The 102682-nt window shown below is 32.8% G+C and carries 94 protein-coding genes and 1 pseudogene (1 of these 95 only partly in view); 46 read left to right on the top strand and 49 right to left on the bottom strand.

What is annotated here, in order from left to right; translation table 11 throughout:
* Window positions 1–132: 132 nt before the first annotated feature.
* Window positions 133–570: a TlpA family protein disulfide reductase gene (locus BLT80_RS10665; protein WP_092467754.1), complete on the bottom strand. Its 438-nt coding sequence runs from the start codon at window positions 568–570 to the stop codon at window positions 133–135.
* Between the two features lie 630 nt (window positions 571–1200).
* Here BLT80_RS10665 and BLT80_RS10660 point away from each other — a divergent pair.
* From BLT80_RS10660 to BLT80_RS10630, 9 genes are all read left to right on the top strand, one after another.
* Window positions 1201–3162: a DUF2779 domain-containing protein gene (locus BLT80_RS10660; RefSeq protein ID WP_092467752.1), complete on the top strand. Its 1962-nt coding sequence runs from the start codon at window positions 1201–1203 to the stop codon at window positions 3160–3162.
* Window positions 3155–4144, top strand: coding sequence for a helix-turn-helix transcriptional regulator (locus BLT80_RS10655; protein WP_092467750.1), 990 nt, complete (start codon window positions 3155–3157; stop codon window positions 4142–4144). Before BLT80_RS10660 ends, BLT80_RS10655 begins: the two co-directional genes overlap by 8 nt.
* Before the next feature lie 117 nt (window positions 4145–4261).
* A complete protein-coding gene (locus BLT80_RS10650) occupies window positions 4262–4579 on the top strand; it encodes a DUF3892 domain-containing protein (RefSeq protein WP_092467748.1) in 318 nt (105 codons plus the stop codon).
* A gap of 5 nt (window positions 4580–4584) precedes the next feature.
* Window positions 4585–4716: a hypothetical protein gene (locus BLT80_RS20400; RefSeq protein ID WP_262508030.1), complete on the top strand. Its 132-nt coding sequence runs from the start codon at window positions 4585–4587 to the stop codon at window positions 4714–4716.
* Entirely contained in the window at window positions 4717–5772 is a 1056-nt protein-coding gene (locus tag BLT80_RS10645; RefSeq protein ID WP_092467746.1) for a CBASS cGAMP-activated phospholipase, read from the top strand.
* A complete protein-coding gene (locus BLT80_RS10640) occupies window positions 5699–6808 on the top strand; it encodes a CBASS cGAMP synthase (RefSeq protein WP_175455589.1) in 1110 nt (369 codons plus the stop codon). The genes BLT80_RS10645 and BLT80_RS10640 overlap by 74 nt, the downstream gene beginning before the upstream one ends.
* Window positions 6798–7265 (top strand): type II CBASS E2 protein, encoded by a 468-nt coding sequence (locus BLT80_RS20090; RefSeq protein WP_092467742.1) that lies wholly within the window; start codon window positions 6798–6800, stop codon window positions 7263–7265. Before BLT80_RS10640 ends, BLT80_RS20090 begins: the two co-directional genes overlap by 11 nt.
* A 95-nt stretch (window positions 7266–7360) precedes the next feature.
* Window positions 7361–7585, top strand: coding sequence for a hypothetical protein (locus BLT80_RS19865; RefSeq protein ID WP_139181050.1), 225 nt, complete (start codon window positions 7361–7363; stop codon window positions 7583–7585).
* A 10-nt stretch (window positions 7586–7595) separates the two neighbouring features.
* Window positions 7596–8195 carry a DUF6642 family protein gene (locus tag BLT80_RS10630; RefSeq protein ID WP_092467740.1) on the top strand — a complete coding sequence of 200 codons (600 nt, stop codon included), beginning with the start codon at window positions 7596–7598 and terminating at the stop codon, window positions 8193–8195.
* A gap of 40 nt (window positions 8196–8235) precedes the next feature.
* On the opposite strand, the gene BLT80_RS10625 is transcribed toward BLT80_RS10630, so the two are convergent.
* Entirely contained in the window at window positions 8236–8622 is a 387-nt protein-coding gene (locus BLT80_RS10625) for a DUF302 domain-containing protein (protein ID WP_092467738.1), read from the bottom strand.
* Window positions 8623–8992: 370 nt separating this feature from the next.
* Window positions 8993–14542: an FG-GAP-like repeat-containing protein gene (locus BLT80_RS10620; protein WP_092467736.1), complete on the bottom strand. Its 5550-nt coding sequence runs from the start codon at window positions 14540–14542 to the stop codon at window positions 8993–8995.
* Between the two features lie 401 nt (window positions 14543–14943).
* On the opposite strand from BLT80_RS10620, the gene BLT80_RS10615 reads away from it, so the two are divergent.
* Window positions 14944–15738: a hypothetical protein gene (locus tag BLT80_RS10615; protein WP_092467734.1), complete on the top strand. Its 795-nt coding sequence runs from the start codon at window positions 14944–14946 to the stop codon at window positions 15736–15738.
* Window positions 15739–16382: 644 nt separating this feature from the next.
* Here BLT80_RS10615 and BLT80_RS10610 read toward each other — a convergent pair.
* The 3 genes from BLT80_RS10610 to BLT80_RS10600 form a co-directional block, all read right to left on the bottom strand.
* Complete coding sequence (locus tag BLT80_RS10610) at window positions 16383–17111, bottom strand: hypothetical protein (RefSeq protein WP_092467732.1); 729 nt, start codon at window positions 17109–17111, stop codon at window positions 16383–16385.
* 109 nt (window positions 17112–17220) lie between these two features.
* Complete coding sequence (locus BLT80_RS10605) at window positions 17221–18096, bottom strand: YihY/virulence factor BrkB family protein (protein ID WP_092467730.1); 876 nt, start codon at window positions 18094–18096, stop codon at window positions 17221–17223.
* 65 nt (window positions 18097–18161) lie between these two features.
* Window positions 18162–18668 carry a redoxin domain-containing protein gene (locus BLT80_RS10600; RefSeq protein ID WP_092467728.1) on the bottom strand — a complete coding sequence of 169 codons (507 nt, stop codon included), beginning with the start codon at window positions 18666–18668 and terminating at the stop codon, window positions 18162–18164.
* Window positions 18669–18937: 269 nt separating this feature from the next.
* Between BLT80_RS10600 and BLT80_RS10595 the strand changes: the two genes are divergently transcribed.
* A complete protein-coding gene (locus tag BLT80_RS10595) occupies window positions 18938–19678 on the top strand; it encodes an SDR family oxidoreductase (RefSeq protein WP_092467726.1) in 741 nt (246 codons plus the stop codon).
* A 32-nt stretch (window positions 19679–19710) separates the two neighbouring features.
* On the top strand, window positions 19711–21105 hold the full coding sequence (locus BLT80_RS10590) for an NAD-dependent succinate-semialdehyde dehydrogenase (RefSeq protein ID WP_092467724.1): 1395 nt from the start codon (window positions 19711–19713) through the stop codon (window positions 21103–21105).
* A 75-nt stretch (window positions 21106–21180) separates the two neighbouring features.
* Here the strand turns inward: BLT80_RS10590 and BLT80_RS10585 are convergent, their stop codons facing one another.
* Window positions 21181–21372 (bottom strand): cold-shock protein, encoded by a 192-nt coding sequence (locus tag BLT80_RS10585; RefSeq protein WP_020897145.1) that lies wholly within the window; start codon window positions 21370–21372, stop codon window positions 21181–21183.
* Between the two features lie 204 nt (window positions 21373–21576).
* Here BLT80_RS10585 and BLT80_RS10580 point away from each other — a divergent pair, with 204 nt between their 5' ends.
* Window positions 21577–21840: a hypothetical protein gene (locus BLT80_RS10580; RefSeq protein WP_092467722.1), complete on the top strand. Its 264-nt coding sequence runs from the start codon at window positions 21577–21579 to the stop codon at window positions 21838–21840.
* Window positions 21841–22009: 169 nt separating this feature from the next.
* On the opposite strand, the gene lpxD (BLT80_RS10575) is transcribed toward BLT80_RS10580, so the two are convergent.
* The 5 genes from lpxD (BLT80_RS10575) to BLT80_RS10555 all read right to left on the bottom strand — a co-directional run bounded on the left by lpxD (BLT80_RS10575) (window position 22010) and on the right by BLT80_RS10555 (window position 28250).
* Window positions 22010–22999 (bottom strand): UDP-3-O-(3-hydroxymyristoyl)glucosamine N-acyltransferase, encoded by a 990-nt coding sequence (lpxD, locus tag BLT80_RS10575; RefSeq protein ID WP_092467720.1) that lies wholly within the window; start codon window positions 22997–22999, stop codon window positions 22010–22012.
* A gap of 285 nt (window positions 23000–23284) precedes the next feature.
* On the bottom strand, window positions 23285–24403 hold the full coding sequence (locus tag BLT80_RS10570) for a DEAD/DEAH box helicase (RefSeq protein ID WP_092467718.1): 1119 nt from the start codon (window positions 24401–24403) through the stop codon (window positions 23285–23287).
* A 182-nt stretch (window positions 24404–24585) separates the two neighbouring features.
* Window positions 24586–26136, bottom strand: coding sequence for an SDR family NAD(P)-dependent oxidoreductase (locus BLT80_RS10565; RefSeq protein WP_092467716.1), 1551 nt, complete (start codon window positions 26134–26136; stop codon window positions 24586–24588).
* Between the two features lie 31 nt (window positions 26137–26167).
* Window positions 26168–26617, bottom strand: a complete 450-nt coding sequence (locus BLT80_RS10560) for a KTSC domain-containing protein (RefSeq protein WP_092467714.1) — start codon at window positions 26615–26617, stop codon at window positions 26168–26170.
* 79 nt (window positions 26618–26696) lie between these two features.
* Window positions 26697–28250: a DEAD/DEAH box helicase gene (locus BLT80_RS10555; protein ID WP_092467713.1), complete on the bottom strand. Its 1554-nt coding sequence runs from the start codon at window positions 28248–28250 to the stop codon at window positions 26697–26699.
* Between the two features lie 332 nt (window positions 28251–28582).
* Here BLT80_RS10555 and BLT80_RS10550 point away from each other — a divergent pair, with 332 nt between their 5' ends.
* Window positions 28583–29509 (top strand): peptidoglycan DD-metalloendopeptidase family protein, encoded by a 927-nt coding sequence (locus BLT80_RS10550; protein ID WP_092467711.1) that lies wholly within the window; start codon window positions 28583–28585, stop codon window positions 29507–29509.
* Between the two features lie 186 nt (window positions 29510–29695).
* Complete coding sequence (locus tag BLT80_RS10545; protein WP_092467709.1) at window positions 29696–31939, top strand: type IA DNA topoisomerase; 2244 nt, start codon at window positions 29696–29698, stop codon at window positions 31937–31939.
* Window positions 31940–31945: 6 nt separating this feature from the next.
* On the opposite strand, the gene BLT80_RS10540 is transcribed toward BLT80_RS10545, so the two are convergent.
* The 6 genes from BLT80_RS10540 to BLT80_RS10515 all read right to left on the bottom strand — a co-directional run bounded on the left by BLT80_RS10540 (window position 31946) and on the right by BLT80_RS10515 (window position 37889).
* The gene (locus BLT80_RS10540; RefSeq protein WP_092467707.1) at window positions 31946–32764 is read right to left on the bottom strand and encodes a hypothetical protein; all 819 of its coding nucleotides are present in this window, start codon (window positions 32762–32764) and stop codon (window positions 31946–31948) included.
* A gap of 50 nt (window positions 32765–32814) precedes the next feature.
* A complete protein-coding gene (locus BLT80_RS10535) occupies window positions 32815–33288 on the bottom strand; it encodes a GyrI-like domain-containing protein (RefSeq protein WP_092467705.1) in 474 nt (157 codons plus the stop codon).
* Between the two features lie 128 nt (window positions 33289–33416).
* Window positions 33417–33992 (bottom strand): fasciclin domain-containing protein, encoded by a 576-nt coding sequence (locus BLT80_RS10530; protein WP_092467703.1) that lies wholly within the window; start codon window positions 33990–33992, stop codon window positions 33417–33419.
* Window positions 33993–34148: 156 nt separating this feature from the next.
* Complete coding sequence (locus tag BLT80_RS20295) at window positions 34149–34610, bottom strand: cold-shock protein (protein ID WP_092467701.1); 462 nt, start codon at window positions 34608–34610, stop codon at window positions 34149–34151.
* A gap of 336 nt (window positions 34611–34946) precedes the next feature.
* Complete coding sequence (locus BLT80_RS10520; protein ID WP_092467699.1) at window positions 34947–35408, bottom strand: hypothetical protein; 462 nt, start codon at window positions 35406–35408, stop codon at window positions 34947–34949.
* A gap of 12 nt (window positions 35409–35420) precedes the next feature.
* A complete protein-coding gene (locus BLT80_RS10515) occupies window positions 35421–37889 on the bottom strand; it encodes a zinc-dependent metalloprotease (protein ID WP_092467697.1) in 2469 nt (822 codons plus the stop codon).
* A 136-nt stretch (window positions 37890–38025) separates the two neighbouring features.
* Here BLT80_RS10515 and BLT80_RS10510 point away from each other — a divergent pair, with 136 nt between their 5' ends.
* Window positions 38026–38319 (top strand): DUF3817 domain-containing protein, encoded by a 294-nt coding sequence (locus BLT80_RS10510; RefSeq protein ID WP_092467695.1) that lies wholly within the window; start codon window positions 38026–38028, stop codon window positions 38317–38319.
* A complete protein-coding gene (locus BLT80_RS10505) occupies window positions 38312–39550 on the top strand; it encodes a mechanosensitive ion channel family protein (RefSeq protein ID WP_092467693.1) in 1239 nt (412 codons plus the stop codon). The genes BLT80_RS10510 and BLT80_RS10505 overlap by 8 nt, the downstream gene beginning before the upstream one ends.
* 5 nt (window positions 39551–39555) lie before the next feature.
* Here BLT80_RS10505 and BLT80_RS10500 read toward each other — a convergent pair whose 3' ends face one another.
* The gene (locus BLT80_RS10500) at window positions 39556–39939 is read right to left on the bottom strand and encodes an acyl-CoA thioesterase (protein ID WP_092467692.1); all 384 of its coding nucleotides are present in this window, start codon (window positions 39937–39939) and stop codon (window positions 39556–39558) included.
* 263 nt (window positions 39940–40202) lie between these two features.
* On the opposite strand from BLT80_RS10500, the gene BLT80_RS10495 reads away from it, so the two are divergent.
* Both BLT80_RS10495 and BLT80_RS10490 read left to right on the top strand, forming a co-directional pair.
* The gene (locus tag BLT80_RS10495) at window positions 40203–40619 is read left to right on the top strand and encodes a glyoxalase (protein ID WP_092467690.1); all 417 of its coding nucleotides are present in this window, start codon (window positions 40203–40205) and stop codon (window positions 40617–40619) included.
* An 11-nt stretch (window positions 40620–40630) separates the two neighbouring features.
* Window positions 40631–41077 (top strand): hypothetical protein, encoded by a 447-nt coding sequence (locus BLT80_RS10490; RefSeq protein ID WP_092467688.1) that lies wholly within the window; start codon window positions 40631–40633, stop codon window positions 41075–41077.
* Here the strand turns inward: BLT80_RS10490 and BLT80_RS10485 are convergent.
* The 3 genes from BLT80_RS10485 to BLT80_RS10480 form a co-directional block, all read right to left on the bottom strand.
* A complete protein-coding gene (locus tag BLT80_RS10485; protein WP_092467685.1) occupies window positions 41072–41749 on the bottom strand; it encodes a DUF2461 domain-containing protein in 678 nt (225 codons plus the stop codon). The two genes, BLT80_RS10490 and BLT80_RS10485, sit on opposite strands and share 6 nt — an antisense overlap.
* A 78-nt stretch (window positions 41750–41827) precedes the next feature.
* A complete protein-coding gene (locus BLT80_RS20080) occupies window positions 41828–41998 on the bottom strand; it encodes a hypothetical protein (RefSeq protein ID WP_175455588.1) in 171 nt (56 codons plus the stop codon).
* A 118-nt stretch (window positions 41999–42116) separates the two neighbouring features.
* Window positions 42117–43019 carry a mechanosensitive ion channel family protein gene (locus tag BLT80_RS10480; protein ID WP_092467683.1) on the bottom strand — a complete coding sequence of 301 codons (903 nt, stop codon included), beginning with the start codon at window positions 43017–43019 and terminating at the stop codon, window positions 42117–42119.
* A 343-nt stretch (window positions 43020–43362) separates the two neighbouring features.
* On the opposite strand from BLT80_RS10480, the gene BLT80_RS10475 reads away from it, so the two are divergent.
* On the top strand, window positions 43363–43584 hold the full coding sequence (locus tag BLT80_RS10475) for a hypothetical protein (RefSeq protein ID WP_092467680.1): 222 nt from the start codon (window positions 43363–43365) through the stop codon (window positions 43582–43584).
* Window positions 43585–43710: 126 nt separating this feature from the next.
* A complete protein-coding gene (locus tag BLT80_RS10470) occupies window positions 43711–44136 on the top strand; it encodes a hypothetical protein (protein ID WP_092467678.1) in 426 nt (141 codons plus the stop codon).
* Between the two features lie 57 nt (window positions 44137–44193).
* On the opposite strand, the gene truA is transcribed toward BLT80_RS10470, so the two are convergent.
* The gene (truA, locus tag BLT80_RS10465) at window positions 44194–44979 is read right to left on the bottom strand and encodes a tRNA pseudouridine(38-40) synthase TruA (protein ID WP_092467676.1); all 786 of its coding nucleotides are present in this window, start codon (window positions 44977–44979) and stop codon (window positions 44194–44196) included.
* Window positions 44980–45049: 70 nt separating this feature from the next.
* On the opposite strand from truA, the gene BLT80_RS10460 reads away from it, so the two are divergent.
* Both BLT80_RS10460 and BLT80_RS10455 read left to right on the top strand, forming a co-directional pair.
* Entirely contained in the window at window positions 45050–45847 is a 798-nt protein-coding gene (locus tag BLT80_RS10460) for a LytTR family DNA-binding domain-containing protein (RefSeq protein WP_092467673.1), read from the top strand.
* Between the two features lie 96 nt (window positions 45848–45943).
* On the top strand, window positions 45944–46891 hold the full coding sequence (locus BLT80_RS10455; RefSeq protein ID WP_092467671.1) for a DUF5694 domain-containing protein: 948 nt from the start codon (window positions 45944–45946) through the stop codon (window positions 46889–46891).
* Window positions 46892–46983: 92 nt separating this feature from the next.
* On the opposite strand, the gene BLT80_RS10450 is transcribed toward BLT80_RS10455, so the two are convergent.
* Both BLT80_RS10450 and hisE read right to left on the bottom strand, forming a co-directional pair.
* On the bottom strand, window positions 46984–48828 hold the full coding sequence (locus BLT80_RS10450) for a T9SS type A sorting domain-containing protein (protein ID WP_092467669.1): 1845 nt from the start codon (window positions 48826–48828) through the stop codon (window positions 46984–46986).
* 166 nt (window positions 48829–48994) lie between these two features.
* Window positions 48995–49189: pseudogene (hisE, locus tag BLT80_RS20475) on the bottom strand (phosphoribosyl-ATP diphosphatase); the annotation flags it as partial.
* Window positions 49190–49191: 2 nt separating this feature from the next.
* Between hisE and BLT80_RS20285 the strand changes: the two are divergent.
* Complete coding sequence (locus tag BLT80_RS20285; RefSeq protein ID WP_245710217.1) at window positions 49192–49545, top strand: DUF5694 domain-containing protein; 354 nt, start codon at window positions 49192–49194, stop codon at window positions 49543–49545.
* Window positions 49546–49637: 92 nt separating this feature from the next.
* On the opposite strand, the gene BLT80_RS10440 is transcribed toward BLT80_RS20285, so the two are convergent.
* The 21 genes from BLT80_RS10440 to BLT80_RS10340 form a co-directional block, all read right to left on the bottom strand.
* Entirely contained in the window at window positions 49638–51461 is a 1824-nt protein-coding gene (locus BLT80_RS10440; RefSeq protein WP_092467665.1) for a T9SS type A sorting domain-containing protein, read from the bottom strand.
* 142 nt (window positions 51462–51603) lie between these two features.
* A complete protein-coding gene (gene hisIE, locus BLT80_RS10435; protein ID WP_092467985.1) occupies window positions 51604–52203 on the bottom strand; it encodes a bifunctional phosphoribosyl-AMP cyclohydrolase/phosphoribosyl-ATP diphosphatase HisIE in 600 nt (199 codons plus the stop codon).
* 64 nt (window positions 52204–52267) lie between these two features.
* Window positions 52268–53023, bottom strand: coding sequence for an imidazole glycerol phosphate synthase subunit HisF (gene hisF / locus BLT80_RS10430; RefSeq protein ID WP_092467663.1), 756 nt, complete (start codon window positions 53021–53023; stop codon window positions 52268–52270).
* Window positions 53024–53060: 37 nt separating this feature from the next.
* A complete protein-coding gene (locus BLT80_RS10425) occupies window positions 53061–53414 on the bottom strand; it encodes a four helix bundle protein (RefSeq protein ID WP_092467661.1) in 354 nt (117 codons plus the stop codon).
* A gap of 31 nt (window positions 53415–53445) precedes the next feature.
* On the bottom strand, window positions 53446–54180 hold the full coding sequence (gene hisA, locus BLT80_RS10420) for a 1-(5-phosphoribosyl)-5-[(5-phosphoribosylamino)methylideneamino]imidazole-4-carboxamide isomerase (protein ID WP_092467660.1): 735 nt from the start codon (window positions 54178–54180) through the stop codon (window positions 53446–53448).
* A gap of 104 nt (window positions 54181–54284) precedes the next feature.
* Window positions 54285–54866, bottom strand: coding sequence for an imidazole glycerol phosphate synthase subunit HisH (gene hisH / locus BLT80_RS10415; RefSeq protein WP_092467658.1), 582 nt, complete (start codon window positions 54864–54866; stop codon window positions 54285–54287).
* Between the two features lie 58 nt (window positions 54867–54924).
* Window positions 54925–56061, bottom strand: coding sequence for a bifunctional histidinol-phosphatase/imidazoleglycerol-phosphate dehydratase HisB (hisB, locus tag BLT80_RS10410; RefSeq protein WP_092467656.1), 1137 nt, complete (start codon window positions 56059–56061; stop codon window positions 54925–54927).
* Between the two features lie 34 nt (window positions 56062–56095).
* Complete coding sequence (hisC, locus tag BLT80_RS10405) at window positions 56096–57139, bottom strand: histidinol-phosphate transaminase (protein WP_092467654.1); 1044 nt, start codon at window positions 57137–57139, stop codon at window positions 56096–56098.
* A 50-nt stretch (window positions 57140–57189) separates the two neighbouring features.
* On the bottom strand, window positions 57190–58476 hold the full coding sequence (gene hisD, locus BLT80_RS10400) for a histidinol dehydrogenase (protein WP_092467652.1): 1287 nt from the start codon (window positions 58474–58476) through the stop codon (window positions 57190–57192).
* 46 nt (window positions 58477–58522) lie between these two features.
* Window positions 58523–59380 carry an ATP phosphoribosyltransferase gene (hisG, locus tag BLT80_RS10395; RefSeq protein ID WP_092467650.1) on the bottom strand — a complete coding sequence of 286 codons (858 nt, stop codon included), beginning with the start codon at window positions 59378–59380 and terminating at the stop codon, window positions 58523–58525.
* Between the two features lie 267 nt (window positions 59381–59647).
* Window positions 59648–60463, bottom strand: coding sequence for a prohibitin family protein (locus tag BLT80_RS10390; protein WP_092467648.1), 816 nt, complete (start codon window positions 60461–60463; stop codon window positions 59648–59650).
* A gap of 10 nt (window positions 60464–60473) precedes the next feature.
* Window positions 60474–62507: a hypothetical protein gene (locus BLT80_RS10385; protein WP_092467647.1), complete on the bottom strand. Its 2034-nt coding sequence runs from the start codon at window positions 62505–62507 to the stop codon at window positions 60474–60476.
* A gap of 50 nt (window positions 62508–62557) precedes the next feature.
* On the bottom strand, window positions 62558–63304 hold the full coding sequence (gene fabG / locus BLT80_RS10380) for a 3-oxoacyl-[acyl-carrier-protein] reductase (RefSeq protein WP_092467646.1): 747 nt from the start codon (window positions 63302–63304) through the stop codon (window positions 62558–62560).
* A gap of 161 nt (window positions 63305–63465) precedes the next feature.
* The gene (gene sucD, locus BLT80_RS10375) at window positions 63466–64338 is read right to left on the bottom strand and encodes a succinate--CoA ligase subunit alpha (RefSeq protein WP_092467644.1); all 873 of its coding nucleotides are present in this window, start codon (window positions 64336–64338) and stop codon (window positions 63466–63468) included.
* A gap of 76 nt (window positions 64339–64414) precedes the next feature.
* A complete protein-coding gene (locus BLT80_RS10370; protein WP_092467643.1) occupies window positions 64415–64825 on the bottom strand; it encodes a nuclear transport factor 2 family protein in 411 nt (136 codons plus the stop codon).
* Complete coding sequence (locus tag BLT80_RS10365; protein WP_092467641.1) at window positions 64822–65760, bottom strand: UDP-3-O-(3-hydroxymyristoyl)glucosamine N-acyltransferase; 939 nt, start codon at window positions 65758–65760, stop codon at window positions 64822–64824. The genes BLT80_RS10370 and BLT80_RS10365 overlap by 4 nt, the downstream gene beginning before the upstream one ends.
* A gap of 82 nt (window positions 65761–65842) precedes the next feature.
* Entirely contained in the window at window positions 65843–66409 is a 567-nt protein-coding gene (efp, locus tag BLT80_RS10360; RefSeq protein WP_092467639.1) for an elongation factor P, read from the bottom strand.
* A 68-nt stretch (window positions 66410–66477) separates the two neighbouring features.
* Window positions 66478–67263, bottom strand: coding sequence for an acyl-ACP--UDP-N-acetylglucosamine O-acyltransferase (gene lpxA / locus BLT80_RS10355; protein ID WP_092467638.1), 786 nt, complete (start codon window positions 67261–67263; stop codon window positions 66478–66480).
* Between the two features lie 194 nt (window positions 67264–67457).
* Entirely contained in the window at window positions 67458–68864 is a 1407-nt protein-coding gene (locus BLT80_RS10350) for a bifunctional UDP-3-O-[3-hydroxymyristoyl] N-acetylglucosamine deacetylase/3-hydroxyacyl-ACP dehydratase (RefSeq protein WP_092467636.1), read from the bottom strand.
* Entirely contained in the window at window positions 68851–69879 is a 1029-nt protein-coding gene (gene lpxD, locus BLT80_RS10345) for a UDP-3-O-(3-hydroxymyristoyl)glucosamine N-acyltransferase (protein WP_092467634.1), read from the bottom strand. Before lpxD (BLT80_RS10345) ends, BLT80_RS10350 begins: the two co-directional genes overlap by 14 nt.
* Before the next feature lie 50 nt (window positions 69880–69929).
* Window positions 69930–71159, bottom strand: coding sequence for an HD domain-containing protein (locus BLT80_RS10340; protein ID WP_092467982.1), 1230 nt, complete (start codon window positions 71157–71159; stop codon window positions 69930–69932).
* Window positions 71160–71200: 41 nt separating this feature from the next.
* Here BLT80_RS10340 and porX point away from each other — a divergent pair, with 41 nt between their 5' ends.
* From porX to BLT80_RS10305, 8 genes are all read left to right on the top strand, one after another.
* Window positions 71201–72748, top strand: a complete 1548-nt coding sequence (porX, locus tag BLT80_RS10335) for a T9SS response regulator signal transducer PorX (protein ID WP_092467632.1) — start codon at window positions 71201–71203, stop codon at window positions 72746–72748.
* A gap of 220 nt (window positions 72749–72968) precedes the next feature.
* The gene (gene tsaE / locus BLT80_RS10330; RefSeq protein WP_092467630.1) at window positions 72969–73433 is read left to right on the top strand and encodes a tRNA (adenosine(37)-N6)-threonylcarbamoyltransferase complex ATPase subunit type 1 TsaE; all 465 of its coding nucleotides are present in this window, start codon (window positions 72969–72971) and stop codon (window positions 73431–73433) included.
* 156 nt (window positions 73434–73589) lie between these two features.
* The gene (locus BLT80_RS20075; protein ID WP_175455587.1) at window positions 73590–73736 is read left to right on the top strand and encodes a hypothetical protein; all 147 of its coding nucleotides are present in this window, start codon (window positions 73590–73592) and stop codon (window positions 73734–73736) included.
* Entirely contained in the window at window positions 73699–74232 is a 534-nt protein-coding gene (locus BLT80_RS10325) for a hypothetical protein (RefSeq protein ID WP_245710216.1), read from the top strand. Before BLT80_RS20075 ends, BLT80_RS10325 begins: the two co-directional genes overlap by 38 nt.
* Window positions 74233–74341: 109 nt before the next feature.
* The gene (locus tag BLT80_RS10320; protein WP_092467626.1) at window positions 74342–75541 is read left to right on the top strand and encodes an alanine dehydrogenase; all 1200 of its coding nucleotides are present in this window, start codon (window positions 74342–74344) and stop codon (window positions 75539–75541) included.
* A 45-nt stretch (window positions 75542–75586) separates the two neighbouring features.
* Window positions 75587–75964: a hypothetical protein gene (locus BLT80_RS10315; protein WP_092467624.1), complete on the top strand. Its 378-nt coding sequence runs from the start codon at window positions 75587–75589 to the stop codon at window positions 75962–75964.
* Between the two features lie 86 nt (window positions 75965–76050).
* Window positions 76051–77070: an NAD-dependent epimerase gene (locus BLT80_RS10310; RefSeq protein WP_092467621.1), complete on the top strand. Its 1020-nt coding sequence runs from the start codon at window positions 76051–76053 to the stop codon at window positions 77068–77070.
* A gap of 158 nt (window positions 77071–77228) precedes the next feature.
* Entirely contained in the window at window positions 77229–78608 is a 1380-nt protein-coding gene (locus BLT80_RS10305; protein ID WP_092467619.1) for a nucleotide sugar dehydrogenase, read from the top strand.
* A gap of 76 nt (window positions 78609–78684) precedes the next feature.
* On the opposite strand, the gene BLT80_RS10300 is transcribed toward BLT80_RS10305, so the two are convergent.
* Window positions 78685–84696, bottom strand: coding sequence for an Ig-like domain-containing protein (locus BLT80_RS10300; protein WP_175455586.1), 6012 nt, complete (start codon window positions 84694–84696; stop codon window positions 78685–78687).
* Window positions 84697–85345: 649 nt separating this feature from the next.
* Between BLT80_RS10300 and murJ the strand changes: the two genes are divergently transcribed.
* The 13 genes from murJ (at window position 85346) to BLT80_RS10235 (ending at window position 100091) form a co-directional block, all read left to right on the top strand.
* Window positions 85346–86689 carry a murein biosynthesis integral membrane protein MurJ gene (gene murJ, locus BLT80_RS10295; RefSeq protein ID WP_092467616.1) on the top strand — a complete coding sequence of 448 codons (1344 nt, stop codon included), beginning with the start codon at window positions 85346–85348 and terminating at the stop codon, window positions 86687–86689.
* Entirely contained in the window at window positions 86686–87774 is a 1089-nt protein-coding gene (locus BLT80_RS10290) for a glycosyltransferase family 4 protein (protein WP_092467614.1), read from the top strand. The genes murJ and BLT80_RS10290 overlap by 4 nt, the downstream gene beginning before the upstream one ends.
* Window positions 87774–88991 (top strand): O-antigen ligase family protein, encoded by a 1218-nt coding sequence (locus BLT80_RS10285; RefSeq protein ID WP_092467612.1) that lies wholly within the window; start codon window positions 87774–87776, stop codon window positions 88989–88991. Before BLT80_RS10290 ends, BLT80_RS10285 begins: the two co-directional genes overlap by 1 nt.
* 197 nt (window positions 88992–89188) lie before the next feature.
* Window positions 89189–90622: an MBOAT family O-acyltransferase gene (locus BLT80_RS10280; RefSeq protein ID WP_092467610.1), complete on the top strand. Its 1434-nt coding sequence runs from the start codon at window positions 89189–89191 to the stop codon at window positions 90620–90622.
* 2 nt (window positions 90623–90624) lie between these two features.
* Window positions 90625–91563 (top strand): hypothetical protein, encoded by a 939-nt coding sequence (locus tag BLT80_RS10275; RefSeq protein ID WP_092467608.1) that lies wholly within the window; start codon window positions 90625–90627, stop codon window positions 91561–91563.
* Window positions 91564–91571: 8 nt separating this feature from the next.
* Window positions 91572–92156, top strand: a complete 585-nt coding sequence (locus tag BLT80_RS10270; protein WP_092467606.1) for a serine O-acetyltransferase — start codon at window positions 91572–91574, stop codon at window positions 92154–92156.
* A 14-nt stretch (window positions 92157–92170) separates the two neighbouring features.
* A complete protein-coding gene (locus tag BLT80_RS10265; protein ID WP_092467604.1) occupies window positions 92171–93100 on the top strand; it encodes an ATP-grasp fold amidoligase family protein in 930 nt (309 codons plus the stop codon).
* Window positions 93097–94176, top strand: a complete 1080-nt coding sequence (locus BLT80_RS10260; protein WP_092467602.1) for a glycosyltransferase — start codon at window positions 93097–93099, stop codon at window positions 94174–94176. Before BLT80_RS10265 ends, BLT80_RS10260 begins: the two co-directional genes overlap by 4 nt.
* A gap of 28 nt (window positions 94177–94204) precedes the next feature.
* Window positions 94205–95254: a sugar-transfer associated ATP-grasp domain-containing protein gene (locus BLT80_RS10255; protein WP_092467600.1), complete on the top strand. Its 1050-nt coding sequence runs from the start codon at window positions 94205–94207 to the stop codon at window positions 95252–95254.
* A gap of 9 nt (window positions 95255–95263) precedes the next feature.
* Window positions 95264–96412, top strand: a complete 1149-nt coding sequence (locus BLT80_RS10250) for a glycosyltransferase (protein WP_092467598.1) — start codon at window positions 95264–95266, stop codon at window positions 96410–96412.
* A gap of 8 nt (window positions 96413–96420) precedes the next feature.
* A complete protein-coding gene (gene asnB, locus BLT80_RS10245; protein WP_092467596.1) occupies window positions 96421–98322 on the top strand; it encodes an asparagine synthase (glutamine-hydrolyzing) in 1902 nt (633 codons plus the stop codon).
* 3 nt (window positions 98323–98325) lie between these two features.
* A complete protein-coding gene (locus BLT80_RS10240; RefSeq protein ID WP_092467594.1) occupies window positions 98326–99477 on the top strand; it encodes a glycosyltransferase family 4 protein in 1152 nt (383 codons plus the stop codon).
* A complete protein-coding gene (locus tag BLT80_RS10235) occupies window positions 99474–100091 on the top strand; it encodes a sugar transferase (RefSeq protein ID WP_092467592.1) in 618 nt (205 codons plus the stop codon). Before BLT80_RS10240 ends, BLT80_RS10235 begins: the two co-directional genes overlap by 4 nt.
* 3 nt (window positions 100092–100094) lie before the next feature.
* Here BLT80_RS10235 and BLT80_RS10230 read toward each other — a convergent pair whose 3' ends face one another.
* Both BLT80_RS10230 and BLT80_RS10225 read right to left on the bottom strand, forming a co-directional pair.
* Entirely contained in the window at window positions 100095–100751 is a 657-nt protein-coding gene (locus BLT80_RS10230) for an HAD family hydrolase (protein ID WP_092467590.1), read from the bottom strand.
* Window positions 100735–101706: an ATP-grasp domain-containing protein gene (locus BLT80_RS10225; RefSeq protein WP_092467588.1), complete on the bottom strand. Its 972-nt coding sequence runs from the start codon at window positions 101704–101706 to the stop codon at window positions 100735–100737. The genes BLT80_RS10230 and BLT80_RS10225 overlap by 17 nt, the downstream gene beginning before the upstream one ends.
* A gap of 381 nt (window positions 101707–102087) precedes the next feature.
* Between BLT80_RS10225 and BLT80_RS10220 the strand changes: the two genes are divergently transcribed.
* A protein-coding gene (locus BLT80_RS10220; protein WP_092467586.1) for a DegT/DnrJ/EryC1/StrS family aminotransferase crosses the window boundary here: on the top strand, window positions 102088–102682 show its 5' portion. 533 nt of this gene lie beyond the right edge of the window; 595 of the gene's 1128 nt are visible here — the first part of the coding sequence; it begins with the start codon at window positions 102088–102090; its stop codon lies beyond the right edge, outside the window.

Below are 102682 nucleotides of genomic sequence, written 5' to 3'. Positions count from 1 at the left end.
AAAAGACATAATAAAAAAGATATAGAAGCTATCACTCAAACTCCTAATGTCAGTTCGAGTGTCCCGACCCTTTAGTCGGGATGTATCGAGAACCTTCTAAAAAAACAGATCACAAACTATACAGTACATAATCTATTTTTCCACAAGACTTTCTAAAGCATAAAACAAACGGTTTTTAGCATTTCCTTGAGAACCAAAAATTGAACGATACAGCACACCATCTTCAGAAAGTAAAACCCATTGTGGTGTCCCTTCAGATTGAAATTGATCAAATACGTGATGATTCTTATCTATATAAATAGGAAACGGAATGTCACCACTAGTAAAAATACTTTTGATATTCGCTTTGGTACCTATTCTACCCGGAAAATCCGCATGAATCCCTACAACTTGTATAATAGGAAAGGTTTGTTGAAACTCATAAGCCAACGGAATAGCGCGCCCTGTGCAACCTAAACAATCATTATTATAAATAATTAGCAACAGAATCTTGTGTTTATAGACTTGCATCAAATCTACAGGAACACCATCTAAATCAACGACGTTTATGGAGGTAATAGGGTTGGTCATGGTACAACGTATAGGGAATAGTGAAGATAATCGTTTTCTAAAGACCTACAAACATTACAGACCAATGACGTCATTTTTCTGAAAGATGTTATGATAAATCTCTCGTCTATACCTGTAAAGTTACTCTGATTATTTAGATATATCAACTTGTTAACCCACTACGTCAGTTCGAGTGTTTCTTAATGCGAAGTGTAACGAAGAATTAAGAAATGTATCGAGAATCGTTGCGTCAGTTCGAATGTCCCGACTTTTTTGTTCGGGATGTATCGAGAGCCTTCTAAAAAATTAAGAATAGACTTTTCTAATGGACACTTATTTGGTTCTGGTAGATTTGCTGGGTTTATAGATAGCGAATACCGTTCGGCTTTGATTTTTGAGTTGGAGTGAATAGCTAAACGAGAAGAGTAGATGGTTATAGGGTTATGAATTTTAGAATAAACACTCTTTTCACGAAGCATATATAATAGTTTAGTATATGTGGAAAGGCTTTTATAATGACTTATTTTCAGTCGTTTACGGTTTCCCATAAAGTTACTTACTACAAATTATATTATATTTGAATACTCCCCTATATTAATGTGCATATCTTACTTATTGTCTAGACAATGCCAATTATCTGTATCCAAAATTATGAGAGTATTATCAAAATCAAGATTCAAACTTGGGTTAGAATGTCCAAATAAACTTTTTTATACTGGTAATAAAGAATATGCCAATATTAAAAAAGAAGACACCTTTTTAGAAGCATTAGCTCAAGGCGGTTTTCAAGTTGAGGAACTTGCAAGAATGCATTTCCCAGGTGGCATACTGATAGATGAAGACACTTGGGAATATGAAAAAGCATGGAACCTAACTCAAAATCTTTTAAAACAAGAGAATGTAATAATTTATGAAGCCGCTTTTTTAGTTGAAGGATTATATATAAAAACAGATATTCTAGTAAAAAAAGGAGATGTTATTGAATTAATTGAAGTAAAGTCTAAATCATTTTTACCAGATGATGATTATCTATTTATTGGTAAAAAAGGAGGAATGGTCGCAGGTTGGAAACCTTATTTATTTGATGTTGCGTTTCAAAAGTATGTTATGCAATTATGTTATCCTAACTGGAAAATAGAATCTTTTATAATGATGGCTGATAAATCCAAAACAGCAAGTCTTGATGGATTAAATCAATCGTTTAGGATTACTAAAAAAGGAAATAATCGAACTGGTATAATTAACAAAGTTGATAAAGTAGAGCAGATAGGGAATTCAGTTTTAGAGAGAAAAAATGTTACACAAATTATAGATGAAATTGAGTCGAATAAATATCAGTACCACGCAAATTTAACCTTTCAAGAATCTATTGAACTATTCAAAGATTTGTATGTAAATAACACTTATGCTAATTGGCCAACTTCATATAGTTCTTGCAAGAAATGCGAGTTTAAATTAACAGATGAGACTGACACAAAATTAAAATCCGGCTTTAAAGAGTGCTTTTTTAAGCAACATAAATGGGGAGAATATGAATTTAAGCAACCTAATATATTTAATATATATGATTTTAGAAAAGGCAACAAATTATTTCAAGAAGGTATAATTTTTAAAAAGGATTTGACAGAAGATAATATAGGTCTAAAAATAGAAGCAGAAAAACTTACAACCTCTAATCGACAATGGCTACAAATAAAGAAAGAAGTAAATCAAGATTCTTCAATTTATGTTGATAAAGAAGGACTAAATAATGAATTTGAAAAATGGAAATTTCCATTACACTTTATTGATTTTGAAACAAGTACCTCTGCTTTACCATTTAATAAGGGCCTTAAGCCGTATGAACAAGTTGCATTCCAATTTTCTCATCATATTTATCATAAAAATGGAAAAATAGAGCATGCCAATGAATACATTAATAATACAATTGGAGAGTTTCCAAACTACAAATTTATTAGAGAATTAAGGAACGCTTTGAGTAGTGATGAAGGTACCATTTTTAGATACTCTCATCATGAGAATACAATTTTAAATGCTATTTACATACAGTTATTAGCTTCTAATGAAAAAGATAAAGAAGATTTAATGAATTTTATTAAAACGATTTCACATTCCAAAAAGGATAGTGCAATTCAGTGGTCTGGAAAAAGAGATATGGTAGATTTATGGGACATTGAAAAACGTTATTATTATAACCCTCTAACCAATGGTTCTAATTCTTTAAAAGAAGTTTTGCCAGCTTCAATCAATTCTAGTCCTTTTTTATTAAATAAATATTCTCAACCAATAGGTCAAATAAATTTAACGAGTAAAAATTTCACCGATGATCATGTATGGCTAAAACAAGAAAAAGAAAATTTATTAAACCCATACAAAGTATTACCTCCTGTTTTTGAAAACTGGACTGAAGATGAAATTGAGAATACTCTTTCTGAAATTGATGGAATAGCTGATGGTGGTGCAGCAATGACAACATATAGCAAGATGCAATATACAGATATGACTCAAATAGAAATCGACGAATTGAGTGCTGCTTTATTAAAATATTGTGAGTTGGATACTTTAGCTATGGTAATGGTTTATGAACACTTTAAAGAATTAGTTTATGCCTAGAAATAAAAATGCTTATATAAGACATCGACTTATTGATAGCCTATTAAGGGATAAGGATTATGTTAAGACTAATGACATAATTGATAGACTTTATGAAAGACACGATATTTCAGTTGGATCTACTACAATTAATAAAGATATAAGAGATATGCAATTGGAATTACATGCACCAATCAAATATTCTAATCAAAAAAAAGCATATTATTATCCAGATGATGTTGACGATATATTTCCAGCAATAGAATTAAAAAATGATGAACTAAATGCTTTATTATTTTATACAAAGAATATAGCACATTATAAAGATATAGGAATTTTTAAGGATTTCACGAATGCAATAGATAAGGTCGTAGATGCAGTTAAGATTGAAGCTAGTCAACAAAAGGCATCCAAGAGAATAATTATACAACCTGAAAACTTCCCCAAATTTCAAGGAAGTGAATTAATCCCAGAAATTATAGCTGGTTTTGACACTAATTTTAAATTCAATTTTGATTATAAAAAGCATAATTCAGAAGAAATAAAGAATCATACAGTAACCCCCATTTTATTAAAGGAGTATGACCACTTGTGGTACTTAATAGGTAAAATAGAAGGAAAAGAATTTGTAACAATTTTTGCCCTTGATAGAATAATAAATTTTGAATTGACTGACGTCGATTGTGAAGAAATAACAGGCTTTGATTCTGATAAATACTTTAATCATGCCTTTGGTATTTCAGTACCTGACGGAGAAGTGGAGGATGTTATATTGGAATTTGATGCTTGGAGAGGTAAATACTTGCTTTCATCCCCAATTCATAAATCACAAGAATTAATAAAAGAAGAAAACGGTAAATTGACTTTTTCTTTTAAAGTAGTTCCATTTCATGAATTACACTCCAAAATATTAAGCTATGGAAGTTCTGTTAAGGTTTTAGAGCCAGAAAGTCTTCGTTTGAGAATTAAAGAAATGCTTAATAATACCCTTAAAAAATACTAAAATTTATATTTTTTTTCATCACGCAAATAGAGTGCGTCATGTGGTTGTTTATTTGTATCGTTAAATAGTTTGAATGTATGAACTATTAAAAAAAAGATAATTTAAACATATATAAAGATGGCAAAACTTGCAAACTTTTTCATTTCAGGTGTTTGGAAAGATGTTAATGATAACATAACACACGTATTACTTCATAAAGTTAACGACGATAATTCTTTCAAATTTGGAGACAAAACTGACGAACAAACAGTAATAAAATTACTCAAGCAAAAATTCTTAATAAAAACTATAACCTGGGGATATCCAAATTGGTCAATTGGAGCAAAAGTAACCTATGTCTCGAATAATGGACGAGAATTTCTTAGAACTGTAGCAAATGCAACGGTTAAAGATAATTTAGATAACTCATTAAACATGAAACCAATAAGAAGTTAATTATTATGGCAAGACAAAGTAAAAGAGGTAGAGATGCAGGAACTGGACAGTTTATCACTATCAAAGAAGCAAAGAGAAGACCAAAAACAACAGTTATTGAAACTATAAAAGTTGGAAGAATAAAAAAAAGAAAATAAGTGAATCAGAAGAAATTTAAAATATTATCAATTGATGGAGGGGGAATAAGAGGCGTATATCCTGCTAGATTTTTATCAAAACTTGAAGCTAGTATAGGTGAACCTATAGCTGATCATTTCGATTTAATTTGTGGTACATCAACAGGAGGAATACTTGCTTTAGCTCTAGCACTAAAAATTCCAGCTTCCGATATCCAGAATCTTTACGTAGATAATAGAAAATTAATTTTCCCATCATTATATAGGAGATGGCGTTTTGGATTGAGAAGAGCAAAATATAACAATACAAAACTTGAAGAGCTAATAAGAACAAAGTTTAAGGAGGCAAATAATGGCATAGAACCTCTTATTTCAGATTTATGCACAAGAGTCTGCATTACTGGATATGACCTTATAAATGCAAAACCTAAAGTTTTTAAAACACCTCATAAAGATTCTTATGTAACTGATTTACATATTCCAGCATACCAAGTAGCAATGGCAACAGCTGCAGCACCTACTTATTTTAATCCTTACTCTAATCATTACAAAGTTAATGAAGGTAAGGATAAAGAAGAATTTTTAATGCGTGTTGATGGAGGAGTATTCGCAAATAATCCAGCTCTTATTGGATTAACAGAGGCGCATTGTGCGTTACAAATCGCTTACAATGACATTGAGTTATATTCTATTGGCACAGGACAAACAACATATAATGAGACGCGTTCTAAAGTATTGTTCGGTTGGTTTGGAAAAGCATTTGGTAAAATGTATTGGATATCAAAAATTAGAATTTTAGACTTAATGATGCAAGCACAATCAAGACATGTACACGATTTGTGTAGTATTTATGCTGGTGGCACAGGCAGTATTAAAAATAAAGTGTTTGAATATTATCGCATACAAGAAGAATTGCCAAGTAGTTTTAAAATAGCTATGGATTCTAATAAAAAAATTAAGCTAGAAAAGCTAATGAGCATGGCAAGCAACAAATATCAAAATCATGGGCAATCTATTATCACAAGTATTAAAAGTAGTAGTAGGAGGAATGATTATCCATCAATTAACAAAAAATGAACATTTAAAAATAAACGATATGGCAAATTGCAATAAGCTGTTTTTAGATTATAATAACAAACTAAAATTAACATCCTCAAAAATTAAGAGGATGAAGACAGCAAGAGAGAATATTAAAACTAAGATTACAGAGTATTTTAAAGATAAATCTAAGTACAGTTTTACAGGTACGTGGATTCAAGGATCTTATAAAATGGACACAATCATACGTACTGATGATGATACTTGTGATATGGATTTGGGTGTATATTTTAAAATGGTAGATTCAGAAGTTACAGCCGCTACAGTTATGGATCAAGTATTTAAAGCTGTAGAAGATATTACTACTACAACACCTTCTAAAAAGAGTAAATGTATTAGGGTTGTATATAAAGGTGATTTTCATATTGATATCCCTGTATATCATTATAACACAAACGAACATAGTCACCCAAGGTTAGCCACCCGCTATAATGGTTGGGAAGAAAGTGACCCGAAAGATTTTTACGACTGGTTTAATAACCAAAGCTCAGATGACTTGCCGCAATTAAAACGCATTATTAAATATTTAAAGGCTTGGTCGGACAATAAAAAAGGAAAATTCCCTTCAGGTTTGGCATTTAGCATATGGGCAGTAAGCCTTCTAAATATTAATGAGCGTGATGATATTGCATTGTATGAATTACTTAAAAAAATCCGAGATGATATTAGTTATAGTTGGTCTTTAAAAATGCCAGTAACACCATTTGATGATGTATGTAAAAAATTAACATATGAGCAAAAATCAAACTTTAAGGATGCACTTGAGGCTTTTATTAAAGATGCGAAAGACGCAATAGAATCAAAAAATCAACTTGCTGCAAGTACATTATGGCAAAACCATTTAGGTAATAGATTTCCTGAAGGAGCAGATGAAGATACAGATGCTAAAGAAGCTGACTTAAAAACCATTTCTGAAAAAGTTTTATCAAGTACAGCATACACGCAAAGTTCTGGAGCAATAACCTCTCAAACTACGGGTGTAAAGAACAAACGTCACACAAGTTATGGTGGTTAAAAAATTTCATAAAAACAGATTCAAATCACGTGAGCAAAATCTGCCAATAAGATTAATACTTATTAGGGAGAAAAAGCTCATTGAATCACATTATAACTTTTTAGATTGTAAAATAAAACAGAATAAACTAGTATGCACTGGCATAGTAAAGCCAACAAAACAATCAAACGAGTATAGCATAAAATTAATTTATGATGGTTTGAATGCTCCAAGAGTATACGTGGTAGAACCAGAAATTGAGTATCATGATGATATTCACATATACCCAATAGAAGGGAATCTATGTCTTTACCATCCTGAAATAGATAATTTTCATTGGAATCATAGAAAGAACAACGTCCATGATACTATAATACCATGGGCATTAGAGTGGTTTATCTATTATGAACTATATCATATTACAGGTAAATGGGAACATCCATTTGTCGCTCATAATGTAAATAGACAAGGAAATTAAATTATTATCGCAAATAGGGCAGGATCTAATTATATCTCACCTACAGATTATAAGATAGCCCAAGAACACTTTAACGCAGTTAAACTTGGCTTGATGTGGAGTATATAAGTATGGCTTTGCCTTATGTATATTTACAAGGCTCATTTAACCTTACAGTTCAACATACTTCTAGACACTTTCATATAGTCGGCAATAACATCTACAGTCAGCAATGGTACGTTTATACTGTTATCGATTTAAGACCTCACAAAATTTCATACAAAACCACTAAAAAGATTAAAAGCATTCTATTAATTTCGCACTTTACAAACGACGCATAAATTTAGAAGCTTGCTAGAAAAAAGACCACAAGTACCCCAAGAACAGATCACAGAAACAGAGTATTTTATTTATTGCTTAGAAGGAGTAGATGATATAGACACCAACACAGTAACCGAAGCACAACAAAACTTAGAGCAATTGGCCCTAAACTATGGCATAGCTAGTATATATAAAACTTGCGACACCATTGAAGGCCTAGAAGACAGCTTAAACGCACTGGTACTAGATGATCATAACTTTAAGGATTATGAAATCATCTATTTGGTAATTAGGGGAGAAGCCAATAACATTTGTTTAAATGACTATTACTATAGTTTACAAGAAATTGCAGAACTTTTTGAAGGCCAATTAAACGGAAAGATTTTACATTTTTCAAATGCCAAAATTTTGGATCTAGACGAAGAAGAAGCACAATATTTTTTAGATATCACAGGAGCCAAAGCGGTTTCTGGCTATGGTCATGCCTATAATGGTATAGCGAGCACAAAACTAGATGAAGCCTTCTTTAATTTATTTAAAGAAGATGATGATATGTTTGCTGTGATAGAAGAATTGCACCATAGACATTATAACGCCTGCAAATTATTGGATTTCAGATTGTATTATTAAACGCAGTGTCTTATAAAGAAACACCACCAACTAACAACCATCAAAGCCTATCAATCACAGCCTTTAGCTTCACAGTAATTTCTTCTGCAATCCCTTTTAAAGCGTCATTTTCCACCGCTTGCATAGAAGCCATAGGATTAACAGCAGCCACTTCAATATCACCAGAATCTAATTCCTGCACAATAACATTACAAGGCAGCATGGTGCCAATTTTATTTTCCGCTAATAAAGCTTTATGAGCATACGGAGGATTACAAGCTCCTAGTATTTTGTAATTATTAAAATTAACATCCAGCTTCTTTTTAAGCGTGTCTTTAATGTCTATTTCCGTTAACACGCCAAACTGTTCTGTTTTAAGTGCAACGGTAACTTTTTCTACGGTATCGTTAAAATTACCTTTTAAAATTTTACTAAAATAATAGTTCATAATACGTTGTTTTTAAGGTTAATAATAAACACAAACCACATACCATAAGGTACAAAAAATCAACCCAAAACACGAGATAGTAACGGGTTAAATTGATATAATCGTAGTTGGTATATCATAAGGCTTCACCAACACAATATAATGCTTAAAATTAAGCAGATCAGCTAATTCGTATTAACGCCATACCATAATATATTGTCGCATCTCATCAAACGCTGAACGTCACACTCTACACTCTACACTTTACACTTTACACTTTACACTTTACACTTTACACTAAACACCGAACACACTGAACACCGAATACTGAACACCGAACACTGAACACCGAACACCGAACACTGAATACTGAATACTGAATACTAATAATCTAATAAATTATGACTTTCTGAGTTTTGCTTTGAGTACCATTAAATACTTTTACTAAATACACACCACTTTCTATCCTCGAAATATCAACGCTGTTAATTACATCGAAGTGATTTAGTGGCGAATTCAATACTAATCGGCCTTGTATATCATATAAACTTACCGCCGTATTAGCACCTAACTCTCCTTTTATAATTAAGGTTTTTGGAGTAGTGGTGGTATAAATTTGTACATAATCATACGTATTGTCAACTACGGATAATACAGACGATGAGACACGAAGATAAAAACGACCTGTACCATTCAGGGCTACATTTGGTGTAAATGTATAATCACCAGTATTTAATAAGGTGACTGTATTAGCGACATGATCTTCCAAATAAACGTCAACGTTACTTGGCAATGTAGTTTCACGTATACTAAAAGTTATTTGCTCACCTTGATTTGAATTCACTCCCAAAGGAATTAATGTATTCACTAAATCTGAAGGATTTAAAGCTTGTAAAGCTACTGGAAGCCCAGTGTTATCTTCTACTAAATGCGAGTAGAGTGCAAAGCTAGGCGCTACATTACCTAAAATTTTACCATCGTATCCTAAGTCTAAACCTAAGCTTGCATTGTCGTTAAAATAGAATTCAGTACTATAATCAGTGTTTGAAGCATTGATGTTAAGCTTTAAAAAGGTTAATAAATCGGAATTACGTCCAACAATAAAATCATCATCTGCACCTTTGACACGCATCGAAGAATCAAAAACAATATAATTATCTTCATAACTTCCATTTGAGGCAACATAGAACCCTTGTCCTGGCGCCATTAATTTGACACTAGCATTGGCTAATGTAATAACATCCCATTTATTGGCGACAGTACCGCCTGCATAACCATATATACCAGACATATTGTCTAAAACATCCACATTTCTTAAGATGGGATCCGTTCCGTTAGATATAACAAATTTCAAAAACAAATCCATATCAAGATAAGATGGGTAAGGATTACCTATTAAATTCCAATCCGTAAATAGGGTGCCAGTATTTAAAATATCTACAGCAATTGATGATGGAGGTACTGTACCTGTAAATGTTAAATTCGTTCCAGGAGCTAAACTTGGATCTGTTCCCGCTCTGTAACCTGTTCCGCTTACTAAAGTTAAAGTCGGAGACTCAGCATCAGCACTTGTATAGTTTATATAGGAATCGGCCGTTTTATCAAAATGACCAAAAGCATAGGTTATGGGGTCAGTACTACCATTATTTAATAAGTCTGTAGCATTCGTATCTGAAGCTAAAAAATCGGCCCATGTCTGCCCAGAAAGGGGTGGTGAAATTAAATCATTTCCACCGACATTAGAATTAACAAAGCGCTCATATTTCACGATGCCCTCAACCGTTCCATCAACTATTAAACTAGAATATAACTGAGATGTCGATTTTAAAGTCGTTGTGTTAGCAGATAATGTAACACCTGAATTTACAGTTAATGCGGCACCAGCTTCAACGGTTATAGTATTAACGTCAGTATCCATAGAAATTACAGCTTCACCGGCTGCGACTATAATATTATCATTAGAAGAAGAGACGCTGTTAGGGTCATTCGGAGACCAAACGTCGTTATCATAGGTATAAATTATTGGTTCTTTGCAGATTTTGGTAACCACAAAGTCATCAATTCCTGCTTCTATAATATCACCACCATTTGGGCCATCAGCCGCAGATACTCTAATGACTAAACTTGAGTTTTCTGGAATTTCCGCTGTGGCTTCAGTCCAATATGCTTGTACGGTTTCATCTCCATATGATGCAAGGGTCGTATAGCTGTTACCACCATCAAGTGAATATTCTAGTAAAAAGAAATCACCTGCATCACCACCAGCATCACGTTGACCAAAGAAATACCAAATTGATAAATTGGACTCATCAGCAATGGAATAGATAGGTGAAGTAGCAATGGAAACACCACCGTCAATATCATTAACGCCTACTGAAGTATTTGTTGCTGTGAAAAATGCGTTTGTTCCTGTCGTACTATGATCATCTTCTGGTTGTGTTTGTACACCTCCATCCGATTCTTCTGTTGGATTTGCAATAATAAAGGTTCCAGAAGTAGCAGTTCCTGATGTTATCCAATCGGTACCAGTTCCGTTTTCAAAATCTACATCAATAACAGTTAAGTCAATGCCTTCACATGGGATGGGACCCACACAGAAATTAGTGGTCTCAGAGTTTTCAAAGTTTCCACCAGAAGCAACTTCTAATCCATTAACTGTTACAGTATAGGATCCATTGCCGTATGAACAGCAAATACCATCTCCATAAGCATCATTAATAATAAAGTCATAACAACCATCCTCAAGGCATGCGTCAACAGTGATTGTAGAGCCATCTGCTTCATTATCATAAGTTCCACCGGAAGCAACAGTAGTTCCGGAGCTGTCTAGAATAGACCAGCTTGTTTCTTCTGGATAGTTATCAAATGTAATTGAAACAACGATGTCTGTACAAGGAGGTGGTTCTGGGCAAGCATCTGGACAAGATCCACCACAATCAACTCCAGTTTCATCACCATTTTGAAAGCCGTCAAAACAGGTTGGCGTTGGTTCGGTTTCAATAATCTTTAAAAATTGATTAATGGCCGGATTAAGAATTTCATCAACAATCCCTGAAGGCCATTTAACGACCACTTTATCAACTTGAGTGCTGACTCCTAGTCCGAAATGTTGCGTAAACGAATTTACCAAACCATAACCTTCCCCAGAACGAACATCTCTTATTTGTATGCCCCAAGAACCATGTAATTCTACTCGAGCACCAATACCGTTTATATTACTAATAGAACCTTCTAATTGAATATTAAGATAGTTGTTTGAATTACCATTATTAAGCCAAATTCTATCTTTTGTTGTAGTTGGTGAATTGAATCCACTAGCATAGCCAGCATAAATATCTAAGAAACCATCATGATTAATATCTCCTACAGAGAACGACTGAATTTGATTGGAGTTAAACGGATTTGTTGCATTCTGAAACGTACCATCCCCATTATTATAGAAAAGGAAGTGACTATCGGTTCCTGATATCATTAAATCTAAATAGCCATCATTATTGAAATCTTTAAAGAAACCTTGAATGGCTAAATTATTTGTTGAATTCAGAGTTGGTAATAAACCGCTACCTGAAGTAATTTCGGTAAAGGTTCCGTCACCATTGTTACGCATTAAATTAGGAGCTTCATAATGATTGACTATAATAGCATCTAAATCACCATCATTATCAATATCACCAAAATCAGAAAACCAGGTTTGAGCACCTATTTTAAGATTAGCTTGTTCAGCAACTTCAGTAAAATTGTTATCACCATCATTCTGCCATAACATGTTTATACGGCGCGGATCATTAGGGCTGCTAACACCACCTCTACATTTAGAAATATATAAATCCAGATCACCATCATTATCGTAATCCATCCACATACTCCCATAATTCCCTGAATTATCACTAGTTGGAGTCGTTTCAGTGCTTATTAAATTCGCATCATATGAAAGTGTCCCATCTTGATTGTTTTGAAATGCTCGTGCTTCCGCGTCATCATGACAAGCAAAAATGTCTGCCCAGCCATCGTTATTGATATCGACAAAATTTACACCTTGTAAAAATATATTTGAGTTTGGTATATTAGACTGCGAGAATGAATTGTTACCATTAGCATTCTTAATAATTTTTAAGTTGTCATAAGCACCACCAGACACAATATCATTATAACCATCATGATCAAAGTCAGCAACGGCAGTACCCCATTGGTTGTTGTTACTTACATTACCGTAATTGTAGCTTGTAAACTGTTGTCCAGCTCCATTTTGATATTGAATACGAAGACTTTTAGCATTGTTAAATTGTACAATATCATCTTTTCCATCGCCGTTCATATCAATGACTCCCATAGGTAATCCACTAAAGTTGTCTTGACCAAGAAGCGTAGTTCCATCAGAGAAAGCAACTGCGTTTCCACCAGGGTTACTAGTGTTCACTGCAATTATAGTGCTTGTTTGGTCAGATTGTAAACCATCACTTACCGTTAGTGTTGCTGTAAATTCACCCGAAGTCGTATATACATGATTAATTGTAAGTCCTATACCTGTATTACCATCTCCAAAATCCCAAGAATACGTTAAAGGATCTTCATCAGGATCAGTAGAAGCAGATGCATCAAAACTAACACTCAAAGGCGCAGGTCCAAATACTGTAGATGCTGAAAACAAAGCTACTGGTGGAGAAGACGTTGTGGGCGTTAGACTATTAATCCAATCTTCAATTAATTGAACACCAGCAGTATCAACAACATCTTTAGCCAAAGGTGGCATTTCAATACCAGTTTGTGTAGAATTCATTCTAAAATGCGCCATTGAATTCGAAACATCTTGAGGAATGATCACCTTAGGGTCATTTAAACCTTCATCATAAATAACATCTCCATAAATAATATTTTGATTTCCTAATGGAGTGGTATATCGCGCATCAAACATAGCGATATTATCAACAGTTGGGTTGTGACAACTTGAACAGTTGACATCGATATAAGACCTTGCTCTATCTTCTATAGAAGCGCTTAAATCGTCTTTTGCAGCAACCGCTGAGTAACTACTTACATTACTGTCGGTAATAGTTTCTGTGATAAGTCCAAGTTCACTAAAATTAACGAGTTGGTTCATCGTAATACCTGAACTAGGATATAAAATAGAGGTATTAAGGTTTCTTGTTTTTGGTCCTAAAACACTACCATTTTGAGGAAAGTGACAAGAAGAACACTCAGCTCTACTTGGGTAATGCCAAGATTGGGTAACTCCGTTTACAACAACGTCTTCATCAACAGCATCATCTAATAGCGTTGCATCGGTTTGGGCGCTATTCCACTTATAAGTTAAATAATAATAAACGTCATCGTCACCCTTAACTTCAAATCGTGTTTCAAGACGTTTTCCTCCAACTTCAAAATGTTTAATTAAGACTGAGCCTTGAGGAAAATCCCAAGCTTCATCATTTGAAAATGTTATTTGTTCGTTAGCAGTATCATAAGAACCATCGTTTGGTATGGCCATCCATCTTTTTTTGGCAGCTCCATCAGACCAAAAAGGTTCGATCATATCATAAGGGATGAGCCCTGGACTAGGGGTCAACGCACTCAAATTAGAGAAAGCTCCAGTTTGTGACAGTAAGGCCGGAATACCAATATTACCCGATGGAGTAGTGGTTGGCATATTTCCATTAAGAAACTTTGCAATAGCTACAGCAGTAATGGCTGGGTTAACTAATGCAACGGATTGAGATGTATTTGAGTTTATAACCTTATCCCGTTTTTCAAAAGTGGGAATCGTATGGTTATCTTGTAATTGTTGAAGCGTGTAAGATCCTGACGTTAGTTTTTCATGATCTGAAACCGCTAAAAGTTCATAGTCTGAATAATTTGAAGAAGTCGTTCGAGACTCATAAAAATATAGAACTGTAAGTGTTGCAATTGCTATACTTAAAGATGTGATAAGTTTCTTGTTAGCCATATTCGATGCGGTATTAACAGAAAAATACAAGTAAAAAAAACATGTGCTATATCTCGAAAGAAACGAAAGCGGTCATGAAGAATCTAGCGGGTAGTTTTATGTCATATTATATTGATAGTTGGTTTTATTTGGTAAGCTTGAAATAATTTCAAAAATAATTTCGGCTGAAAACTAGCTAATATTAACTCCTTATTATAATATTTTCGTTTATCGTATTGATTTAAAGGTTAATAGGTTATGATTTATTTTTAACGGATATTAAGGTAATTGATAGCAACTGAGCGTTTGATGATGAAGTATTATAATTAACATTAAGAGTCTAAACACTTAATCTTTAGGTGAGTAATACAAAATAACAACTATTTTTACTATTTTGTAACCCATAAGTAACTCAAAACCAGATGTCCAGACAAAAGGGAATCCTAAAACTCGTAGGCACTTTAAATGGAAAATGCTTTTACCAGCTCAATGGCCAATACATTGTGCGCAAAGCTGTAGGGCCGTCAAGAGAGCGCATTAATAACGATCCGGCATTTGTAAATGTAAAATGTAATAACCAAGAGTTTGCAGCAGCATCACAGCTCTCAAAAGCCATCCGACGAGGCTTAGAAGACAAAGCCAATCAGTTCAAATACAACTATATGGCGAGCCGTTTAACAGGCTGTTGCCGTAAAATCATTCAAAAGGGGAGTGGTCAGTTTGGAGAAAGAGAGGCCAATCTTTTTAATACCCCTTCAAACCTCATAGGCTTTCAACTCAATAAAGACTTAGCGTTTCACCAGCTATACAACTCAAAACTCAATGTTACAGCCAATACACAACGCCGTATAATTACAATAGAGTGTTCACAAAGCACAACAAACCAACATTATAAAATCCCAAAAAAAGCCACACATTATCAGCTCACAGCAGCCATAAGTTGCGTCTCTAAATTACAATGGCAACCCAATGAAAAGGCATATCGAACAGCGTATCCAGAACAAAACACTTTGGGTGGCGCTATACAAAGTCCACCATTAAAACTCAGTACAACACACCACAATCTCAATTTACAATGGCAAACGCCAACGCAAAACGGCATTCCAACAGATGTAGCAATTACGGTATGGCTAGGGATCGCATACCTAAAACAGCAAAACCAATCCTACCATACATACAGAACACCACAAGCCATGCAATGCATAGCCATAATTTAGTAAACCATCAACTAATAACTAAACACCAACAACCAAAAGAACATTATGTAAAATAGAATCAAAACACCCCAAACAGTGCCTAAACCAATAATAACAAGGGCGCACCGTTAATTCACAGCTATACCAAATATGAGGTTCACCCGTAGTTACTCCGGGTCTAATCCGGGTTAAAGCCGTGTCTGAGCCATGACGCATTCGGGTCTGCCATAATATAGCACCAATTGAATCCTATAGCTTAATCAGAATACAAAAAGCATCACAACGACATAAAGTTATATAAATCGCGTATTTCCTAATTATAAGTCTACAGCTCAGAATATGAAAGTTATCAGTAACAGATAAACTAACATATATAAAACGTACAAACGAGTTAGCTAACAATGAGCGTGCACATAAAATCGCTAACGTTTTAGGACTCAATGAATCATTAAAGAATTATGATGATGTCAAATAGCATACAAAAGGTATATTACTATGATAAATCTGCGAGTTGATGCGACTAGCTGTGTGTCACTAGAACTATGATGATGTCAAATATCGTCCAAAAGCGCTATTCCGCTAATTATTATAAATTGTCCTATAATTTATATTATGTAAAATAGACTTTCAAAAAATCCCCCTACTTAATTGTATCCATCTAATTACTAATTCGCAACACCCATCTTTTCTTTTAAAGACGCTTTAGCATTTTTAAGATCATAATAGAAACCATTCACAATATCACCATAAGCCTTTATGTATATAAATCGCAATGATGCAATTCTTGCTTTATGATTTTCGTCTTCTAGTAGATACTTAACGCAATCTGTTTTACAACTAAAATCTGTAATCAATTCTGTGTACCAAGATTGTGTTTTTTCCAAAATTTCCAGATTACCTGTTATCTTATCATAAATAATGCGTTCAATATCACTAATATTTTTAAAATATAATTTATAAGTTCCACTTAAATCAATTAGCTTTTCCGAGGCTTTTGTATCGTCTAACTCGGCATTATCAATCCAGTTTATTACATGTTCGTCGAGGGCTAATTCTGTCACTTCAAACAATATCATGGAAAAGACATTCTTACCAGCGGCTTTGGTTTCATCAAAATCGCGTTCTAAGTATTTTAAATACACCTGATCTAATGTGTCTAATTCTTTTCTAAAATAATCTACAGTCGCAATATCACGCTCCAATTGCACCAAAACTTTGTCTTGTAAACTTCTGTTGGTATTTGCTATTTGTCGTTCATTATTCCAATTATTAATCCATAAGGCAATCAGAATTCCAATAACAACAAGAATAATTTCACCAAAGGCATACACTAAATAATTAGTTAATTGCTTACCTTTTAATAGTCTAAATCTAATTTTATTGAACAATTTCATGGCTTTAAAATACAAAAAAAGTCCATCCTACAGAGATTGACTTTTAAAAAAATAAGCGATATAAATTTAGTGGACCTTTACTCCACTTTAAAGTACTTCAAAAAAAGACTTAAGAGATATGGTCATTTTCAACATATTGATCCGCATATGCCTTTGTAAAATGCGCCCCAAATAATAATATTAAACTCGAATACGACACCCACAGCATAATTAAAATAATAGAGCCCGCAGCACCATAGGTGGAACCTGGCTCCATGGTATTAAAATACCACGCCAAGAGATACTTACCTATTAAAAATAATATGGTGGTCAATGCGGCTCCTGAACGTACCGATTTCCACGTAATCTTTGCCGATGGTAAATATTTAAACATCGTAGCAAACAAAACATAGATAAAGGTTAAGGATACCAGAAAGTCAATCACAAACAAATAATCGAATAGATTCTCTGGCAAGAATTTGTTTAACTGTCGACTAAACGTACTCAACAATGAGGTTAATACAAAACTGGTTAACAATAAGAATCCTAGAATTAGAATAAACCCAAAACTCTTCACACGACTCATTAATGTAGCCACAACATCATTTTTATAAGCCGGTTCTTGTTCCCATATCTTATCTAAAGCAGATTGTAATTGAAAAAACACTCCCGTAGAACCATATAACAACGTACCAATACCAATTACAGTAGCAAATACCGAAGTTTCTTGGCCGCTCTGATTTTCAATCATGGTTCTAATAGCGTCAGCAGCGTCGCTTCCTATAGCTTTTGATATTTCTCCCAACAATTCCCCGCGTACAATATCTTCTCCCCAAACACTACCGACCACTTTCAAAATAATAATCACCAAAGCCGGTAGCGATAACACGGCATAGTAAGCCACAATAGCACTCCGCTGAAATGGTTCACCAGCAAACCAAGATTTCCCAGAAGCCACCAACAAGCGCGGTAAGTGTTGAATTTTAAATGTGTTTGAATCACTCATAGTATATCAGGATAGAAAAACGTAAAGCCATGACCGACTTTACGTTTTATGTATATTTAGAACTATTAAGCCTCTCCTCTAGCCGGATAATCTTTATCTAGTACAAACTTAATTGCACCAATAACGTCATCTAAGCCTGGTCTAGCAAATGGCATGGTCTGTATAGACGCACAATACAATTCTTGATTCGGTCGTATCACAAACAATCCAGGTTCTATAAAGGTTTCGGGCTCTTTCTTAATCCCTTTTGAAATAAATAAGCCCCATTCGCGAGCTTCTTCTATTGGAAATTCGTAGCCCAAAGGCACATCAGCAATATCCCATTCCTCATAGGTTTCCTTTGCTATGGCCTCCGTATCACTACTAACGGCAATAACATTCACTCCCAAATCATCAAACTTCGATAGCTTCGTTTGTAATTCTTCTAAGTATTTTTTACACACCGGACAGTGAAGACCTCTATAAACAATCAATAAGGTAAAGGCTTCTGGCTTCTGTTTACTTAAGGTCCATTCCGTACCATTGACTAAATTTAGGCTTAAGTCTGGTGTTTTCTGTCTTGGTTTTAACATGTCTTTTATTTTTAATGAGTCAACTTTAATTTAAAGCTAGTAGAGTCAGCTTATCAATGTATAAAATTAGAAAGAACACATAGCATTCATTACCGCATTCAATAAGAATCTTAATGGTAATGAAAAGCAACACTAAATTTTAGAGTGGGCCACTGCCCTATTTCTATCCTATTACTATTTACGGCAATATTTATCCCATTACCGTTAAGTGAATCCTACAATAGGTTGCAATTTAGTAGTCTATAAATAATTATTAAAACACCGAAGTCATGGATTTAACAGATAAGACTATTATAATCACTGGAGCATCAAGTGGAATTGGAGAAGCTACAGCTAAAAAACTTGCTAAAGATGGAGCTCAAGTGGTTTTAATGGCAAGACGAGAAGAAAAATTAAATGATATAAAACAAGCCATCGAAAAAGAAGGCGGAACTGCTTTAGTCGTTACTGGCGATGTGACCAAAAAGAAAGATTTTGACCATGTTGTTTCTCAAACCATTGAAAACTATGGAAAAGTCAACGGTTTAGTGAATAATGCAGGACTCATGCCCTTATCTTTTGTTGAAAAACTAAAAACAGAGGAATGGGAACAAATGGTAGATGTAAATCTAAAAGGTGTGCTCAACGGTGTTGCCGCAGTACTACCCAAAATGAAAGAAAATAAAGGAGGCCATATTATTAATATTTCATCTATGGCTGCACATCGCTATTTCCCTGGTGGTGCCGTATACTGTGCCACTAAAGCTGCAGTAAAAATGTTTTCGGAAGGCCTAAGACAAGAGCTAGCTCCTAAATATGGTATCAACGTCACGTCTATTGAGCCAGGTGCCGTAGCAACGGAGTTAACCGATACCATTACAGATGAAGACATTAAAGAAAACTTACAGAAAATGCAAGAGATGACCACCTTAGAAGCTGAGGATATTGCCAATGCTATTCATTATACACTATTACAGCCTAATCGCGTCAACATTAATGATATCTACTTGGTACCAAGCGAACAACAATAAAAGGAAAATTAAAGCATAAAAAAATTGAAACTATGGAAACGAAAATAAAAAAAGACACATTCACAACTACTAATCCTGCTAATGGAAAAGAATTAGCATCATATACCTATATGACGGATGATCAGGTAGAATCAACAGTAAAGAAATCGCACGACGCATTCTTAAAATGGAAAATGAAGTCCTTTGAAGAACGCGGAAAAATTATAAAAGCCATAGGAAAAGAACTTCAAAATCACAGAACAGAATTAGCAGAATTAATGACGGATGAAATGGGAAAACTTCTCAAACAAAGTCATCAAGAAGTTGATCTATGTTCTGGGATCTGTGATTACTCAGCAGACAATGCTGCAGAATTTCTAAAAAGTGAAAAACGTGAATTACAAGATGGAGGAAAAGGGATTATTACCTACGCTCCTATGGGTGTAATATATGGTATTCAGCCTTGGAATTACCCGTCATATCAAGTCATACGTTATAGCATCGTCAACTTAATGGCAGGAAATAGCGTATTATTAAAACATGCTTCCAACGTCACAGGAACAGCGAAATTATTAGAATCTATATACAAAGCCGCAGGTTTACCAGAAGACTTATTTAGTGTAATGATTATCAATCATGAGCAATCGGATGAACTCATTAAACATAAATTAATAAGAGGTGTTACCTTAACGGGAAGTCCTGTTGCTGGTGAAGCTATAGGTGAAAAAGCAGGGAAAGCATTAAAAAAATCAGTTTTAGAATTGGGTAGTAATGATGCCTATATGGTACTTGAGGATGCCGATTTAGAACTAGCAATAAAGACCTGCGTTATGGGACGTATTTACAATAATGGTGAAACCTGTATTGCGGCAAAACGCTTTATTGTGGTTGAGTCTGTCTATGATGAATTTAGAGACGGCTTTGTAAAAGCAATGAAAGACTTAAAATTGGGCGACCCTACTGATAAAGCTTCCAAATTAGGACCTATAGCTCGAAAAGATTTAAGAGAAACCCTACATGAGCAAGTTGAAAAAAGTATCAAAAACGGAGCTAAAGTACTTTGTGGTGGTGAAATACCTGAAGGCGACGGCTACTATTATCCAGCTACGGTATTAGAAAATGTGACTAAAGGTCAACCCGCTTATGACGATGAACTTTTTGGACCTGTAGCCGCACTTATCAAAGCTGAAGACGAAGAGGAAGCGATGCGTATTGCTAATGACAGTCGTTTTGGACTTGGTGGAGGTATCTTTTCTAAAAACGTTGATCACGCTATAGAATTAGCCGAAAAACACTTTGATACGGGCATGGTCTTTATTAATAAATTTGGAACAGCCTATCCTAATATGCCTTTTGGAGGAGTTAAAGATTCTGGATATGGACGCGAGCATGGTGGTTTTGGTATGAAAGAATTCGTCAACGTAAAATCCATTATGATAGGAAAATAATGCTATCAAAAAATAGCGTAACTAAAAAGCCCATCACAATGTGATGGGCTTTCATAACTGAGGTTAAGCGATATATTAGATAACTTTTACATTTACTGCGTTTAAACCTTTTTTGCCTTCTGTAAGATCAAATTCTACTTGGTCTCCCTCACGAATTTCATCAATCAATCCAGAAATGTGGACAAAATGTTCTTTGTTAGAACCTTCTTCTGTAATAAATCCGAAGCCTTTAGCATCATTGAAGAATTTTACTGTTCCTGTACTCATAATAATATTATATTTAATTTTAATAATTACTTAGTAGTATTCAAATATGATGCCACAAATTAAATAGCGTTAATTATCGGATTTATAAGCGATTAAAATCATCTTACCGATAAAACCGATCCCTACAACAAACATGTTTGAGTCTAGATAACTTTGCCTATACCTTTGCTTTAGATCTCCCTCTATCTATTAAATCTAAATATTATGGAAACAAAATTCTCATTGTTTAACCAGATTAATAGTTTATGTTACTGGTTATTAGTATCAAGCGATTACAGAACTTCAGTTAAATTAGATGCAGAAAATGACACTTATAGTGTGAATATCAAACATTGTGGCGTAGAACTTTATGCCAACAGCATTAAAGGATTCAGTAAAAGAAATGCCACCTTTTTAGAACATGAATTGGATGGTATGGTTGCAGGCTTATTACATCTAAAACAAAATGTAGAGCAGAAAACAGCTTAATATTTAAGTCCTAGTTTAATTTTAAAATAATAACGTCAGTTCGAGTGAATTTGCCTTAGCAAATTTGTATCGAGAACTATTTGTAGTAAAGAACTTCTCGATACAAAATTCCAAAAAAAGAAATTTCACTCGAAGTGACATCCATGTACTTATTTAAAAAAGGATTAATCTAGCGCGCTAGTTTTCTAAGCGCCACCCATTGTTTCAACATCTCTCTAGAATCCACAGCAGGATAACCTAATACGGTTTTTCCAGCAGCAACGTCATTCATAACACCAGAACCGGCACCAACAGTTGCTCCTGAGTGAATTGTAGTATGATCTTTAATAGACGCAGAGCCACCAATAATAACTCCATCACCTAGAGTTACAGAACCTGCAAGTCCAGAACTTCCTGCCATAATACAAGAACGTCCAAGGACACAATTATGTGCAATTTGAACCAAATTGTCAATCTTACAACCGTCTCCTAATATCGTAGAACTGAATTTACCGCGATCTACACAAGAGTTAGCACCAATCTCAACAGCATTACCAATGACAACATTACCAATATGAGGAATCTTCACTAAGCCTCTACCATCATCACTTGGTCGGTATCCAAAACCATCAGCTCCGATACTCACATTATTATGAAAAATACAATGGGTTCCAATAACTGAGCGTTCTCTAATTATAGTACCAGACCAAATTGTAGTAAAGTCACCAATAGTGGTTTCATCTAAAATCGTCACATTCGGATAAACAGTTACGTTTTCTCCTAAAACAACATCTTTACCAATATAAGAACCCGCACCTACTCTACTTCCATTACCTATTTTAGCAGATTTATCGATTGTTGCAGACGGATGAATGTCAGTTTCAAAATGTGGAGGTTTAGGCGTAAAGGTTTCAAGTAATTTAGCCATGGCTAAATCGGCATTCTTTACTTTAATAAACACACGATTCTCTCCAGGTTCAATATCAATATTATCATTAACAATAGCTAAACTCGCTTTAGAGTCTTTCCATAAACCTGCAAATTTTCGGTTCCCAATAAAGGTCGCCTGATGTTCATTTGCCTTCTGAATTTGCTCTAATCCAGTAATTTGATTCGTAGTTTCGCCAAAAACTTCACCATTAATAATGGCATTTATGTCTTCTATTGAGAATGATTTCATGAGTATTAATTTGTCTAGTGATTAATAAAGACACAAGATAATACTAAAATATGAAAGTGCTGTAGTATCAATTTGAAGAGTTTTAAGAATTATATCAATTTAAAACACCGTGTTAGCTCGCTCCATTTTTGGGTATGATTATTTTAAAGAAATATCAATTGAAATACTTTACGAAACTCCACTTATAGTGATTTAAAAGCATAAAAAAATCGAGAATCTTTTTATTTCAAAAGATTCTCGATAAAATATTGTAAAAATAAAGTGCGATTAATTCGAACTCAATTATTAAATCGCAATCTCTTTAAACGAAATCCCTAAAGCTTTCTGTAGATCTAATACCTTTTGCATTTCTCCAGGAATGATTAACGCAATAGACTGGCCCGTTTTACCTGCTCTTGCTGTTCTTCCACTTCTATGCGTGTAATACTCTAAATGTTCTGGTAATTGATGATGTAAAATAAACGCTAAATTATTAACATCGATACCTCTGGCTGAAACATCTGTAGAAATTAAAACTTGTAAACTTTCGTTCTTAAAAGCACGCATAACTTTATCGCGTTCTTTTTGTTGCATATCACCTTCTAAAGCACCAACTGCAAAACCTTCCTTTTGTAATTGATGTGCCAAAGCTTGTGTACCCGCTTTTGTTTTACAGAAAATGATACCTCTTTCATCTTGACGTTTGTCTAAGATTCGGGTAATCAGATTTACTTTGTCTTTAATAGACGTATGAATGAAGTGATGTGAAATATTTTCGTTAACTAAAGCATTTTTATTCACCTCTATGCGAACTGCCTCCTTAGACATATAATTTTTAACGATATTTTTAATTTCGTCTGGCATTGTTGCAGAAAATAACCATGTGTTTCTTTTCTTAGTATTGTATTGCAAGATTTTGGTTAAATCTTCTTTGAAACCCATACTCAACATTTCATCGGCTTCATCTAAAACTAAGATTTTTACGTTTGAAATATCAACAGCACCACGTTCTACCAAATCGAGTAAACGTCCAGGTGTAGCCACTACAATATGTGTTGTTCTGGTTAGGTTTTTAATTTGACGGTCAATCTTTTCACCACCATACACCCCTTCAGAGAAAATCTTCTGATCAATATATTTCGTAAATCGGAATAGTTGCTTTTGTATCTGTTGTACCAACTCACGCGTTGGAGCAATAATTAAAGCTTGTACATCAGAATTATTAGTATCAATAGCATGTAAAACAGGTAAGCCAAAAGCTGCCGTTTTTCCTGTTCCTGTTTGCGCTAATCCTATTAAATCTGTGTTAGATTTCAACAAAATAGGAATAACCATTTCTTGTATTTCCGTTGGATTTACAATATTCAGTTCTTTTAATCCTTTTATATAATTTTTGTGTATTCCTAATTCTGAAAATGATGCCATAGTATTTTTATTATGTTGCAAAGGTACTTCTACCGATTTGTAATTCTTTAGAAAAAGTAGTGAAATATATTATGAAATTCTTTTTAATTGAAAGCCATTGTCATTCAGAATGAGGAACGACATGAAGAATCTCTTTCTTTTTTAATATTGAGATTCTTCGGCTAAACCTCAGAATAACAAAACTACCAACTAATAGGTCGGTAATCTTTAAGGAATTTACCAGACCAATGTTTTCCGGTATTAATACCATCAAAAAGCGGATCCATAACACGAGCAGCTCCATCTACGATATCTAAAGGTGGTTGAAAATCGTGCAGGTCTTGTTTTCGTTTTGCCAGTTCAGCAGGATCCTCGTCAGTTACCCAACCAGTGTCAACTGCATTCATATAAATACCTTCTTTGGCTAAACTACCTGCTGCTGTATGCGTTAACATATTTAAAGCGGCTTTGGCCATGTTGGTATGTGGATGACGATCTTCTTTAAAAAACGAGTGGAACTTCCCTTCCATTGCAGACACATTAATGATATGCTTTTGCCCTGTGTGGTCTTTTTTCATCACTTCAGACAAACGGTTACACAATACAAAAGGTGCTACAGAGTTGACGAGTTGTACCTCAATCATTTCTGTGGTTTCAATTTCACCCAATTTAAGTCTCCAACTGTTGGTTTTTCTTAAATCCACTTGTTGTAAATCGGCATCTAATTTCCCTTCCGGAAACACGTCTTGCGATACCAATGTGTTATCAAAGCTATAAGGAATCTGAGATAATTTAGCTGATGAACGTAAACCAATACCAGGCTCTGGTCCATGCCATGTTACAGGCATATTTTTATTTGGTGAAGCACCAGAGGTTAATTCTTGTAACTCTACTAAACATTCAGTGTGATCGTTTAATAAATCGCGGGCAAACTTAGGCAACTCTTCTATTGGTCGTTCTTCGTTTGGCATTAAGTGACTATAAAAACCTGCTGGTCTTCTCACCGTTTGTGCCGCGTTATTTATAAGAATATCAAGCTTTTCGTAGCGTTGTTCTATAAAATTACAGAAAATTTCTACACTAGGAATATGTCTTAAATCGAGACCGTGAATCTTTAAGCGATGGCCCCATTCTGTAAAGTCTTCTTCTTTAGAAAAACGCAATGCAGAATCTACAGGAAAACGTGTGGTTGCAATCACTGTTGCTCCACCTCGTAATAACATTAAAGTAATATGGTAACCAATTTTTAAACGCGATCCGGTAATCACAGCAACTTGTCCTTTAACATCAGCCGTTTGAAAACGTTTTGCATAATTAAAGTCCCCACAGTCTTCACACATGGTATCATAAAAATGATGCAATTTGGTGAATAATGTTTTACAAACGTAGCAGTTTCGTGGAGATTCTAGTTCTAATTGTTCTTTAGCTTTTAAATCGGCTTCAGGCAATAATTTTGGAGCCACAAAAACATGTGCTTCTCTTGCACTACGTATTCCTGTTACTTTTCTAGCATTTTTATCTCTAGCCGCTTTCTTTCGCTTTTCAGCTTTTTTAGCATCCTTTTTACGACGCGAAAACTCTTCTCTACTCGGACGTGATAATTGTCCGGAAGCTTTGATTAAAGCAGTTCGCTGCGGTTTCGGGATTTCGAAAATCTGATCTGTATCAGTAACTAACCGTTCTAAAATAGAAATGCAGTTTTCAATCTCTTGGATTGAAATCTCTTCTGTCTTATCTGATGTATCGTTACTCATAACTATAATAGGGACTACGTGTTACGTTGTATTAAGCTTCTTGAAGTTCTTTTTTCGACTTTCTATAAGTGTAAGAATTGAAGATACTTCGTCTTGCAAAACGCATTTGTTTATCCGAGTTTAAAAACTTGATAAACACACCTTTAGGAACACCAAAATACTCGTATGTTGCTCCGTCTAAAAATGTTATTTCTAACAACAACCCTTTATGTTGAAAGTCTACAATGCTAGAATCAGTGATTGTTGCTGTGTATTCTTCAAGGTTTGCTGCTTTTGTTTCTGGAGCTATACTTACTAAAAAATGATAACCATCAATGATTTCAACACTCTTTAATTCTGCTTCTTCTTGTCCAGCATCTCCATCTTGAAATTTATCAGGATGCCATTCTTTCACTAAGTTTCTATAGGTCTTTTTTAAATCTTTAAGATTAATTGAATCTTCTACAGAAAAAAGCTTTTTGTATTGACTAATGCGTTTCATTTTTAGTATTTTAAAATAAGGCGCAAAATTACGCTATTTTATAATACAAAATCTATTTAATTCTTTTTATTACAAAGCTTTAATCTTCAGGTGGAAACCCATGAATTTCCTCGAATTTTTCATCAAAATTAGTTCGTATATATGTGCTTAATTTCTTTTGATAATCGTCTTTCAACCATTTTAAGAAGTTATAAGTACTTCTACTAATACATTTAGCGTAGGTTTCAATACGTTGATTAATATCGTCTTTTAATAATTTAGCCAAGGCTAGAGCATCATAAACATCTTCACTATTTTCTATACAAATTTTGGCATGTTGTTCTATAGAACGTTCTAATACCACTTTCGAGGATTCTCCACTATCTACAGCATCCTTGTAAGTTTGCTTAATGTCAAAATAGGTTTCTTCAGACTTAGAGAATTCTTCTTTAACTTCATCCGATAAATCGTGTTTGAAGTTCGATTCAATAGCATCATCATCTTTAATACGATCCGCGTACCAATTTGGTGACTTAAATATCAACTGCCAATCTAAATCTGCTCCCCAAGGTCCAAATCTGTAAAGATTGTTTCCTAAATCAATAGTTGTAAATTTCGATTTATTATTCAAAATACGAGACCCACGACCAATCATTTGGTAATATAACGTCAAGGATTTTGTTGCTCTGTTTAAGATAATAGTATCAATAGTTGGCTCATCAAAACCAGTAGTTAAGATACTTACAGACGTTAAAATAGCGTCAGGCGTTTCATGAAACCATTGTAAAATCTGTTTACGTTGTTTCTTTGTCGCTGTGTTATCTAAGTGCATAACTGGTAAATCTGCTTCCTTAAAAGCATAATACACACTTATAGACGTATTAATACCGTTATTAAAAATTAAAGCCTTCTTCCCTAGTGAATGCTTTTTGTAAGCATCTACTAATTTTTGAAGCATCGCAGGACTCGAATACAAATCTTCAGAAGATTTTACGGTATAATCACCATTAGAACCTACTTCTAAAGATGTTAATCCCATATCGTAAGCATACGTCTCAGCTCTTGCTAAAAACTCGTTTTCTATAAGATTCTCAATAGTTTCACCTGTGATAAGTTCATCGTAGTTATCCTTCATCGGTAACTCCTTATTAGAACTTAAAGGAGTTGCTGTAACTCCAAGAATAAAGGACTTTTCGAAAAATTTAAATAACTTCGTAAATGAATTGTAATGCGCCTCATCAATAATAACTAAACCAACATCAGAAATATCTAACATATTGTCATTCAGTCGATTATTTAAAGTTTCAACCATAGCAACGAAACATGAATATTCTGCTTGATCATCCAAATTGGCCTTACTATTCACCACTTTATTTGTGACACCAAAACCATCTAACATTTTAGAAGTTTGATTACAAAGCTCCACTCGGTGTGTCATTATTAATACCTTTTTTTTATGGTTCTTAAGGTATTGACGTACCATCTCAGAGAAGATCACCGTTTTACCACCACCAGTAGGTAATTGATATAATAAGTGATAATCGTCACGTTCTGTATCAAACTTTTCGAAAATCTGGCTTATTGCGCCTTGTTGGTAGTCGTATAATTCTTTATCGGTTTTTTTTTCTTGAACAGCTTGCTTTGTTACAGACATAAATTTAATTTCGGATTATCTTTAGAAGTTGCAAATTTACAACACTTTGTCACACAAAAAAAGCATCAAGTAAATTGATGCTTTTTCAAACCTAACCAAAACGCCAAACTAAACGTTCTGAAATCTATTAATCATGCAACAAGTTCCTTGTTGCAATACTACAAAATTAGGACAATTAGACTCTAGTACTTAGCTCATTTACAACGCGTTCTAACCCATACCGAATTTCAATAAACAAACAGCCATAATCAGCTTTAGCATTGATTGTTATGACGAAACAATAATTATTATATCTTTACGTTTCAAAAGCTTATTAGATTACTTTTCCCTCTATGAAATACATTCTTATTAGTATTGCTTTTTTGTGTGGTTCATTATTTGCAATCGCTCAAAACGATTCCCTTTCCAATTCTTTAAAAATTGAATTACAAACCTATAAAATCAATAGAGGTATCATTGTTGAAACCGTTGAGATTCCGCTAATCACAAAAAAAGCTTTGGTTATTGATATTAAAGCAGATCATTGGGATACCACAGTACACAATCCATATGTTGATACAACACTTCAATTTCCATTAGAATTAAATTTTGCAGATAGCACGTATGCCTCTCCAGTACCACATACTAAAGTGGTAACATCGCGCTATGGTTGGCGAAGAGGTAGACCACATAATGGTATTGATATCGATTTAGTAACAGGAGATACTGTAGTGACCATCTTAGATGGTGTTGTACGTTTTGCAAAATACGCCAACGGATTTGGCAATACGGTTGTTGTTCGTCATTATAACGGTTTAGAATCTACGTACGCACATTTATCTCATATTGGTGTTAAAGCCAATGACACTTTAGTTAGAGGTCAATATTTAGGCAAAGGTGGCAACACCGGAAACTCTAGAGGAAGCCACCTCCATTTAGAACTTAGCTATAAAGGAGAACAAATTCATCCGGAATATCTTTTTGACTTTTCTTCTAAAAATGCTATTAGGTCAGAACAAGTTTGGGTGACACAAAAGTGGACACATGCGAGATACCACAACTCTAGACAAGTGAGTAAGGTTAAGGTTATAAAATCAGCAGATGAAGCGGCCTTAGCCAGTTTAGCTAGGCAGCCAAAACTATATGTGGTACAAAAAGGAGATACGCTTTACGCCATATCGCGACGTAATAACTTGTCTATATCAAGACTTTGCAAAACTAATGCGATTAAACAATCGTCTCCTTTAAAAATTGGTCAAAAATTACTTTTAGAGCTTTAAAAAGAGATCAAAGACTTGATTCTGACTCGCTGAAAAAAGAATTTATTTTTATCTTGAATGTGCCTGGTTTTTTTTTCGTCATTTTTAGTCATAGTATAAACGAAATCACGATAATCAATTCCTTTATTTCTGGTTTAGTATTTTGAAAATTCAGTACTTTGCACCTTCAAAAATAATCAAGCCAATTTGAAAGTCTGTATCGCCGAAAAACCCAGTGTTGCTAGAGAAATCGCCTCTGTTTTAGGAGCTACCACCAAGCGTGATGGCTATTATGAAGGTAATGGTTATGCTGTAACTTACACATTTGGACATCTTTGTACTTTGTTTGAACCTGTTGACTATAAACCGTATTGGAAAAGTTGGGATTTAAACAACTTACCTATGCTTCCTGAAAAATTTGAAGTTAAGGTGGCTAATAATGACGGAATTAAGAAGCAATTTAAAATTGTAAAAAGTTTATTTGATAAAGCAGATGTTGTCATTAACTGCGGTGATGCCGGCCAAGAAGGAGAATTGATTCAACGTTGGGTCATTAACAAAGCAAATTATAAAGGTGAAGTGCAACGGTTATGGATTTCGTCATTAACAACTGAAGCTATAAAAGAAGGATTCAAGAATTTAAAACCTTCTAAAAATTACGACAACCTTTATTATGCTGGCTTTTCGCGTTCTATTGGTGATTGGCTTTTAGGAATTAATGCCACACGATTATATACGGTTAAACATGGTGGCTACAAACAGGTGTTGTCTGTAGGACGTGTGCAAACTCCTACCCTTGCGATGCTCGTTAATCGTTTTAAGGAGATTGAAAATTTTGTTCCACAGCCTTATTGGGAATTACAGACATTATATAGAGATACCCTTTTTAGTTATGAAGAAGGACGTTTCTTAAAAATGGAAGATGGGGAAATTCTAGCTAATAAAGTCAAAGAACACGATTTTGAAATCGTTTCTATCACCAAAAAGAAAGGAACTGAATACGCTCCAAAATTATTCGATTTAACAGGTCTGCAAGTTTATTGTAATACCAAGTTTGGATTTTCAGCTGATGATACACTTAAAATTGCACAAAAATTATACGAGAAGAAAGCGGTAACATACCCGAGAGTTGACACTACATTTTTACCAAATGATGTCTATCCGAAAGTCAAAGGCATTTTATCTAAATTAACTGATTACTCGACCCTTACAGAACCTATTCTAAACAAAAAGATAAAGAAGTCATCACGGGTTTTTAACGATAAAAAAGTAACCGATCACCATGCTATTATTCCAACCGGAATGCAAACGCATTTACAATATAATGAACAGCAAGTTTATGATATTATCGTGAAGCGTTTTATTGCTGTTTTTTACGACGATTGTAAAGTGTCGAATACCACAGTCATTGGAAAAGCGGCTGATGTTAACTTTAAAACCACAGGAAAAGAAATTTTATTTAAAGGTTGGAGAATCGTTTTTGAGAAGAAAGACACTTCGACTGCGCTCAGTGTGACAAAAGAGAGCCTACTGCCATCTTTTGTTAAAGGAGAAAAAGGACCACATGAACCTTCGTTTCTCGAAAAACAGACTAAAGCTCCAAATTATTATACTGAAGCCACACTCTTACGTGCTATGGAAACGGCAGGGAAACAAGTAGAAGATGAAGAACTAAGAGATTTAATGAAAGAAAACGGTATTGGTCGTCCTTCTACACGTGCCAATATTATTGAAACCTTGTTTAGACGTAAATACATTAAACGAAATAAGAAACAGATCTTACCCACTATTACAGGTATTCAATTAATTGATACGATTCAAAATGAACTTTTAAAATCTGCTGAACTTACTGGTACTTGGGAAAAGCAATTAAAAGACATTGAAAAAGGAGAGTATAGTGCAAGTGCGTTTATAAAAGGTATGAAACGCATGGTGGATGCTTTAGTTTATGAGGTACGAAGCGAAACGGTCCAAGCACGTATTTCAGCAGTAAACAACAAACCCGCTGGAAAACCAAAAACGAAAGCAAAAACCAAATCAAAGACTCAATCTATAGTTGGTAGTTCTTGTCCGAAATGTAAGGCTGGTTCACTGATAAAAGGAAAATCGGCTTATGGTTGTAGTCATTATGGTAAATCATGTGATTTCACCTTACCGTTTAGTTTAGGTGGAAAGAAAATATCTGAAAAGCAATATATTAGATTAATAACCAAAGGTTCTACAGTTAATTTAAAAGGTTTTAACGTAAAAGGGAATTCACAAGAAGGTTTGTTACGTTTTACCGACAATTTTAAATTAAAATTTGAACCTAAGCAAACCGTTAAAAAACCAACTACTATTAAAGCTGGAGATGCTTGTCCTAAGTGTAAATCAGGTCAGGTTTTAAAAGGCAAAACGGCTTTTGGCTGTAGCAATTATAAGAGTGGTTGTGATTTTAGGGTTGGGTTTTAAAAGCAATTAATAAGATTGTTTAGGGTATAAAATGTGCTCAATGTCTTCTATTAATTCACAAGATTTATCATTTATCACAGCTATAGAATTGGTATGTTTTTTTCTAAAAGTATAAATCATATCAGACGAACATAAATCTAACTCCGAATGAACTAGATTTTTCGACTTGGATATAAACTGATTGAGACTCTCTTTAATTCTTAAGTTTTCAATATAAACCCAATCAGTATTTTTTTCTAGGGAAGAACCTAAACCATCTTTCTTTCTTAAACTAATCTCATTAGTATCCTTAAATAAGAACTCTACTAATGTTTCAGAACCGCCAAAACACCCATAACTTTGATATAATAATTGTAATGTATCATTTCTTCTAAAACTACTGTTTTTTAGTTCTTCAAGACCTATTTGATTATAAAATTCATTCAATTTTTGAGGGAATTCTAATTCAATACTCTTATTAAATTCTAGTTTTTCTATTATAGTATCTCTCAATTCAGAAATATATTCTATTTGATATTCACCAAAAGATAAATTATCATAGAGTAAGCTTCTTTTTTCATCTTCATCTGAAAAAAACAACTTAAAACCAATAAATTGATTTGATTCTTTAAGTACTAAATACTGCCATAATCCTGAATCCGGAAGTTTAACATGAATAAAATTCCCTTTAGGTGAATACTGAATAGATGATGAGCTTCCTTCAAGAATAGCTAAACCTTTTAGGTTTAAAACGGGTTCAGATAAATTACTTCCTGCTTCTTTACACGATTGTAACGTTAAAAGAAAACACAAACTTATCATTAAAATAGATTTTATAATTTTCATTCAATTACATGTTTTTATCGTTACCAACATAAAATGAAACCTTACTTTCACTATTTTATTGTTACTATCGGCACATAAAAATCCTCCTCAGAATCTGGACTTCCATTTTTATACTTTTCCCCCATGACTTGAAAATGTGCTCTATTATCTATTTCATAACCAGATGTTGGTAACCATTTGGTCATGATGTTTTGATACGTTAGACTGGCATCCATACCTTTATGCATAAACACAGCATATTTACCACTAGGAATTGTGAAACTTTTCAGGGTTTGTGGCATTATATTAAAATCTTCGACTTCTGCACATGCCCAAATTTCAAAGTCTTCTTCTGGTTCACCGTTTTTCTGCAAGCTAAAAACTTGCATGGCTATAAATTCTTCAGAAACAAAGATCTCTAATTCATATTTTATTGGCATAAACTGTTTCCAAAGTGCTACGATTTTATGTTGTTCATGTAATTTAATTGTTGTGGATAATCCTAGGATTTTTATTTCAGAAGATTCTATTATTTTAGGATTCATACAATGTCTATAAAGTGAGACTTAAAGATATAAAAAAAGCACAAGTGTTTAAACTTGTGCTTCAAAGAATTAGTATTAACACCAACCAATAATTCTAAACTAATTCTTTATCCAACCAAAATCATCTTTTACATTCCAGGTAATACAACTGTATCAACGACATGAATAACACCATTAGATTGATTAACATCCGCTATAGTTACCATCGATTTATTACCCGATTCATCTTTTAATATGAGACTTTTTCCATCCATCATAGCTGTTAGCATAGCGCCATTTACTGTTTTAAATGTTGCTTTTCCACCTCCTTTTTTAATGGTTTTCATAATATCTTTTCCGCTAAATTTACCAGCAAGCACATGGTACGTTAATACGGATTGAAGTTTCCCTTTATTTTCAGGCTTCAATAAGGTTGCAACAGTACCTTCTGGCAATTTATCAAATGCGGCATTCGTTGGGGCAAACACTGTAAAAGGGCCATCTCCTTGTAATGTTTCTACTAAGTCTGCAGCTTTTACTGCAGCAACTAAGGTTGTATGATCTTTAGAATTTACAGCATTACTAATGATATCTTTAGAAGGGTACATTTCGGCACCTCCTACCATTTTTGTATCCTTTTCCATTTTACTTTGAGCCATTACTGTAGTTCCAAATAATAATGCGACAGCAAATGATACTGTTGAAATAAATGTTTTCGTTTTCATCTTTTAAGTTTTAAATTAATTGTTTCTCTACCTACGAAGTTTTCAATAGGTCGGTTTTTAAAACTTAAATATAATTGTAGAAAGCCGAATTTCTTAAAATAAAAAAAGCCACTATAGTAGAACTATAATGGCTTTTTTTATTGTGAATTTTGAAAATTATTCTGCTTGCTTTACTCTAACAGCATTCATTCCACGTTGTCCTTTCTCTAATTCGAAAGTAACTTTGTCGTTTTCTGCTATTTCGTCAATAATACCACTGACGTGTGTAAAATGCTTTTCATTTGTTTCTGTATCTATAATAAAACCAAAACCTTTGGAGTTATCATAAAAAGAAACTTTTCCGTTTCTGATTGGATCAAACGGTTCTTCGTCTGATTCTTCTTTTGTAGGAATACCAAGAACAATATTCTCAGCTTTTACCTTCACCTTCATTGTTGGATCTGGAGGAGTATCCGTAAGATTACCATTATGATCTACATAAGCAATCGGGATTCCGCCTGTTCCATTTTCATCTCTGTCGAGTTTACGCGCATCCATTTTCTTACGCTTATCTTCTCGCTTTTTTAATCGTTTTTTTTCTTTTTCACTTTTACTAAAAGTCTGTTGTGATTTAGCCATTCGTAGTTTTAAAAATTAATATGTGTGTGTGCTTTTGAAAATATTTATAATGCAAACAAGTTAATCAACTTAACAATGAATAGTATTAAAATCTAGTACAATAACTATAAGAATAATGTTATTTGTGCAGTATATCTTCAATGAACCGATTACAAAGATACAATATCTATACCAAATATTAAATTTTAAATTCTATAAACAATGACTAAATCTACTCTAGGCTTATGATTAGACTGTTTTTACTCAATATTTATATCCTTTAATCTTAATTAATCATCAATTTTCTCACTGATATTTCTCAATTAACGACTAAACAAACCATCGAAATTATAAAACTTATAATTTAACTAATCTACCTGTATATAATAATTTAGAACTATCGGTTCCTGTTAACGTCAAGAAAGCGTTGCCATTTGGTTTTACTTCAATCGCTATACTATAAGCTTTAGTTTTTATAGCAATTGAAATTTGTTGGTTGTCATCGTTGAATGCTGTTTCAATTTTACTATTGCTATCCTTTAAAGTATAAATAGTTTTATCCTTTGAAAAACCGTGCAATTGCCCAGATACGTCTAACTTATTAATACGTATTTCGTTTATAGCTCCATCTAGTATTTCTCGTTCTTGACTATTATGTATTACGTTTGCAACAAATTGATAGTGCTGCGATTTAACAGCAGTTTTAGAATTATGATAGGTTGATGCCAGTGTTTCCTTTTGACTTGTTTTTGATTGTGCTATCACCAAAGTTGAAGCGGAAAGACTAAAAAGTAGGACTAATAAAATTAATTTTTTCATGGGTGTAAATTCTTATTTTGGGTCTAAAATAGTATTAATGCGTTCAATACCATCTTGATAATGATATTTAGTTTCTGTATTTGTATTGGTTTTAGATGCTGAAGTAAGCATACGTTTTAGAACATTTAACTCACCTCTAACCAAAGCTCTAACATCAGATTGATTAACGTTATAATACTGTCGGCTACGATTGGGATCTAAATCTTTTGTCATTAATTCGAACATCGCATCTAAATAAACACGCTGCAAATTACGTCTATAAACTGAAACATTGGCTCCTGATTTTGCTTCAGACCAAATTCCAGTTCTTAAATCACTTAATAATTCTAATGCTGAATAATTTTTAGCATCTAATGCGTTATGATCTATCAATCGGCCTAAACGCTCAAAATCTAATATATTATTTAAGTGTCTCGCTTGTAAACTTCGAATACGATCTGTATAACCAGCGTAATTTATATTCTGAAGAATCGATGTATCTATTAACCAATTTGGTGTTTCAAAAGCATTTTCTTGCAACCAGCTCAACGCTGCTTTCTGATCTGATTTAGAAATTGGATTAAAAACATCTCCTTCTTGAGAAGGATTTTTAGTCTCTTCCACTACCCCACCAATATGAGTAACCACGTGACCGACATAACGACTCCAAACACTTAACAATTCACCATAAAGCTCTTCTAAATCTTCATAGTTATTCGTTTGATCACTCGTCCAGCTTGGTAAATTTTTAGCGACAATTTTTAAATTTTTAAGCCCGTATGTACTCGCTTTTATACTATTATTTCCAATGTCTTCAGTTTGTGCTGTAGGATCATAACTACCACGACCTCCAAATTTATAAATAGGATTACCAGCCTTTTCTAAAACCCAACTATTTAAAGTTGATTTTTCATCCTCTGCAGATTTGGCGTCGTTAATATATCTGTAACCATAATTAATAGCATAGTCATCATAAGGTCCTAATTGTCTTACAAATCGAATATTTTCATCACCAGGTTGTGCAATATAATTGTAACGTGCATAATCCATGATGGTAGCTGCAATTCCATTTTTTTGCGTGAAGTCTCCATCTCTGTAACTTTCAACATCATAAGCATAACTCGCACTCATATTATGAGGTAAACCTAATGTATGGCCAACTTCGTGTGCAATAACCATTTTCATCATTTCTCCAATTTCGGCATCAGGAGTATTTAATGTTCTTGCTAACGGATTTGCAGCACCAGTTTCTAATAAATAGCGATTACGGTACGAACGTAAATGGTTATGATACCAAATAATATCACTTTCAATAATTTCACCGCTTCTAGGATCAGAAACACTAGGTCCTGTTGCGTTTCTCGTGGTACTCGCGACATATCTTACTACAGAATATCTAATGTCTTCAGGACTAAAATCTGGGTCTTCTTCTTTAGTTGGTGGATCTTTTGCGATGATGGCATTTTTAAACCCAGCGGCCTCAAAAGCCTTTTGCCAAAGCTCAATGCCTTCTTTCATGTACGAACGAAACTTCATCGGTGTTGCAGGATCTAAATAATAAACGATAGGCTTTATAGGTTCTACGAGTTCTCCTCTATTATAAGCTTCAATATCTTTTGGAATTAATTTCCAACGTCTTAAATAGGTTTTTCTATCCGATTTTAATTCCTCACTACTATAATCATACTTGCTCAAAGTAAACCAACCTACACGCTCGTCAAAAAGACGCGGTTGCATTTGAATTTTTGGTAGTAAAATCATAGATTGATTCATTTGCACACTAATAGTTTCATCTCCTGTATTTACTGGAGGATTAGATGCATTATAAGTAAAGTCTTGAATCACTTCAATATTTTCAGGGAAGCTTTTTACAGAATTAATAAAGCTTCTTGACTTGTCTAAATTTTTCACTTTATAAGTAGACCGTAATCGCGACCCTAATCCGCTAATGGCTTTTACATCTGATCCATAAAAGCTTGTTACATCAATAACGACTGACGAAGAATCTTTAGAAAATGCTGCAATATCAAAGGCATATAATGTCGGCTCGTAATTATTAGATTTTACGGAAACATTAATCGGCAAACTGTCAGCAGCTACAGCACTTGATGATATTTCCTTAATGAGAATTTTGTTTTTAAAACGTTCCCAATTAATCATTCTTGTATTCGTTTTTGTACCCGCATTAACATAACCACCACCTAAATTTGATGGTAATTTCGCAAAACGACTCACCAATAACATATCTGTATTGAGATGCTCCATTGGGATTTCAAAATAATACTTATCTCCTACCAAATGCACATCAAACAACCCTTTATCAGAAATGGCATCTTTGGTGATGACTTTATCGTAGTCTTTAATCTTATCATTAGACTTTTTAGGTGTTTGTAATTTTAGTGGTTCCGATTGATTATTTTCCTTCTTTTTACTTACAGATTGCGCAGTTGCACAAGATAATAAGATAAATGAACAAAGCGTTAATGTTAGAATTTTTCTCATGGATAGAAAGCTGATTAATTAAAAATACTGCTAAATATAAATAATAGAATTTTAGTTTTTTAGTAATTTCTTAAAAGCTGTTAAAATCTGCTCTTATTTATTAATTCTAAAGTACTTTTGCAGCAAATTTAATGTTATGCCAAAATTATTACCAGTTTTCAGGATTGTAGCGTTGTTAGAAGGTATATCTTATATCTTATTACTCTTTATAGCAACACCAATAAAATATGTTTATGAAGACCCTCAATATGTGAAATTATTAGGAATGCCACATGGTATTTTATTTATGGCTTATGTTGTGATTGCTGTATTAATTAGCTCGGATATGAAATGGCCAACACGAACATTCTGGTTTGTGTTATTGGCTTCTATTATTCCTTTTGGAACCTTTTATATTGACAAAAAATACTTAAACAAAAAACGTGCTTAACATAAGACATACTCTATACGATTTTTTAATAGAAAAAGGTTTATCTGAAGATGCCGCAGTATATCTCAATATGCTTGGACTTCTTTTAGCCTTAATACTAATTGCATTTGTAGTTGATTATATTACAAAACGATTTCTATGGCGATTTTCATCTAGTGTCGCTAAACGGACTAAAACGGATTTTGATAACATCTTAATCACCAATAAATTACCTAGAAATATTGCCCATATCATTCCTTTATTAATTCTAATAGAGTTTGTACCTCAGGTATTTACAGATTTTGAAGTTGCACAGAATATTATTGAAAAAACACTAAAGGTTATCACTATTATTCTGACGCTTCAAATCATTAGAAGTTTCCTAAGTTCTATAAAAGATTACCTAAAAACTTTAGACGCCTATAAAGACAAACCAATAGATAGTTACGTTCAGGTCTTTATGATCTTTGCTTGGCTACTTGGATTCTTTTCAATTTTAGCAATTGTAACAGGTGTTTCATTCATAAAATTCGCAACAACATTAGGTGCTGCTTCTGCTGTTATAATATTGATTTTTAAAGATACAATCCTTGGGTTTGTTGCCAGTATTCAAGTGTCCATAAATGATATGGTAAGAATTGGGGATTGGATCACCTTTGAAAAATACGGTGCAGATGGTGATGTTATTGAAATTAATTTAGCGACTGTAAAAGTCCAGAATTGGGATAAAACGATCACTACAATTCCTACCTATGCTTTAATTTCAGATTCATTTAAGAACTGGAGAGGTATGATGGATTCTGGCGGACGACGTATAAAACGTTCCGTTATCATTAAGACATCTACCATTAATTTCCTTAATGATGAAGATATTCTACGTTTTGAGAAAATTCAATTAATTTCTGAATACTTAAAAACACGCGCCACAGAAATTAAAACCTTTAATGCGCAACACAATATAGATAAGACTGTTTTAATCAACGGTAGAAACCTTACCAATTTTGGTGTCTTTAGAAAATATCTCCAAACGTATATTGAAAATCATTCTGCCATCAATAAAGACATGACCTTAATGGTGCGTCAGCTAGAGCCTACATCACAAGGTATTCCTATGGAAATTTATGCATTTAGCAGCGATCAGCGTTGGAAAAACTATGAATATATATTAGGAGATATCTTTGATCACGTGTTAGCTTCTGTAAAATATTTTGATTTAGAAATTTACGAGCTTTCTTTAGGAAACAAGGATTAACGATTCTATAATCTATCTTTAACAAACTCTATTTGAGTTTTTCCGTGTGGTGCTGGTTTACCGTCAGCTCCTAAATTAACCATAACTATATTATCGACGGTTAATATGGTTTCTCTTGTCATTTTATTTCTGGCTTCACATTTTAATGTTAGCGATGATTTACCAAACTTAATCACGTCTATACCTAATTCAACAATATCTCCTTGTACCGCAGAGCTCATAAAATTAATTTCGGATATAAACTTGGTTACAATTTTAGAATTTTCGAATTGAATAATAGTGTAAAGCGCAGCTTCTTCATCTATCCAAGCTAAAAGTTGTCCTCCAAATAAAGAACCGTTAGGATTTAAATCTTCGGGCTTAACCCATTTTCTGGTGTGAAATCTCATATGTAGTAATTATTTATTGGGATTAATTTTCAATTGTCTAGATTCAATTAGATAGCAATTCACTTATTAAATATAGTAGTACGTTTAATAATTCATTCAAAGATAAAACTTAGAACGTAGTATTCGATTGTAGCTCCATTCGATTTAACAATATTAGAATACGAAATGTTAATAAGAACGTTAACAAGATAATATCTATACAAAAAGACATACTCGCTATTTGATTAATTTTAATTCAGAATTAATCCTTAAATCATTACATTATGACGACACGTTTTAATAACCTACTATCTATTAGACCCGAAATTTCATCTGCTAAAATACATGATGAAACAAGTACGGAGGAAGCATTTCAGAATAAAACCTTACGACCTATAATTAAGTTACAACACAATTTATTAATTGCAGTTTTTAAAAATTATATCGTCAAACACAAAAATGTTTTCTCTGATTTATCATTAGAAAAACAAATCAACTATATTTCAAATGCGATACAGAAGGATATTAAATTCCGAAACGCTTTAAAGGGAATGATTATTGGCCAATTTACAGTTGAAGAATATGAACTTTATATTCAAAATTCATCGGCTTTAAATAAACGTATGATGACTATTGTAAAAGAGCGCTTAATTCAAAGTATTCAATTATTTACACCAACTGAAATTCTTCAGGAAGTTTAGCTTCAATCTTAATGAACATAAAAACACAATTATTAGAACTTTGTACAAACTATGCAGACAAACGTGTATTAGGTTACAAAAATGAGATAGAATTAATTAAGGAATCTATTGAAAACAATGATAAAGTAAGCAATGAAGAAGATGATTCAGGAAACTCTAAATTATTAGATGATTTAGAAAAAAACATGAATTATCTTAATGATGCGAATAAAATGCGAGAACAATTAAAACTGGTTCGTCCTAATTTGGTTTCTGACAATGCTGTTTTAGGCAGTTTGGTAAAAACGGATAGTATGACTTTTTATATTGCTTTAAGCTTAGGAAAAGTCGAAGTGGAAGGATCTGAATATTACATTATTTCTTTAGCCTCTCCCTTAGGTCAACTCCTTAAAAATCGCAAGAAAGAGGATCAATTTAAATTTAACGACAAAAGCTACGTTATAAAAGACGTATTATAATATAGATTCACCGTTTAAATTAGTAGTGAGCACATCACTCATATAGTTAAAAAAGGGTCTAACATTCTTAAAAGCTTGATTGACATCAACAAGAAAATCATCTGCAAGCACTTCTTTATCAGTATATTTTTTAACGAATATAAATTGCTTTCTTCTAATTAGATCTATGGCAGCATGTTCTTTATCAAAACCTTTGGGTGCGGTTTTTAACTCATCACCTGTAAAATCGCCCCAAATATTTTTGAATGTTTTATCTTTTAAAATGGCACGCATTTCACTATCGTCCATTTCGAATTCTTTTCTAATTCGCAATAAATCTTCTTTGCTTGGATCCCAAAAACCTGTGGCTATAAAAGATTCATTGTTTGGTTGAATATGTACGTAATAGCCACCTCTTAACTCAGGTTTCTTTCTTGCAAACGAACCACCAAAGTGTGTTTTATAAGGCAATTTGTTTTTAGAAAAACGTACATCCCTATAAATCCTGAATATTTTAATCTTTTCAATTTGATCGTGAGCGCTCATTACTTCTCCCAAATGATTAAATGCGGCTTTCACCTTTGTTTCAACTGCTTTAAATTCGGGTTTGTGTTCATTAAACCAATCACGATCGTTGTTCTTTTCGAGTTTATTAAAAAAGGTAAAGGTTTCTTTAGGGATAGAATGGCTCATGGTAATTTAAATTTTTATAAAAATATAAAAAGCCATCTAAACGATGGCTTTTTACTTTAATATTTAGAATGCTAATTATTAATTATCATCTACTGCGTCTTCAACATCATCTGCAGCATCTTCGATTGCATCACCTGCATCGTCAACAGCATCTTCTATTTTGTCGCCTGTAGATTTTTGTTCTCTACAGCTCGTTGTCATTAAACTTAAACTAAATAGGGCTATAAATAAATAACTGAATTTTTTCATTGTTTTTGGTTTTAATGGTTAATTTATATTACAAATATCTACAATCAAATACGATGTGATTTGCTCTTATCCTAAGAGTTTTGACTCAATTGAAAAGAACAACTCGCTTTAGATATTCTTAGTTGTTTGGTACTGACGTTTTCTGTTCCGCTGATTGCACATCTAATTTATTACCAAATTGTAAGGTTCTAATAGGAAAAGGAATATTAATACCTTCAGCATCATATGCTTTTTTGACTTCTATAATGGCTTTTGTTTTTGCTCTCATTTTTTCGAGCATACTATCTGCATCGATCCAAAATCGACATAAGTAGTTTATAGAACTATCCCCAAACTCTGTATAATAAAACTCTACATCATCAGCTGATTTTACTTGGTCAAAAGATCTTGCAATAACCTCTTTTGTGAGCTGTTGCACTTTTTCTAAATCCGACTCATAACCCACTCCACATTCCAAAAAAATTCTCATTTTAGTGGTGAGCGAGTAATTTTTCATTGGATTATCTAAAATTGTTTTATTAGGAATAATTACAATATTATTATCCGCCTCTTTTAATGTAAAATCTTTAAGGTTAATATCAATAACTTCCCCCGAAAACCCTGAAGTCTCAACCCAGTTCCCAATTTGAATTTTCTTTCTAAACGATAAAACAAGTCCGGCAAATGTATTTGCAATTGTGCCTTGCAATGCCAAACCAATAGCTAAACCTACGACCCCTGCTCCAGCCAACAGAGATGTAAGAGCTTTTCCTAAATTTAAGACTCCTAAAGCTATAAATAGACCTAAAACCACAACCAATACAGCCACTACTCTAGCCATAGCGTTTTTAATAGAATCTTGTTCAATACGATTTGAGACGATTCGTTTAACCAATCTGCTGACATATTTAGCAGCAAAATAAGCTGCGATCATTACTAAAACTGCTAAAATAAAATTTGGAATATTCTCTATTATGGCATTAAACCAACCAATTAATTTATCTATTAAATTTCCTAGTGCTGTATTGAATTGTTCTCTCATGTATGAATTAAATTTTTCGATTTTCTAACTTACATGCAAATATCTATAGGATAACTTCATAAAATTTGCTCTTATCCTATGAGTTTTAACGCTAATCAATATAAGACATCTATTAATACAGTCTTTTAATCTTTTAAAAATGACATTTCACTTCTCGGAATGAATTCTTATAATCATATCCACTAAAGTTATATGAACATAGTATCATAAAACAATTCATTCATCACGTATTAAAGGCCTAAATTATCGAATAAAGTTTGGTTGATAATTGTTTTGGAATAAACTTGTGAGTTGCAATATTTTTCCCTATTATGCACTACTTTAAAAAACAGACATTATATTTATGGGTAGACCAGCAACAAGACCAACAGCACTAAAGGATGGTTTCTATATTGAGATTAGAAACAAAGGCTCAAAATCAGGTGTAAAACTATACAGTGGGACTAAATTACAGATGCATCGTGCTATAAAAATGTACGAGCGCTCTAAAGAAGTTATCATTTTAGGAGAATCTGTTAATGGGAAATTTGTAGATAAAGACCCAAAACTTCACGTTGCGGAATAAGATTTAAAAAGACTTATAGTTTACTTTAACGTTGTTAAGTAAATTACTATTCCTTAAATTTTTCATACATTGTTGATTCATTTGGTGCTTTTTTGGTGCCAATTTTTAACTAATTAATCAATTATTATGACAAATTTCAGCAACAAACCGCCTATTACTTTTTGGGTTATCAGTGTATTAGCATTGTTATGGAATGGCGCAGGTGTCTTGGCTTACATAGGTAGAGCCTTTATGACCGACGAAATTATTGCGCAATTACCAACAGAGCAGCAAGCCGAGTTTTTGGTAGAATATCCTGCTTGGTATACAGCCGCTTTTGCTTTAGCTGTATTTTGCGGAGCATTGGGATGCATTGCCTTATTAATTAGAAAAAAATGGGCTTATACTTTATTTATTATTTCGGCATTAGGTGCTATAGTTCAACACATCTATTTATTTATGAATGTTGAAATGAACACAGCAGCATTAGTAATGCCAATATTAGTAATAGTAGTCTGTATTTTTTTAATCTGGTATGCTAAGAATTCGATTTCCAAAGGCTGGATTAATTAAAAAATGACCAACCAATACTATAAAAAGCACAAGTTAGAATCTAACTTGTGCTTTTTTTTAATCGAAATTTACCGAATGTAGTATTAAGCCCGAAGCAGGAGCAATGTAATCCATTACTTCTGTGCTTTCTCTTTTCAAGGTATCTTCTATATAATCTAAAGTCACTTCTCCTCTACCCAATTTTATTAAGCAGCCAACCATTAGCCTGATTTGATTTCGCATAAACCCTTTACCCACGACCTTAAAAACATAAGATTTCTCAGGAAAAAAATTGGCTGTATAAATATCGTTGTCGACAATTTCTGAAGATTCAATTGTCCTTATATACTGCCCTTTATCTGTAGCGCGATAGCAGTAAGTTTTAAAATTATGATGACCTTCAAATAACTTAGCGCCTTGTTTCATCAAATCCACATTTAGTGGTTCGAGAATTGTGGTTAGAATCGGTGCACAAAACGGATGATTTTTTTGCCCCTCAGAAAACACATAATGATATTCCTTTAATTTAGAATCTTGAATAATATTAAATTCCTTATCCACTTCTTCAATGGATAAAGCTCTTATGTCTTGAGGTAAATTAAGGTTGAATACATCTAAAAACGCATCAAAATCTTGAAGTGGTTCATTATATATAAATAACTCTAAAGCAGCTTCATTAGCAGACACCATGGCATCTGTTCGTCCTGCACCTAAAGTTTTAAACCGCGTATCTTGAAAAATGAATTTTAATGTACGATCTATCATTAGATGCACCGTTTTAACATCGGGCTGTTTTTGCCAACCATGAAAACGATAGCCTAAATATTGAATTTTAATGAGGTAATAGTAACGTTTATCAAACATAGTAGCAAGAACGCTAATTTCTTGAAGATTCCAAAAGCAATGCTTACTTTTATGGTTCTAAAATCTAAATTTGAAAAGACTTTACCCTTTTGATCCTTTAACAAAACACCACATTATAATTAGTTTGTTGTTGGCAATTTGGGTATTCGTTTTTTTGTACTTCACAGAACCATTAGACGTTAACCAATTACCTAATAATGAAAAACTAATGTACTTACCAGGGTATGGTTTAGTTGCTGGTTTTTGTTATCTGTTATTCTTACCATTTCAAACCTATTTATATCAAAGGTTTGAAAAGCAATGGTTGATCTTAAGCGAACTAGCCTTTATATTAACGTTTTCTGTGGTAACGATCATAATTGCACGCTGTTATTATTTGTTTGTTGTTGTAGCAAACGAACCAAATCCTTACACATTGGGCTATATGCTTACTGCTATATTTCTTCCTGCGATAGCTACAATTTTGCCAATTATATTAATTGGTCGTTATGGCTTCGGAAAGTATTATGAAAAACGATTGGAAGATCAAAAGATAGAAATTAAAGGGGAAGGTAATTATGAAGGTTTACGATTACAGCTAAATGAAGTTATTAGCATTCAATCATCAGATAATTATGTTGAAGTGTTTTATCTCTCGGGAAATGATTTAAAGAAAACATTAATCCGAAATAAACTTTCTGTCATTGCTGATGAATTTCCAGAATTGCGTCGTGCACATCGTTCTTATCTTATTAATCCGTTTCATTTTCAACAATGGAAAACGGAAAATGGAAAGCTCTCAGTAATACTTAATTACCAAATAGAAGTGCCCATTTCTAAAACCTATCAAAACGATATAAAAGCGACGATTAATTCCACCACAAACTAGGGTTATTTCACCCCAAACACCTATTATTACTGTATTATTAGCATTTTCAGATGTAAGTTTGCTTCAAGAAAGTTTAACACCAAAAACACATTAATTATGAGAATGCTATTCACTTTTATTATTGCATTATGTATTTCAATCTTAAATATAATTGCACAAGAAACTCCAAAAGAAGTTTTAATTGTAGGAACCATGCATACAGTCCCGAATATTGTAAAAAACAGTTACAAACCCATGTTAAGACGTGCTAAAAAATACAATCCTACGGCAATCTATGTTGAAAGCCCACGAGGTAATGACACATTAAGTTGGGAATATTTAAAAGATGGTTGGTCTGAAAGTTATAAAGCTTTTTATTATTTATCAGATTCTATTCAAACGGTTTTTACACCAAATCTAGAAAAATACAATACTATTCTTGGAAAATCATTTTCAAACATGACTTCTGAAGACTTAGATTTTATGATCACTTCTTTTGCTTACAATAGAGATAATGCCAATCATGAATTTTACACTTACATAAAAAAACATGGTATAGAAGGTTCTAAAAAACCGACCCGATATGAAGATGGTGACCTAACGTTTAAACTTGCATTACATCAAGAAATAAAACTATTAACCTCTATGGACGATCAACAAACGAATAGCGAATATCATGACGCTTGGACTAAATGTAGCAAAGAAGGTCAGTCTAACGGGAATAATGCCATTAATATTAAAATGAATAAAAAAGCCTATAACGCAGCTATTGTGCCCGCTATTTTTAGAGGTTTAGGGAAACACGCCAATAAACGAAAATCATTAGAACAATTACATATGTCAAGTTCATTTACATATGTTACTGTTAAAACTGAAGGCTGTACAGAAGGAGAACGTTATTGGAATGAACGCAATATGAGAATGGCAAGAAATATTGGTGAACAAGTTATGGATTCAGATTCTGAACGAAATATTGCTATTGTTGGTGCGTCTCATGTCATTGGCTTAGAAAAAGAGTTACAGACTAATTATCCGGATTTAAAAATTGTGCTTGCTGGTGAATAAACTTTCTTAAAAATTACAGCAAAAACAAAACAGCCATAATCTTACGACTATGGCTGTTTCTAATTAAAGTATTGTTTTTCCAGATACCACTATTATCTAATAATTAATTTTTCAATACGTCTTTCGTTTGTATTATTGTCTAACTCTACAATATATACACCAGAACTTAATTGACTAACATTAATTGATTGATTCGTGTTATTCGTATTTAAAACATTGGTTAAAACAAGACGACCATTAACATCAAATAATTTTGCTGTAGTATTACTTTGTAATTGACCATTAATATTAATTGTCTTCGCTGTGTTATCAACATAAATTTTTACAGACTCAGCTTCTACATTAATTGTACTAAGAGTCGTGTTTTCAAATCTAAGATAAAATCGTCCTGTTCCGCTTAAATCGGTAGAAGGAGTAAAAATATAATCTGTTGTATTCAGTAATGTTACAGTATTATTAACAATATCTTCTAAATAAATATTTGTCAAATCTGACATATCACTTTCCGCAATACTAAATGTTAATTCTTGTCCTTGATTAGCATTTACTCCCAATGAAATAATTGCATCATCCATAGATACATTGTTCAAAGCTTGAATTGCTAATACTAAATCTTCATTTCCTTCAATTAAACTAGAATAAATTGAAAATGCAGGTGGTACTGATTCAAATATACTAGCATCATAACCTGGATCTAATCCTTCTGAAGCATTACTATTAAAAAAGAAATCTGTATAATAATTTGAGCTAGCTGAGCTTAATTTTAATTTAATATATCCATGATGTGCAGAAACGGCATCCGAAGTACCTCTAGAATACTCTCCAACTGGTATAATTACAGCACGCATTTCTGTAGTAAAATCAATTAATCCACCTCCTGTTTTCGCTTTTACAAAAAATCCTTGCCCTGGAGCTAATAACACTGTATTTGCTGAAAGTTCTAACGTTGCTTGGTTCAGAATTTCCCATGGATTAAAAAAATCTCCGGTATAACAGTAAAGACCTTTGCTTTCAGGATTTAATTCATCAATATTAGCAGCGTAAAAAGTATTTAAGTCAAGGTATGATGGGTAAGGGTTTCCTATTAAATTCCACGTATTCCCATCACCTGCGTCAGTAATTACCAAGTCATCGATATCAGATGTCTCAACAGTACCAACATAAGTTAAGTCGCCACCATCTGTGGTAGCGGCTCTATAGCCATTTCCTGCAGCAAGAACATGGCTACCGTCACCTTGAGTGTCTAAATTATTATAAAGTGATGTTGCGGTAACAAATGGTGCGTATGCTTTTATTGTAGGAATTGAAGGATGCGTACCTAAATTTAAATTAGCACTAGAAAATACTGAATAAAGTTGTCCTGTAAGTGGTGGAGAAACCAATTCATTCTCTCCTAACATTGAAGTGTTACGGTTATACGTTACAACACCTGTTATAGTCCCATCAGATATTAAACTAGAATACCCACCTGCAACAGAGTTCAATATTATATTAGCTGTAACTACTACCCCTGATTCAATGATAATAGAAGCAGCGCCTTCCACTGTTATAAGACTTAACGTAATACTACTTGAAAAGGTAAGTTCACCAGACTGAACAACAATTAAATCACTTGCGTCCAAGCCATTCAATACTGGATCAGTAGAAACCCAACCATCATCATAAACGTACGTTACACTGTCATCAAAAGTACTTCTCTCTAGGTGTTCATCTTCTAATTTGTGGTCTAAAACACTTTCACTCGACATTGAAGGTTCTATATTATAATCAAATTCTGTTTCGTTTGGTATTCCATTTAAATAATTTTGGTCATCTGCTATATAATCATCTTGCAATTGATTTTGGTCATCAATTCCAGTTTCAAATTGCTGAGCTTCTGATAAATTATAAAAGCAGATAGCAGATAAAAAAATTAAAGTAGGTTTAAAGTTTTTCATAAGATTGGGTTTATAGTTTTTGTTAGTGATACATCAAAATTACATTTTAATCGAAAAAAAAAACGTCGTAATAACGATATTTTCGTTGAAATACCACTTACGTCTTCTTTATCCTACTTATGTAAACTTTTCGCCGAATATTTCAACTACTTCATCTATCAAGTAGTTAGACTACATCATTCATTTTCAAGTCTTTTGCCTTCAAAAGCATCAAATAATGGAATAATAAATCCGTACTTTCATCTAAAAACAGCTTATCGTTGTCATCTTTTGCCTCAATAACAACCTCAACGGATTCTTATCCAGCTTTCTGCGTTATCTTATTTATGCCTTTAACAAATAATGAAGCTACATACGATTTTTATGTGCCACCTTCTTTTATCCGAGATTCTATTATGTCTTCCAATAAAAAGAACAGCTATTGTACCCGCTATTTTTAGAGGATTAGGCAAACATACTAATAAGAGAAAATCATTAGAGCAATTACATATGTCAAGTTCATTTACATATGTTACTGTTAAAACTGAAGGCTGTACAGAAGGAGAACGTTATTGGAATGAACGCAATATGAGAATGGCAAGAAATATTGGTGAACAAGTTATGGATTCAGATTCTGAACGCAATATTGTTATTGTTGGTGCGTCTCATGTCATTGACTTAGAAAAAGAGTTACAGACTAATTATCCGGATTTAAAAATTGTGCTTGCTGGTGAATAAACTTTCTTAAAAATTACCGCAAAAACAAAACAGCCATAATCTTACGACTATGGCTGTTTCTAATTAAAGTATTGTTTTTCCAGATACCACTATTATCTAATAATTAATTTTTCAATACGTCTTTCGTTTGTATTATTGTCTAACTCTACAATATATACACCAGAACTTAATTGACTAACATTAATTGATTGATTCGTGTTATTCGTATTTAAAACATTGGTTAAAACAAGACGACCATTAACATCAAATAATTTTGCTGTAGTATTACTCTGTAATTGACCATTAATATTAATTGTCTTCGCTGTGTTATCAACATAAATTTTTACAGACTCAGCGTCTACATTAATTGTACTAAGAGTCGTGTTTTCAAATCTAAGATAAAATCGTCCTGTTCCGCTTAAATCGGTAGAAGGAGTTAAAATATAATCTGTTGTATTCAGTAATGTCACCGTATTATTAACAATATCTTCTAAATACATATTTGTAGAATCTGACATATCGCTTTCCACAATACTAAATATTAATTCTTGTCCTAGACTAGCGTTAACGCCTAAAGGAACAACAACATTATCCATAGACATATTATTCAAAGCCTGAATGGCTAATGCTATATTTTCATCTCCTTCAATTAAACTAGAATAGATTGAAAATGCAGGAGCACTGGTTCCAAAAATAGTAGCATCGTATCCAGGGTCTAATCCTGCTGAAGCGTTACTGTTAAAGTAAAAATCTGTAGCATAATTAGAACTCGTTGAACTTAATTTTAATTTTAAATGTCCGTAATGTGACGGTGTAGCATCTCTAGAATCATCACCGCTTGGAGTTCCATCAGAACGCATTGATGTTAGAAAATCAATCAATCCACCACCTGATTTTGCTTTTACAAAAAATGCTTGCCCTGGAGCAACTAATTCAATTACATCTTCATTATCTGCCGTAGCTTGATTCCAAATATCCCATGGATCAGTGCTATTTCCTGTGTATCTATAAATAGCTGTACTACCTGCTTCTAATTGAGTTGAATTAGCATTAAGAAAGCTCTCAAAATCTAAATATGATGGATATGGATTTCCAATTAAATTCCAAGCATCACCAGAGGCGCTAATTGCAATATCTAAAATATCAGATGTTTCAACATCCCCTATATAAATTAAATTTCCTCCATCTGTAGTTGCTGCTCTATAACCATTTCCTGCGGCAAGAATATGTGAACCATCTCCAACTATATCAAGATTATCATAAGCGTCTGTTGATGTAATAAATGGTGCGTACGCTCTTAAATCAGAAGAAGCTGCTAAATTTAAATTCGCTCCCGCAAAAGCAGAAAATTGTTGTCCTGAGAGTGGTGCCGAAACTAATTCATTAATCATCATTATAGCAGTAGATCGGTTATAGGTTACAGTGCCAACAATAGTTCCATCCGAAATTAAACTTGAAAACTCACCAGGTGCAGAATTCAAAATAATATTACTTGTTACTGTAGCACCAGAGCCAATAGTAATAGAAGCACCAGCCTCTACTGTAATTAGACTTAATGTAATATCTGATGTAATCTCTACATTACCAGATTGAACGATAATGAAATCAGTTGCATCTATACCATCTGCTAATGGGTTGTCTACAACCCAACCATCATTATAGATATGTGTTACGGCATCATCAAAAGTACTTCTTTCAAAATTAACCTCTAGAGTAGTTTCATAAACTTCTGTAGATTCATTTAAGGTAAAGTTTTCTTCTTCTAGATTTAATTCTAATTCAGAAGCGGTTGAGTTAAATAAATTTTGGTCATCCAGAACGTATTGACCTTGTAATTGGTTTTGGATATCGTATCCAGATTCAAATTGCTGTGCTTTAGATAAGTTAAAAAAGCATAAAACTGATAGAAAAGCTAAAGTAGGTTTAGTTTTTTTCATAAGATTGGGGTTATAGTTTATGTTAATGATGATCCAAAATTACGTTTTCTCAAAAAAAAAAGACGTTGAAATAACGATATTTTCGTTGAAATACCACTTATGTCATATTTGCCCTACTTTTCAAAACTTTTCGCCGAATTTATCAATTACTTCGTCTATTGAGCACTTTGACTACATCGTTCATTTTGAAGCCTTTTGCTTGTAAAAGCATCAAATAATGGAATAATAAATCGGCACTTTCATCTAAAAACAACTTATCGTTGTCATCTTTTGCTTCAATAACAACTTCAATAGCTTCTTCTCCAACTTTTTGCGCGATCTTATTAATGCCTTTTGTAAATAATGAAGCGACATAAGATTTTTCTGAATCGGCTTCTTTTATACGTGATTCAATTGTGTCTTCTAATGTAGAAATAAAACCATAAGATGATGTATTGTTTTCATTCCAACAGGTATCTGTTCCTTTATGACATGTTGGACCCTTAGGGTCTACTTTTATTAATAAGGAATCACTATCGCAATCTAATTTTATATCTACTAAATTTAAAACATTCCCACTTTCTTCACCTTTAGTCCAAAGACGTTGTTTGGTTCTACTGAAAAAAGTAACCAATTTAGAGTCAATGGTTTTTTTAAGTGCTTCGGTATTCATGTAGCCTAACATCAATACTTTATTAGTTGTATTATCTTGAATTATTGCTGGCACAAGTCCATCTGGGTTTTTATTAAAATCTACGTTCATAGTTGTTGTTATGTCATCCACCTGAGTGTTTCATACTTGAATTCACTCGAACAGACGTTATTAATTATAATCTTACTGGTATACCTTTATTATGTAATGCTTCTTTTAAATCTAAAATGGGGATTTCACCAAAATGAAATACACTTGCCGCTAATGCCGCATCTGCTTTCCCATCTTTAAAAGTATCGACGAAGTGCTGAATCGTTCCTGCTCCACCAGAAGCTATTATTGGAATATTCACTAAATCCGAAAGTTTTGCTAATGCTTTGTTTGCGAATCCAGCCTTGGTTCCATCATGGTTCATCGATGTAAATAATATTTCACCTGCACCACGTTGCTCGACTTCTTGTGCCCAATCGAATAAATTTAATGTTGTTGGAATAGTACCTCCTGCTAAATGGACTAACCATTCTCCATCAACTTCTTTAGCATCAATAGCAACCACTACACATTGACTTCCAAATTTATCTGAAAGCTCGTTGATTAATTCTGGTCGTTTTACCGCTGATGAGTTAATAGACACTTTATCAGCACCACAATGCAACAAATCATCCACATCTTCCACAGATGAAATTCCTCCACCTACTGTAAATGGTATATTAACTTGTTCTGCTACTTTTAAAACCATATCGTGCATAGTTTTACGGTTTTCTAACGTGGCTGCAATATCTAAGAACACCAACTCATCAGCACCTAAATCAGCATATCGCTTCGCTAATACCACAGGATCGCCAGCGTCTCTTAAGTCTACAAAGTTGACACCTTTTACGGTTCTTCCGTTTTTAATGTCCAAACAAGGGACTATTCGTTTTGTTAACATAATTTAATATTAAAAGTTAAATATAAAAGGTTAAAAGTTATTTACGATTTCGCTTTGCAGTATTAATTGAGGCTACAGTTATCGCAAGAAGCTCTTTTCCTTCTTTTTTTAGTATCTCAATTTCAATGGATTGCTCTGGTAATATTTCTTCAAAAATTTCTAACCAATACACACTTTCATCAACCTCTTCTTCAACAATTTTTAATTTATTGATAAAATCTGCTGTTGACTTTGCGCGCTGTGAGGCTCTATAATTAGCCCCCACTGAACTACTACTCCGAATTAACTGATTAACAACGGCGTTATACTCTCTAGATTTTGGAACTTTAAAGCAGAAGTGCCAACAATCTAAAGCAAATCGTTTAGTTCGTAATAGTAATTCGTTCTTCATACTTTTAATATTTAACTTTTCATATCTAACTTTAGGTATATCGTTCTAATTCTTTTAAACTTATTCTGTTCTCGTAAATGGCTTTACCAATTATGACCCCTTCGCACCCTATCTCTTTTAACAATTCTAAATCATTAACACCAGAGACTCCTCCAGATGCTATAAGACTTATAGATTGAGCACCACTATTGTTACTGCAAGATTCAATAATGTTTTTATAGAGTTCAATTGACGGTCCTTCAAGCATCCCATCTTTTGAAATATCTGTACAAATCACGTATTTAATTCGCTTTCTCTGGTAATCCTTAATAAAAGAAATGACTTCCTCTTTACTATTATCTTGCCAACCGTTAATTGCAATTTTTCCATCATTACTATCAGCACCTAAAATAATTTTCTGTGGTCCGTATTTAGCCAACCAACCTTCATAGGTATCTCTATCACTAACAGCAATACTTCCTCCTGTAATTTGTCTTGCACCACAATTAAAAGCCACATTTAAATCTTCATTAGATTTTAATCCACCACCGAAATCAATTTTCAAATTGGTTTTTGAAGCAATTAACTCTAAAACTTTATAGTTAACAATGTGCTTTGCCTTCGCGCCATCTAAATCAACTAAATGCAAGTATTCAATACCGGAATCCTCAAAAGCTTTGGCGACTTCTAATGGGTTTTCGTTATATATTTTTTTTGTGTCGTAATCGCCTTTGGTTAAACGCACACATTTTCCTTCTATAATATCTATGGCTGGTATAATTCTCATGCTTACTTCCCACGAAAGTGGGAATCTCTTTTTTAATTAATACTCTATTTCTATCGAGACCTTTCGACTGCGCTCAAGGTGACATTTGTTATTGTTTTAAAACCTTATAATTTTAAAAAATTCTTTAGTAATTGTTCTCCTGCTTTGCTACTCTTCTCTGGGTGAAACTGTACTCCAAAGAAATTATCGTTTTCTAATGCCGAGGCATATTCTAATTCGTAATCAGACGTGGCAATAGATGCTTCGCATTGTTCCGCGTAATAACTATGCACAAGGTACATGTATTCTTTTTCTTTTATCCTTTTAAACAAATCGGATTTTAGATTAGAAATCGTGTTCCATCCCATTTGCGGGACTTTAACGTTATTTGAAAATCGTTTCACATTCACATCAAAAATACCAAGTCCGGTGGTATCACCTTCCTCACTATGACTACACATTAATTGCATGCCTAAACAAATACCTAAAACAGGTTGTTTTAAGGTTGGAATTAATTGATCTAATCCACTTTGTTTTAATTTTAACATGGCTGAACTCGCTTCACCAACACCTGGAAAAATCACTTTATCGGATGTTCTAATTTCTTCAGGATTATCCGTTAAAATGGCATCGTATCCTAAACGTTGAAATGCGAATTGTATACTTTTTATGTTTCCGGCTCCGTAATTTAATATAGATAGTTTCATTTTTCTGCTTTTGGCTTTTGGCTTTTGGCTATTAGCAAATGGCTAACAGCTAAAGGCTTTACAGCATTCCTTTGGTAGATGGTAAAATCATTTTCTCAACATCTTGTTTTACAGCCATTTTAATCGCTTTTGCAAACGCTTTAAATATCGCTTCAATTTTATGATGTTCGTTGGTGCCCTCTACTTTAATATTCAGATTACATTTTGCTCCGTCTGTAAACGATTTAAAGAAGTGATAAAACATTTCGGTTGGCATTTTTCCAATCATTTCACGTTTAAATTCGGCTTCCCAAACAAGCCAATTTCTACCTCCGAAATCAATACCGACTTGTGCTAAACAATCGTCCATTGGTAATGAAAATCCATAACGCTCAATGCCTAATTTATTTCCTAAAGTCGTCGCAAATACTTCACCTAAAGCGATGGCTGTATCTTCTATAGTGTGGTGTTCATCAACTTCTAAATCACCATCTACCTTAATATTTAAATCGAGTTGCCCATGACGCGCAATTTGATCTAACATATGATCAAAAAATGCAATTCCAGTAGCGATGTTGCTTTTTCCTGTACCATCTAAATTAATATCAATTTTAATTTTAGTTTCATTGGTGTTTCTTTCAATGCTCCCAACACGTTCTGTGGTTTTAAGAAACTTATAAATCGCTTCCCAATCGTTAGTTTCTAAAGCAATAAGCGCTTCCAATTCCGTGTTATTCACGGTAACTTCATCTGTACCTAAATTGGTATTATCATTGATAAAAATGCCTTTTGCACCTAAATTTTTAGCCAATTCGACATCTGTAAGTCGGTCACCAATAACAAATGAATTCTTTAAGTCATAAGGTTCCGAAAAATACTTAGTCAACAAACCTGTATTTGGCTTACGTGTTGGAGCATTATCTTTAGCAAACGTTCTATCGATAAACTGCTCTTTAAAAACCACTCCTTCAGCTTCAAACGTCTTAATCACGAAATTATGAACAGGCCAAAACGTGTCTTCAGGATACACTTCCGTCCCTAAACCATCTTGATTGGTAATCATTACAATTTCGAAATTCAATTCTTTAGCGATTTTGCTTAAATATTGAAAAACTTTCGGATAGAACTCTAATTTTTCAAATGAATCAATTTGTTCGTCTGCTGGTTCTTTAATTAAAGTTCCGTCTCTATCTATGAATAATACTGGTCGTTTCATAATTACTTTTGAAACCTGTCAGGTTTTAAAAACCTTACAGGTTAGTTAATGTTTGAATTAATTTTTCATTCTCTGCTTCCGTGCCTACTGAAAATCGCAAGCAGTTGTCACATAATGGCTGATTCGTTCTATTTCTCACCACAATGCCCTGCTCCACCAATTGCTGATAGCGTTGATTAGCGTCATCGACTTTAGCTAGAATGAAATTGGCATCAGAAGGATACACTTTTTCTATAAAACGAATAGACTTTAATGCTTTTCTCAATTTTTTCCTTTCCGTGATAATCGTTTTTACTTCACGATCAACAGCATCCATAGCGTTTAAACGTTCTAAAGCTTTATCTTGAGAGAGTTGATTAATATTATACGGTGGTTTTATTTTATTTAAGACTGAAATAATTTCTTGCGACGCGTAACAGACGCCTAAACGAATTCCTGCTAAACCATAGGCTTTTGATAAAGTTTGCGTGATTATTAAATTTGGAAATTCATCCAAGCGACTTAACCAACTTTCTTTTTTTGAAAAATCAATATAAGCTTCATCAATCACCACAATACCTTGAAATTCATTAATTAATTCCTCAATTCTTTTAGCTTTAAAACTATTGGCTGTTGGGTTGTTTGGTGAACATAAAAATAAGAGCTTGGTATGTGTATGTGCTGCTGCAAGGATTTCTTCAATATTCGGTTGGAAGTCCGGTTCTAATTCAATTTCCATATTATCCACAGCATTGAGATTTGCCAGCACATCATACATTCCATAAGTTGGTGGTAATGTGATGATATTCTCACGATACGGCTCACAGAAGACTCTAAAAATTAAATCTAGTACTTCGTCGCTTCCATTACCTAGAAGGATTTGGTTAGTCGGAATTCCTTTTAATTCAGACAAACGCTTTTTAATTTCTGTTTGCTGAGGATCTGGATACCGATTGACATTGGTATTGAACGGATTTTCATTCGCATCGATAAAAACCATGCCATCTGTGAGGTCCTTATATTCATCTCGTGCTGAGGAATACGGCCTGATGGTTTTAATGTTATCTCTTATGAGATTATTTAAGTTGAAATTTATCATGTTATAGACACTTCGACTGCGCTCAGTGTGACATTTGAAATTACATTTAATTACTTTTTTAAATCACTAAGCCTTAAGGTTACTGCATTTTTATGCGCCTGTAACCCTTCTGCTTCAGCCATTAGCTCTATAGCGTTTCCTAAATTAAGAATCCCTTCTTTTGATAGTTTCTGAAACGTCATACTCTTTTGAAAACTATCTAAATTGACTCCTGAATAGGCTTTTGAAAATCCGTTAGTTGGTAACGTATGATTGGTTCCAGAGGCATAATCACCTGCACTTTCTGGTGTGTAATTCCCAATAAAAACCGAACCTGCATTACTTATCTTATCTACAAAGAAATCATTGTCCGTTGTTGCCACAATAAAATGTTCTGGACCGTATGCATTAATAAGTTCTAATGCTGTTGCATTAGAATCCACCACGATAGATTTTGAATTTGCAATTGCTTTTTCTGCCATAGCTTCTCTTGGTAAAACAGCCAATTGCTTTTTAACTTCCGATGAAACACTATCCGCAAAATCTTGAGACGTCGTTACCAAAATCACTTGACTATCACTACCGTGTTCCGCCTGACTTAATAAATCTGAAGCCACATAAGCTGCATTTGCCGATTCATCTGCCATGACTAATAATTCACTCGGGCCAGCTGGCATATCAATGGCAACACCATACTTTGTTGCTAATTGTTTTGCTACGGTTACAAACTGGTTACCAGGACCAAAAATCTTGTAAACTTGCGGAATGGTTTCTGTACCGAAAGTTAATCCTGCAATAGCCTGAATTCCACCAACTTTTATAATTTTAGTAACGCCACAAAGATTTGCTGCGTATAAAATCTCATTCGCTATTTTCCCTTCTTTATTAGGTGGTGAACATAATACGATCTCTTTACAGCCTGCAATTTGCGCAGGAACTACGAGCATTAAAACAGTTGAAAATAATGGAGCTGTTCCACCAGGAATGTATAAACCAACTTTTTGAATTGGTCGTTTTTCTTGCCAGCACTCTACTCCTGCCATGGTTTCTACAAAAACTTTATCCGTTTTTTGAGCGCTATGGAATTTTTCAATATTAGATTTTGCAAGTTGAATAGCTTCTTTTAAATCTTCATTTACAAGTTTTGAAGCCTGTTCTATCTCTGCTTTTGAAACTAAATTCGTTTCCAGCGCTACACCATCAAACTTAATTGTATATTTTTTAATAGCCTTATCACCGTCTTCTTTAACCTCTTTGAATATCTCGTCAACAGTAGCTTCAATCACTTCCACGGATTTTGTTGGTCGTTGTAAAAGTTCTAACCAACTCGATTTATCTGGATTATTGTATAATTTCATTTCACCTCTTAATTTAATGAGTAATTTGATGCTCTAGTATATTCTCTTAAAGAACCATATTTTCAATAGGGCAAACTAATATACCTTCTGCACCATTCGTTTTTAATTCATCAATAATATTCCAAAAATCATTTTTGTCAATTACAGAGTGCATTGAACTCCAGCCTTCTCTGGCTAGTGGTAAAATCGATGGACTGTTCATTCCTGGAAGAATTCTTATAATCTCATCAAGTTTATTATTTGGTGCATTTAATAGAATGTATTTGCTCTCTCTTCCTTTTAAAACTGATTTTAGTCGGAATTGAAGTTTATCTATCAACGCTTGATTTTCTTCAGAAATTTTTGGTGAAGTTGCTAAAACTGCTTCAGATTTTAATAAGACTTCAATCTCTTTTAAACCATTTTTAAATAAGGTACTTCCACTAGAAACAATATCACAAATTCCATCTGCCAACCCTATGTTTGGTGCAATTTCAACAGAACCATTAATGATGTGTAAGTTGGCTTTTAGTCCCGCTTTTTCTAAAAATTGATTCACCGTATTTGGATACGATGTGGCGATTCGTTTGCCATCTAAATCTTTTAAACTTTTTGCTTTTGATGATTTTGGAACAGCAATTGAAACTTTACATTTTGAAAACCCCAAACGTTCCACAATGGTTAAATCATTTCCTTTTTCTATCAACACATTCTCGCCTATAATAGCGGCATCAACCACACCATCTCTAAGATATTGTGGAATATCACCATTCCTAAGATAAAAAACTTCTAAAGGGAAATTTCGAGCTGATGCTTTCAATTGATCTTTACCGTTGTCTACAGAAATACCAATTTCTTTAAGAATTTTCATGGAATCTTCATTAAGACGACCCGATTTTTGTACTGCAATTTTTAATTTACTCATAATTAAGTTTTGTGATGTCTAAGACTTCAATTGCGTTTAAAAAACAAAAAACCCGCTTGAAGTTCTCAAACGGGTTTTTAAAATATATTTTGAATTTATTCAATACACTTTCACCTCGCTTGAGCGATTATATGAAAATGATGATGTAATTGAATAAGCGTCATGTTCTTTATGTTGATACAAATATTGTTAATTTAATTTTACTAATCCTAATTTTAATTCAAAGAATCTGAATTTTTAACAAATTAATAATATTTGTTTCTTTAATTATTGATTTCCTAAAATGATTGGCAATCCACTATCTCCCGAACCAATAATAATCGTTTTACTATTTGGTGATTCAGAAAGTTTCACTGTAGCTTCAATACCTTTATCTTGAAGAATCTTATCTGTTAAGGATGCACTTAGAATTCTATTTGATTCTGCTTTACCTTTAGCTTCAATAATTACTTTCTCAGCTTCTTTTCTAGCACTTTCAAGTCTAAATTCATATTCTAATGATTCTTGCTCCTGCTTTAATTTACGCTCAATCGCTTCTTTAATCGTAGAAGGCAAAGTAACGTCTCTAATTAAAATATCATTTAATTGAATAAACTGTGGTTCAACAATTTTTTTAGTCTCCTCAAAAATTTCTTCTTGAATCGCATCTCTTTTACTAGAGTACAACTGTTCTGGTGTATATCGACCAACAACACTTCTTGCAGCACTTCTAATCGCTGGCTGAAGCACACGACTTAAGTAATCTTCACCTTTTTGGTTGTGTAATTTCCCTAAACTTTTAACATCTGGTTGATATAAAATAGAAGCGTCAAGTTTAATATCTAAACCATTAGACGATAATACTGCCATTTTTTCTGCAACTTCTTGCTGACGTGTTTCATAATCGATAACTCTATTCCATGGAGCAATAACATGAAACCCTGGACCCAATGGTGCTTTTTCTGGATCCACACCTCCACTAAGCGTTTCGTATAAAACACCAGCATGACCAGAATCTAGCGTAACAGCAGATTTTGCTAAAACTATTATTAAAAGTACAACTCCGATTAAAATCGGCAATCCAATCTTTGGTAATTTTTCCATTCTATTCTTTTTAAATTAATCCGTTATATTTTCTAATAAACCACTCAATAAAAAGGCTTAAAGCAATTAAACCAAGTAGATATTTCCAATCTATCAAAGGTACGATATTTTTAGTGCCTTTTTGTATGGTTTTGTAGCGATTATCACTAATTAAAGTACTAATCATCTCATCTATTTGAGACGGGAAATAGGCTGATCCATTACTAGTTTCAGCAATGGTTTTTAACTTGGTAATATCTGCATTTAAGAATTGCTGCTCTACATTATACTCTAAAATTTGAAAGCTTCCTGAAGCTGTTACAGATTCCGAGTTATGTTTAATCGTAAAATCATATAATCCAGCATTGATGCCGCTTAAATCAACTGTATAATTTCCATTATTTAATAAAAGCGGTACTTCTCTAATACTATCGTCATCCTTATTTTTTAAGACAATACTTAACGAAGCCGAAGTATCAAACTCAAAATTTTTGTTGAAATATTGTGCTGAGATTATAACGTCGTCATTACCGTTATAAAAGGATTTGTAATCGATATTAATCCGTTTTCTTTTTTTGTTTGAACTTAAATATTGGACCAGTTTATTTATAAATTCATCAAAACCATTGAAACTGTTCGTATTTATAAAAGATTGTGCTCTCCAGCGCCAAATATCTTCACCGCTAAGAATAGCGTGCTTTGTTCCATCGGCCTCAAATGTTGCTAATAATATATCTTCAGTCTTAATTCCGTTCACACTTCTATACAACAGCGTTTCATGCGGAACCGAAATTTCAAGAGTTCCAAATTCGGATTTTAAAGGAGGAAAAGTATTAAAATCTAAATTTTCTACGATGAACGTTCCATAGTTTCTGTTTAAACTTGGTTGAAAATTTTCGGTTTGATTGCTAATTGTTTGTTTAAAATACGTTTGACTCTGATTCAGTAAATTCCAATTGGTTGTTGCTCCAGAAATGATGAATGTATTAATTTTCTGTTCTTTAATTTCTTTAAGAATCGAATTAAAGTTATTATTTGGCTGATATAATATAACTAATTGAAAATCATTAATTTTATTTATTACATCTTTTGGTTTTAGTATGGAAACACTGCGTTGCTCGTTACTTTCAATTGCTTTTTTTAAGGCCCCTAAATCAGGATGCAAACGATCGTAAACCAAAGCAATATTTGTTTTCTGATCGATGACTTCTACTCCAAAATTCTTAACGTTATTGACTTTATTCTTTTCATTATCTAAAGCCACCAACTCAACACGATACGTTTTAACACCAACACTATTGGCTATTAAAGCTGTTGAAATAATTTCGGATGATTTTAACGCATTAAACTGAAGTGATTTTCTAAACACTACAGAATTACCAGACCATATTTTTAGTTCAGTATTGATGGTTTCATTGCCACTATAATTCGCGATAATCTCAACAGGAAACTTATTCTTGAGATACACATACCGATTGACATTGAGTTGCTTAATGCTTAAATCAGAATACACCGTAGAATCTCCAAGAATAACAGGATAAATAGGTTGCTTCACCCCTTTGGCTATATAACTATAATCTGAACCATAGGTTTGGTTCCCGTCACTTAATATAATAATTGGTGCTGTTTGATTGGCATAAACCTCACCAAATTGCTTTAAAGCCAATGCTAGATTAGATTGACGTTCATTAAAGTTTAAAGTGTCTAAGGTATTAACCGATTTCCCAAAACTATAAGCCTGTATATTAAAACGTTCTTTTAACTCTGAATTATTATTTAAAGCTTTAACGACGTCTTTAGCGTTTTTACCTTGTTTTAGATATGAAACAGATTCCGAATTATCAACCGCAACAACTAATGTTGGTTTCTCATCAAAATACGTATAGGATTCAAACTTTGGATTAATAAGTAATAATAAAATTCCGAAGATTGAAATCGCTCTTAATGCTGTAAGTACGTATTTGAGATTCGACTTTAATTTCGATTTATACAAATACTGAAACAGCGCTAATAAAAGCGCTGTAATTGCAGCAAGTGTTATGTATATTATTGTTAGTTTATCCATTCAAATCTCGACAAATATCATAAGATTCCTGCTTTCGCAAGAATAACAGTTTAAGTCAACATACCACCATCAACATTCAGTGTTTGTCCTGTAATATAAGCACTTAGATCACTGGCTAAAAATACGCATGCATTAGCAACATCCTCTGGAGTTCCACCACGTTTTAATGGAATACCTGCTCTCCAGCCTTTTACTGTTTCTTCATCTAATTTGGCTGTCATTTCAGTTTCTATAAAACCTGGTGCAATAACATTACTTCTAATATTACGCGATCCCAATTCTAATGCCACTGACTTAGAAAAACCAATAATTCCGGCTTTTGATGCTGCGTAATTTGTTTGTCCGGCATTCCCTTTTACACCAACAACAGAACTCATATTTATAATTGACCCTTTACGTTGTTTCAACATAGTGCGTTGAACTGCCTTAGTCATATTAAAAACAGATTTAAGGTTAACTTCAATGACTTTATCAAAATCATCTTCACCCATTCGCATTAAGAGGTTATCTTTTGTAATACCTGCATTATTTACCAAAATATCAATAGAACCAAATTCGGCTAAAACATCTTCTGCCAACTTTTGAGATTCATCAAAATTTGCAGCATTACTTTGGTAGCCTTTAGCTTTAATGCCTTTAGAATTTAATTCTTTTTCTAACTCATTTGCTGCTTCAACTGAAGAGCTATATGTAAACGCAACATTTGCACCATGGTCTGCAAATACTTCTGCAATTCCCTTTCCAATACCTCTACTTGCGCCTGTAATTATGGCTGTTTTTCCTTCTAAAAGTTTCATGATAAATTTATGATTAGTTTGTATTACAATATATTATAAAAAAAGGTTTCAAGAAATTTATACGTTGAGACCTCAATTCAAAGATAAGAATTACAATTTGCACGAAATAAAAAAACCTCACAAGATTTTGTAAGGTTTTTAACAGTTTTATGTGAGAAAGATTAGCCTAAAACTTCAGCTACTTTCTTTCCTATTTCAGCAGGAGAATCCACAACGTGAATTCCACATGCTCTCATTATTTTCTTTTTAGCTTGTGCAGTGTCATCGCTTCCACCTACAATAGCACCTGCATGTCCCATTGTACGACCTGCAGGAGCAGTTTCACCAGCAATAAAACCAATAACTGGTTTCTTACTTCCACTTTCCTTGTACCAGTGTGCAGCATCAGCTTCTAATTGACCTCCAATTTCACCTATCATAACAACAGCTTCAGTTTCTGGATCATTAATTAACAACTCAACAGCTTCTTTTGTTGTCGTTCCAATAATTGGATCTCCACCAATACCAATAGCTGTTGTAATTCCTAAACCTTGTTTTACAACTTGGTCAGCAGCTTCGTAAGTTAATGTACCAGATTTAGAAACGATACCTACAGTCCCTTTTTTGAAAACAAAACCTGGCATAATCCCAACTTTAGCTTCACCCGGAGTAATAACACCAGGACAGTTAGGACCAATTAAACGACACGCTTTATCTTTAATATAATTTGACGCTTTAATCATATCTGCAACAGGAATTCCTTCCGTAATTGTAATAATCACTTTAATACCTGCATCAGCAGCTTCCATAATGGCATCTGCAGCAAAAGCTGGTGGTACAAAAATAATTGTGGTATCAGCACCAACTTTTTCAACAGCTTCTGAAACTGTATTAAAAACAGGCTTGTCTAAATGTGTTTGACCACCTTTTCCTGGAGTTACACCTCCAACGACATTTGTACCATATTCAATCATTTGTTCAGCGTGAAATGTACCTTCACTACCTGTAAAACCTTGAACTATTATCTTAGAATTCTTATTAACTAAAACGCTCATTTGATATTGTTGATTTTAAGTTTTATGTATTTCGTTATGCAAAAATAAGAGAATTTAAACGCAAAAGCGACCTCTTTTATATATTTATTTCTTTGTATGATTTCATACTTTTTACGTCACTTTCATCAGCTTGTTGACTGATTTCAAAACCACGATACAATTTCCCATCTCTTACCTCCCAAATGGTCGAAAAATGCGCAATTATAGTCTCTGCATCTGGGTTTTCTATGGTTGAACCAAAGAGTGTATGTCTCGTGATTACAAAAGCATCCGACTCTATAAAATGTGTAAATTCAAACCGAAGGCTATTATACGAACGTCTTGTACCTTCAAAAAACGTTTTGATATCATTATAATTAAGCAACGTAAATCCTCGGCTACTTGTCCAATGTAATTCACAATCTTCATGAAAAAATTGATCAACCACAGAAGCATTATTAGCCATATCTGACTCATAAAATGCTTTAACAACTTCTTTTGCCGTCATTTTATATTTTTTAATTTTTGAAGAATCTCAGGAATCATTTTAATATAAGCTTTTTCTTTAAAAAATGCTCTAGCGTCTATTGCTGGTGAACCAAAATAGGTTTTCCCTTCTTCTGTCGTATGACCTAAACCAGATTGCGCATATAGAACAGTACCCTTAGCAATAGTAATACCACTTTTAACACCAACTTGCCCCCAAATAGTAACATTATCCTCAACCACAACACAACCAGCAATACCCGTCTGTGAAGCAATTAAACATTTCTTGCCGATTACGGTATCATGACCTATTTGAATTTGATTATCTAATTTAGAACCTTCACCAATTGTGGTATCACCTGTAACTCCTCTATCTATTGTGCAAAGTGCACCAATATCTACATTGTTTTCAATTATTACACGTCCGCCAGATTTTAACTGGTCGTAACCTTCAGGTCTATTTTTATAATAAAACGCACTGGCTCCTAAAACTGTACCTGCATGAATAGTTACATTGTCACCAATAATAGCATCATCATAAATACTCACATTTGCATGAATAACACAGTTATTACCAATAGTAACATTATTTCCTATAAAACAGTTAGGTTGAATTACTGTACCCTTACCAATTATAGCATCACTAGCGATAGCACTATTTGAAGCCTTGAAAGGTTTAAAATGAGCTGTGATTTTATTAAAATCCCGAAATGGATCATCTGAAATTATAAGTGCTTTTCCATCAGGACAAGCAACATCTTTATTAATTAAAACAATAGTTGCTGCTGACTCTAATGCCTTGTCATAATATTTAGGATGATCTACAAAAACAATATCACCTGGTTCTACAACATGAATTTCGTTAATTCCTAAAATTTCAAAATTTTCTGAACCTCTAAATTCACAATCAATTAAGTTTGCGATTTGTTTTAAAGTATGGGGCTTAGGGAATTTCATTTCTCTGTATTCAGTATGCAGTCTTCAGTAGGCAGTTTTCAGTAATTTACTGCAAACTGAGGACTGTGTACTGCCAACTAATTTATTCTTTAATTCGTTCTTTGTAAGTACCTTTGTCGGTTTCAACTTTAATCTTATCACCTTCATTTATAAATAAAGGAACATTAACCTCTGCTCCAGACTCAACCGTTGCTGGTTTAGTTGCATTAGTTGCTGTGTTTCCTTTTATACCTGGTTCTGTAGCAACTACTTCTAAAACAACAGAAGCTGGTAAATCTACAGAAAGTGGCATATTGTCTTCTGTATTGATTTGGATCGTCACCACTTCTCCCTCTTTCATTAAATCTGTTCTATCAATTGCAGATTCTAATAATCTAATCTGAGTGTAATCTGCTTCATTCATAAAATGATAAAATTCACCATCATTATATAAATACTGAAATTTATGAGTTTCAACACGAACATCTTCAATCTTATGTCCCGCAGAAAATGTGTTATCTAAAACCTTACCATTAGTAACGCTTTTCATTTTTGTTCTTACAAAAGCTGGACCTTTTCCTGGTTTTACATGAAGAAATTCTACTATTTTATAGATATCGTTATTGTATCTTATGCATAATCCGTTTCTAATATCTGAAGTACTTGCCATTTTGTTATTTATTGTTTGTTGTTGAATATTTATCTTTTGTATTTATCTCTCTTCTTTATTCTTAAAATCTAATTCGATTTAAAGTAGCCCTTCATAATTCCACGATGAGAATTTTTAATAAATTGAAGAATTTCATCGCGTTCAGGAGTCGCTTCCATTTCAGCTTCTATTAAATCTGAAGCTTGGGTATTATTATAGTTTTTTTGATAAAGCATTCGGTAAATATTCTGAATCTCTCTAATTTTTTCTGAAGTGTAACCTCTACGTCTTAATCCTACTGAATTAATACCGACGTAAGATAATGGTTCTCTTCCTGCCTTTACAAATGGCGGCACATCTTTACGAACTAAAGAACCACCAGTTACAAAAGCATGATTTCCAATAGAACAAAATTGATGAACAGCTGTCATACCTGCTAAAATCACATAATCTCCAACTGTAATGTGTCCGGCGAGCGTACTATTATTAGAGAAGATACAATTATTTCCAACAACACAATCGTGAGCAATATGGCAATACGCCATAATAAGACAGTTATCACCAATTACGGTTTTCATTTTGTCGCTTGTACCACGGTTGATGGTAACGCATTCTCTAATAGTAACATTATCACCGATTTCGACGGTTGTATCTTCATCATTATATTTTAAATCTTGTGGCACTGCTGAAATAACAGCACCAGGGAAAATACTACAATTTTTACCTATTCGAGCACCTTCCATAATGGTTACATTACTTCCAATCCAAGTCCCCTCTCCAATTTTTACATTATTATGTATGGTTGTAAAAGGCTCTATAACGACGTTTTTGGCAATTTTTGCACCAGGATGCACGTAAGCTAACGGTTGGTTCATTTTTCTAGTTTTTAATTTAATAAAGCGGTAAAAATGTGTTCGCTATTGAACTTTACAAACTCCTTTTAACTTTTGAAGTCTGCTCGGTTCATTTTTCTAATTTTTAATTTGATAAAGCGGTAAAAATGTGTTTGCTATTGAACTTTATAAACTCCATTTAACTTTTGGAGTCTACTCAGTTCATTTTTCTGATTTTATTTTACTTTCGATATTTGCGCCATTAATTCAGCTTCAGCACATAATTTACCATTAGCATAAGCATAACCTTGCATATGGCAAATTCCTCGTCGTATTGGTGTAATTAAGGAGCATTTGAAAATTAATGTATCTCCAGGTACTACTTTTTGTTTAAATTTTACTTTATCCATTTTCATGAAAAACGTTAGGTAGTTTTCCGGATCAGGAACAGTACTTAGCACCAAAATACCACCTGTTTGTGCCATAGCCTCTACAATTAAAACACCTGGCATTACTGGTGCACCTGGAAAATGACCTTTAAAGAACTCTTCGTTCATAGTCACATTCTTCATCCCAATAACATGACTATCAGACAATTCATATACCTTATCTATTAATAAGAACGGCTGTCTGTGTGGTAACATATCCATAATTTGATTCACATCCATTAATGGTTCTGAATTCAAATCTATCTGAGGAACGTTATTTCGTCTTTCATTCTTTATTAATTTAGACATCTTTTTAGCAAACTGAGTGTTTACAAAATGTCCTGGCTTATTTGCAATAACTTTACCTCTAATGCGTGTTCCTATTAGCGCCAAATCTCCTAACACATCTAATAATTTATGACGTGCTGCTTCATTTGGATGATGCAAGGTAAGGTTGTCTAAAATACCGTTTGGTTTAACAGCAATATTATCTTTATTAAAAGCTACTCTTAACTTTTCCATAGTTTCTGGAGATAATTCTTTATCTACATAAACGATAGCATTATTTAAGTCACCACCTTTTATTAACCCATGTTCTAAGAGCATTTCAATCTCATGCAAAAAGCTAAAGGTTCTAGCATCTGCAATTTCAGTTTTAAAATCAGAGACCTTATTAAGAGTTGCGTTTTGAGTACCTAAAACTTTAGTCCCAAAATCGACCATTGTAGTAATTTGATAAGTACTAGCTGGCATTAAAATTATTTCGCTTCCAGATTCTTCATCTGTATATGAAACCACTTGTGTAATCTCATATTCCTCACGAAATGCATTTTGTTCAATAATACCTGCTTTCTCTATTGCTTCTACAAAGAATTTAGATGACCCATCCATAATTGGTGGTTCGGAAGAATTTAGCTCAATAAGAGCGTTATCTATATCCAAACCAACTAAAGCTGCTAACACATGCTCGCAAGTTTGAATAGTTACACCATTTTTCTCCATACAAGTTCCACGCTGGGTACTTGTAACGTAATTAGCATCGGCTTCAATCTTTGGTGAGCCTTCTAAATCTGTTCGCTGAAATACGAATCCAGAATTTTCTGCACCAGGTTTAAATACCAATTTTACATCTGCACCAGTATGAAGTCCGACACCTATAAGTGTAACTTCTTTTTCAATGGTTTTTTGTCTCGTTTCCGTTTTAATTATGGCCATCTACTTTTTTTTCTAATTCATTAATAGTTTTTACAAGCTTAGGTAAGTTTTTAAAATAAACATAAGATTTATTCCAATCCTTATACCCAAAAGAAGGCGAACCTTGTAAGACCTCATTATCCTTTACATTTCTACCTATTCCAGATTGTGCCTGCACTTTTACATTATTTCCTATAATTAAGTGCCCTGCAATACCAACCTGCCCCCCAATTTGACAATGTTCTCCAATTTTTGTAGAACCAGCCACTCCTGATTGCGCTGCTATAACCGTGTTTTTTCCAATTTCTACATTATGAGCAATCTGTATTTGATTGTCTAACTTTACACCTGCCCTTATAATAGTAGATCCTATTGTTGCTCTATCTATTGTTGTACCCGCACCGACATCTACATAATCTTCTAAAACAACATTCCCTGTTTGTGGGATTTTAGTGTAACCACCATCTTTAGTTGGCGCAAAACCAAAACCATCAGCACCAATTATAGCACCAGAATTAATCACACAACTATTTCCTAAAATACAGTCTGAATAAATCTTAGCACCAGGATATATAATTGAATTACCTCCTATTTTTACATTATCTCCAACATAAGAGTTTGGATAAATCTTTACATTATCTCCAATTTCTACATTATTACCAATATAAGCAAAAGCACCGATATAAATATCATCTGGAACTTTAACAGTCTCTGAAATAAAACAAGGTTGTTCTATTCCTGATTTATTTGACTTTATACGATCGTAATATTCCAACAGTTTAGAAAAACCTTCGTATGCATCTTCTACTTTAATAAGCGTAGTTGAAATAGGTTTTTCTGGTTTAAAGTCTGTATTTACAATAGTTATTGATGCTTCTGTTGTATATATATACGGTGTGTATTTTAGATTAGATAAAAAAGTTAATGAGCCTTGTGTTCCTTCTTCAATTTTAGAAAGTTTAAAAACTTCAATATTAGGGTCACCCACAACTATTCCTTCTAAAATATCTGCGATTTGTTCTGCTGTAAATTTCAATGATTAGATTTTAAAGTCTTATTGCTTTCCACAAAAATAGAAAAAAAGGATTACATTTTCTTTTTAGGATAGCACATATAATATTTAGTGATGGGTTTACTCAGTGCTTTTAAGTTTAATTGATCAGATGCTTTAACCATATCTTTAATTTTGCCTGACTTAAATAAGATATTGATTTTCTGAAAGTTGCTCTGATAAGCTTGGTTAGTTAACTCTCCTTGAAACACAAAATATGAAGCTTCATGCTCTGTGATTTTGTGTTTTTTTATTAAGGCTTCTGAATGCATTTTTAATTCTGAAGGCTTAATTGGCTTGTTTTTGAGTTTTACTTTCAGTAAGTCTCTATTTAATATCATTTGACATAGGTTGCTCAATACAAAATCCTCATGATTTTGCCAATCTTTCATTGCCGCAACAATATCATAATCATCTAATTTTGAAAAAACGGATAAAGTTTCGGAATTAAAATTTTCAGCATTAATTTCAGAAAACAGAAAATAAAATAAAGCATCGCTACAATTTAGCTTTACACCTTGCTGCACTAATTCTTTTGCTCTTTTTAAAGATCCCATTAATAATTGCTCTGCAACAACACCTGTTTTGTGCATATACACTTGCCAATACATAAAGCGTCTCGCAATTAAAAATTTCTCTACGCTCAGAATCCCCTTTTCTTCAACCACTAATTGGTCATCTACCACATTGAGCATGGTAATTAATCGCTCACTGTTAATATTTCCTTCTGCAACTCCCGTGTAAAAACTATCGCGTTTTAAATAGTCGGCTCTATCCATATCTAATTGACTAGAAATGAGCTCACACATAAATTGACGAGGGTATTCTTTCTTAAAAATAGAAATGGCTAACGTTAAACTTCCGTTAAACTCTAAATTGAGTTCTTCCATAAAACGTAGCGAAATTTCTTCGTGAGAAACATTATTTACAATACTATGTTCCATCGCATGCGAAAAAGGACCATGACCAATATCGTGTAAAAGAATAGCGATTAACAACCCATTTTCTTCCTCATTAGATATCTCAACTCCCTTAAAACGAAGGACATTGATAGACTTTTGCATTAAATGCATGCAACCCAATGCATGATGAAAACGTGTATGATGTGCACCTGGATAAACCAAATAAGATAATCCCATTTGACTAATACGACGTAATCTCTGAAAATATTTATGTTGAATAATATCGAATATTAACGAATTCGGAATAGTAATAAATCCGTAAATTGGATCGTTAAAGATTTTAAGCTTATTATTTGTAGGCACAATTTTAAAATTCAATAATTAAGAAACAAATATACCACAACATGATAAATATTCTTTGGGTTGACGATGAAATCGATTTACTAAAGCCACATATTATTTTTTTAGAGCAAAAAGGATATGTTGTTACAAAATGCCAAAGTGGTACTGAAGCTTTGGAAATTATTACGGATACAAACTTCGATATCGTTTTTTTAGATGAAAATATGCCGGGTCTTACGGGGCTAGAAACCTTGAATGAAATTAAGGAACGTCGCGCCAATTTGCCTATAGTAATGATTACCAAAAGTGAAGAGGAGTATATTATGGAGGAAGCCATCGGTAATAAAATCGCCGATTATTTGATAAAACCTGTAAATCCGCATCAGATTTTATTAAGCTTGAAAAAGAATTTGGATCATTCTAGGTTAGTATCCGAAAAAACAACATCTAACTATCAACAAGAATTCAGGAAGATAGCTATGGATTTATCTATGGTAAACTCTTACGAAGAATGGGTAGAGTTATATCAGAAACTAATTTACTGGGAATTACAGCTTGAAAGTATTGAAGATGTTGGAATGACCGATATTTTGGAGTCTCAAAAAACCGAAGCCAATATGCAATTCGGTAAGTTTATAGAGAAAAATTACGAAGATTGGTTTCAACCAAAAACAGATGCTCCTGTAATGTCACATACGTTGTTTAAAGATAAGGTTGTACCAGAATTGAGTGACAAACAACCAACATTATTAGTAGTCATAGATAATTTACGATACGATCAATGGAAGGCATTTGAACCTTTTGTAAACAATTATTACAAGAAAACATCTGAACTTGCCTTTTACAGTATCCTACCGACAGCTACGCAATACGCACGTAATGCCATTTTCTCTGGATTAATGCCTGCAGATATGGAAAGTTTATTTCCTCAATACTGGAAAAATGACACCGATGAAGGAGGTAAAAACATGCATGAAGGTGATTTTTTAAGAGAACAATTAAAACGTTTAGGATTAGGGCATCTAAAACATGAATATCATAAAATCACCAATCTTAGAGCTGGAAAAAAATTAGTTGAAAACTTTAGATCTTTAAAAGATAATGACCTTAGTGTTATTGTTTATAATTTTGTAGATATGCTGTCGCACTCTAAAACAGAAATGGAAGTCGTTAAAGAATTAGCTTCTAATGACAAAGCTTATCGTTCACTTACAGTCAGTTGGTTTAAGAATTCTCCATTGTTAGAAATGATTCAGTTATCACAACAACTCGGTTTCAAATTAATTTTAACTACAGACCATGGCACCATAAATGTAAAAGCACCAACTAAAGTTATTGGAGACAGGGATACAAGCTTAAATCTCCGCTATAAAACAGGACGAAGCTTAACTTACCAAGATAAAGATGTCTTAGCAATTAAAAACCCTAAATCTATTCATTTACCTGCTCTCACCATGAGTAGCTCGTTTATCTTTGCTAAAGGGGATTTGTTTTTGGCTTATCCTAATAACTTTAATCATTACGTTAGTTATTACAGAAATACATATCAACACGGAGGTGTATCATTAGAAGAAATGATTATTCCGTTTGTAGTGATGGACCCAAAATAGTCTATCATGTTACATGAATTTTAGAAAAGAATGAAGCGGATTGATTTCAACTTCATTCTTTTTTTTAATACCTCTTGAGAATTAAAATCTAGTATTTTGTGTCACAACACAAACACAAAAACACCTTAAAGCGCATAAAAATCCGACGAAATGCATTTTATTTTAGGTTATTACAAATATAATTCCTACTATTGTATCCCTAAACTGTATAAAATAAATAGTGAAAACACTTGAATTCACATACCATTTAAAAGACATCGACGCTATTGCCTCTAACGTATTAAAGCATTTAGATACTAAAACTGTACTATTTAATGGAGAGATGGGAGCTGGAAAAACCACATTTATTAATGCACTTTTAAAAGCAATGCATAGTAATGACGTTGCCACTAGCCCTACATTTTCTATAGTAAATGAATATAGTCTACAAAATGATAAAATCTATCATTTTGACTTTTATAGAGTAGAATCTATTGAAGAAGCCTATAACTTTGGAATTGAAGATTATTTAAGCAGTAAAAATTGGTTATTTATGGAATGGGCAGAAAACATTGAAGAGCTTATACCAATTGATGCACAAGTTATTACTATTACTGACTTACAAGACAATAAGAGGCGCCTCAAACTAACATTTAACCCTGAAAATTTAACTGAGAAAACAGCTATGAACGTACAGAAGTTATGAATAAATACTTAGTACTTTTCCTACAGTATTAGACTAGTATTACGGTAAAACCGTAATTAACATTTCATATTTTTTGGATTTTAACAATTTCAGATTTGTAAGGACTTGATTGTGAACTTACTTTTGATGTAATTAATTAATTAAATCCCTTAAATTATGAAAACTAAAAAAAATTTAGTCCTAGCTATTGCTATCTTTGGTGGAGTGTTATTTACTGTACAAGCTACTAACCTTATCGACTTAGATGGACAAACAACCACAAAAATTGAAAAAAAGAAAAGAAAACTCGTTAAGTGGGGATAATAGTAAATTAACTAGGAGTGCTATTGTAGGTACGATTATAGCTACAGTTATAGCCTCTACTCCATTACTGTTTTTAGTACATGAAAGTGTTCCAGACACACTAGTTTGGGACACTTTTTTTGGTACCTATGAAAGCGGACTTTGGGAATCAGCCCAATACGCCATGTGGGTTTATACTGGTAAGATTATTCCATTAATTTTACTTGCAATCTGGTTCTTCACTTGTAAACATTGGTGGTACCATGTGTTATTAGTCCCTATAGTGATGTATACTTTTCAAATGATTACTAGTGTTAACGCCGAGTTTAAAAACCAAGACGAAAATCAACTTTTATATTTATTGCCTGTCTTAGCCATTGTGGTGCCTTCAATTTATCTTATTAGAGCTAAAATGTTTAATAAAATAAATACTGCGGATAAAACACTTGAAGAACTTGAAGAAGAGTTTATGATTAAGCCAAAAGGAGTTTGGGGTAAGATTAAACAGTACTTTTAGTTTGATCATTTAATTTTCGAAATTAATATTACTTTAAGTTATTTTAATACTTTCTTTTGTTTAGCGTTATTCATTATATTGCAATGGTAAACCAAAGTCAATAACTTCAATGAGTATATCATTATCACCATTTACCAGGGCCCAGTTATTACCTCAAGAAGAAACCTTAGAAATTCTTAAACAAAAAGGAGAACTCTTTATTGGCATTCCAAAAGAAACACATTTTCAGGAGCGGCGTGTTTGTTTAACTCCTGACGCCGTGTCTGCATTAACGGCCAACGGTCACCGCGTATTATTTGAATCTGGCGCAGGCGAGGGTGCCAATTTTAAAGATAAAACTTATAGTGAAGCTGGAGCTGAAGTTACAAAGGATACTTCGAAAGTGTACTCCTGCCCTATTATTCTAAAAGTAGAACCGCCTTCTTTAGATGAAATAAAACTTATTAATCCGCAAACCTTATTAATTTCTGCACTTCAAATAAAAACTCAAAACAAATCTTATTTTGAGGCTTTAGCAAAAAAACGAATTACAGCTTTAGCTTTCGAATATATTAAAGATGATGATGGCCAATATCCTGCTGTTAGTTCTTTAAGTGAAATTGCAGGAACCGCTTCTATTTTGATTGCATCAGAACTTCTCTCTAATATAAATGGTGGAAATGGTTTAATGATGGGTAATATTAACGGTGTACCACCAACGGAAGTCGTTATTTTAGGCGCAGGTACTGTGGGTGAATTCGCTGCACGTTCTGCTATGGGCTTAGGAGCAAATGTTAAAGTCTTTGATAGCTCTATTACTAGATTACGCCGTCTTCAGAATAATTTAGGACGTACGCTTTATACCTCAACAATGCAACCTAAGAATCTGTTAAAAGCTTTAAAACGTTGTGATGTGGCCATTGGAGCTGTAAGAGGCACCAATCGAGCTCCAGTCATAGTTACTGAAAGTATGGTTGCTAATATGAAATCTGGCTCAGTGGTTATAGATGTGAGTATTGACATGGGAGGTTGTTTTGAAACAAGTGAAGTTACTACTCACGATCGTCCTACTTTTGATCATAACGGTGTCACTCATTATTGTGTGCCAAATATTCCTGCGCGATACTCTAGAACTGCTTCCGTCTCTATAAGTAATATCTTTACTCCCTACCTTTTAGAAATTGGGGAATATGGTGGTATAGAAAATGCCCTACGATTTGATCGCGGTTTAAAAAATGGGTTGTATTTTTACCACGGTATTTTAACTAACAAATCCGTTGCAGAATGGTTTGGTTTAGAATATAGTGATGCCAATTTATTAATTTTTTAATCTGTTCTTAACGAGATATTCATAAGACAGAACTATTTTACATCTATGAAGTTTATACATCGTTTAGCCTATTATTTAGGTGGTTTTGCTATTGGTTTAATGCTCCTTATGTTTTTTCTAAACGGGAAAGATGCCTCTTGTGATTACGGACCAAACGCAAGAACAATTAAAAATATTAGTTCTAAACCTTTTACTTATACTAATGATGCCTCTAGTTTTATAGCAGAACAATCATTAGATTCTACCATTGTAAGCAACTTGGTAAAATTTGGAAGTGTAGATTTTTCTAAAAGTAAAACAGAAATTGATTCTTGTAAAATCTATCTTATAGAAAATAGTTATAAAGAACGTGATTTAGAATTAATGGTAAAGAATTGTGATTCAATAGCTACAATCCTCGATATTAAATATACAAACAACTAATAAATTTTAATTATTTCCTCTAAAACATAGAGGATACCATCTAAATTTATAATATTTGAAATTCGATTAAAAAAAACGACTATAATATGAAAGTATTAGTAACAGGTGCAGCAGGATTTATAGGTTTTTACACTGCTAAAGTCCTTCTTTCTAAAGATCATCAAGTAGTTGGACTAGACAATATAAACGACTATTATGATGTTAATTTAAAATATTCTAGACTTAATGAATTAGGCATCGATAAGAATGAAGCTTCTGAATTTAACAAACTTTGTAAGAGTAAATCTGAAAACTTCGATTTTGTTAGAATGAATCTTGAAGACAGAGAAGAGCTTCCTAAATTATTCAAAAACGAAAAATTCGATATTGTTTGTAATCTTGCAGCACAAGCTGGTGTAAGGTATAGTTTAGAAAACCCTGAAACTTATGTCGATTCTAATTTAGTTGGCTTTTTAAACATATTAGAATGCTGTAGAAACAACAATATTAAACATTTGGTTTATGCTAGTAGCTCAAGTGTTTATGGAATGAATAAGAAAATACCGTTTTCTACGGATGACAATGTAGACCATCCTATAAGTTTATACGCAGCTACAAAGAAGAGTAACGAGCTTATGGCTCATACTTATAGCCACTTGTTTAAAATCCCAACAACTGGCTTACGATTCTTTACAGTATACGGCCCATGGGGAAGACCAGATATGGCCATGTTTTTATTTACAGATGCCATTGTAAACGACAGACCTATTAAAGTATTTAACCATGGTAATATGGAGCGTGATTTTACTTATATCGATGACATTGTAGAAGGTGTTGTCCGAATTATTGAAAAGTCACCAACCAAACGAATAGAATCCAATGAATTATACAAAATTTATAATATTGGAAACAACAACTCGGTCAAATTATTAGATTTTATAAAGGAAATAGAATCAAACTTAGATAAAGACGCGAAGAAAGACATGATGGAAATGCAGCCAGGTGATGTAGAACGCACATGGGCAGATGTAGACGAATTAATTAAAGACTACGACTATAGACCAACCACCTCAATAAAACACGGAGTAAAATCTTTCATAGATTGGTTTAAAGACTATTACAATTAATCTCTTAAATTTACACAAAATTCATACTTGTGACAATTCTAGAAGAATCTTATCGTAAAAAGAAGTCGTTCACATAAAATATTATTTGAATTAAATAAAAAAAGTCAAATTTGCACACATTTTAAAATTTAGACTCAAATCAAAATAAACTTAAAAGCATGAAAATCACAAAAATTTGCTGTATTGGAGCTGGTTATGTTGGTGGACCAACAATGGCAGTAATAGCAAAAAAGAATCCTAACATAAAAGTTACTATTGTTGATATTAACGAAGAGCGTATTGTTGCTTGGAATGATGAAGATTTATCAAAATTACCAATTTACGAACCTGGATTAGCTGAAATTGTTGCAGAAACAAGAGGGAAGAATCTATTTTTCTCTACTGAAATTGATGAAACCATTAAAGAATCAGAAATGATTTTTATCTCAGTAAATACTCCAACCAAAACTTATGGTAAGGGAAAAGGTATGGCTGCAGATTTAAAGTACGTAGAATTATGTGCTAGAAATATTGCAGAGGTTTCAACTACAGATAAGATTGTTGTTGAAAAATCAACCTTACCTGTAAGAACAGCTCAAGCTATAAAAAGCATTTTACACAATACAGGTAAAGATGTGAAATTTGAAATTTTATCTAATCCTGAATTCTTGGCTGAAGGTACAGCTATACAAGATTTGTTAAATCCTGATCGGGTTCTAATTGGTGGAGAGTCTGAAGACGCTATTGAAAGCTTAGCCAGTGTCTATGGAAGCTGGGTCCCACAAGAAAGAATACTAAGAACTAATGTTTGGTCTTCTGAGTTATCTAAATTAACTGCTAATGCATTTTTGGCTCAAAGAATTTCTTCAATTAATGCAATTTCAGAGTTATGTGAGCACACTGAAGCGAATGTAAATGAAGTTGCTAAAGCTATCGGAATGGATTCTAGAATTGGACCTAAATTCTTAAATGCTTCAATTGGTTTTGGAGGCTCTTGTTTTCAAAAAGATATTTTGAACCTTGTATATATCGCTAGAAGTTATAACCTTAATGCTGTTGCCGATTATTGGGAACAAGTTATTATTTTAAATGACCACCAAAAGCGACGTTTTTCAGATAACTTAATTAGCACATTATACAATACGGTTTCTGGTAAAAAAATAGCGATGCTTGGTTGGGCTTTTAAGAAAGACACTAACGACACAAGAGAATCAGCTGCCATTTACGTTGCTGACCACTTACTAAATGAACAAGCAAACATAGCTGTTTATGATCCTAAAGTAAACAATAAAAAAGTACAAGCAGACCTTAATTATTTAAATACAAGATCTGAGGAAGAAAACAACGATTTAGTTAAATCGTATAGTGATCCATACGAAACATCAAAAGATGCGCATGCGATCGCTATTATGACAGAGTGGGATGAGTTTAAGACCTACGATTGGGAAAAGATATATAACCAAATGAAGAAACCAGCTTTCATTTTTGATGGTAGAAATATACTAGATAAAACTGAAATGGAAAATATTGGATTTGAATATTCTTCTATAGGAAAATAATTTAATTTATTTACAGCCATAAAAAAGCACTAACTCTTTAAAGATTAGTGCTTTTTTTAGTTTTAATGCGGTTTGATTATTCTACTATTAGTTTTTTAGTAATTACTCTATCTTCATCTATAAGCTTAACGAAATATACACCTGACTGAAAGGTACTAATACCAATTTGAGTGGTTGTACTATAGCTTAAATTTTCATTCGTGATTTTAGAGTGTTTAATTAACTTACCTGTGACATCATAGATATTTACATCTGAAACATTTAATGTACCTGATATTTTTACATTAACAATATCTGATGCTGGATTAGGGTAGACATCAAACTCAAATTCTGTTTCTTCTTCACTTGGAGTAACTGAATCAATTGCACAATTGACATCCACTTCTACTCTAACTGTTGCCTCATCAAAATCTAAGGCATTAAATACCGTAACTGTATAATCTGTTGTTTCTAATGGAGATACTGTAATTGTAGGTGTCGTCTCACCAGTACTCCAAACATAGTCATCTCCACCACTCGCTGTTAAAGTTGTAAGATCATCTAAACAAATTAATACATCTTCTCCCGCATCTGCTACAACTGGTTGTAATACATTCACGGTAACTTGTTTATCATCATAACACTCTCCAATAAACCCTTTTACTTCATAGGTCGTTGTTGTCGATGGACTTACAGCAATGTTAGGCTGGGTAGCTCCATTATTCCATTGGTATGTATTTGCTCCAGAAGCAGATAATGTAATAAAGTCACCATTTAAAATTTCAACGCTATCACCATTTGCGACAACTACATCTGGACTCGGGTCTACATAAACCTTTACATCATCGGTGTCTGTTTGTTCTCCTAAAGTTACCGTAACAGAATAGGTTGAAGTAGATAACGGACTAACTACAATACTTTGAGTTGTTTCTCCGGTACTCCATAGGTAACTATCACCTTGATTCGCTGTTAGAACAACTTCATAATCTTGATTATCACAGACACGCTCATCCGTTCCCGCTGAGGCTTTAAATAATGGTGTTACTATAACTGTTACTTCTTTCAGCTCACTACTACATGTATTTGTAATACCAATTACGTTAAAAGTTGTAGTTTGAGTAGGGCTGACTAAAATAGAATTTGACGTCGCACCTGTATTCCATAAGTATGTTTCAGCTCCACTTACTGATAAACTGGCGCTTTCCCCTTCAACTATTGTAATATTTTCACTTACCAATATATTTGGTAATTCATTAACCGTTACTGTAACACTATCTGTGTCCGAATTTCCAAAACTATCAGTTACGGTAACAGTATATGTTGTTGTTTGAGTTGGTGTGAATGTAGGAGATACACTCGTATCACCAGTGTTCCATGTGTAATTAGAACCACCAGTTGCGTTTAGCGTTACACTTTCACCAATGCATATAGAAACATCATTACCTGCATTTGCTATAACTTCAGGAACTACATTTACTGTAGTTTCTTCTATAACTTGACAACCACTTGCTGAAAAACCTGTAACACTATAAATTGTGGTTTCTGTAGGAGAAACATTAATTGTACTTGAAGTTTCACCTGTATTCCATTCATAGGTTTCAGCACCACTAACAGATAGATTAATGCTTTCTCCTTCTAGAATTGTAATATCATTTGTTAATGTTAAACTAGGCAATTCATTAACCACTACTGTTACACTGTCTGTGTCCGAATTTCCAAAACTATCACTTACAGTAACATTGTAAGTTGTCGTTTCTATTGGACTAATATTTATTGATGCACTAGTTTCACCGGTACTCCATGAAAAATTAGTACCGCCCGAAGCCGTCAACATTACGCTTTCTCCAATACAAATAGAAGTATCGCTGCCTGCATCCGCATTAACCTCTGGTATTACAGTCACTGTAATTTCTCCTGTGATTTGACATCCATTTGTAGAGAAACCAGTAACAGAATATGTTGTAGTTTCCAAAGGATTAACTTCTATGAAATTTGTAGTTTCACCATTAAACCATAAATATGAATCGGCACCAGTTGCTTCAATGGTAGTAGAACTTCCTGAAATAATTGTAATAGCATCACTTAGAATTAAGTCTGGTGTAGGCAATACAAATACCGTAACCTCGTCTATATCAGAGCAAGTATTTGTAAAAACTTCAACATTATATGTAATGTCTTCATCTGGATTTACAGTAATGGATTGAGTAGTAGCGCCTGTATTCCATAAATATGAGTCACCACCTTCTGCCGTTAGCACAACAGATTCACCTTGACATAAAGTTTCGTCTTCGCCTGCATAAGCAGTTGGTTTAGGATTTACTGTAATAGTAACATCATCTGTATCCGAATTTCCAAATCCATCAGTCACCGTAACAGTATAAGTTGTGTTCTCTGTTGGAGTAAATGTTGGAGTCGCTCCCGTTTCGCCAGTATTCCATGTATAAGTAATACCACCTGACGCATTTAAAGTGATACTTTCACCCTGACAAATTGAAATATCTTCTCCTGCATTGGCTACCAATTCTTCAACTACGGTTACAACAACTTCCTCAATACTTTGACATCCATTTTCGGAAAATCCTGTAACGGTGTATGTTGTTGTCACATCAGGACTTACAATAATTTCCGAACTTGATTCACCCGTACTCCAAGAGTAAGTACTTCCACCGTTTGCTGTTAGCGTAGCAGAACTGCCAATCATAATGAAAACATTCTCACTAACAGTAATATTTGGTACTTCATTTACAAAAATGGTGATTTCGTCTGTATCAGTATAGCCATAATCATCTTCAGCTGTAACCGTATAAGTCGTCGTTTCTGTAGGAGTGACAATTAATTCAGAACCTAAATCTCCAGTATTCCAGGTATAATTAGATCCACCTAAAGCAGTCAAAGTAATAGTCTCACCACTACAAATGGTTTCATCATCACCCGCATTGGCAATAATTTCTGGTATTACTGTAACTGTAACTTCTGCATTACTTACACAACCATTTGGCCCAATAGAACTTACTGTGTACGTTGTTGTAATTAGTGGGTTTACAGTAATAGAATCTGTAGTTTCTCCTGTGTTCCATTCATAAGTATCACTTCCACTGACTGTGAGTGTTGTGGATTCTCCTTCAATAATAACAACGTCCTCAGAAATTATAATCTCTGGGGCTGCATTTACGAAAACAGTAACATCGTCCGAACTAAAACAGTTGTTATCACTTACTTCTACACTATAAGTAGTCTCTGCAGTCGGACTTACTTCAATTGTAGCAGTCGTTTCTCCAGTATTCCATAAATAAGTAGTTCCCCCTGTAGCTGTTAAAATCGTTGAATTACCTTCACATAAGAATTGATCTTCTCCTGCGTTTGCTACCGGTAAGGCATTGACAGTAATGGTAACATTGGCTTCTTCGGATTGTTCATTATCATCAGATACTGTAACCGTATACGTCGTGGTTGTATTTGGCGTAACTTCAATACTATCGGTTGTTTCTCCCGTATTCCAAATATAATTTGTCCCTCCACTTGCTATAAGTGTGGTGCTTTCGCCTTCACAAATCTGTTGGTCATCACCTGCGCTCGGATTGAGCGCCTCAGGAAAAACCGTTATTTCGGAGGTATCTGTAAATTCACCGTCAGACGTAGTGAATGTAATTATTACTTGCCCTAAAGAAACCGGTGATACAAGACCATTTGCATCTACTGTGGCAATAGCTTCATCACTAGAGCTCCATGTTCCATTTTGATTTGTTGCATTACCTGGATTAAAAGTTGCAGTTAATGAAATAGTTGTTGATATTAGTAAATCGGCCATAGTTGGAGAAACTGATACGCTTGATACCGGTACAAGTGTCTCGTCAACAACGTCTTTAATCCAAAATAAAACAAATTTATCAAATATACCTCCATTACTATTTTCTGATCTAACAGTCAATGCATAGATATTATTATCAGCAGTGTCTTCAGGATTCTCAAAATCTGGAGTTAAATTTAAGATTAATTGATCCCCAGAAATACTAAAACGCTCATAATCGTCTGTATTATTCATTGGTATACTATAGGTATGCGTTGCACTCTCATCAGGGTCAGTAGTAATTAAAGTCGCCGTTGGATTAACTGTATTTTCATCAAATTCTATCCAATTTAAATTACCTAACATACCACCTACAAAAGTTATATCGGTTGGCACTACACTTCCATTAATTGTTATAGTGCTAGTATCTGTAAAACTACCATCATTACTTGTAAAAGTTATTATAGAAGTGCCTGGTGAAATTGCAGTTACTAATCCATTTGCATTTACAGTCGCATTGGTATTATTACTCGTCCATACACCAGTCTGGTCAGTTGTATCCAACGGAGTAAAGCCAACACTCAATTGAATATTAGTATCTTCAGATAACGTAACTGTTTCTGGTGTAACCGATACACTTGTAGCATCAACAACTTCTGCTGTTATATATATAGGTGTAGTTAAGAAACCTCTATTACCATCTGTATCTGTATGCTCTAAAGTTACATTATATGTTCCTATAGTATTAACATCTACAAGGTCACCACCTACCGTAGCTATACCACTACCATCTTCTACATCGGTCCATGTGCCAGTTATAGTATTATATGTACCTCCTAATTCTATTGTAGTTGGGTTAGAGTCTGTTCTAGTTATTTGTGGAATGTTTATTCCATTAACAGGAGTATCGATTTGATTAATATATTCTTCTAACCACGTATAACCGCTTGGTGCTATATCATTATGTATTGTAGGTGTTCCTGTTAATCCTTTAGAGATAAGCCATGCTTCTGGTATATGAGGATTACTTTGATAAAAATCGTCAGGTCTTGTTTCACTTGGCACTGCATTACTACCACCAGGAAGTAATGATTCCGCTCTTGCAACGTAATCACCTTCGCGCGCTTCTATAGAGTTTGTAGCTGCACGTAAAATTAATTCTGTGTCTATTGGATCTCTATAAAACTGAATATTACCATTGTTATCTGTATAATAACACGCACCAACTGTATCAAATAACTCAGTTTTTAAATCCTGAGAAGATAAAATGGGAACTTGCTCACCAAGTAAAGGAAATTGTGGGTATGTAAACCAATTAGGCTGTATAGTCTGTGATGAACCATCAGGGTAATTTGTAAAAGCATTGTGCGCTGTATTAGAATCTGTATAATCGTACTCTATTGCTTTTCCTTTAAGAACATCTGATGTGATAAAATTATCCACAAAATGAAATTCAGGATTGATATTATTATCATTAATTTTATATAGAACATCAGTTCCACTATTTCTACTATTAGTACCTGCCTGATAATAATTACCTATAATATTTGATTGGGTTTTTTGTGTACTTGGCTGTCCATCATATGCAGTTCCGGTAAAGCTAGATGTTCTATTTTGCCAATTGTGCACAAAATTATTAATTATATCTGCTCTAATATTACCTGCTACATTTGGTGTTCTCCATCCGCAATCAACCATTACATTTCTATGATAACTAACTCTAGTTGGAATACCTCTCAGAGATTGATCACTCGTTATACCTTGACCAATAATACCCACTCTAGAACTATTTCCAACTAAATTATTTTGAAAAGTGGCTCCGCTAAAAGGGTCATTTGCATTACCTCCATTCCCCCCTATAGATTGTTCTAAACTAAACCCAGACGAACATCTATCAACGATAAATCCATTTGTTCCCCCCATTAAAAAAGAAGATTTACTGTATTCATTATTAGGATCTGTGTAGTTATAACCACCTCTAAATTTCATACCTCTAATAATAACATTAGAAGCATCTACCATCCTAAATAATTGACCAATAATAGTTATACCTCCTTCAGGTGCTGTAAATCCATTTATAGTTATACCTCCTGTATATCCATCACTCATGCGAATAACAGTTTCAAGTTCTATAACACCACTAACATCAAATACAATAGTTCTATCAAGAGTTTTATTAACAGGGTCTGTTAATGCCCATCTTAAAGAACCTTCTCCGCTATCAGCTAAAGTTGTAACATGCAACACTACACCCCCTCTACCACCTGTAGTATATGATCCTGCTCCTAAGGCACTAGGAAAAGCCAACTGTTGTGCGGACAAAAATTGATGTGAAATAAATATTAAAAAAAAGAAAAAGATTCTGTTAATGATGGACTTAGAGGTTACAAAGTAATTCATAGAGGTTAAATAATTAGGGGTGCTTGGGGCAGTTATTTGGTAGCTAAACTAAAAAAAATATTTACAGATAAGAGACTAAATTCATATAATTTCGACAAAACGTAAATTATTGTAAGAATTTATTTTAACACAGTATGTTTTAATCTTTTTCATTATAAATATTTTTTATATTTACGCGTGAATATCCGATTAAATGCGTAAATATCTGATATAATTACGCAAAAAGCTTCAATATGGATCTTTGAATCTTAACTTTAACATAAAAAAGTAAAATACTACGCATTGACATATATTTATATTAATTTTTCTGACAAACTATAATGTATAACTATACATAAACCAACGTCTTTTATCGATAAAAAATGAGCTAAGAGGTACTAAGATTGAATTTAATCGTAAAAAAACTGTATTTACCACTAATATTATTAATCTAAGAAAAAAAAGAACAATCTTTGCTAAACAAACTTTAACTAATCATATATAAATTCTAATATATTGATAGCTTAATGACATAATTAGTGGACATTTATACACTAAGCTTAAGTGATTTTAAAGTAAATCAAAACCTACAATGACTTTTTTTGATAAAAACAAACTAGTTAACACCTTCAAAAGCACCTATCAAAATCCATTATTAAAAAATATGGTTATTGTAGCTGTGATTACTTTTTTTATTAAAGCTCTTGCTTTTTATAAGGAAACTATCATTGCTAGTACTTTTGGATTATCTGAAGTTTTGGATACATTTCTGGTTGCCATTCTAATCCCAACTTTTGTACAAAGTGTGTTCTTAAATTCTTTAAAGCATTTGTTTATACCTAATTATATAACTGAGCTTAAAAATAACGGTAATAAATCAAGTTTTCAATCTGTAATTTTTTTAATGACATTGGGAATTTCTGTTGGTTCAATTATTTTATCCTATTTTTTTATTGATCTTTTTTTAGAAAAAATTTATCCAGGACATTCTGAAGACTATTATCAACTAGTTAAAAATCAATTGTTCATTATATTACCTAGCTTAGTTCTTTGGGGCTTTTCTTCTGTCATCTCTGGACTTTTAGAAATTGAAAATCGATTTTTAATAGCAAATGTGTCTCAATTTTTCCCGTTAATAACTATGCTGTTTTTTTTATTTTATCTTAGAGATAGTTTAGGAAATATGGTTTTAGCTTATGGAACTCTAGCTGGTAGTATCATCGGATTCATTTTTTTAGTTTCTTTTTCTATAAAACATCAGTATTTATCCATAAGTAAACCTTTTATAAATGCAAATGCTAAGTTAATGCTACGACAGATGCCTCCGAAAATAACGTCTAGTTTTCTTTCTATTATGAACAGTTTTATAGACCAATTTTTTGCAGGACAATTAGTAATAGGTTCAATCGCGGCTTTAAATTATGGAAATAGAGTCCCTGCATTTGGTGTCACTATTGTCATTATGGCTATAGGCAGTGTTTTATTACCTCACTTTTCTAGACTTGTTAATGAAGATCTAAAATCGGCGTACCATTATCTTTTTAAGGTATTAAAAATAGTCATTAGCTTAGGTATTGTTATAGTTGTTATAGTTATTTTCTCTTCAGAATGGATTGTCCAGATGTGGCTTGAAAGAAATCAATTTACACATCAAGATACATTAAAAGTTTCTACAATACAGAAAATTCTACTTGCAAATGTGCCATTTTATCTTTGTACATTAATCATAGTTAAATTCCTTACTAGTATAAATAAAAATAAATTTATGGCACAAATTTCTTTAATAAATCTAGCAGTAAACATAATATTGAATATTATTTTTATAAAGAAATATGGAGTATTTGGTCTAGCCTTAAGCACAACTTTTGTATTAATAATTAGTAGTTGTTTTTACTTTGGCTTTACTTACAAACAATATAAAAAAATAAGCTTATGAAAATAGATTTTATTATATCTTCTTTAGGTGGAGGTGGTGCAGAACGAGTTCTTACGCTTATGGTAAATAACTTAGCGAAAAATCGAGAAAATAGAATTACAGTAATTACTCTGTTTGAAGGAAGGAAGGAATATGAACTCGACTCTAATATTAAAAGGGTAAAATTAAAACAAACTAAGTATATACCAAGTCACACCTTTAGAAGTATTATTAATCTCAGTAGGCATTACAAAAACAAATCTAATAGACCAGATGTCATTATATCCTTTGTGACATTAACTAATCTTATAACTATAATAGTAGCTAAACTGTTTTCGATAAAAATTATTGCTCAAGAACATAATTCCCATTTGAGATATATGCAAGGTAGAAAACACATCACTAATTTTACTAAAAAATATGTTTACAAAAAAGCGGACGTTGTTACTGTATTAACATCATTTGACATTGAATACTATAAAAAATATGGAGTAAATGTTTATGTAATGCCAAACCCTTGCAGTTTTAAAGCTATTAAAACTAATTCGAATAAGAGAGAAAAAGTTATTCTAGCTGCTGGGCATTTAAATCGATATCACCATAAAGGTTTCGATAATTTAATAAATTTGATGGCACCTGTATTTAAAGCACATCCTGATTGGCAATTAAAAATAGCAGGTGCTGGTGATGAAGGTATAAATTACTTAAGAAAACTTGCTATTGAAAATTCTATCGAAGATAAAATTATTTTCACGGGATTTATTGATAATATTTCAGAGGTTATGTATCAATCCTCTATATTTATATTATCATCCCGTTTCGAAGGTTTACCGATGGTTTTACTAGAAGCTATGTCTCAAGGAATGACGTGTATTAGTTTTAATTGTAAAACAGGTCCTTCCGATATTATTGAAGACAATGTGAATGGTTTACTTATTGAAAATCAAAATATGTCTCAAATGCAGAACGCTTTAATTAATCTTTTAAGTAATGAAAAGCTAAGAAAAAGACTAGCTAATGAGGGTATTAAATCTCTTGATAAATATCATATTTTAGCAATCACGGAAAGGTATAATTTATTAATTAATAAAATTGTTAATTCATAATGAATAAGCTTATTGTTTATGTCTGCTTTTATTGGCCATTGGTTTTTAGTTGCTTACAGCTTCAAGGTGTTATATACAAGTTCTCCTCTTCTACCATATCTGCAAATATTGCATATCTTAACCTTGGGCTTATAGTTGCTGGCATATTCATGATTAGAAAACACATTGAGATAACCTCATCTACTAGCAGATTATGGTTTATCTTTTATATTATGTATTACTGTTTTGCGATACTAGCAACTGGCATTAGTGGTTTTCCTGCTTCAATTATAGCAACTCTAATCCCAATAATATATTATACAGGGTTCTATTTTTTATTAAGCAATAAAGATGAATATAAAATATTCTTTAAAGTTATTACAATTACTTTTGTCATATCGTCTGTTGTCACTATTATTTTTGTTAAATTCAACTATAGTATAGTAACTGGTGAAGTTAATATTTATGGTATAGATCGCGCGGCTGGACTTTATGGTGATGCTAACAATGCTGCCCTTGCAAGTATTATCGCCTACACATTATTTGATAAATTTTATAATCCCACAAAATTACCTTTTAAGATTTTTAAAATTTTAATACTTCTTACTATATTTTACAGCATATTTTTAACGTTTTCAACAACTGGTCTATTTGTTTTCACTATAATCTTTTTTATTACCAATTATACTTTTTTTACTGGTATTAGGGTAGTACTTTTGGGTGTAGCTGTTACTGCTATGTACGCAGGTATTTTTTCTTTAAAATCTCAAACTAAGGATTTGGACCTTACAGATGCTCAAATTACTAAAGTTGATAACATAATTAACATACTCACTTTAAATTTAGATAAAGTAGATAATTCTGGACGTGGAGATTTATTAAAAAACATACTCCATTACATGTACGAAAATCCATTATTAGGAAATGGAGTTAATTTTTCTGGAGTTATGAGAGGTCATAACACATATGTTGGTGTATGGGTTGATGCAGGAGTCTTTACATTTATATTCTTTATTTTTATTCTATCATACTATTTCTTTAAAACATTTACTTTAAAAATACATCTTCGATTTTTTGCTATCTCCATATTATTGACATTGTATGTTTTTATGGTAAGTCTGCAAACTGTACTTAACCAGCCATATTTATTTGTGTTGTTTTTACTGGTTGGTTATTTAATTGATTATAATAAACTAAATGAAGGACATCTTGATTTTTTAGATGAAAATGAAAATTAAGCATAAACCCTATGACAAATTTGAAAATGTATTATTAACATTGTCAGTCATCTCACTTAAAAGCTGAAATTTTTGGTTAATCAAGGGGTTATTAAAACAATTCATAGAATAATTTTGATTAATACAATTAGATATAACATATTTACCACTTATTATTATTATTGCAACTAAAATGACGACCCAATTCTTTAACCAATATGCTATTTAATTCCATAGATTTTTTTCTATTTCTTCCGATAGTATTCGGACTATATTGGCTTATTGGTGGTAAACGTATTAAGACACAAAACCTATTAATTGCAATTGCCAGTTATGTCTTTTATGGTTGGTGGGATTGGAAGTTTTTATCGTTAATTTTATTTAGTTCAATAGTAGACTACTCCATTGGTTTATGGTTGGGTAAGACAAAAAAAATATCTACAAGAAAACTATTATTATGGATTAGTATTTGTGTCAATTTAGGTTTTTTAGGCTTTTTCAAATACTATAATTTTTTCATAGATAGCTTAATTGACTCTTTTACTTTTTTCGGAAAAGAACTAAATTTAAGCACTCTAAATATAATTCTACCCGTTGGTATTAGTTTTTATACGTTTCAAACATTAAGCTATACTATAGATGTTTACAACAAGAAATTACAGCCGACAAAAGATTTTATTGGCTTTATGGCATTTGTAAGTTTTTTCCCTCAATTAGTTGCAGGTCCTATAGAAAGGGCTACAAATTTATTGCCACAGTTTTCTAAAAAGCGCTCTTTCGATTACGCCAATGCAGTAGATGGATTGCGTCAAGTTCTATGGGGATTATTCAAAAAAATAGTCGTTGCAGATAATTGCGCGAAGTATGCAAATATCATTTTTAATAATCATACCGAATATAACGGTAGCACACTTCTACTTGGTGCATTTTTCTTTGCGTTTCAAATTTATGGTGACTTTTCTGGGTATTCAGACATCGCAATAGGAATTTCTAGATTGTTTGGTTTTAATTTGAAAAGAAATTTTGCTTTTCCATATTTTTCAAGAGACATAGCTGAATTTTGGAGACGTTGGCATATTTCATTATCTACTTGGTTTAGAGACTATTTATATATTCCTTTAGGAGGAAGCAGAGGAGGTCTTAAAATGAAAATCAGAAATACATTTATCATATTCATTGTGAGCGGGTTTTGGCATGGAGCCAATTGGACTTTTATCATTTGGGGAGCATTGAATGCTTTATATTTTTTACCATTATTATTAACAAATAAGAATCGAGTAAATACCGATCTAGTTGCTCAAGATAATTTTTTACCAAGCATAAAGGAAGTTGGTCAAATGGCACTTACATTTTTTATTACACTTATAGCTTGGGTGTTTTTTAGAGCAGATAACGTTTTACATGCATTATCTTATTTGCAAAACATGTTTACTGCATCCTTGATTTATAAAATTGAAATATTTCCAAGCACGATACTCTTATTAGTTCTGTTTTTTATCATTACTGAGTGGCTAGGTAGAAGAGGAGAATATGCAATTGAAAAAATTGATTTTATGAAGAGACCTATACGCTGGATTTTTTATATTTTATTAATCGTATTAATGTTTAGCTTTACAGGTGAAGAACAACAATTCATATATTTTCAGTTTTAATAATGAAAAAATTCTTTAATAATATAATCTTATTTGGGTTAGTTGCTTTATGCATTGGCGAAATCGTAGTGCGATTAACCCATGTCAATTCGGATATTCCATACCGTACTATAGATGATATGGGTATTCAAAAATACTACCCTAATCAGGAAGGTTATTGGAAGGGTGGAGATCATAAATGGATGGTTAATAGCTTGGGATGGCCAGGCGAACTTCCGGACAATTATGACAACCTTATAACAATAATTGGGGATTCTTTTATTGAGAATTTCATGAATCCAAATGATTGTCATCAATCTGCCTATCTAAAAAGGGAAATACCAAACTACAATTTTCTTGAGGCTAGCCGATCAGGTGTAACGTTAATTGAATCTATGGAAATAAGCAAACAAACTGATACCTTAAATCCAATAGCAACATTAATTCATACGGGCAATGGTGATATTTACGAAAGCATAAAGGAAATTAAAAGTTTAAATGATATTACACAATTGAATACCAAAGATGAAGTCATTATTCATGGCAAAATGAAATCTCCTGGTTTAAAAAAAGTGCTATATTCATGGAAACTACTTTATTATCTTTACAATAGATTTCCTTTAAATTTTAAAAATGAAAGCATCGCGGATTCAAAAAAAGACAAAACTGAAAAAAGTAAGTTTGAAATTAATGAAACAAGAATAAGAGTTCTTTTAAATTATATTAAAAACAATTACAAAATAGAGAATAAAATATTTGTTTTTAAACCAAATAGTGATGACAACATTATTAACCTTTTTAAATCTATGGGTTTTAAAACAATCATACTCGACTCTTCTAAAGATAAAAGTTGGTCATTTGAACATGATCCTCATTGGACATGCTATGGTCACGAGAGAGCTGCTGCTCAAGTATCAAATAAATTAAAGTTAAGTTTCTTAAATAGAATAACAGTAGATTAATTAAAATAATGATACAAAATAAAACAGATTATAAATATTACTTAGACCAAGATAGAAAAGCCCTACGTATTGGTCAAAACAGTGTTTTAGGATCAATCATTTCTTCTATATCACCTAATATGATTTGGGTCTTTCAAAGGACACTTAGAAAACTAGAATACTATACAAATTGCAAAAACAAAGGGCTTTCAAAAATTTATTATTTATACCTAAAATATAGATTCAAAAAAATATCCCTAAAACTTGGCTTCTCTATACCAACTAATGTATTTGGGCCTGGATTAGCCATAGTTCATTATGGCACTATAGTAATAAACGGTAACGCTAAAGTAGGTGCTAATTGTAGAATGCATGCGTGTGTAAATATTGGTGCATCAGGTGGTGAAGAAGAAGCTCCTCTGTTAGGAGATAATGTTTACATTGCTCCTGGAGCAAAAATTTATGGAAATATTACCATACCAAATAATACGGCTATTGGGGCAAATGCAGTTGTAAATAAGTCTTTTGATAAAGAAAACACTATTATTGCCGGTGTACCAGCTAAAGTTATTGGTGAGGTAAATATTAAACAAATCATAAAGCATCTAAATTAACCAGTCTTTTTGAAATGAAAAATTTAAAAGAAAAAGTAGCACAAATTTACAGAACTTCAGACTTTGGATATAATGCAGCAAGACCTATATATTTATTATATCAGTTTGTATTAAAATACATGTCTGATGAGTACATTATAAAAAAGCAATTTAAAGAACGTATGGGTTATGAGTTAAACTTAAAAGACCCTCAAACGCTTAATGAAAAAATAAATTGGTTAAAACTTTACAATCATAAAGACTTACAGACAATTGTAGCAGACAAATATAAAGTCAGAGCATATGTCGAAAAGAAGGTTGGGGCCAAATACCTAATACCATTACTTTTACACACAAAAGATGCGAATGATCTTAGACCAGAGAATTTACCTGATAGTAATTTTATAATCAAAGCTAATCATAACAGTTCTGGAGGATTAATAGTTAGAGATAAATCTTCTGTGGATTGGAAAGCTGCTCGAAAAAGATTTAGGAGACATTTAAAAGAAAATTATTTTTATAGCTCAAGAGAGTGGCAGTATAAAAATATTGAGCCTTGCATAATTGCTGAAGAGTTACTAACCTATGAGGATGGCAGTATCCCTGAAGATTATAAGTTTCATTGTTTTAATGGAAAATTAGCTTTTGTAATGATTGATTTTGATCGGCATACTAATAAGCGTACAAGAAACCTTTATGATACAGATTGGAATCTTATTCCATGTAATTGGGGAAGACCCTATGGAAAAGACCTTGAGAAGCCAGAGAATTTTGAAGAAATGAAAATGGTAGTAGAGAAATTAGCTCAAGACTTTATTTATGTCAGAGTAGATCTATATTTAGTAAAAGGATCTATATACTTTGGGGAAATAACATTTCATCACAACTCAGGCCATCAAAGATTTATTCAAGAAGAATGGGATTATAAATTTGGTCAACTTTTAAAAATCCAAGAGCTAGAATGAAAAGTAAAATATTTTTTATACTCCCTACTCTATTTGCTGGTGGAGCAGAACGTATTATATCATTTGTGTCACAAAATTTAGATAAAGAAAAATTTGATGTTACATTAATTGTTATCGGTCGTGAAAATGAAAGTAAGTTTGAGGTGACTGGTATTCCTGTGATTTTCTTAAATAAGTCGCGCGTACTTAATGGTGTATTCGAAGTTTCAATACTTATTGCAAAGCAAAAACCTCAAGTAGTGGTTAGTTGTATTGCGCATTTAAATATAATGATGGGACTAATTTCGGTATTCGTTTCTGATCCTATTTATGTTGGTAGACAAGCTGGCGTACCCGGAACACCTGTTAATTATAACAAGCCAAGAAAAAAGAAAAAATCGTTAATAAAGCTATTCTTTAATTATGAAAAGTTTGGATTAAAACAATTGGATCATTATATCTGTCAGTCGGCTGATATGAAACAGAATTTAATGAATACTTCTGGGATTAAAGATGAATTTATTACAATCATTAACAACCCTGTTACACAAACAAACATTATTAAAAATACGACTACGAATACGAATAAAATAAAGAAATATATTACTGTTGGTAGACTAAGTGAAGCTAAAGGTTATGTTAGAATCCTTAAAGTACTAAGTAGGCTATCTTTTCCTTTTCAATATACCATTATTGGGGAAGGAACATATTATGATACTATAATTAAAGAAGTAACGAAATTAGGATTAAAGGATAACGTGATTTTTATAGATTATACCGCTAATGTGTCAAAATATTTAGTTGATAATGACATGTTTTTACAAGGATCCTTTTCTGAAGGATTCCCCAATGCATTATTAGAAAGTTGTGCCGTGGGAACACCTGTAATTGCGTTTAACGCACCAGGAGGAACTAAAGAAATCGTAGAAGACCAAGTTAATGGATTCTTAGTTGAAGACGAAGACGAATTTCTAAAAAGACTTAATGACGAGAGACAATGGGATCCAAAAGAAATTAGAGAATCTGTTTATAGAAAGTTTAATAAAAATAAAATTATTAACGATTACGAAAACTTCTTTATTAAACTTTTAAACTGATATCATAAAGTAACTAAACAAAACATTCATGGGAGCTGTAAAAAATATAGCAAAAAATATACTGATTAAAGGCAAAACCTATATATATCATTACGAACAAAACAAGGAAGCATATAGAATGCTCAAACTTGTTGAAAGTGAAAAGCAAAAACTTGATCCCAATATTAAAAAACTATGTAAAGAATATGCTAAAGATGTATTCAGTAATGAAATATATGCTCCATGGTTATTTGTCTATAGTGCTTTTGCTAACGAATTTAAAGAAGGATGGATTCCTGATAATTTTTACGGAGAATATGTGGTTCCAAGTTTAAAGGGTGATTACGGGAAAATATGTGATAGAAATGCCGTAATTAGTAAATTATTGCAAGAGCCTGATTCTTTAGATATTTGTTATTACGTAAATCATCTATTCTTAAACCCAAACTATGAGATTCTAAATCAGGAAAAATTAAAACACACACTTTTTTCGAAAAATGAAAAAGTTGTCTATAAAATTGAAAATTCTTTACAGGGAAAAGGAGTTTACTTTTTTGACGAGAAATCATTCGATTTAAATTATATAAAAAAATTAGGAAATGGGGTGTTTCAAAAATACATTGAACAGCATCCATTTTTCTACGAGTTTCATGAGTCATCAGTTGCTACAATCCGTCTTACATCAACATGTGATAATGATGGGAATATTGATGTGAAAGCAGGCTATTTTCGATTTGGTCGAGGGAATGATACACACGTTATATCTGATCGACAAATGAGAATACCTATAGATATTAGAACTGGTAAACTCTGTGATACGGCATATTTTCCAAAATCAGAATCTACGAAGCACTTGCCTGATAATGAGATTTTATTTGCAGGAAAAACGCTACCTGCTTTCGACAATTGTTTAGCCGAAGTTAAAAAGCTACATCGAAGAGTACCTTTTATTCGATGTATTGGATGGGATATAATTGTAGATAAAAATGACAAAGTGAAGTTAATAGAACTTAATGGTGGTCATAACGGAATAACTTTTAATGAAATGGTTCAAGGTCCATGTTTTAGAGGTTTAAATTGGGAAAATTTTAAAAAATAAACAAAGAGCGTGACCGACCCCAAAAAAAATATAAGTATACTAACACTATCCCTAGGTAGTGGTGGAGCAGAAAAAGTGATTAGTCTATTACTAAAAGAGTTAAAAAATGATTATAACGTTAGTCTTGTTCTGTTTTATAACGTCATTCATTTTCCAATACCCAAAGAAGTTAACGTAGTCATACTTTCTAAAAAAGGCCCTGACAGACCCTATTATTTAAGGTTTTTTGATTTTATTAGTTTTCTAATTAAATATTATCGTTTCATAAAAAATGAACAGATAGCTATTGCAATATCTTTTCTAGCTTTTCCAAATCTTATAAATGGGATAGTGGCTATATTTAATAAAAAGGTAAAAACTGTAATTAGTGAGCGCGGTTTCCCTTCTGATAATACAACAAATAAACTTTCATTATATATTTCAAAAGTTTTTTATCCTATTTTTTATAATAGATGTGACGCTTTGTTCTCTAATTCAACACATATAAATAAGGATTTAAAAGATAATTTTGGCGTTAAGATACCAATGGAGGTTATTTATAATCCTATAGAGATTCCATTAAAAACAATAACACCGCAAACTTTAAATAGTACCGAAACATTAAATATAATTACTGCAGGCACTCTAAATAAAAGAAAAAACCAGATAATGATTATTCGAGCCTTAAGTCAACTTGAAAACAACATTAGGTTAACGATTTTAGGTGGTGGTGAACTATATGAATATTTAAATAACGAAATCATTAATCTTAAATTAACAGAGAAAATAAAACTAGGCGGTAAAGTGAAAAATGTAAATGACTACTTTGTTAAAAGTAATTGTTTTATACTCTCTTCCTTTACAGAAGGCTTTCCTAATGCGCTTTTAGAAGCAATGGCAGTTGGTCTTCCTTGCGTTTCAACTAACTGTTTATCTGGCCCTTTAGAATTACTAAATGAAAATGAAGATGTTGACATAAAAAATGGGGAATTCCATATAGCAAAATATGGACTTCTTGTAAATAATGATGACCATTTAGGTTTACAAAAAGCCATAGAATATTATAATAATTATCCTGAAGAACGAGAAAAGTATAGTAGATTAAGCTTACAGCGAGCTAAAGACTATCAAATTAAAACTATTTATTCTATTTTTAATCAATTTATACAGAACCAATAAACTTCACTATGTGCGGAATAAACGGAATTATAAGTAACACATATAAAGATCATGGTTTACTGAAAAGTGAATTATCTAAGATGAACCAACTCATTTTTCATCGTGGTCCAGATGAAGATGGTTTTTACATTGATGCATCAGAGTCGAGCTCTGTAGCAATGGCAATGCGTCGTCTTTCTATTATCGATCTAAGTACTGGTAAGCAACCTATGTACACTGATAATAACCAAATAGGAATAGTTTTTAACGGAGAGATATACAACTATAGAATTTTAAAGAAACAACTCGAAAATTCGGGAGTAACCTTTAAGACTACAAGTGATACAGAAGTAATTCTAAAACTTTATGAACAAAAAGGTGTAGCTGCGTTTAAAGAATTAGACGGTATGTTTGCGTTTAGCATTCATGACAAAACCGAAAATAAAGTTTTTATTACTCGCGATTTTTTTGGAGAAAAACCATTATACTATACAAAAACAAAAACTGATTTTGTTTATGGATCTGAACTAAAGTCTATAATTAATTATTTGTCACATAAACCGCAGATATGCAAAAAAGGATTAAATCTTTATTTTAGGTTAACATACATTCCTGCACCCTACTCTATCTATGAAGATGTCTTCAAGCTGGAAAGCAATCACTACATTGAGTTCGATTTATCACAAGACTCGTTTTCAATCCAAGAAATTGAGAAGCAAAAATCAATTGAAAAGTTAAATATCTCGTTTGAAGATGCTAAGAAAAAAGTCCGTGAAGAAGTAATGAAAAGTGTAGAAACTAGATCAATAGCTGATGTCTCTTTGGGTACATTTTTATCTGGCGGTGTGGATTCATCAGTCGTAACACATTGTTTAGCTGAAATATCCAACGAAAAAATAGAAACTTTTTCTATTGGCTTTGAAAAACAAGTATATGATGAAACGGACAAATCTCAGGTTGTAGCAAAGCTTGTAAATAGCAATCATCATGAATTTATAGTTAAGGAATCAGATTTCAAAAATAATATTGATGATATTCTATTAAATTTTGATGAACCATTTGCAGATTCTTCTGCATTACCAACCTATTTAGTATCTAAACTAGCAAGTGACTATGTAAAAGTAGCTCTAACAGGAGATGGAGGTGACGAAGTTTTTGGTGGTTATAATAAATACTATATGGGTAAACTAAACAATCGGTATACGTCACTAGTACCGAGAAACGCACATAAACATATTTTAAAATATTCCTCGAAACTATTAAAAACTAAAGATGATAATAGAGGGAAACGTTTTAGTTTAAATAGACTGTTGAATGCATTTAATTATGACGGCAATCAATATTGGAATATTATTTCTCTCGCATTCACTGACAATGAAAAATCTCAATTAATAAAAAGCGATTGTTTAATTGAAGATACGTTTTTCGAACTTAAAAGCAAATATAATCAGCAGAACCCTAAAAGCCTCACTGACTTTAGAATGGTTGATAAAAATGTAAGCCTTGAAGGTGATATGCTTGTTAAAGTAGATAGAACAAGTATGTTATGCTCATTAGAATGTAGAGCACCATTTTTAAACAAAGCTATTTGGGATTTAACGAACTCCTTACCTGAAAACTATTTAATGAAAGGTTGGAATAAAAAATATATATTAAAGGAAGCTTTTGCAGACAAATTTGAACCTGGGTTTTTAGATAAATCCAAACAAGGATTTGGGGTACCCGTTGGTGATTGGTTAAAGTCTAGTTTAAAATCAGAACTTTTATCTTATATAGAACCAAAATTGATAGAATCTCAAAATTTATTTAATATTGATGATATTTCAACGTTGGTTAATAATCATTTAAGTTCAAAAGAAGATAATAGTATGAGAGTTTGGTGTTTTTATACATTTCAAAAATGGTATTTAAATACGTATTCAATTATATAACATATGAAGAAGATTATTCGGATTACAACAGTTTCTGGCTCATTAAAAGTACTACTTAAGGATCAGCTGAGGTTTATGAATGAACATTATGAAATAATAGGTGTAGCCAATAATAGTGAAGATGATCAGTTAGATGATGTAAAAGCGGCTGAAGGAATACGAACTATTGCAGTTAGTATGACCAGGGAAATAACTCCTTTAAAAGACTTAAAAGCAGTTTATAAATTATATCGAATAATTAAAAAAGAAAAGCCTTTTATTGTTCATTCACATACTCCAAAAGCGGGAACATTAGGCATGCTTGCTGCAAAACTTGCAGGAGTACCAAATAGGTTACACACAATTGCAGGCCTACCCTTACTTGAAACAACTGGCAATAAACGCAAACTATTAAACTTAGTAGAAAAATACACATATGAGTGTGCTACACTGATTCTACCAAATTCTTTTGGATTAAACAAAATAATTTTAGAACATCAGTTTTGTAAAGCATCTAAACTTAAAGTGTTAGGAAACGGAAGTTCTAATGGAATAGATATAAACCATTATAGTAGTGAAAAGGTTAATAAAAAAGAAGCTGATTCTATAAAGCAACAATTAAATATTTCTAACAATGATACTGTTTTTATTTTTGTCGGTCGGGTAGTTAAAGACAAGGGCATTCATGAACTTGTTGAAGCTTTTAATAGTATCAGTAAACTAAATCCAAGCACAAAACTCATAATTGTTGGGCCAAGAGAGGAGCATTTGGATCCCATTGATCCTCATATTGACGAAATAATTAGAAGAAATAAAAACATTCATACTGTAGGGTTACAATGGGACATAAGACCTTATGTCTATATTAGTGATATTTTTGTATTTCCAAGTTATAGAGAAGGATTTCCAAATGTTATTTTACAAGCGAATAGTATGGGTAAACCTTGTATTGTTACAAACATTAATGGTAGTAATGAACTAATAACCCACAACTATAACGGCCTAATTGTACCACCGAAGGATTTAACTTCACTTAAAAAAGCAATGCTTTATTTACTGTCTAACCCAAGCAAAACTTTAGAATTAGCTAGTAATTGTAGAGAGAATATCGTTAAAAATTATAAAAGAGAATTTATATGGGACGAGATTCTTAAACTTTATAAATCATTAGAATGAAACTATACTCAAATTTAATAAAACGCGTAGCTGATTTTTTTGCGGCTTTAATAGGTTTACTAATTATTTTACCTTTATTATTAGTGTTAATTATAGTACTAAGTATATCCAATAATGGAAAGCCATTTTTCTATCAAATTAGGACTGGAAAAAACGGAAAACTATTTACTATTATTAAATTAAAAACCATGACAGACAAAACTGACAAAGATGGTAATTTATTACCAGCTATGGATCGCGTAACTAAAATAGGGGATATTTGTAGAAAATACTCTTTAGATGAAATTCCACAATTATTAAACATCCTAAAGGGAGATATGAGCTTAGTTGGCCCTCGTCCACTTTTACCTAGTTATTTACCACTTTATAATAAGAGACAATTTAAACGGCATGATGTTACACCTGGCATCACTGGCTGGGCTCAAATAAACGGTAGAAACACTATTAGTTGGGAGCAAAAATTTGAATATGATGTATATTACGTAGAAAATCAATCATTCGTTTTAGATTTTAAAATTATATTAAAAACCGTAGATAAAGTAATCAATAGAAAAGACATCAATAATTCCGATAACATTAATATGCCTGAATTTAAAGGCGCTAAACAATTTTAAATATTAAATGATTTTAATATCTTCAAAATCAGATATAAATTTAAGAGATAAATATTGAGAATCCATATACTTATGAGATTCAAAATGAATATTCTTACCATTGTCTATTAAAGCAACGCATTTCCAACCTAGAGAATTTGGTGCTATGAAATCTTTCTTTAAATTATCCGCTATGTAATAATATTCGAATCCAGATAGTGCTTTTTCGATAGCTATAAAATTTAATGAATTTGGTTTTTCAGAACCTATCTCTTCAGAGATTATTAGTTTATCAATATAACTTAATATGCCTAAGCTTTTAAGTTTTGCCCTTTGAGTCATTGATCTGCCATCTGTAATTATGCCTATTTTTCCGTTTCTAGACTTGATAGCCTCAAAGACTTCTAATACTCCATCAAATAATTGAATTTGTGGTTGATGATTTCTATACATTTCAACAAGAAGTCCAATTTTTATTTTATAGGTATTAGCAATAAATTCAAAAACGTTAATTTTGCACCTATATAAAGAAAACATCTTTAAGTATAATGGTTTCCAATTATTTGGTTCTAAAGATAATGCAATAGACTTATACGCAGATTTTAAATAGTCTAATTCGTTATATAGCGTATCGTCTAAGTCAAAAACGATAACTGTTTTATCATTAACCTTTATATCCATGCACTAAAATTTCATCATCATACCTAATCATTAATAAATCGCTTTCCCACACGTCAAATTTTTCTTCAATGACTTGATCTAGCAAATATTCTTCAATAATCCATTTCGTAAAATTAGCACCGGACAAATAAGAAAGCGGATAACCACCCCCAAATCGAGGATTTATCTCAATAGCATAAATTTTTTCATCATCATTTTTATGTAAAAAAAACTGAGCTGTTAAACATCCAACGGCACCATCAATATAGCTCAAGTTTTTCTTTATATAAGGCACCAAAGAATTACTAACTGTCAATGCTTTATACACTTCTCCATCTCTAACCTCAAGTCTCTTTCTTGGGACAATGCACTTTAATTTATTATCTTTACTAAAATATAAATCACAAGTAAATTCATCAAAATCATCATGATCCAAATACTCCAAAAACATTAATTTTTTATTAATAAAATGATAGTCTTTTAAATCTTTTTCTAACTTAATAATATAAGTATCAACACTGCGACTCCCATCGATAGGCTTAATGAAAAGTGGAAGACTGTAGTTGTCTTTCGCATATTCTTTAGCTACTTTTACATTGTACTCTTCAAAAAATTTGTGGATCATCCTTTTATTTCGGCACTTAGAGACAAACTCTACTGACGAAATCACAACTTCAACACCTTCTTTCTTAAATTTTGATTTATTTTTTGCCAGCTCAAGTAACTCCGTATCTATTGTTGGCACTATTAAACGAATACGATGCTTTTTACAAAAATTAATTAAAACTGAAATATAATCTGTTACATTTAGTTTGGGTACTTTAAAAAATCCATCAGCCACTTGACAAGCAGCAGATAACATGGGCTCAGCATCGGTAGCATAAACCTTTGAATTTGGGTGTGTTCTTTTTAATTCTTTTTGAAAAGACCTAACCAAAGAAACTCTACGTCCAGCTGAAGTAATTAAGATATTCATTTATTTGATTTGGTATCACTATTCTATTAATATTCCGAAAATAGTGTGTAAATATAATTTATGTACGAATAATACACACGAAATTAAGTGCAAACTTACGTTATATCTAAATCAATAAAAATTTTTATAATGTAATGAGTTAAAAAAATTTCGAATACAATATATTTATTATCTGTTTTAAACTAAAAAAATAATTCGTTTAAATTAATCAAACACTCATAGATAACTATTAACGACGTCATTATTTACTGTTTATCGTTTTATTTTGGGTTAAATCAAGATAATAACGCATATTTACAGCATAAATTTGATCGTGTCCCAGATCCCTCTATTGACATGAAATTGAACAGTAATATAATAATTACTTAACAATTTTCACCTATGAAACCTAAAATATGGCTTTCCTCACCACATATGAGTGGTAATGAATTACCTTTTATTAATGAAGCTTTTGAAACCAATTGGGTAGCACCATTAGGCCCAAATGTTAATGGCTTTGAAAACGACATACAATCTTATTTGAACGAAGACCGACATGTTGCTGCATTGGCATCTGGTACTTCTGCTCTACATTTAAGTCTCATTTTATTAGGCGTTGGCCATGGTGATGAAGTGATTTGTCAAAGCAAAACATTTTCTGCATCAGCGAATCCTATAGTGTACCAAGGAGCTACACCAATATTTGTTGATAGCGAAAGTGATACCTGGAACATGTGTCCTATACAACTAGAAATTGCAATTAAAGATAGAATTGATAGAGGAAATACACCGAAAGCTATTATTGCTGTTCATTTATATGGTATGCCATATAAAGTTGATGAAATTAACGACATCGCATTAAAATATAATATTCCAATAATAGAAGACAGCGCTGAATCATTAGGAAGTCAATATAAAGGCAAAAATTGTGGAACATTTGGGGATTTTTCAATTCTATCGTTTAACGGTAATAAAATTATTACCACATCAGGTGGTG

This window comes from Winogradskyella thalassocola (assembly GCF_900099995.1).
Lineage (GTDB): Bacteria > Bacteroidota > Bacteroidia > Flavobacteriales > Flavobacteriaceae > Winogradskyella > Winogradskyella thalassocola.
This window is presented reverse-complemented; position numbering and strand designations above follow the sequence as displayed.

Excerpts from the sequence above, each read along its gene's own strand:
- BLT80_RS10315 (WP_092467624.1), top strand. The coding sequence starts at position 75,587 with ATGAAGTTTATACATCGTTTAGCCTATTATTTAGGTGGTTTTGCTATT.
- BLT80_RS10540 (WP_092467707.1), bottom strand. The coding sequence starts at position 32,764 with ATGAAAATTATAAAATCTATTTTAATGATAAGTTTGTGTTTTCTTTTA.
- BLT80_RS10310 (WP_092467621.1), top strand. The coding sequence starts at position 76,051 with ATGAAAGTATTAGTAACAGGTGCAGCAGGATTTATAGGTTTTTACACT.
- BLT80_RS10305 (WP_092467619.1), top strand. The coding sequence starts at position 77,229 with ATGAAAATCACAAAAATTTGCTGTATTGGAGCTGGTTATGTTGGTGGA.
- BLT80_RS10550 (WP_092467711.1), top strand. The coding sequence starts at position 28,583 with ATGAAATACATTCTTATTAGTATTGCTTTTTTGTGTGGTTCATTATTT.
- BLT80_RS10255 (WP_092467600.1), top strand. The coding sequence starts at position 94,205 with ATGGGAGCTGTAAAAAATATAGCAAAAAATATACTGATTAAAGGCAAA.
- hisC (WP_092467654.1), bottom strand. The coding sequence starts at position 57,139 with ATGATAAATTTCAACTTAAATAATCTCATAAGAGATAACATTAAAACC.
- BLT80_RS10535 (WP_092467705.1), bottom strand. The coding sequence starts at position 33,288 with ATGAATCCTAAAATAATAGAATCTTCTGAAATAAAAATCCTAGGATTA.
- BLT80_RS10455 (WP_092467671.1), top strand. The coding sequence starts at position 45,944 with ATGAGAATGCTATTCACTTTTATTATTGCATTATGTATTTCAATCTTA.
- BLT80_RS10450 (WP_092467669.1), bottom strand. The coding sequence starts at position 48,828 with ATGAAAAACTTTAAACCTACTTTAATTTTTTTATCTGCTATCTGCTTT.
- BLT80_RS10320 (WP_092467626.1), top strand. The coding sequence starts at position 74,342 with ATGAGTATATCATTATCACCATTTACCAGGGCCCAGTTATTACCTCAA.
- BLT80_RS10385 (WP_092467647.1), bottom strand. The coding sequence starts at position 62,507 with ATGGATAAACTAACAATAATATACATAACACTTGCTGCAATTACAGCG.
- porX (WP_092467632.1), top strand. The coding sequence starts at position 71,201 with ATGATAAATATTCTTTGGGTTGACGATGAAATCGATTTACTAAAGCCA.
- BLT80_RS10275 (WP_092467608.1), top strand. The coding sequence starts at position 90,625 with ATGAAAAAATTCTTTAATAATATAATCTTATTTGGGTTAGTTGCTTTA.
- BLT80_RS20400 (WP_262508030.1), top strand. The coding sequence starts at position 4,585 with ATGGCAAGACAAAGTAAAAGAGGTAGAGATGCAGGAACTGGACAGTTT.
- BLT80_RS10350 (WP_092467636.1), bottom strand. The coding sequence starts at position 68,864 with ATGGCCATAATTAAAACGGAAACGAGACAAAAAACCATTGAAAAAGAA.
- fabG (WP_092467646.1), bottom strand. The coding sequence starts at position 63,304 with ATGAAACTTTTAGAAGGAAAAACAGCCATAATTACAGGCGCAAGTAGA.
- BLT80_RS10485 (WP_092467685.1), bottom strand. The coding sequence starts at position 41,749 with ATGAGCCATTCTATCCCTAAAGAAACCTTTACCTTTTTTAATAAACTC.
- BLT80_RS10625 (WP_092467738.1), bottom strand. The coding sequence starts at position 8,622 with ATGAACTATTATTTTAGTAAAATTTTAAAAGGTAATTTTAACGATACC.
- BLT80_RS20075 (WP_175455587.1), top strand. The coding sequence starts at position 73,590 with ATGAAAACTAAAAAAAATTTAGTCCTAGCTATTGCTATCTTTGGTGGA.
- BLT80_RS10655 (WP_092467750.1), top strand. The coding sequence starts at position 3,155 with ATGCCTAGAAATAAAAATGCTTATATAAGACATCGACTTATTGATAGC.
- BLT80_RS10510 (WP_092467695.1), top strand. The coding sequence starts at position 38,026 with ATGCCAAAATTATTACCAGTTTTCAGGATTGTAGCGTTGTTAGAAGGT.
- BLT80_RS10580 (WP_092467722.1), top strand. The coding sequence starts at position 21,577 with ATGGAAACAAAATTCTCATTGTTTAACCAGATTAATAGTTTATGTTAC.
- truA (WP_092467676.1), bottom strand. The coding sequence starts at position 44,979 with ATGTTTGATAAACGTTACTATTACCTCATTAAAATTCAATATTTAGGC.
- BLT80_RS10570 (WP_092467718.1), bottom strand. The coding sequence starts at position 24,403 with ATGGCATCATTTTCAGAATTAGGAATACACAAAAATTATATAAAAGGA.
- BLT80_RS10605 (WP_092467730.1), bottom strand. The coding sequence starts at position 18,096 with ATGAGTGATTCAAACACATTTAAAATTCAACACTTACCGCGCTTGTTG.
- lpxA (WP_092467638.1), bottom strand. The coding sequence starts at position 67,263 with ATGAACCAACCGTTAGCTTACGTGCATCCTGGTGCAAAAATTGCCAAA.
- hisG (WP_092467650.1), bottom strand. The coding sequence starts at position 59,380 with ATGAGTAAATTAAAAATTGCAGTACAAAAATCGGGTCGTCTTAATGAA.
- BLT80_RS10620 (WP_092467736.1), bottom strand. The coding sequence starts at position 14,542 with ATGGCTAACAAGAAACTTATCACATCTTTAAGTATAGCAATTGCAACA.
- BLT80_RS20080 (WP_175455588.1), bottom strand. The coding sequence starts at position 41,998 with ATGAAAAAATTCAGTTATTTATTTATAGCCCTATTTAGTTTAAGTTTA.
- BLT80_RS20295 (WP_092467701.1), bottom strand. The coding sequence starts at position 34,610 with ATGGCTAAATCACAACAGACTTTTAGTAAAAGTGAAAAAGAAAAAAAA.
- BLT80_RS10500 (WP_092467692.1), bottom strand. The coding sequence starts at position 39,939 with ATGAGATTTCACACCAGAAAATGGGTTAAGCCCGAAGATTTAAATCCT.
- murJ (WP_092467616.1), top strand. The coding sequence starts at position 85,346 with ATGACTTTTTTTGATAAAAACAAACTAGTTAACACCTTCAAAAGCACC.
- hisF (WP_092467663.1), bottom strand. The coding sequence starts at position 53,023 with ATGTTAACAAAACGAATAGTCCCTTGTTTGGACATTAAAAACGGAAGA.
- BLT80_RS10560 (WP_092467714.1), bottom strand. The coding sequence starts at position 26,617 with ATGAAACGCATTAGTCAATACAAAAAGCTTTTTTCTGTAGAAGATTCA.
- BLT80_RS10555 (WP_092467713.1), bottom strand. The coding sequence starts at position 28,250 with ATGTCTGTAACAAAGCAAGCTGTTCAAGAAAAAAAAACCGATAAAGAA.
- sucD (WP_092467644.1), bottom strand. The coding sequence starts at position 64,338 with ATGAGCGTTTTAGTTAATAAGAATTCTAAGATAATAGTTCAAGGTTTT.
- BLT80_RS10615 (WP_092467734.1), top strand. The coding sequence starts at position 14,944 with ATGTCCAGACAAAAGGGAATCCTAAAACTCGTAGGCACTTTAAATGGA.
- hisD (WP_092467652.1), bottom strand. The coding sequence starts at position 58,476 with ATGAAATTATACAATAATCCAGATAAATCGAGTTGGTTAGAACTTTTA.
- BLT80_RS10515 (WP_092467697.1), bottom strand. The coding sequence starts at position 37,889 with ATGAGAAAAATTCTAACATTAACGCTTTGTTCATTTATCTTATTATCT.
- BLT80_RS10610 (WP_092467732.1), bottom strand. The coding sequence starts at position 17,111 with ATGAAATTGTTCAATAAAATTAGATTTAGACTATTAAAAGGTAAGCAA.
- BLT80_RS10390 (WP_092467648.1), bottom strand. The coding sequence starts at position 60,463 with ATGGAAAAATTACCAAAGATTGGATTGCCGATTTTAATCGGAGTTGTA.
- BLT80_RS10280 (WP_092467610.1), top strand. The coding sequence starts at position 89,189 with ATGCTATTTAATTCCATAGATTTTTTTCTATTTCTTCCGATAGTATTC.
- BLT80_RS10365 (WP_092467641.1), bottom strand. The coding sequence starts at position 65,760 with ATGAAATTCCCTAAGCCCCATACTTTAAAACAAATCGCAAACTTAATT.
- BLT80_RS10600 (WP_092467728.1), bottom strand. The coding sequence starts at position 18,668 with ATGTTAAAACCAAGACAGAAAACACCAGACTTAAGCCTAAATTTAGTC.
- hisH (WP_092467658.1), bottom strand. The coding sequence starts at position 54,866 with ATGAAACTATCTATATTAAATTACGGAGCCGGAAACATAAAAAGTATA.
- BLT80_RS20285 (WP_245710217.1), top strand. The coding sequence starts at position 49,192 with ATGTGCCACCTTCTTTTATCCGAGATTCTATTATGTCTTCCAATAAAA.
- BLT80_RS10585 (WP_020897145.1), bottom strand. The coding sequence starts at position 21,372 with ATGAGTACAGGAACAGTAAAATTCTTCAATGATGCTAAAGGCTTCGGA.
- BLT80_RS10475 (WP_092467680.1), top strand. The coding sequence starts at position 43,363 with ATGGGTAGACCAGCAACAAGACCAACAGCACTAAAGGATGGTTTCTAT.
- lpxD (WP_092467720.1), bottom strand. The coding sequence starts at position 22,999 with ATGAAATCATTCTCAATAGAAGACATAAATGCCATTATTAATGGTGAA.
- BLT80_RS10650 (WP_092467748.1), top strand. The coding sequence starts at position 4,262 with ATGGCAAAACTTGCAAACTTTTTCATTTCAGGTGTTTGGAAAGATGTT.
- BLT80_RS10640 (WP_175455589.1), top strand. The coding sequence starts at position 5,699 with ATGGGCAATCTATTATCACAAGTATTAAAAGTAGTAGTAGGAGGAATG.
- asnB (WP_092467596.1), top strand. The coding sequence starts at position 96,421 with ATGTGCGGAATAAACGGAATTATAAGTAACACATATAAAGATCATGGT.
- BLT80_RS10480 (WP_092467683.1), bottom strand. The coding sequence starts at position 43,019 with ATGAGAGAACAATTCAATACAGCACTAGGAAATTTAATAGATAAATTA.
- BLT80_RS10665 (WP_092467754.1), bottom strand. The coding sequence starts at position 570 with ATGACCAACCCTATTACCTCCATAAACGTCGTTGATTTAGATGGTGTT.
- hisIE (WP_092467985.1), bottom strand. The coding sequence starts at position 52,203 with ATGAACGTAGATTTTAATAAAAACCCAGATGGACTTGTGCCAGCAATA.
- BLT80_RS10495 (WP_092467690.1), top strand. The coding sequence starts at position 40,203 with ATGACGACACGTTTTAATAACCTACTATCTATTAGACCCGAAATTTCA.
- BLT80_RS10265 (WP_092467604.1), top strand. The coding sequence starts at position 92,171 with ATGAAAAATTTAAAAGAAAAAGTAGCACAAATTTACAGAACTTCAGAC.
- BLT80_RS10370 (WP_092467643.1), bottom strand. The coding sequence starts at position 64,825 with ATGACGGCAAAAGAAGTTGTTAAAGCATTTTATGAGTCAGATATGGCT.
- hisA (WP_092467660.1), bottom strand. The coding sequence starts at position 54,180 with ATGAGAATTATACCAGCCATAGATATTATAGAAGGAAAATGTGTGCGT.
- BLT80_RS10225 (WP_092467588.1), bottom strand. The coding sequence starts at position 101,706 with ATGAATATCTTAATTACTTCAGCTGGACGTAGAGTTTCTTTGGTTAGG.
- BLT80_RS10230 (WP_092467590.1), bottom strand. The coding sequence starts at position 100,751 with ATGGATATAAAGGTTAATGATAAAACAGTTATCGTTTTTGACTTAGAC.
- BLT80_RS10425 (WP_092467661.1), bottom strand. The coding sequence starts at position 53,414 with ATGAAGAACGAATTACTATTACGAACTAAACGATTTGCTTTAGATTGT.
- BLT80_RS10530 (WP_092467703.1), bottom strand. The coding sequence starts at position 33,992 with ATGAAAACGAAAACATTTATTTCAACAGTATCATTTGCTGTCGCATTA.
- BLT80_RS10285 (WP_092467612.1), top strand. The coding sequence starts at position 87,774 with ATGAATAAGCTTATTGTTTATGTCTGCTTTTATTGGCCATTGGTTTTT.
- BLT80_RS10270 (WP_092467606.1), top strand. The coding sequence starts at position 91,572 with ATGATACAAAATAAAACAGATTATAAATATTACTTAGACCAAGATAGA.
- hisB (WP_092467656.1), bottom strand. The coding sequence starts at position 56,061 with ATGAAACGACCAGTATTATTCATAGATAGAGACGGAACTTTAATTAAA.
- BLT80_RS10470 (WP_092467678.1), top strand. The coding sequence starts at position 43,711 with ATGACAAATTTCAGCAACAAACCGCCTATTACTTTTTGGGTTATCAGT.
- BLT80_RS10440 (WP_092467665.1), bottom strand. The coding sequence starts at position 51,461 with ATGAAAAAAACTAAACCTACTTTAGCTTTTCTATCAGTTTTATGCTTT.
- BLT80_RS10260 (WP_092467602.1), top strand. The coding sequence starts at position 93,097 with ATGAAAAGTAAAATATTTTTTATACTCCCTACTCTATTTGCTGGTGGA.
- BLT80_RS10240 (WP_092467594.1), top strand. The coding sequence starts at position 98,326 with ATGAAGAAGATTATTCGGATTACAACAGTTTCTGGCTCATTAAAAGTA.
- BLT80_RS10595 (WP_092467726.1), top strand. The coding sequence starts at position 18,938 with ATGGATTTAACAGATAAGACTATTATAATCACTGGAGCATCAAGTGGA.
- BLT80_RS10520 (WP_092467699.1), bottom strand. The coding sequence starts at position 35,408 with ATGAAAAAATTAATTTTATTAGTCCTACTTTTTAGTCTTTCCGCTTCA.
- BLT80_RS10290 (WP_092467614.1), top strand. The coding sequence starts at position 86,686 with ATGAAAATAGATTTTATTATATCTTCTTTAGGTGGAGGTGGTGCAGAA.
- BLT80_RS10565 (WP_092467716.1), bottom strand. The coding sequence starts at position 26,136 with ATGAGTAACGATACATCAGATAAGACAGAAGAGATTTCAATCCAAGAG.
- BLT80_RS20090 (WP_092467742.1), top strand. The coding sequence starts at position 6,798 with ATGGTGGTTAAAAAATTTCATAAAAACAGATTCAAATCACGTGAGCAA.
- BLT80_RS10235 (WP_092467592.1), top strand. The coding sequence starts at position 99,474 with ATGAAACTATACTCAAATTTAATAAAACGCGTAGCTGATTTTTTTGCG.
- BLT80_RS10660 (WP_092467752.1), top strand. The coding sequence starts at position 1,201 with ATGAGAGTATTATCAAAATCAAGATTCAAACTTGGGTTAGAATGTCCA.
- BLT80_RS10590 (WP_092467724.1), top strand. The coding sequence starts at position 19,711 with ATGGAAACGAAAATAAAAAAAGACACATTCACAACTACTAATCCTGCT.
- efp (WP_092467639.1), bottom strand. The coding sequence starts at position 66,409 with ATGGCAAGTACTTCAGATATTAGAAACGGATTATGCATAAGATACAAT.
- BLT80_RS10490 (WP_092467688.1), top strand. The coding sequence starts at position 40,631 with ATGAACATAAAAACACAATTATTAGAACTTTGTACAAACTATGCAGAC.